This window comes from Kordiimonas laminariae, assembly GCF_023008165.1.
Taxonomy (GTDB): domain Bacteria; phylum Pseudomonadota; class Alphaproteobacteria; order Sphingomonadales; family Kordiimonadaceae; genus Kordiimonas; species Kordiimonas laminariae.
In genome coordinates, this window is the sequence record NZ_JAKQZA010000006.1 from 115,343 (window position 1) to 230,685 (window position 115,343).

The window sequence follows — 115,343 nt, forward strand, 5'->3', positions numbered from 1 at the left end:
TTGATCCCGATAAATTTGACGCGTGCCGGATGATGTTCCGCGAGGCATTCTGCCACCGCACTTCCCATACCGCCCATAATGTTATGATCTTCCGCAGTTACGATACCGCTGGTTTCCCGGGCTGCAGCAACCACTTCATCCACATCAATCGGCTTAATGGTAGAGAGGTTTACCACACGCACACTAATACCCTCTGCCTCCAGCATTTCAGCAGCTTTCAAAGCGCGCGCTACCATAACACCGCAGGCGATCACGGTAACATCTGATCCTTCACGAACACGATTAGCTTTACCAATTTTAAATTCAGCATTTGCTTCATACACCACAGGCGTAGGACTTCGGCCAATACGCATATAAACTGGGCCATCATGATCAAGAACCGCCTTGAAAGCCTGCATAAATTCATTTGCGTCTGCAGGAACAACCACCGTTACGTTCGGAATAGCGCGCATAGTAGCGATATCTTCAAACATCTGTGCTGTTGCACCGTCCGGTCCTACATCTACACCAATATGAGAACAACAAAGCTTCACATTGCGTTCTGCATAAGCCACCGCCGTACGGAACTGTTCATGCGCTCGCATACAGCCGAACGCCGCAAACGTGGAAACAACAGGAATTAACCCTGTATCTGCAACCCCCGCGGAAGCAGCCATCATATTCTGTTCTGCAATACCAAATTGCATTACACGGTCAGGATTACTGCCAACAAGCGGTTTTGCACCAGTTCCTCCTGCCACATCAGCATCCAGAAGAACCCAGTCTTCACGCTCTGAAGCTTGATCGACAAGTACGCGCCCGAAGGCATCGCGTACAGAAACTTCTTCACCAACATTCCAATATTCGAGCGCCATCTTACACTTCCCCAAGAGCTGCAAGCGAGTCAGCCAACTGTTCATCTGTCATTGTTACACTGCCATGCCACATAAGAACGTTTTCCATAAAGGAAATACCTTTCCCTTTAACCGTATCAGCATAAATAAATGTCGGTTTACCTTTGGTAGTTTTAGCTTCTTCAAAAGCGGTTTTCAGCGCATCAATATCATGCCCATCCACATTAATTACGTGCCAACCAAATTCCGCTACCTTTTTACCAACATCTCCCATATCCAGTTGCTCTTTAACAGAAGCGTCTCCTTGGAGTTTATTGGCATCATAAATTGCAACAAGATTATCCATGCCCTTATGGCCTGCACACATGATTGCTTCCCACGTATTGCCTTCCTGCATGTCGCCATCACCAAGGATTACATGGGTACGAAAATCTTTCTTTAGGTGTTTAGCACCCATCGCCATACCCAGTCCTTGGCTCAACCCCATGCCAAGTGAACCTGATGGCGCATCAATTCCCGGTATACGAACATCAGGGTGCCCCTCAGCAAAACCATCAATCTTGCGAAGTTTCAATGCTTCTTCCATAGGGAAATAACCGCGCATTGCCAACACCACATAAAGCGCCGGGCATGCATGCCCTTTAGAGAGAATAAATCGGTCCCGGTCAGCCCAATTGGGGTTACCCGGTTCAACATTCATCACATCAAAATAGAGTACCGCAAGCATATCTGCGATTGAGAGGGCTCCTCCCGGATGCCCCGAACGACCAGCATGAATGGCTTTAACCGCACCAACACGGATCTGGTGAGCTAAATCTTTAAGAGGGTAATTCATCATATTCATTTTCATTCTCTATCGTAGAGGTATCAATCATCAGCATCTTTGAGGATATTTTCTATACTGGAACGCCCTAGTTTTTTACGACTATCAACCTTCCCACTCCAATCCCAGTCTATGCAATCACTACACACACAATCTTTCGGAATTCGATTGGTTAGGTGCTCCCCTCTCAATTGGGCCATCTTGTCACCCTGCCAAGCTTCAGCAATGGTCATGTCCCTGATATTTCCGACTGATAATTCCCCGTCAATATTCTGGCTACAAGGAACCAGTTCGCCATTCGATAAAACCACAAGCCGTTGCCAGAGCTGCCTGCAAGGCAATCTGTCAGCATCAGAACGCTTCATAATGCCTTCCGAATTAACATCCCCTTGAGTTTCCCGAATTTTTGCCCGGCCTATATAGTCGAATTGCGGGCTAATATGGAAGTTATTTACTCTATCTTTCCAGAGATTTTTGAAAGTTTCAATCTCTTCATCCGTTTCACTAGTACGGACATATGTCATTGAAATCCAAGGATTATCCCTACCGTGCTTGGCTTTACACTCTCTAAGGTAATCAAGGTTTCTAATCACTTTATCGAAACTGTCTGTACCTCGAATAGCGGCATATTTTTCTCTGTTCAAACCTTCAAATGAGATATGTACAGAATTAAGCCCATCAGTAACCATACGCTCTATTTCTGAACGCTTGATAGTCGTTAAATTTGTCGTAACAGAAACCACCGGTATATTCTTACGCTTAGCGTAGGCGATATAGTCGATAGTTTTTCGGTTCATAAACGGCTCACCAAAGAAGAAGAAATGAACAGCGTACACACCAAATTCAGCACACTCATCAATAGCCTTATAAGCAATATCATCTTCTACAAATCCAACTGTGCGCTGCATATCTGGGTGTACACACATTACACACGTCTGATTACATTTGTTGGTAGGTTCAATATGAACCGTCATAGGTACTTCAGTATTTAACTTCAAATTATATGAAAGCTGAGAAAACTTTATATATTCCTCACGCGTGTTAGGAACAAAAGAGGATAACCCTCTAATTTCATCTGCATCCATAAAGTCGCTTAAAGCTTTCATATCAAACACCCTCACAGCAAAATAGCTATTTAATCAAGCAAATATTAAGCCAAACTAAGTACGGCCAAGACGTCAAACTTAGTCATTTGGGAACTGTGCAAACAACACTACCAACCGCCCCATACCAACATCCGCTAGTGCACGGTAAAAATCTTCATGAAAACCATTTTTATTTACAGCCATATTTAGATCAAAATTCTTACGCCAACCATGCAGTTTTCTCCCCAAATCAGGCTTCTGCGTGTAGGCTTGCCCCATTAGCAAAAACATTTCCATAGGGAAGTTAGTAGTTTTATCAAATACATCTAACCCAGCCTTTGCGATAAGATTAGCAAGGCTATCAAAATCAAAATAATTCAAATGATGGTTCGGCACTACCCACCAGGGGCTATAGTCGCAAGCATCAACCAATGCCCGTTGCATAGGACTAAAATCGTTAGGTACGGAAATTGTTAAAATTCCATTTTCTTTCAATAACCCTTTGGCTAATTGAATAACTTCAAGAGGATTAGGGACATGTTCCAACACCTCGCTCATATGAACAAAATCAAACTTCGGGAGGTTATTTGCAGCATTTGCATCGAAGAAACCAGTTTGAACATCAAGCCCCCGGCTTCGAGCATACTTTGATGCCACAGAGGAAGGTTCAATACCCCGCACATCCCATCCTCGGTCTTTGCCATGAGCAAGGAAATCACCAGGACCACAACCGATATCAAATGCTGTTAGTCGCTCACCAGATCTATTGGACAGCTTCTTTTCTACAATATCGTAACGCCTACCAAATTCAATATCACGCCAACTATCATCGGCGGAACTTGCTGCTATGTATTCTTTTTTATCACTCTGATAAAATTCTTCTTCATAAAGCTTTCTTAATGCTTCTGATGAAGGCAGCTCAATAACATGCTTATAGCCGCAAACCTGACAATCCATAACGACATCATCAAGTTTTTCTCCCCAGCAGTTTAAACTGTTCTTTGCATTACAATTGCTCATAAAACTGTCCTGTCAGCTAAGAAATCTGTTCTGAATTTCAGATGCAAACCTCTGTGCTCCTTTACGTATCTCATTTGTCACGGACTTTAAGGCCTCTATAGAATTTGATTTTTTAGTCGCAATAGCCGCCAGAGCCTCTTCAGCACTATCAAACACAAAATCAGGGAGGTGTTCTTTTAAAGCTTCCCATTCCTCGGGTAACGCAGCACCAACGGCATCAAACGTGTAGGCAGGCTTACCTGCATAAATAGCCTCAAAGAAACTAACACCGTATACAGAGAAAATAGCATCATGTTCCGTAATAAGTTTCAGCACATCTGCAGGTGCCTCAACGACGTCTATTCTCTTTTCTTTCTCCGGAACTTCCGGTGCGGAAGCATAAGCCCCTTTCAGCCAAGTATGCTGTATATCTGAGCCAAGTTGCGACAACAATCTTTCAGGCAAATAACTACCTAATTCTGCAGTATCACTTCCCCCAGTAAGAACCAACAGAGATTGAACATCTGCAACTATACTTTGGGAGGCGCCTACACGTCTCAATAAATAACTATCCCAACCATAACAGATTTTGGCTGCATACCGAGATATCCGTGCTGGATCGACATAAAACGACGGGATCCAAACTAAATCAAAAAAGTCGTCAAACTGCGCATCAAAATCTATACCTATTGTTTTGCAAGAACTCTCACTCTGTTTAAAATGCTCCACCACGTCATCGGGCATTTTCTTTAAATCAAAAATGAAAACTTCTGTTTCCTTGATCTTCTGTTCCAAAAACTCGCCGGTGAAATCATCCACCCACACATGAGGAACCAATGCGAGTTCATCCAAATCCAGAGGTTCCCCGCGGATTATTATCTCCACCTTTGCACTCAAGTAATCCTGTAGTGCGCCGGCAGCAGCCAGCGAACGCATTAAATGCCCGAGGCCAACCTCTTGGCCAACTTCTGTTAGGATCGTAATTGCGACAGAGGTATCCCTAATCTTCTTTTGCCTTACATCAACATTAATAGACGCAAGCTCCTTATCTCTTCCCAACTCCTCAATTACCCAAGTCAGATCAACAATCTTATGCCCGTCGCTATTTCTTGACCACCGTTCATATACCTCCCTCATAAATCTGTAATCTGAAGGTGTATCTACGGAAACCCTATGCTCTAGGCTACTGAATACTTCTGGCTCTTTAAGTTTAGCGATTTTCCTCGGCTCAACCTTTTTTAAGTGATGATATACAGCTCCAATATGCTCTCGCTCGAACGGTTCGTGCGCAACAGCAACCATCTCGTCCCAAAAACGTTTTCGGTAAATATCGAAGCCTTCATGGATATTCTTGAAACCACTATCCCCCGACAATAATTGGACTATATCAACTTCATCATCTGTTATTACGGCCTCAAGCATGCGAGAGATTGTTTCAGGTTCTATAAGAGGGCAATCTCCGCATACATATAAAATGATATCTGCCTTATACGCTTGAGTGACCGCATCAACTCGCCCGACCAAATCATTCACATCGCCTGAAAACGCAAAACAATCTCTACCCTCTTCTTTCGCCCAATCTCTAATCGGCAGGTTGTAGCCATCAGATGTGGTAGCCAGAACTGACTGAGAAATCCCTTTCACATTATCCAAACGTTCAAAGATATGAGAGATAAGAGGCCTTCCGGCTAGCGGTAAAAGATGCTTTTTCGGTAACCGCGAAGAATTCAATCTCGCCCCTACAATGGCAACTACTTTTTCTGCCATTCCAACCTCACGGCTTTTGTTGGACGAAGACCATCAGAAGGATCAGCTCGCCAAGGCCTATCCGCTATTTCTGCTGCCGTTGGAGTTTTCACACCATCTCCGTCAGCAAGTGCTAAACGTTTTTGCGCAGATATGAGCGGTGCAATTTCATCTGGCAACCAACAATGCCCCGCTTGGTATTCCGCACCGTTTTCATCAAGATCAATATGAAACTCAATTACAGATGCATCGTAGCGATCAATTGCTCGGCTTATAATACCTGGGTCCCGGCTATGATCAGACCAACCCACACGCGCCCCTGCGGCTTCACGTATGGTCTTAATGGCCGATAAATTACAGCTTTCTGGAGGTGCTGGATACCCGGAGACACAGTGCAATAAAGTCAATTCCGCCCCACCTGCAGTATTAAAAACATTTACCGCATGCAGCACCTCTTCCAACGTGGCCATCCCAGTTGAAAGAATTAGGGGCTTCCCCGTGCACGCACAAGCAATGATCAGATCATCCCAAGGAAGCTCATAAGATGCGATTTTATAAAAGTCTACATAGGGCTTCAACTCTTCCACAGCCTTGAGATAGAAAGGCGTACAGGAAAACTGTATATCATGCCGGTCACACTCAGCCTTCAATTCAGGAAGAAATTCCAGTGGAAGCTCCCAGTTTCTCCGTCTCTGGTGCTCTTTGCTACGAGAGAGAATTTCTGGAGCGAATAATTCATCAATTTTAAAAAGCTGAAACTTAACAGCATCACAGCCAATTTCAGCAGAACGCCGAATAAACTCTTTGGCGCGCTCGATATTTTGAGCATGATTGCTGGAAACCTCTGATATAAAAAATGACATAAATATCTCTATAAATTCAACTTTTCGCGCACAGCTTTTCCTGTTTTCTCCAAAATCTCAGGCCACGTATCGCCATGAACAACTTTAGCATCTTTCACGAATACTGCATCACTGCCATCACCAACCCCGAAGCTCCACCAAATTTCATAAAGCGACATCAATATTGTTGGACACCCACACGACATGGCAAAAATACCCGGCGCTGAAGTACTTGAAAGCACCAAATCACAGTTCGTCATAATCGCTAAGTTGGCTTCAATATCCTGCTTAAGGTTAACGTCTTCAAACTGATGGACATCAACACCATATAGCTCTTTCATTTGCTTGAGCTCTTCTTCACAATCACCATATTGTAAATTCACAAACTCAACATGATCTTTAAGCGCCATGACCGGCCCCAAATGCTTAGCTGAGCAATATAAATAACTCCGTTTCTTGTTAAGAATACCACTTCTCCAGGCAAGACCCACCTTAGGTTTATTGCCCAATTTTTTAAAACGCTTAGCAAATTTCTCAACAAGTTCCGGATCAGGTATCAGGCTTGGTTGGCCAGCATACTTAACATCTTCAGAAGTCTTCCAGTTGTACCTAGGAGCACTAGCTAACGGGACAGAGTAATCAATCTCTAACTCTCCGTCTTTCATCATCTTCTGCATTTTAGGAAAACTACGATAGCGGTACCCTTGCGTAACCACATCTGCCAAAGGAGAAACAATGGCATTAGGATATGATCTTTCATAGATACTCGCCAAACGAGGTTCACAACCAATTATAATCTGGTCTGCTTGTTTCTCTAATTCCCGAAAATGGTTACCCCACATCACTTCATCACCAATTCCTTGCTCTGCGGCTAGAAACAGCTTTTTGCCTTTAAGGCTCTCACCTTGCCATTCAGGAATGTTATGGGTATAAATCTGCGTCTGATTGCTATCTCTCATCGGAGAGTATCTTGCCTCATAATATTTCCAGGCTTCCTGCAAATCTCCGATCATGAACAAAAGAACGGCCAGCCCCAATTGTGGCTCAGGTGAATGCGGATTAAGCTCAATTGATTTCCTGTCCGCCTCAATCGCCTTTGGAAATTTCCCCATCTGGGTATAGCTCATTGCAAGGTTGCTATATATTTTAAAGTCCCCAGGGTTAAGACGTATAGCCTCCTGAAAGAAAACAACGCTTTCTTCCGCACCATCTCTTGCCCTCACCTGCGTTGCGAGTACATTCCATAAATCAGAGCTCTCTGGAAAAACAGGTATAACCTGCTGCAACATCTCGATGCTTTCATCATAACGTTCTTCAGCAGAGTATGCAGTGGCCAAGTTCACATAATGACGCGATTCTCGTGGCTCCATACTAACAAGAATATTACCAATTTTCACCGCCACATCATAAATTCGCATATTCAATGCCAAGTTCATAATAACAGACACAATATCAGGCGTGGGCGTATGATGTTTAAGTGCTCTCTCAATAACTAGTATCGCTTTATCTCGCACTCCAAGGTGATTGAGGCAATGGGCAATCACGGTAAGCAAATCTAGATCATTGGGCAGATAATCCCAGGCTTCCAGGAAATGGACCAGAGCTTGGTCAAAACGATTTTTTTCAACCAGCTTTCGGCCATTATTAAGGGTTTTCTGTAGAGCATTAGCCTGTTTGGGAGTTAGAGGCTTTGAAGCAGTATCATCAGCAACGATTTCTCTTGAAATTCCACCAATAACTGAGGAAAAATCTCTTCCCCCCAATAAATCTGGCACTTGCAAACCTGCGGCAGCCAGCGGGTCTGGCTTTAGCCCAATAGGACTTTCGCTCTGCTCGTTAGCTTTCTCAAGATCCGTCATGTTTGCAGGCTGCATATTCTATCTCCCTACCCGGCACAAACTACCAACCAACCGGATATTTTCTCCCAAATCCTAACGATTTAGTCACCATATTTGCTTTAACTTACCTTTACTGCAAGGCAAATGCCAAGAAAACACTAGCCTTTTCAAATCATAATTCCTTATGATATAAAGACTTAGTTTACTTTATTCTGATTTATTGGATTTCTAACGGGCAGAAATAGCTCCGGGGAGGCATGTATGGCACTGAAGCTGTCGTTAAAACCAGACGAAAAACTCGTCATAAATGGCGCAGTTATTGCTAATGCAGACAGACGTACAACATTGATCGTTCATAACAAGGCATCAATTTTACGCGAAAAAGATATTATGCAGGAAGATGAAGTAGACACGCCGGCGCGCCGCATCTATTTCCCAATCATGCTAATGTATATGGATCAGCAAAAGACTGATACGTACTATGAAGAGTTTATGAAGAGAATGACAGAATTCATGGCAGTTATTACAACTCCTGAAGCTATCGATCTCTGCGTTAAGATTAGCAAAGATGTGATGGAAAAGAACTTCTATCGCGCTTTAATGAACTGTAAAAAGCTGTTAGCTTTTGAAACAAGTAGGTTGAATGTGCAGGAATAAGAGCCTGCATTAGCAAACGAGTTCCGGTGTAGTATGTCATACCAAGCTTATAAAACAGCGCAAACCAAGACTGAGTCAGCAAGTCAAACTGAGTACAGACTTCTTGCGCAGGTTACCAATGCCCTTATGACAGCTAAAGACAACGAATACAGCGGCGTTCAGCTTGTGGAGGCTCTGGACTGGAATAGAAGAGTTTGGTCAGTTTTTGCTTCAGATTGCGGAGCAAAGGGCAATCAACTCCCCCCTCAACTACGTGCGAATATTATATCTCTTTCCATTTGGGTCTCGAAGCACTCCTCAAAAGTAATGCGCAAACAAGCGAAAATCGATGATCTCATCAACATCAATCGCACCATCATGGAAGGGTTAGCTGACCAAGCTAAACTTCAAGCACAAGCGCAAGCTGAAAGCTCAGCACCCACCACCGTAAATTCTACACTATAGCCATTAAGTAGGTATTTTTTTCCACCTTTCAGGAAATAAATACCTATAGCAAACCAAACCGATTGCGTGAATGTAGGAAAATTCTGCCTACCGACATGTTTCGTTAAATAAAAAGTTTAAAGATATCAGCCACTTATCCATCTCCCCAAAAAAACAACCGTATGGCATAAAATATGCATCTATGGGTTTGGTTGCAAAATGCGGCCAAGGACAAAAAGTCCGCCAAAACTCTCAGAATGGAGATGAAAAATGGCGTTTTCTGTAAACACCAACGCAGGTGCGTTTGCCGCCCTGCAAAATTTGAATCAGACTCAATCAGAGCTGAGGACAACTCAAACACAAATTAATACCGGCCTAAGGGTCGCCTCTGCTAAAGATGATGCTGCGACCTTCGCAATCGCGCAAACTCTGCGCGGCGAAGTTTCTGGCCTTCAGGCAGTGTCTTCTTCTCTTGATCGCGCACAGTCCACACTAGACGTGGCAATCGCGGCAGGCGAAGCTGTGTCTGACCTATTAATTGAACTCAAAGAAAAAGCTGTTGCAGCGAAAGACTCCGGTCTAGATGCATCAAGCCGTAATTCTTTGAACGATGACTTCGAGCAGCTTCGCGATCAGATTACATCTATCGTACAGAATGCTGAATTCAACGGTACCAATGTAGTAAATTCTGGCGGGGATGCCGTTGTTGCAATTACCAACGACACTGGCAGCAACACCATTACCATTGCTGCACAAGACCTCTCTCTTTCAAGCGCTAATGTCACAATTACCTCTTCTCAGGAAATTAGTACGGCAACGCTTGCAGCTGATGCGGTTACAAAAATCGAAGCTTCTATTGCGAATGTGAACACTTCACTTTCCGCTTTAGGTTCAGGTTCTAGCCGAATTGAACTTCAACAGAACTTTGTGAACTCTCTTTCTGACTCCATTGAAGTCGGTATCGGTAACCTTGTTGACGCTGACCTCGCTGAAACAAGTGCGAACCTTCAGTCACTTCAAGTAAGACAGCAGCTTGGCCTTCAGGCACTTTCGATTGCCAATCAGGCACCGTCTACAGTCTTGGGCCTATTTAGATAAGCTCATTTTCACGTAAACAAACGAAGAGCCCTCCGGGGCTCTTTTTTTGGGTACTTCCTTCCGCTTCGGCAACTATTTCCGGCAGTTTTTACCCCTCTAGTATTAAGAAACTGCACCCTTTTGAAATAAGCATTATATTTCAATGCATTACGATTGGCACATCTATTGCCATTAGCTGATGCAGAGCAAAAGGCTCACGAAATTCTCAAAAGGAGACACCCAATGGCTTTTTCAGTTAACACAAACGCCTCTGCATTATCTGCACTTCAAAACTTGAACGGCACTAATGCGAGGTTGAGTACTATTCAGACTCAAATTAACACAGGACTTAATGTGTCTAGCGCAAAAGACAATTCAGCAGTATACGCCATCGCGCAATCATTGCGCGCTGAGAATGCTGGTCTGTCTGCAGCTAGCGCCTCCATTGATCGCGCACTATCAACCATCGATGTCGCGATTGCTGCAGGTGAAGCCGTTTCTGATCTCTTGATCGAACTGAAAGAAAAAGCCGTTGCAGCCAAAGACGCTGGCCTCGACACTGCTAGTCGTTCATCTCTAAACAACGACTTCATTCAGTTACGTGATCAAATTTCTTCGATCGTAAACAACGCTGAATTCAACGGTACTAACGCTGTTGAAAACAATGGTGACCCGATCATCGCGATCACAAATGACGATGGCTCCAGCCAAATTAGCGTAGCGCCTCAAAACCTATCGCTATCCGGCTCCAACGTTTCTCTTACAGTTGCTCAACAGATCAATACTGCAGCACTTGCGTCCGTTGCTGTTGATAACATTGAAAGCTCAATTCAGAATGTAAACTCAGTTCTTTCTAATCTTGGCTCTAACGCAAATCGCCTAGAGCTACAGAAAAACTTTGTTTCACAACTATCAGATACCATTGAAATTGGTATCGGTAACCTAGTTGATGCCGATCTAGCGGAATCTTCCGCTGAACTGCAATCACTGCAGGTTCAGCAGCAGCTAGGTCTGCAGGCGCTTTCAATTGCCAACCAGGCACCGCAGTCTGTATTAAGCCTATTCCAGTAAAATACTGGCCCACCGAGCGGGTTCGCCCGCTCGGTACACCTGCGCAAAAGCTGCCCACCTTGGCGGCACTTTTTTCCTTATTCAGCAAAAATTGCCTATTCCTAAAGTTGTTACTAAAAAGTTAATTTTTAATTTTTTCATTTAAAATCAACTAGATAAATAACAATCACTCGCCTTCATAAACGGCCTGATAATTGCATGTCATCTTCCTGAGGTGAAACCTCACCAGCAAAATGCTGGAAATTCATAATCTCAGAATGGAGATAAAAAATGGCGTTTTCTGTAAACACCAATGCAGGTGCATTTGCCGCCCTGCAAAATTTGAATCAGACTCAATCAGAGCTGAGAACAACTCAAACACAGATTAATACCGGCCTTCGGGTAAGTTCTGCAAAAGATGATGCGGCGACTTTCGCTATTGCGCAAACACTGCGCGGTGAAGTTTCTGGTCTTCAGGCGGTATCTTCTTCCCTTGACCGTGCTCAGTCCACTCTGGACGTTGCGATTGCGGCTGGCGAAGCAGTATCTGATCTGTTGATTGAACTGAAAGAAAAAGCAGTTGCAGCAAAAGACAGTGGCCTAGACACTGCAAGCCGTAACTCTTTGAACGATGACTTCCAACAGCTTCGTGACCAAATTACATCAATTGTACAAAACGCTGAATTCAACGGCACAAATGTTGTTGAAAGCAGTGGTGACGCAGTTGTTGCAATTACAAACGACACAGGCAGTAACACTATTACGATTGCAGCGCAGGATCTTTCCCTGGGTGGTGCAAACGTAACAATTGGTGCTGCTCAGTCCATCGGAACTCAAGATGCAGCCTCTGTAGCAGTTGCTAACATCGAAAGCTCAATTCAAAATGTAAACACTGCTCTATCCGCACTGGGTTCAGGCTCAAGCCGGATTGAACTGCAGCAAACATTTGTAAATCAGCTTTCAGATGCGATTGAAGTTGGTATTGGTAACCTTGTTGATGCAGACCTTGCTGAAACAAGTGCTAACCTGCAATCACTTCAGGTACGACAGCAGCTGGGTCTTCAGGCGCTTTCGATCGCCAATCAGGCCCCATCGACAGTACTTGGTCTATTCAGGTAATCCAATTTAAATTAAGCAACATTAGTAAAGGCCCCACGGGGCCTTTTTCTATGGAAAAAATTTCCCCTCGCCTAGGCAATTATTGCACGAATAGGTATTTTTTTCCTACATGGTTTTTACCTAAAGTTTTAACAAAAATATACATAAATAATTGAAATTAAACGATTTCATACCATAATTTAAAGTTGGCACAACAAATGCTGTATTGTTTTCGAAGCAAAAGGCTTCCCCCGGCAAAAAGCTAGGGCAACATATTCTCAGAATGGAGATACAAAATGGCGTTTTCCGTAAACACCAATGCAGGTGCGTTTGCTGCCCTGCAAAACCTTAATCAGACTCAATCAGAGCTGACAACTACTCAAACTCAAATTAATACTGGTCTTCGCGTAAGTTCTGCAAAAGATGATGCTGCAACATTCGCTATTGCACAAACTCTGCGTGGCGAAGTTTCTGGCCTTCAAGCTGTTTCCTCCTCTCTAGATCGTGCTCAATCATCTCTTGATGTTGCAATTGCAGCTGGTGAAGCCGTGTCTGATCTTCTTATTGAACTTAAAGAGAAAGCGGTTGCAGCTAAAGATAATGGCCTTGATACAGCAAGCCGTACGTCACTGAACGATGACTTCCAACAGCTTCGTGACCAAATTACATCAATTGTACAGAACGCTGAATTTAACGGTACGAATGCCGTAGAAAGCAGCGGCGATGCAATTGTTGCGATTACCAACGATACAGGCAGTAACACAATTACTATTGCAGCCCAGGATCTTTCACTCGGCGGTGCAAACGTAACAATTGGTACAGCACAAACAATTGGTACTCAGGACGCTGCTTCCGTGGCGGTTGCCAACATCGAAAGCTCTATTCAGAATGTAAACACTGCACTTTCTGCTCTTGGTTCCGGTGCAAACCGCGTTGAACTTCAGCAGAACTTTGTGAATCAGCTTTCTGACTCCATTGAAGTTGGTATTGGTAACCTAGTTGATGCCGATCTTGCTGAAACAAGTGCGAACCTGCAGTCGCTTCAGGTACGGCAGCAGCTTGGTCTTCAGGCACTTTCGATTGCCAACCAGGCCCCTCAGTCAGTACTATCGCTCTTCCGATAGTCGCCAGAATCTAATTTAGCCAAAGGCCCTTCGGGGCCTTTTAATTACAGAAACAATCTACTTGCATGAGCCAGCTAAGCCGCCTTTCGCCATAGCTTCTTTTCTCACACCTAAGAATAGGTTGAAGAAAAGAAAAATCGCAGAAAAGCTGAAGTTTTTTAGATGTTTTTATGTACACATCAGTAGATTATCTGTATAGTCAAAGATGAAGCAAAAGGCTTCCCCCGGCAAAAAGCTAGGGCAACATATTCTCAGAATGGAGATACAAAATGGCGTTTTCAGTAAACACCAATGCAGGTGCATTTGCCGCCCTGCAAAACCTTAATCAGACTCAATCAGAGCTGACAACTACTCAAACTCAAATTAACACTGGTCTGCGCGTAAGTTCTGCAAAAGATGATGCTGCAACATTCGCTATTGCACAAACACTACGGGGTGAAGTTTCTGGCCTTCAAGCTGTTTCCTCCTCTCTAGATCGTGCTCAATCGTCTCTTGATGTTGCGATTGCTGCTGGTGAAGCCGTATCTGATCTTCTTATCGAACTTAAAGAGAAAGCCGTTGCGGCTAAAGATAACGGCCTTGACGACGCAAGCCGTACATCTTTGAACGACGATTTTGAGCAGCTTCGTGATCAGATTACATCTATCGTTCAGAACGCTGAATTTAACGGCACAAATGCCGTTCAAAACGGCGGTGATGCAATTATTGCCATTACAAACGATACAGGCAGTAATACAATTACAATTGCTGCGCAGGACCTGTCCCTAACAGGTACAAACGTAGCAATTTCTGCAACACAGGACATTTCTACTCAAGATCTAGCTTCTGCAGCAGTTGCTGATATTGAAACTTCTATTGAAAATGTAAACACAGCTCTTTCTGCTCTTGGTTCTGGTGCAAACCGCGTTGAACTTCAGCAGAATTTTGTGAACTCACTTTCTGATTCAATTGAAGTTGGCATTGGTAACCTCGTTGATGCAGACCTAGCTGAAACAAGTGCGAACCTGCAGTCACTTCAGGTACGTCAGCAGCTTGGTCTACAGGCGCTTTCAATTGCCAACCAGGCTCCACAGTCGGTGCTATCACTCTTCCGATAGAAAGCAATTAACCAAAATATTCGAGAGCCTTTCGAGGCTCTCTTTTTAGGAATCTTTTTCCTACCTATCGCACTTAGTAGGCAACTATGTGCGCATACGGCAACTATTGCCTAGTTTTGTTTCAGACGAAAAAATTGGAAAACATCAATTAAACTATAAGATTCAACGCCTTATTTCCCGACATTTTAATAAGCATTCTGGCTCATCTTTTGCATAGTATTAGATGGACAAAAAGTCCTGCAGGCAAAATGCCTGACATAATACTCCAAAAAGGAGAAGCAAAATGGCTTTTTCGGTAAATACCAATGCAGGTGCCTTTGCTGCCCTGCAAAACTTGAATCAGACTTCGTCTGAGCTGACAACAACCCAAAACCGGATTAACACCGGCTTACGGGTCAGCTCTTCAAAGGATGATGCAGCGACCTTTGCTATCGCGCAAACACTGCGTGGTGAAGTAGCTGGACTTTCTGCGGTATCTGCCTCGCTCGATCGTGCTCAATCTACCTTGGATGTAGCAATCGCGGCTGGTGAAGCAGTATCTGACCTCCTAATCGAACTCAAAGAAAAAGCGGTTGCTGCGAAAGACTCTGGTCTTGATACAGCGAGCCGTAGTTCTTTGAATGATGATTTCGAGCAACTCCGTGACCAAATTACATCCATCGTACAAAATGCCGAGTTTAACGGTACAAACGCTGTAGAAAACAATGGCGACGCGATTGTTGCAATTACAAGCGACGATGGCAGTAATACGATTACGGTTGCTGCTCAAAACTTGTCACTATCAGGTTCCAATGTTGCACTGTCAGCATCGCAAGATATTTCTACACAAGCGCTTGCATCTGCTGCTGTAACTGACATTGAAAACTCAATCGCAAACGTTAACACTTCACTTTCTTCGCTTGGTTCCGGTGCGGCTCGTATCGAACTCCAAAAAGAGTTTGTGAATCAACTATCGGACACCATTGAAGTTGGTATCGGTAATCTGGTGGATGCTGACCTCGCCAGCGAGTCTGCAAACCTCCAGGCTTTACAGGTACGTCAACAGCTTGGCCTCCAGGCTCTGTCGATCGCCAATCAGGCGCCTTCAACGGTTCTCGGTCTATTCCGATAGAACTATTGAGATTATGGTTGAACCGGTTCGCCGGTTCGCCGCTCAAGGAGTTATCAGTTAAATAAACGATGGAGATTGAAGCGAAAGGGAATTTCGCACGGAGTAAGAACAATGGCAGAGATTAGCAACATAAATGCAAGAGTTCAGGTTCCTGAACCTAGACAGACAAACACTCCCAGGGTTACCCCTCCGGAGGGCAATAGCTCTGTACTTGCAGCAGATCAGGCACCTTCGACCAACGAAGTAACAGCAAACACTATTGTGAGTGTTGACTTCACTGGTGAACAAGGAAGCCCTCTCGAACAAGCGGCTCGAGCGATTGAAGAAATTATTCCAGAGGAACAGACCACTAACACTCGTCTACGCATTGACAGAGACGAAGAGACTGGCCGTTTTATCTATAAAAACATCGACACCGACACAGGTGAAGTTGTTAGCCAGTTTCCGTTAGAATCTATCCTGGAAATTGTTTCTCAATTTAGAGAGCCTGAGGGATTGATCTTAGACGACGAAGCTTAGCACCGCACAGAACTAGTGCTAAGCTTATATGAAATTGCCGTGACCGGTTATGACCTAAGCATCTGCTTTGGTTATACGGTCTTTTTGTGTTTGTATAATATATCACAAGCGATTTTATAGGTTGGACTTTATGCCCCTCTGCACTATCTCATCTTTCTAATTAAAGTTTGTTTAACAGGAGATACGTCCGATGAAATTTACGGGCACTGATCAGTATGTCGCTACCGAAGACCTGAAAGTAGCTGTGAATGCTGCTGCTACACTGCGCCGTCCGCTGCTTATCAAAGGTGAACCAGGAACAGGTAAAACAGTGCTTGCAAATGAAGTTGCAGAAGCTTTTGGTATGGAACTGATTGAATGGCATATCAAATCCACTACCAAAGCCCAGCAAGGCCTTTATGAATATGACGCAGTTTCTCGACTACGAGATAGCCAACTTGGTGATGAAAAAGTAAAAGATATCAAAAATTACATTAAAAAAGGCAAACTCTGGGAAGCATTTGAGCGTGACAAAACGCCTGTACTGCTAATTGATGAAATTGATAAAGCAGATATTGAATTCCCGAATGATCTTCTTCTTGAGCTAGATCGCATGGAATTCCACGTTTATGAAACTGGTGAAACCATCAAGGCGAAAAACCGCCCTATTGTGATCATCACGTCAAACAATGAAAAAGAGCTGCCTGACGCTTTTCTGCGCCGCTGTTTCTTCCACTTCATCAAATTCCCCGAGCCTGAGACCATGAAAGATATCATTCAGGTGCACTATCCTGATATCCAACAGGCTCTTGTTAAAGAAGCGCTCGGTGTTTTCTTTGACCTTAGAGAAGTTCCTGGCCTCAAGAAAAAGCCTTCAACAAGTGAACTCCTTGATTGGCTAAAACTGCTAATGGCAGAAGAGCTCCCGCTTGAAGTCCTTAAATCTAAAGATCCGAATAAATTAATCCCACCACTTCACGGTGCACTGCTGAAAAACGAGCAGGATGTTCACCTGTTTGAGCGTCTAGCGTTCATGAACCGCCGTCAAAACGGATAAAGCATGTTTGTTAAGTTCTTCTATGCACTCAAAGAAAGCGGGCTGCCTGTCAGTATCAAGGAATATCTTACCTTGATGGAAGCCTTAAAGGCAGGCTGCTCAAACTACAGTGTGGATGACTTCTATTATCTTTCCCGATCGGTTTTTGTAAAAGACGAAACCAAGCTGGATAAATTTGATCGTGTCTTTGGTAAAACCTTCGAAGGTATTGAATTTATTGCCGATGATGAAACTGCTGAAATCCCAGAAGAATGGCTCAAAAAGATGGCTGAGCTATACCTGACACCGGAAGAGATGGAAGAAATTCAATCTCTTGGTGATTGGGATGAAATTATGGAAACCCTCAAGAAACGACTTGAGGAGCAGGAAAAACGCCATCAAGGCGGTAACAAGTGGATTGGTACTGCGGGCAAAAGTCCCTTTGGTGCTTACGGCTATAACCCTGAAGGCGTTCGTATTGGCCAAAAAGAAGGTCGGCACGGTAGAGCGTTCAAGGTTTGGGATAAACGAGAATACAAGAACCTCGATGACAGCGTTGAACTAGGTACAAGAAATATCAAGGTAGCTCTCAAAAAACTACGGCAGTTTGCAAGACAGGGCGAAGCCAGCGAGCTTGATCTAGACGGGACTATCAGATCCACAGCTCATAATGGTTTTCTGGATATCAAAATGGTTCCAGAACGCCATAACGCCGTTAAGGTTCTTATCTTTTTTGATGTTGGTGGCTCAATGGACCCATACATCAAACTATGTGAAGAATTATTTTCAGCTGCTCGTACAGAGTTTAAGCATCTTGAGTTCTTTTATTTCCATAACTGCCTATATGAGCGGGTATGGAAAGATAATGTTCGCAGGCACAATGAAACCACTCCAACCATGGATGTTCTACATAAATACCCACATGACTATAAGATCATATTCGTGGGTGATGCATCTATGAGCCCTTACGAGATCACCTACCCTGGCGGTTCCGTTGAGCATTGGAATGAAGAAGCGGGCGATGTCTGGATGAAACGGGTTACCAATATTTATCAAAAAGCTGTGTGGTTAAACCCAGTACCTGAAGAACACTGGCAATACAGCCAATCCATTCAACTACTTAAAGAATTGATGGATAACCGTATGTACCCACTGAACTTAGGCGGCATTGACCAGGCAGTGAAAGCTCTCAGATAAAAAAAGAGAGGCATTTAGCCTCTCTTTTCTTTGAAACTAATCTATCTGAGGTATTAGTTGATATTTTGCGCAACCACGCGAACTGTATCTGAATTCTGTGCAATTTGTTGGCTAGTTACGTAGCCCTGGCGAAGGAATTTTTCAGCCTGTTCATCAGATGTTGCATAGCTTAACTGTAGAACAAACGTCAGCTTATCCTGATTATATGATGCAGGAAGATCCGGGAAATCTACTTTTCTCAAGACTTTTCTGGCCGCAGCACGAATTCCCATGTCACTTGGCTTTCTTACTCTGATTGCATCAACAACATCGCCGTCGCGGTCGATTGTTACCTGATAGAGAGCAAGGCCAGCGCCTGAGCCTGTAGCCGAATAAAGAGTCGGCGCATTCATTACTGTATTCACAGCTTCACCAGCTTCTTGCGCCCAATCTTTAAGCCCGTTCGAACCGCTATCACCTGCCTGCGCTGCCACTGCAGCAAAAGGTAGTGAACAAGCCAGTGCCAATTTCAAAAATGTCTTATTCGATTTCATAGTGTTTCTCCTCGCTATCATAGCCACTTGTATCTGTCGTAATTTATTTTAAGTGCAGTTTTCTGCTGTATTGAACATAATCACTCAGATAAGGATTTTAAGGGCCAATGCGACGAATGGGTGGAAATTCAGGCTGTATAGATAAACCCTAAACGTGCGTTTATAACGATATGGTCAAAAACGAAACAAGACCTTCACAAAAGCCCCTTAGAAGAAGCGTGAACAAGCTTATTGCAGGCACTCTCAAGCTGTGCCATAGGTCTAAATTAAACAATAAAGAGTATAGAGGGGAGCAATCATGCGCGTTAAATCGCTTCTTATAGCATCAGCTTTATCAAGCAGCCTGCTAATCACGCCTGCATCAATAGCACAGGAAGTAACTAAAGATCATATTGGGACTACTCAATCCTGGCTTGAGCAAGGGGAAAAAGCAATCGCTGACCGTCTCGCCCAAAAACCAAACACAAACCGTGCTAAAAATGTTATTCTGTTTGTAGGTGATGGCATGGGTATTTCCACACTCACTGCCGGTCGTATTCTGGAAGGTCAATTGAACGGACAACCAGGCGAGGAAAACTATCTAAGCTTTGAACGCTTCCCGAACACCGCCCTCGTAAAAACATATAATGTAAATGCTCAGGTAGCAGATTCAGCTGGGACAGCCTCCGCACTGAATACCGGCACCAAAACCGAAATTGGTGTCATTAACACCGCTCCCAATCACCCAAATGGTATCTGCAAAGGCATGGAAAAAGATGCCCCTAAAACGCTGGCTTACCTCGCCGAACAAGCTGGTATGAGTACAGGGATTGTCAGCACAGCACGCCTCACACACGCAACACCGGCTGCCGTTTTCGCTATTAGCCCAAGCCGGGGCTGGGAAAATGATACTGAACTTACCGAAGAAGCCATTCAGAACAAATGCACAGACATCGCGAGCCAGATTACGACAGACCTAGACGGTAACGGCCTTGAAGTAGCCCTTGGTGGAGGCGCCCGGAATTTCCTTCCTTCTTCAGAAGGAGGTAAACGTGAAGATGGCCGCAATATAGTTACAGAATGGCAAAATAAATTCGAAAAATCAGCGTATGTAACAAACCGAGCGGAACTTCAGGCAACAGATATTTCTGGCACCGACCATCTTTTCGGTTTGTTCAGCAGCTCACACATGTCTTTCACTCTTGAAGAAGCTCAGGATGAGCCAACTTTGGCAGAAATGACAGAAACAGCCATTAAAATGCTATCCAAGAATGACAATGGTTATTATCTCATGATTGAAGCAGGTCGCATTGACCACGGTCATCATGGCGGTAATGCCAACGCAGCGCTGAATGACACTGTTGCTCTTTCATCAGCTGTAAAAAAAGCGTTGGAACTTGTAGATACAGAAGAAACGCTCATTCTGGTAACTGCTGATCACAGCCACACATTTACCATGGCGGGTTACCCAAAGCGGGGTAATCCTATACTCGGACTGGTGTCTGGCCCTGGTCAGGAGGACGGTGAATATACGATGGCTAAGGATGGTAAGCCATACACAACAGTTGGATACCAAAATGGCCCCGGAGCTATTGAGGGCGAACGTGCGCATCTTACAAATGAAGATACGCATCACCCTGAGTTTCAGCAGCAAGCCGCAATTCCTCTTTGGTCAGAGACCCATGGTGGGGAAGATGTCGCTCTTTTTGGAATAGGCCCTTGGTCCCATCTGGTAAAAGGTACAATGGAGCAGAACGTAGTATTCCATATTATGAACCATGCACTAGGTCTGAAAGATCGTACTCAAAATTAGAAACGAAAAAGCCCTGCTTTTAGCGGGGCTTTCCATTGCAACCATTAACTCAAAACGAAAATCTTAGTTTACTGATCCAAGCTGGCTCTTAAGTGTTGTCAGAACTGCACCAGCACCAACAGCCCCTTCTCTATCTGCGGAATAAATCAACGCTAGAGAGAAAGTCATTTGATCAGCTTTATAGCTCTCCGGTAAAGCAGGATAATCTGTAGAAGCTACCAAATTAGTTGCAACGGCATTTAGCTCCTGCTCTTCAGATTTCCCTTTTTGCACATATGAAACCAGATCACCAGAACGGTCCACAGTGACGTTAAACTGAACAACGCTGCTTTTATCTACATCACTATCCAATCTTGATGGCAAAAGCGCAGATTGGACAATCACGTTAGCTTCTCGTGTCCATTCTTCCATTGTATCAGGTGTGTCTGCTGATGCAGTTTGAGACAGCACAGAAGCCGTCATCACAGCGGCTACTACCGGAATAGCCTTCCAATTCTTCTTCATTTTTCATCCTCATTGTCGCTGCCTTATGTGACTATTATTTTTTATGTCACGGCTATCTTTAGAATGTAGATATAAGAAGGATTTTATGAATTAAAACGGTCAGCCGTAGAAATTTTGCGACCAAAAGATAAACTTCCAAACTTTAGTTTGGAAAAACAAGTCAATCCTCATCAATTGAGGCTTGTTTTTGCTGCGGAGCTCTATGCAGTCTGCTGATACTGCTCAATAGCTTCATTAAGGCTGTCGGTTAACTTCTTACCAATTTCACCACCATCACCACTTACGCGACCTTTAATAACAGCTCGCATGGCATCTAGATGACTTTTCACCAATTCAATCTGGTTATCGGTAATCTCTCCTGAGCGCTTCACAGTAAAACCATAAAGACTATCAGCAAAAGAAGTAATAAGGGGGTATCCAAACGTACCGCCCTGCCCCTTCATATCATGTGCGATATGATTGATTTCTTCAAAACAGTCATGGCGCATTTCCGGGCTATCTACGCACCGGCCATGCTGTTCCTGCAATTTAACAACAAGACCAGACACCCAATCAGGGTAATCTTCAGACATCTTGGTAAGCGCCTGCTCGGCCGCTTCCAATGCTTCTCTCGATATGCCTGTGTTACCAGGAGCCAAACCCGCAGTTTTTTCCTTCAAGCGGTTTTGAAAACGATAAAAACGTACAATAACTGGTTTATTACTAGCCACGGATAATCTCCACGCCTTCGCTCTTATCTTTCAACACACGCCGTTCAACCCCACCAGGAACATCGCCCTTCATTCGCCGACGATCGGGCCCGAAATAATCCTTTGTATGAACAAACTGCCTTGGCCGCTCAATAATCGATATAAGCTTTTCACCAATACCGTTAATTGTGAAAGGCTTTGCGAGCATTTCAGTAACGCCCATTTCCCGCGCCTGAAGTACACGTTCAGGCTCAGTATAACTGGTAATCATTACAAATGGAGTAAACCTATCAGGGCTATCTTTGTGACGGCGCACCCAGCGAAGAAACATCATGCCGTCAATCGGGTGCATATCCCAATTAGAGATGATCAAATCAATCTGCTGAACACCAATTTTCATTGGTTCATTTTTCACGCGCTGGAGGAAATGAATAGCATCGCCACCATGTTCAACGGCGAATACATTACCAACACCAAGTACTTTCAGTGAATTCACCAACAAAGACCGAATAAAAGGACTGTCTTCTGCAAGAAGAACATTCACTCGGTCAAAATCATAGTCGCTCATATACCCATCGCCCTGCTATAATAGGCTAATTCTATTAGATTATTGAAACTACTACCTTAAAGCAGGCTATAGCGTCAAACATTACGGTTGATTTTATATAAGTAATCCGTCTTCATCTTTGGGAAGTTCCGCGATATAGGCGAGCAATTCTTCCATCCGTACATTCAAACTAGCACATACGCCGCTAGAGATTTCTTCTGTTAGCATACTGTTTTCCATAAGTTCCGCACGTTCTGATGCTCTTGCGAGGCGCCATGCCCCAATACCTCTTGCGGCTCCTTTAAGTTTATGAGCAAGCGCTGACCAGTCATCAACAGAAGCTTGTGACAATTCCACCAGATATCCTGGAGCATTCTGAACAAAAATATCCAAAACCTGTTTTTCAAAAAATGGGTCACCGCTGGTAAAGGCTTTCAGGTGGTCACGGTCGAAAACAACATCTTCATCCCAGTTAGATTCCTGCACTCTGCACACCTCGTTTTACCGCTTCCCGTCCTGTTTTCGTGAGCTTACAAACAAGCCAATTCGTTTTAACAGGGTTTCTACGCCATTCTTTACACCAACCATTTTTAAGGCAAGATCGAATCGTTTGTTTATTGATTCGTTGTCCGTCTCTATCAAACAAAGGGAGTTTCCCTCCGGGTTCATTTATACCCCGCAGTAAATATTGCAATTGCGTTGCACTTGGCTTTTTCCCAGAAACAGACGTCATCTCTCGCCTTTCTTTCCCGTAAATATAGCAAAACCCCATATTTTTGCCACAGGAATAGCTATTATCCTTCCTGTCATCATAAACTTGTGGTGCATTTCTCTGAAAATGTCGTAACAATTATGACAAGCATATGAATAAGGTGGCCAAGGGGGCGACATGTCTAAAGCTGAACTTGATTTTCCAGAAGTTACTGAATCTGAAGGCGATACTCAGCTACCTTCGAAACACAAAAGCGGGAAATCACAGAATATCCGCCGACTTGCTCCGGTAATAATTGCCACCTCACTTAGTGTTCTTTGGACTGCACTGGCTGTTTATTTCCTTTCCACATCAACAAATGCCTTTGAAGATACGTCGATCACCGCTCTAGCAGTCCTCATTGCAGGATACGCAACACCAATTGCAATCTTCTGGCTTGTTGCCTTAGCTTTCCAGCGTACAGACCCACTTCTTGAACGCCGTTTGGCCATGGCTCAAAACCTGGATAAAGCTCTATCCCCTGTTGAGATGGCAGAGCAGCGTATCAAGGCACTTAATAAAAACCTCAAAAAGGAACTTGAGAGCATAGATGCGGTTGCTGATTTAGCTGCAGATCGTATTCAAAATCTCGAAAACCGCTTTCAAGAACAAATCAGTAATCTCTTTACCGCTACAGCAGATACAGAAGCCCGAACAACCAGCATCCGGGATACCCTTGCCAGAGAACGGGATGCAATTGACAGCACTACCCAGAATGTTGAGGAGCGCTTCAACAAATTGGAAGAACTTGTCACAACCATAGCTGCAAGCCTTGATAATGCTGGTCATACTTTTGCCTCCACCGCGGACGGTGCAAAAGACCGTATGGACGAGAGCCTTGAAAACATTAGCGCCATGACGGAGAACTTCGAAAACCGTCTTGAAAAGGCAAGCAATACGGTTTCTGAAACGGCTGGTCTGGTTCGCGATATAGCAGAAAATGTTGAACTCAGGCTTCATACAGCGACGGAAAGCGCGCTCGCAGGTATGGAACGTTTCCGTCATGACGTAGAAGGCCTTGAAGGACGCTCAGCTGAACTTTCAGAACACATGAAAACTCAAGGCTCTGTTCTTCATGATCTTGCAGAACTGGCCGCAACAGAATCTGCAAAGATTGAAGAAAGCCTCCGCACACACGTGGGCGAAGTCCGCCTCGCTGCTACCGAAGCTCTGGAACGTACAAGCGACGTAAGCGATATGTTCTCTGACAAAGCCAAAGCAATGTCAGAACAAGTTATTGAAACGGTTGAGAATGCCAAACAGCTGCTTGAAGAAGCTGGTCAATCCCTTGAAGCGCACTGCCAATCTGCTCTTTCAACAAGCGAACGTGTAAACGAACAAACACTCGAGACTACAAAAGCGACGGGCGAAGCAGTGCTCGAACATGCCGCTAAAGCAGATGATATGCTGATGAACGGCCTGGAGCGTGCTAAAGCCGCTCTCGAAAATACAATATCCGCTATTTCCGAACACTCCAGTTCAGCAGTACAGGAAGCAGAAGATACCGCCACACGCACACTTCAACATATCAGACAGCTTCGCGCAGGTGTTGAAGAACAAATAGCCGAACTCGCACAGGCAAGCCGAAATGCATATGAACTTTCAAATGATGCCGCGGGCAAAATTTCTGAAAAAACTGCAGAACTAAGACAGGAATCTGAAGACACAGTTCAGGAGCTTACATCCGTACGTGCGCAAATGGATGTTCAAAGCGATCTTATCGGTGAAGTTCTCAATGAAACCCGCATGGAACTTGCCCGTCTTGAAGATGATCTTTCAAGTCAGCGTGACGCCTTAAGCAGCGCATCAAATGAAGCGGCTGAAAAGGTAATCGAAGCCGCAGAAAGATTTGCAACTAACAGCCTCAATCTTCAGAACACTGCTTCTGTTGTTGAAGAACAACTCAGCAGTAAATCGGGCGAACTTGTTTCGATGATTGACCGAGTGGGTGATACATCTGCGCAAACCTCTGAACGGTTAGAAAAAGCTGTTGGTGAACTAAATGAACAAACCACGGGTCTTCGTGAAGAATTAACTGATTCAGGTGGTGCACTTGGACAAGCCGCAGAAGCTTTTGCCGGTGAACGCCACCGCATCAAGGAAGAAACCGAGAGCGTTATCAGTGAACTGAACCGGGCTTCCGATAATATGGGCACGGAAGTAACGCGTTTTACTGACAGTTCTATGGAAGCCGCAAATCGCCTTGATGCTGCCAGCCAAGTATTGATGGACCAAACACAACGTGCACAAGATCAGATGCATAAATCTGTTGATGAAACTAGATCTGAACTCTCACAAACCATGGATGAGATAGGCAATAAAGCGACTGAGCGTATCACATACTTGCAGGAAGAGATGCAAGCCACCCTTGCCCGTGTTCTTTCTGAGTATCAGGAAACTGCTGATCAAGCAGAAAAAGAAAGTGCTCTACTGGCTATGCGTCTTGGCAATGAAGCAGAGAAAATCAACCAAACGACTGAGCAGTTTATCTCTAAAACTGAAGAGATTGAAAAACGTATCGCTTCGGCCACGAAGAATGACTTTGCGCGTACCTCTGCTCTCTTGATGGAAAGCCTTCAATCTAATTCAATCGAAATTAATAAAGCTCTGTCTGACGACCTCCCAGATACTGTTTGGGAGGATTATCTTGCCGGCGATAAATCTGTATTTATCCGCCGGACGCTTAAGGTTGGCAGTCGAAAGAGCCGCAAAATTATCGGTGAAAAATTTGCATCAGATCCAGAGTTCCGTGAAGCAGTCAGCCGCTACTGTCGGGATTTCGAAGGCATGATGGAACGAGCAATGATGGGCGACAAAGGCAGCGCCATGTCTGTCACTTTGATTTCAAGTGACATGGGCAAGCTCTATGTGCTTCTTGGGCAAGCACTGAAGAAATTTAGTTAAGATTACGCGGCGGGGGCCGCAAGGGGAGGAACATGGGTATCAAACGTTCACTGGCCACTGGTTTGGCCATTTCTGCCGTTATGTTGGTTGCAGCATGTGGTAGCAGCGAACAAGCGGCTGAAAAGGAAACACAGGAAAATAAACCTGTGAGCTGGCGCATGACCAGCACCTATCCTTCTACACTCCTGCAAATTGGCACCATGGGTAAAAAAATCACCGAAGAAGTAGATAAAATCTCTGGTGGGACCATGAAATTTGAATTTTTTGAACCCGGTGTTCTTGCCCCGCCCTTTGAAACGTTTGATGCTGTAAGTTACGGCGCTGTGGAAGCAGGTTGGTCTACCCCCGGCTACTGGGCAGGCAAAGAACCTGCACTTCAACTTTTTGCTTCTGTGCCCTTTGGCCCTTCTGCCCCAGAATATCTCGCATGGTTCGATTATGGTGGCGGTCGTGAACTGTTTGAAGAAATCTACCACAAGCACAACATCCACAGCATTATCTGCGGCATGACCCCGCCAGAAGCTTCAGGCTGGTTTAAAAAAGAAATGAAAACCATTGAAGACTTCAAAGGTCTGAAAATTCGTTTCTTTGGCTTGGGCGGTAAAGTCCTTCAGGAGGTAGGTGCTGCACCACAACTCATCGCAGGTGGAGAGATCTATCAAGCGCTCGAGTTAGGCACCATTGATGCTACTGAATATGCCATGCCTGCAGTTGATCTGAAGATGGGCTTCTATGAGGTAGCAAAACATTATTACTTCCCAGGCTGGCATCAGCAGTCCACCTTCTTCGAACTGATGATCAATCTGGACAAATGGAACAGCCTATCTGAAACACAGCAGTATCAGATTACCACAGCATGCGCCGCCAACGTACGGTACGGTGTTTCTGAAGGTGAAGCCTTGCAGCCTGACGCCATCGCCAAACTTGAAGCCGAAGGTGTGCAAATCCACACATGGCCACCAGAAATTCTAGCTGAGCTAAAAGCAGCCTGGGACAAGGTCTCCACTGAGCTTGCAGAAGACGATGAAAACTTTGCCCGAGCTTGGGAAAGCCTGCAAACCTTCCGAGCCAAATATAAAGGCTGGGCTGATCGTGGCTATTTGAAGGATTAAGTCTGTGCAGTTTCTGTTTTCGCTTTCAAAAAAGCTGGAAAGCATCAGCACAGCTGTGGGACGCCTATCCGTTTGGCTGATCCTTGTTTTGATGCTTGTTATCGTTACAGACGTAACTCTCCGCCACTGGTTTGTAATTGGCTCCACTAAATTGCAGGAGCTTGAATGGCATCTGCACGGTGCTTTGTTTCTTCTATGCCTAGGCTGGGCCTATACCAAAAACGCCCATGTGCGTATTGAGCTTCTTTCTGAAAAACTCAGCCCTAAAGCTGGCGCTGCAATAGAAGCTTTGGGCTGTCTCCTGTTCCTATTGCCGTATACTTTTGCCGTAATCAGTTTTGGTATCGATTATGTGAGCTACAGTATTGAATATAGTGAAGCTTCCGCCTCAGCCACCGGCCTGCCCAACCGCTGGATTATTAAATCCGTGATCATTGTTGGCTTTGGTTTTCTTGTAATTGCTGCTCTTGCACGTTTGCTGGAAAGTATTGTTTTCCTATTCGGGGATAAAACGCTCGCGGACCAAACATTCTTCGCAACCGATCATGTACAGAAGGGAGAAAGCTGATGGAAGCCTTCATCGAATTCTTACCCTTCTTGATGTTCCTGGTATTAATGCCGCTTCTGTTTTCAGGCTTTCCTGTAGCCTTTGTACTTGGTGGTGTTGGACTTGGTTTCTGGTTGCTGGCCGTGGCGCTCGGCATTGAAAATTCAAACAGCTTCTTCCTTGTGGTTAGCCGTATCTTTGGGGGTGTTGTCAGCAAATTGGTGCTCGTAGCCATCCCCATGTTCATCTTTATGGGAACCATGCTGGAGCGCAGTGGTGTTGCCAAAGACCTGCTCCATACGCTCCAATTGATGACAAGACGTGTGCCTGGCGGGCTTGCGCTTTCAGTAACTATCCTTGGCGTTATTCTCGCGGCAACAACAGGCATTATCGGTGCAAGCGTCGTGATGATGACCCTACTCGCGCTGCCAGTGATGCTGGAGCGCGGCTATCATTCACCACTGGCTACAGGTACTATTGCTGCATCAGGTACGCTTGGTATCCTTCTGCCACCATCTATTATGCTTGTGGTAATGGCAGACCTTTTGTCTACGTCAGCTGGTAGCCTCTTTATGGCGGCAATTGGCCCAAGCCTTCTACTCGCTCTGCTATATCTGCTCTATATTTTCATTACCACATGGCGTAATCCGTCACTGGCGCCGCCTCTTGAGATAACTGAAAATACAGAACAACTATCTATCATGATGGTGATCCGCAGCTTTGCTCCCCCCGTGCTGCTTATTGTTGCTGTGCTTGGTTCTATCTTCGGCGGTTTCGCGACCCCAACAGAAGCGAGCGGTGTGGGCGCCTTAGGTGCGCTTTTACTTGCTGCCTTCAAAGGCAAACTCAATATCAGCATGCTACAGGATGTTCTGGAACGTTCAGCACTCACAACTGCTATGCTGTTTGGGCTGTTTGTAGGGGCCACCGCCTTTTCATACGTATTTGCGCTCCTTGGCGGTCATGAAGCTATTATTCATTTAATGGAAAGCACTGGTACAGGACCATGGGCAATCCTCACTCTCTTGATGATTGTTGTATTTATCTTGGGCTTCTTCTTTGACTGGATCGAGATCACGCTTATCATTTTGCCGGTATTTGCCCCGGTAATTGCCAAGCTGGACTTTGGCGCGCATCTCTTTGATCCAAGCCTAACCGTACACTGGTTCGCAATCCTGATGGCAGTGAACCTGCAAACAAGCTTCCTTACGCCCCCATTTGGGTTTGCTCTGTTCTATATGAAAGGTGCAGCACCAAAAAGCGTGAAACTGGCACATATATACAAAGGCATTGTGCCGTTCGTGCTACTACAGCTTCTTGGGCTTGTACTCTTACTCATCTGGCCGGAAATTGCTTTGTGGCTGCCATCTGCCAGCAAATAAAAAAGAGCGCTAAAAGCGCTCTTTACAATCTATCTCTGCTAAGCAGCTTAACCAACGTGATTATCAGCTTGCACGCCGTGAAGCTTACCAATCAGATAATCAAGGTTATCTGTGTCAATTTCATCTTCCACCGCGGTTAGAACCCGTTCAATCATCAACTGTTTGAACATATCCTGATCATCACCAGCTGTTTCCAGCATCTCATCAAACAAATCAAGCGCTGAACGAGCTACCAACAATAACTGAGGCGGCATCTTTGCAGCCTCGAACAAACGTTGAAGCCCCATACCTCCCTTATCGTGTACAAGCTTATATGCATTCACCACTGGGATATTCACGCGCTTAGCAAGTGCAACTTCGAAGAAGGTGACATCCCCCATGACAAGCGCTCGCAGCATAAGTGTTGGCGTAAGGCGACCATTCGCATGAAGCTGGTCCACCAAAGCCTGTACGGTGTTTTCGTCACCGTCTAGTAGTGAAACTGTTGCTTTCTCTCGGCTTTCAAGAAGCAGATCACTTGCCATGCCGGGCGATACTTCATGGTGCGTAAGAATATGGTCTTTAAGTTGCTCTGATACGAGCGTAACCAAACGTTCAGCTACAGCAACTGGTAGTTCCTGACGGTTAGCCATTGGCCCCTGCACCAGTTCGCTATCCCCGTGTTTATCCAAGACTTTGCCAAAGGTAGCATCACTGATAGCTGCACTATCATTGCCCACAAGTGCCGCAACTGCTTCTTCGCTACCCTCTTCTGCAATAACATCAGATAAATTCTCTGAAACATCATCTCGGCCAGCAACTGCCTTCTGAACATCAGAGCCACGTGTTTTAACAAGCTCTATTAAATCGGCATCTGTAAGAACCACCGAGCTTTCAATCAGCGGCATCGCCACTTCATCAACATCTTTGGCAAGTGCACTCGCAACATCATGGGGAACTTCAGGGTTTTCTTTCAGGCTTTCAGATAAAGCCTGTCTTACCCTTACTTCCGCATCCTTAAGCATATGACGGAAAATACTTTCGGCAATTTCACGTTCTTTATCGGATAAGGAATCGGCACTAAAAGTGGAGGCAACTTTGGAAGCTGCGACAGCTCTGTTTTCGCCACTTGGATCCTGCAGAAGTTTTGCAACATCAGCACTAGATAGGGTTGTTTTCTCAGCCAAGGTAAAATCTCACAATTAGTCTCACCTTCCTACGCTAGGAGAAACTGGTTAATCGGTCGTTAAAAATCTTCCAGCATTTTAGCTGTTCGATCAAGTTTTCTGGAGCATACCACATGTTTCCATTGAGGATTTCACTTTTTATGGCTAGCATGCGTGGAATTTTGACCAGAGTGGGGGCAAGCTCTGGCTAAAGAAAACGATAATCATTCAGCTAGTTTTGCTGATAAAACAAGAACTTGGGGAGTCTCCATGAAACGCCTTCTGGCTGTATTGGCCTCTGTGTGCTTCGCCACGCAAGCTGCTCTTGCACAAGATTCTGAGAAAACTTTCTCAGAAGTGATTAATGATTTCATGACACCTGTCAGCGAATTTATCTCCGGTATTGTATTTTATGCTGTGCCAATGGACTGGCTCTATGATGGTGCACCTGGTCTGCCACTAATCGTGGTTTGGCTTCTTGGTGGTGGTATTTTCTTCACATTTTACATGGGTTTCCCAAACATTCGCGGCTTCAAGCAATCAATGCGGATAGTAAAAGGTACATATGATGACCCTGAAGACCCGGGTGAAGTAACACACTTCCAAGCTCTTTCCGCTGCGGTTTCCGGTACGGTAGGCTTGGGTAATATCGCTGGTGTTGCGATTGCGGTTTCTGTTGGTGGTGCTGGTGCTACCTTCTGGATGATCCTTGCAGGCCTCTTCGGTATGACATCCAAATTCGTGGAATGTACACTTGGCGTGAAATACCGTGAAATTGATGAAAACGGTGTAGTTTCTGGCGGTCCTATGCACTACCTGAGCAAAGGTCTTGCAAACATGGGCATGGCTGGCCTTGGTAAAGTACTTGCTGTAGCTGCTGCGATGATTTGTATCGGCGGTGCTTTCGGTGCTGGCGCTATGTTCCAGGTAAACCAGTCTGCTATGCAGTTCACCAATGAAGTATCAGCGCTTACAGGCGGTACGGAAAGCTTCTTCTACGGTAAAGGCTGGATCTTCGGTATCGTATTCGCTTCTGTTGTAGGTCTGGTGATTATCGGCGGCATTAAGAAAATTACTCACGTAACTGAGTTCCTGGTACCTGTTATGGCGATCATTTACGTAAGTGCTTCCCTTATCATTATCTTCGGTAACATCTCAGCTCTTCCAGATGCATTCGGCCAGATATTTGCCGGCGCATTTACAGCAGATGGTATTCAAGGTGGTATCCTAGGCGTGCTTATTCAAGGTTTACGCCGTGCATCATTCTCTAACGAAGCTGGTCTTGGTTCAGCATCCATCGCACACGCTGCTGCGAAAACAAAAGAACCAGTGGCGGAAGGTCTTGTTGCCCTTCTTGAGCCGTTTATTGATACAGTGGTGATCTGCACCATTACAGCGCTTGTTATCATCATCACAGGTTCTGTAGATTCGTCAGCTTCAGGTACAGCTGCTGGTATCGCCCTGACCTCAAAAGCATTTGCTTCTGTGATTGATTGGTTCCCATACGTTCTAACCATTGCCGTGATTATGTTTGCATTCTCAACATCAATCACTTGGTTCTACTATGGCCAGCGTTCATTCCTATGGCTCGTAGGTGATAAACCAATGGCTGACCTGTTGTTTAAGCTTGCGTACTTGAGCTCGCTAATCGTTGGCTCTGCTATGTCTCTCGGTGCAGTTATGGATATTGCAGATGCCCTTCTTCTTGCAATGGGTGTTCCGAACATCCTTGGCCTATTCCTTCTACGCAAGGAAGTTAAAGGTATGCTGACTGATTATTTCGCTCGTATTAAATCAGGCGAAATCAGACCATACGAAGGCTAATACCGCAGGAACCTGCCGTTAACTATAAAAGTTGATTGCAAATTGTTCATGCTACATTAAGTATAGAAAACCATGATATGGCGGGCTCAGGCCCGCCAATTTGTTTAGAAGGACTATAAGTTTTATGCCGATGCTGTTGAAAGTTTGTACGCTTGCGCTGATGACGACATTTTCAGGAACAGTCGTAAACGCGGTTGATGCAACAGATACTAGCCTTTCAAGCCTTGGTGATGCAGCAAAAGGCAAGCGTGTCTTTAATCGTTGCAAAGCTTGTCATAACCTTACACCAGCTAAGCGTACGCGACTTGGTCCTAACCTAGACGAACTATTTGGCCGTAAAGCAGGTTCGGCTGAAAATTATAAATATTCAAAAGCCATGGTGGATACAGATATTGTGTGGACAGAAAGCACAATCAATGAATGGCTAACTAAACCAAATGCTTTCCTGCCGGGTAATAAAATGGCCTTCGCAGGCATTCGTAAAGAGCAAGATCGCAAAGATTTGATAGCCTTTTTACGACAGTCCACAGCAAAAACAGAATAATACTCGGGAAAGAGTGAGGATACTATGATGAAGAAATTGATTGCCGCATGTGTGCTTTTCCTGTTTGCACCTCTAAATATTGTTGCTGCCCAAGACAAGGCAGTAGATGATCCAAAAGGTGCTATTGAATTCATCGAAAGACTATCTTCTGAAACAGTTGCTGTTTGGAGTGACGCGAAGATGAACGAAATGGAACGTGATACAGCGTTCAAAGCTATCTTTGCGGAAGCAACAGATATCAACCTTCTTGCCCGCGGCATGCTTGGTCGTCATTACCGCTCCCTAACCTCGGATCAGCGTACACAATATATGGCAGCAATGCGGGATTATATTCTGGCTGAATTTGACAGCAACATGTCTGAAATCGGCTTCAAAAACCTCGATGTAGTAGGTACCAAGCCAGCATCCGGTAAGCGTGGCCACCTCTACGTACGCACAGAAATTCTGCGTGATGAAGGCGCTGCTATTCTTGCTAACTGGCGTGTGCGCAAGAAAAACGGTCAGTTCCATATTGTGAATTTGGAATTTGAAGGTATCAATCTGATGATCACAAACCGCGACGTGTTTTCATCAAAGATTAAACGCGACGGTATTGACGGCTTGATTGCATGGCTGTACAGACGCGCGGCTGAAGCAGCAGCTGAAGCCGAGGCAGCTTCAACTTCTTAAATCACACAGCCTCGACTGTAAGGTCGAGGCGCATGCTCCCTGCGGTGTTAAACAAAGCCGCTTCCAAAAGCTTTAAATCTTCATCAGCAATATTAACTGCAAAACGGGTTCTATAGTCAGCGCCATGATTTGTTGAAATACGGCGACTGTTCATCCGAACAATATTGGCTCCATGATTGACGAGCACTTCACTGATCCGCGCAACAAGGCCCGGCCTATCACCTCCAGTGATTTCCACCGTATGGCTAACTGTCCCTCTATCATCTCTCATTAATTCAAATGGGAATGCACAAGCAGTGATTCTCGCACCCTTAAGTAAATCTAGGGCAGCAAGACCTTCTTCAAGTTCCCTAGCCTCTGTAGCGCCTTCAAGTTCTGCCACACATGAAAATTCAAACCCTTCGCCCAGCACAGCAAAGGCAGAATCTGCCAAATTTGCCCCAGTATCAAATAGATAACTGGTAACAGCGGAAACGATTCCAACCCTGTCTTTACCCATGATTGTTAGCAATACGGCATTAGATTGCGAGCCAGTCATACAAGTCTCCTGAGAAAAAGGTGGTGTTTTCAAATAAGTTTGATAAATAATCGCCGCGCACACAATCACATTTTAATATGGAAAGAGACTATGGCGGACGAACAGCTTCTTCACCTTGTTTTTGGCGGTCAGGTAAAAAACCCACAAGAGCTTACTTTCGCAGATATCCAAAAGCTTGATATCGTAGGCATCTATCCTTCGTATCAGGAAGCAGAAGCAGCTTGGCGCAGTGTCAGCCAGGCAAATGTGGACGACGCAATGACCAAATACGTTATTGTACACTTGCACAAGCTTCTACAGCCAAGCGAATAAGATACAAAAAAAGCCTCAAGCATCATATGCTTGGGGCTTTTTATTTAAGGATACGCAAAGTTAGTTAGCAATCTTGCGCCCTGAAAAATAACTATTGATACCTGCTTCAATGGCTGCACCGCTTTTATCATAAGCGCCAACACGTCCATACATTGCCCGTGATGCTTCTTCACGAGAGGAAGGAACGAGCCTGTTCAGCTCTAGTTTTACAAGTCTTGTCAGACCATCATGATTTACTAACTGGTTCATATAACCACCTACATTTTCTAAATTCACATTTGTCATACTGAATTTTTAACAGCTGGTTGCTGCAGTGCCATGTAGGTTTCATGACAAAAAAAATACAGTAGCAAAGGCTTTACTTCGCTACTGTATCAATTCTTTCGGCCTTTAGCCCTTCAACTTAGCAACCCAGGCATTCACATTTTCTTCAAGTATCGAGAGCGGTACGGCACCATTTGCAAGCACAACCGAATGGAAACCACGCCAATCAAATTTATCGCCAAGCTCTGCTCTGGCTTTCTCACGCAGTTCCATGATTTTAAGCTTGCCAACCATATAGGCAGTCGCCTGCCCTGGCATAACTATGTAACGCTCAATTGCTGCAATGTTATCACCAAGAGGATTTGGTGTATTATCACTCAGATACTGAATTGCCTGCTCACGTGTCCATTTCTTATGGTGAAGGCCTGTATCTACCACCAAACGACACGCGCGCCACAGTTCCATCGCCAGACGACCAAAATCAGAGTATGGGTCTGAATAGAACCCCATATCCTTACCCAGTTCTTCGGTATATAACCCCCATCCTTCAGAGAAAGCAGTGAAACGTGCTGTACGCTGGAAGAGCGGTACACCATCAAGCTCCTGCGAAATTGCAATCTGGAAGTGGTGCCCAGGAATACCTTCATGATAGGCAAGTGCTTCAAGCTGATATGTTGGCATCAGGCGCGTATCACGGAGGTTCGCATAGAAAATACCAGGGCGTGAACCATCAGGTGCTGAGCGTTGATAAAAAGCCTTACCAGCGGAATTTTCACGGAATTTTTCTACCGCACGTACTTCCATTGGTGCTTTAGGCATTAGATCAAAATACTCAGGCACCTTAGTGCGCATTGCATCAACATATTCGTTGGCTTTTGCGATATATTCTTCTTTGCCTGCGTCTGTATTTTCATAATAAAAACGAGGGTCATCACGCGTAAAGGCAAAGAAGTCCTGCAAGCTGCCTTCAAACTCCACCTGCTTCATGATCTCTTTCATAGCACCGTGGATACGTTCAACATTATCGAGACCTAGTTGATGAATTTCATCCGCAGACATATCAGTCGTAGTGTTATTCTTCAGCGCTTGCGCATAGAAGGCTTCACCGTCCGGGAACTTCCAGGCACCATCGTCAGTAGTCGCTATCCCTTGTTCACGCTTTAATTCAGCAATCAACATATCATAGCCACTTTTAAAACCACCCAGTAGGGCAGCGGTCGCAGCTTCAACAAGCTCCGCCTCTTCACCATCAGGCAAGTTCAAAGTTCCAACTTTGCGCTTAAAGTTCGCGAGGATAATACCATCCTCACCTTCCTCAAATGGTGCGCCCTTAAAGAGATTTTCGGAAGCTGTAATAACGTACGGGTAAACGAACTGGGGTGCCATCACTCCCATATTAGCTCGCACTTTCATATCTGCAGCTACTTGCCCAAGGAATGTTTCAACCCGCTCAAGACGCTTAACATAAGCTTCAGCATCAGCTTTATTGGAAACGCTGTGAACAGTCATCAAATGTGATGGTACTGTAGTTTGCCACCCGAACATCTGGTTTACCGGATATCCGTGATGACGCCACTGATGGTTCGCAAGGAAACGTTCTGCAGTAATTTCAAAAATACGGTAAGATAGCTGTGTCTTTGCATCCAGCGCATTAAAGTCAAACGTTCTAAGAGCAGCTAACTGCTCCTTATAAAGAGCCAGCATCTTTTCAGCGGCAGCATCTGTGACTTCCGGCCACTTATCATTGTTTGATTTATCACCTAAACGTTCTGCCTGAAGCGGGTTTAGAGCAAGGCGCTCTGCCATAACTTCATCGAAAAACTCCATAATCGCGGCATTCTGATTTACTTCAGACATCTCCGGCGCGGCTTGAGTCGTTTCATTTTTGTTGGTTTGGTTACCTGCATCACAGGCTGCAAGAGCAAGCACAAGTGCAATAGTTGAGATAGATTTTTGTATCATTTGTAATCCCCTGACCTCTAGCGAACTTTCAAAAGTTCAGCCCCTATCAAATATTTATCTGCCTTCCTTAAGAGTTTGCCAACCCCTTTAGCGCTATTGTGATGCACTAGAGCGCTCAGTGGTTATCTTGACAAAACTGTCAGTGGTGATTATTTGACGCGTGAGTAAAGGAGTTTTCCATGCAAGAACCGTTAAATATTACAAAAGATCCTATATTCACGATTGGCCAGGTGGTGAAACATCGGGTGTTCTCGTTTCGTGGTGTAATATTTGATGTGGATCCAGAGTTTTCTAATTCTGAGGAATGGTGGGAATCTATCCCTGCGGAAATTCGCCCGGCGAAAGATCAACCTTTCTACCATATTTTCGCTGAAAACGAGGAAACAAGCTATGAGGCTTATGTTTCTCAACAAAATTTGCTTGCGGACGATTCAGATGAACCGGTTAACCACCCGGATGTAAGTGAGTTGTTTGGTAACCTTGTTGAAGGTAAATACGAACTGGGATCATTCCCACACCACTAAATCTCTGCAGTGATTTAGATACAAAAAAAGCGGCGCCTCACACGCCGCTTTTTGTTTTGGCAAATACTGTTTTGTGCTTATGCAACAAACATTGCCAGAAAAGCTACAACAGCCAAGATAGCTACGGTCGCACGGACACCGATTTTCAAAAAACCCGTATATGTATCTTCCTGATCTTTGATTTCCATTTTTCCCACTCCAGGAGTTAGAATTATTTTTTTCTAACTAATATATAGCGAAACAAAGTTTCGCCGCCAAGTGTTAATGCGCCAAGCATTCGATTAACATTGCAGGGTCAATATTCCCTCCACTGATCACACAAACGGTGGTTTTATCCTTCGCATCAAGCTTACCTGCCAGCACCGCAGCGAGAGAAACCACACCACCCGGTTCCCCCACGATTTTAAGTGTTCGAGCTGCATAACCAACAGCAGCCTTAGCCTCATCATCAGTAACCGTTAGTCCTTTAATCCCAAGGCCTTTCAAAACAGGGAAAGTCAGGCTTCCTGCACTTGGCGTGAGGAGCGCATCACATATAGAACGTGCACCAAAATCAACCGTTTGAATCTCGCCACATTCAAGGGATCGCATAACATCATCAAATTCATTTGGCTCAACAGCATATCCATCAAGCTTTGGGAAAGCCTTATAAAGAGATGTGAATGTACCCGAGCATAAACCGCCTCCACCACAATTCACCAGCACTTGATCCGGTGTAGCCCCTAGTGCTTTCAGGTCTTCAGCAATTTCAAGCCCTACAGTCCCCTGCCCGGCCATAATATATTCATTATTGTACGGAGGTACGATAACTGCACCACTATCCCCTGCCGCGCGTTTAGCAACTTCCTCACGGTCCTCATTATACCGATCATAGAATACCACTTCAGCACCATATCCTCGCGTGCCGTCTACCTTCAACTGCGGAGCATCTGCAGGCATAATGATCGTTGCCTTGATACCCAGCATTTGTGCTGCACGAGCAATACCTTGAGCGTGGTTACCGCTGGAGAATGCAAGCACACCTGCCGCTTTTTCATCATCAGATAACCTTGAGAGACGATTATAGGCCCCGCGAAACTTAAAAGAACCCGTATGTTGCAGGTTTTCACACTTCAGGAATACACGCCCACCAACGCGTTCATTCAGTAGCGGACTTTCAATAAGAGGTGTCCTGACAGCAACACCTTTAAGTTGCTCCGCAGCACTCTGAACCATATCGTAAGAAAACATACCGGTTTATCTTTCTTTTTTCTTTTTACGTTCCTGCCACCAGCGACCAAGCTTAACTTCCTGCTTGCGGCGGAAACGGCGAACAAAAGGGAAATCAACGGAGAGGATAATCAGCCCCACAGGGATCATCCAGAAGCCAAGTACAGGTAAAAACCCTAGAAACCCGCCGAGGATACATAATACCCCAACTATTATCCTGCCAATGCGGGAAGCTGGCATAATCTTATTAACTGCGTCTTTAACCATAAGGTGTGAACTTTTCTTATCGTTTAAATATATTCACTGCTGTCCCTATGGCAGATAAGGTCTCTCGCACCGATTGCCAACCAGAATTTTTACCATTCACAGAATTTGACAATGTTTCAAATCGATCACTTTCTCCCGTTACCGCCTCAGCGATCAATTCAGCAATTACGTGGGCTGATGCAATGCCTTGCCCTTCATATGCATGGGCAAAAAGAATATTGTCACTTACCTTCCCTAACTGTGGGAAAGGCTGTGTTCCAGCTCCATAATACCCACCCCATTCAAACTCGACCTTCACGCCTGACAGATCAGGAAAATAATGAGTAAGTTTTGGTTGAAGATGCTCTCTAATACTGGATGGATGAGAACCTACCACCATATCTCCTCCTGCAAAAAGAAGGCGATTATCGGCACTCTTTGATATGATTTCCGTATTATCGCCGCAGAAAGAAAGTGAAGAAGCATATTTAAAAATATCAGGCAGTCGGCCTTCACCGAGCTGTTCAGTTGCTATTACATATCGGCCTACAGGCTTAACGGATTTTACAAGCTCTGGTACCAGATCCCCAAGGTAAGCGTTTCCAGCAAGAATAACTTTGTCAGCGGTTACACGGCCATAACCGGTATCAACTACAAGTTTTTCACCGCGGTCGATGTGCTGTACCCGTGCATCTTCGAATATTTTTACACCCTGGTTTTCGGCAGCTCGGGCTTCTCCCCTGATCAAGTTCATAGGATGACAGCTAAACCAGTTTTTATGAGCATACCCGGCAACAGCGGTTTGAATACCGCCTGCCTGGGCAATCATATCCTCACCTAACAATTCCGCATGGTTATGAAGACCATGCTTTGCCATCACCTCAATAGATTGCTGTAATTGCTCAACGTGTTTGTCTGACTGATACAGTTCAACAACTCCGCCTTGCGGCGCACATTCTATGCCGTACTTGCGGATAGTATCTTTGACATAATTCAAACCTTCACGACCAAGCGCCCATACGGCTGGAGCAACATCTTCCCAAAATTCACTATATTTAGGGTAATCAAGTGCGGCTGGGCCATATGTACCCTGTATTATGCCAACACTACGTCCACTTGCCCCCCAGCCAATATAGTTTTGCTCTACAAGGACAACATTCTTACCCCGTTCCGCTAACGCTAGCGCAGTTGCAACACCGGTGAAACCACCACCAATAACACACACTTCAGCGCGAACATTGCCTTCTAGCCTTCTAAAGACATCAAGATCATTACATGTCGCAGTGAAATAGCTATGTGGCAGCTGATCTTCATGAATGCTGTCGCGAACGCGCATAAACCTACCTGAATTAAATCCCTGACATGCAGAGATACTTCATTTCAATATAATCTTCGATACCGTACTTTGAGCCTTCACGACCAAGGCCGGACTGTTTAACCCCACCAAACGGCGCAACCTCTGTTGAAAGAATGCCCGTGTTGATACCTACCATACCATATTCAAGCGCTTCCGCCACTCTCCAAACACGAGAGAGATTATTGGCATAAAAGTATGAGGCTAGACCAAACTCCGTATCATTGGCTTGAGCAATAACATCTGTTTCATCATCAAATTTAAATATTGGCGCCAGTGGGCCAAAGGTTTCTTCTCTGGCCACCTTCATTTCTCTGGTTACACCACGAAGAATTGTTGGTTCAAAAAAAGTTCGGCCTGAAGCATGCCGTCTGCCGCCTAATACAACTTCAGCGCCCTTGGAGACAGCATCTTCAATATGCTCTTCAACCTTTTCAACGGCGCTTTCACTGATGAGTGGTCCTTGTACGACACCAGCTTCCATACCGTTACCTACTTTCATTTCAGCAACAGCTTTAGTGTATTTTTCAAGGAACTCCTCATATACGCCAGATTGTACATAAATGCGGTTTGCACACACACAGGTTTGGCCGCTATTTCGGTATTTAGAAGCAATTGCACCGTCAATCGCTGCATCTATATCTGCGTCATCAAACACAATGAATGGTGCATTCCCACCAAGTTCCAGCGATATCTTCTTAATATCATCTGCACATTGGCGCATCAGAATACGGCCAACACCAGTTGAGCCCGTAAAGGTAATTTTACGCACTGTTTGATTTTCACAGAGCTCGGCACCAATCGCTCGTGCGTCCGTACCTGTTACCACACTCATGATACCTTTCGGCAATCCAGCCTCTTCACCGAGCACCGCTAGAGCAAGTGCTGAAAGCGGTGTTTCTGAAGCAGGTTTCACAACAACGCCGCATCCAACGGCAAGCGCTGGGCCTACTTTACGGGTAATCATAGCGTTCGGGAAATTCCAAGGGGTGATGGCACCCACAACGCCGATTGGCTGCTTCAGCACCACAATACGACTGCTTGAATTATGCTGAGGGATAACATCCCCATACACTCGCTTACCTTCTTCGGCGAACCATTCAATAAAACTGGCACCGTAAGCAATTTCGCCTGTCGCTTCAGCAAGGGGTTTGCCCATCTCTGCTGTCAGTATTTGCGCCAGGTCAGCTTGATTTGCCATGATGAGCTCATACCAACGACGCAGAATAGCTGCGCGTTCTTTTGCTGTTCGTGCGGCCCAGCCCTTCATTGCTTCTTCAGCGGCATCAATTGCAGATTTTGTTTCTTCTCTGCCAAGGCTAGGAAGAGTAGCAAGCTTTTCCCCCGTGGCAGGATTGAATACATCAAAGGTATCCGGTGAAGAAACCCACTCACCGCCAATATAAGCTTCATTTTTCAGAAGGTTCGTGTTGCGCAGTTCCATTTCTGGCTCCCCCGAGTAGCTGGCACAATTAACTTATTGTAATTGGTGCCAGATTTTAAGAAGTCAGACAATGGAGAAGTGTTAAAAGAGCCAAACAACACCAAAGAAGGAGGAAAATTGTACACGTTCACCAACTTCACTGCGGGTGATTGTGCTGTCCGCTGCACTGTTTTTAAGATCAGACAGGCGCACGGTACCTTTAATAAGCCAGTTTTTCCCTAGTCGTTGTTCAACGGCGGCTTCAGCATACAGTTCGTATATACCGGCTTTCGCTCGGAACGGTTCGAAAAGAACACTATCTTCCTCAACACCAAAAAACACCTGATTAAATTTCTGGGAACCCCAGTTCGCACCCACAATAGGAGTAACCCTCAAACCTGAATTCAGCTCGAATGTATATCCCATTTCGGCTTCGATATTGGAACCACGGTGTGCACCGCTTACTCCCCAATAGGCTTCTGCACTTAGGAACAATTTATAAAATGAGGTCCCTGCGAAAGCACCTAATTCAAATGTATCCAGTGTTTCGCCAGAATTAATATCAGCAACCAGATCATTAGCGCGCCCCAAATTCCAACGAGCAATAGGCCCAGCCCTTAGAAAGCGGCTTTTATAGAGCGCAACACCTGCCCTGTCACCTTCGATAAAAACCGTATCATTCCAGGTTACATTAATATCTAATGTTGCTTGAACATCATATCTGCTTGAGCCAATAAACTGCGGAGCCAGACCAAGACCGAAACCGATTTGCCCACCCCAACGATCTTTTTTTCGTTCCGTTTCCAGCTCAACAGATTCTATGTAATTAGGTTTACCAATAGTGGTAGATGCTGTCTGCCCATAAGCAGATGTACTTATGAAAACCAAAACCACCAGCACACAAACGTGCCACAGGGTTGATCTTACCGGCTCCATACAGCTTCCCTCTCACCTTGAACTGATGCACCCAATTTATAGTGCACTTCATATCCTAAGTGATCGGAAAGTGGTTTTCCATCAAGAAGTTCGGTAAAATTCCGGGTAATATAAATTGGCTTCATGCCAATCCCTGCCCCATCATAATAGAACTGCTTATCATTGGTTTTATAGAGAATTTCTTCAACTCGCGTTTCTGCGCTCAGCGCACAGTCCATAGTGCCACGTACACAGATCTCAGCAGAGTCTTCTGCCTTAATCGCATTTCGGAAATATTCGTAACGTGGTGTATATTTCGTATTAAAATCGCCTGCAATAATCTGGGAGTTTCCCTGATCGGTCTTTTCAAGGAACCACTGCAAAGTTTCCACTTGCGCCTTATGGGCTTTTGTCTTTGTTTTTGTTGGCGCCACCGCTGCACGGTGAGAATTGAAGTGGGAATTAATAACATCCACAGGGCTATCAACACCGGGTACTTTAACCCTAGCCAACAGGATTGATTTGTTCGAAAGGCAATCAAAACCCGCGCACATATCTGAATCAAAGGCTTTGTGTGTTGCTTCTATAATCGGGAAATCTGAGAGAATATAAAGGCCACTGCCCAACAACTTCTGAGGATCAGAAAAGCTTGTATAGGTTTTTCGTGTGTTCGTTGACCAATGGCTTTTACCGCGCTTTGAAGTATCCTTCCGCCCCGGTCCTTTAAGCACATATTTATAGCCAGTATTTTCTGCAATGATTGATACATCATTCACAAATGCTTCTTGCAGCAACACAATATGCGGCTGCGTACCTTCCGCCCGACGCTCACGAAGAATTTCTGCAATACGCTCAAAATACGGCTCTTTGCCGCCTCTAAGCATATTAGGTAAGCCTTGAACATTATAGGAAAGAACACGAAGTGAATCGATGCTGGTGTTCTCCGCAACAGGATGCGGAGCCGCAACATCAGCAACGCTGTTCGCTGCTGCCTCACAAGAAATCAATGCCAAAAGGCCTGCAAGAATAACTGGTTTCATCACTCTACCTATTTAAACTGCTTATCTTAATAAACAGGAAATTTGGAACCTAGGTGACAGTTACATGGCAGAAATAAGACAGTCATTATTATAAGCGTAACGCGCTCATACGTAGCGTAAACAACAAAAAATCACCGCGCCAGATGATTACAAGATCAATCTAGTGTCATCCCCACAAACTACGAATACGACACTCCCGCAACTGTAAACCATTGATCAATTTGAAAGGTGCCCAATGGACTTTTTTATGCTCAATGCACACAATTTACCGCCCCTTCGAATTTTATAATTACTATACAATGATGAACAAAAATCATTGACTCCATTAATTACCGACCTCAACTTTCTATCGCAATAATTGCTAAATTATACCTTAAATTACATAGGAGATTTTATGTCTGGCCAAATTCAAGAATTAACATTTGATGAAATTGACTCAGTAACTGGTGCTAGGGGTAAATTATGTAGTGTAGCATATAGTGCGCTTGAGGGCTTTCTTGTAGAACAAGTTATATCAAGAGGTGCAGACTTTATTGAAGCTTTGGGTAGGCTAGAGCCACACAGACCATGGCATGAATTTGATGCCAAAGTAAGAGGTTAGAACCCAAGTGGGGTGCACCTTGTACCCCACAATACTCAGAGAGGGATTATGCAAATCAAAAATATTTCTAAACTGTTAATCGCACCACCATACAAAAATACGATTAAATTAGCGACAATTTTAGCTGTAGTGATGGTAGTATTCAATACCACACTAGATGTACTTGGTTTACAATCTTCTGGTCGGGAAGTTGATTTATCAGTTGGTTGGAGTGTTTTAATACTAGCGGTTATTATAGCACCTATTATTGAAACATTTATATATCAATTGCTGGTGATAACGATTGCTAAAAGCTGGAAATTATCTGACAAGATATCGGTATCAATTTCTGCTCTAGTATTTAGCTATGTTCATTTCATCAACACAAAAATATCAATTTATATGTTTATTGAAATGCTTCCCTTTGCGGGGTTTGGTTATGTATTGGGCTGGGTGTATTTAATTAATAAGCAACGCGCAGGAATCAGAGGCGGCTTTGTAAGCACTGCATTACTTCATGCTCTATACAATGGTATCCTATTTACAATTGCCAGTGGTTTATTGTGGTTGGCAGAAATGATTTAAGAGCTGCCTTCTTTTTTAGCCACCCATATACTCTAGCTTCAACTATAAAACCTTTATAATCATATCAGAAACTAAAAACACCAAAATCAAAATTGCTCCTAACAAAGCTCGATTCTAAGTGTATCTACATCTATAACTTCTTGCTCTAAGATGACTAACTGTAATCTGCCGTCTTTAGCGCCCAAATAACTGTATAGTTGAGATTCCCACGATCTTTCAAAAAAGTACACACCTGAACTTTTAGCGCCAGCACCATCTTTCAATTTAGAACGTACATTTTGGAGGTTTTGTTCGAGCCAGACAACCTTCTTTTAGCTTCACTGAGAAAGGCTGTCTTACAAAAGAAAAACAGCCAACAACGCAGATTTCCATACAACAATGACTTTTTCCAAGGTAGTTTAGAGAGGTACTATGAAACTACTAGAAATCTTCTAACTCTCTTGAAAATATTAGCTACTTAGCTTTGACTTGATGATCCTAAGAGAATCGAGACCGTGTTTCCGCCACGAAAAATTTGCGACCTAGTCCGAGGGCCACATTATAAGCGTAACACGCTCATACGTAGCGTAAACAACAAAAAAGCACCGCGCCATAAGGCTGCGGTGCTTTTCAGTTTGGCTGGTGATCCCTACGGGACTCGAACCCGTGTTTCCGCCGTGAAAGGGCAGCGTCCTAGGCCACTAGACGAAGGGACCATGCCAGTATATTCAAACTTAAGACCATTGCTTGGTGATCCCTACGGGACTCGAACCCGTGTTTCCGCCGTGAAAGGGCAGCGTCCTAGGCCACTAGACGAAGGGACCATTCAAGCAATCAGGTCAAAGACTTTGGTGATCCCTACGGGACTCGAACCCGTGTTTCCGCCGTGAAAGGGCAGCGTCCTAGGCCACTAGACGAAGGGACCAAAAGTCTGTCTGACGGGGGGTTAGATACTCACCCAGCCCGTCGCGGTCAACCACTTTTTTACATATTTCTTAAACAGGGCCAATTATTGCAACGTCATCAAGCATGATTTCAGCTTTGGGTGTTCCTCCCCATGTATCTTTCTTGAGTTTGCCTGCAATGTGAAAGCGCCTGCCAGTGCCTGTTTGCAGCATTTCTCCCATGGGTTCATCCGCCATTCTAAAGGCCATAGCTTTAATAGATTTACCATCACGGGATTTAAAGATACAGCGCAGATGATTTTGCCCAACTCTGTCTGCTTTTATCAGATCAACCTCGGGAATCACAAAACGCGGACCTGGGTTGCCTGCCCCGAACGGCCCTACCTGCTCGATTTGATCAATCAAATCCGGGGTCGCACCACTTAGTGCGATAACACCATCAACCTTTAAAGAACGATTCTGCTTCGCCAACTTCACCTGTTTGCGCAAGTGGTCTCGGAGAAATTCGGAAAATTCCTCAAGCTGCCCTTTAGCAATACTAAGCCCAGCAGCCATAGCATGACCGCCACCTTTTATCAGCAAGCCCTGCTGTACAGCTTCTATAACAGCTGCACCCAGATCAACACCAGAGATTGAACGGGCTGAACCCTTACCTTCATCACCTTCAAATCCAATCACCAATGTTGGCAAGCCGTACTTATCCTTCAATCGGCTGGCCACAATGCCAATCACGCCCGCATGCCAGCCATCACCAGCTGCAATAACAACCGTATCAGGGCTGCCCCCGATGCCTATACTTTCTTCTACTTGGGTAAGTGCAGCTTCCAGCACCTCGGCTTCGATGTGGCGACGTTCCTCGTTATATTTGTCCAGTCTTTCAGCGATTTGTATCGCCTCAGTCGAACTGTCGGAGGTCAACAGCTTGGCGCCTAGGTGAGATTCCCCTACTCGACCACCTGCATTCACCCTTGGCCCCAATATAAAGCCTGCGTGATAAGCATTTGGAGCTTCGCTCACCCGACCAACGTCCGATAGCGCTGTAATACCCGCATTGCGTCGCTGGGCCATAATCTTCAGGCCTTGCTTCACAAAGGCCCTGTTAGCGCCTGTGAGGGGCACCACATCTGCCACCGTACCCAGAGCCACCAGATCAAGCAAAAGGCGCAAATCAGGCGCTCTGCGATCACTCGTATAATAGCCCGCATCCCGAAGTAGCCTGTTAATCTCAACAACAAGTAAAAATGCTACTCCAACAGCAGCGAGCTGCCCCTGCCCACTTTCATCATCAAGCCTGTTAGGATTGATAGCTGCTACTGCCTCAGGAAGCTCAGGTTCCGCTTTATGGTGATCTACTATGATAACATCAAGCCCAGCGTCCTTTGCGGCTCTCAGAGGGTCATAAGAAAGAATTCCGCAGTCGACGGTAATGACAACATCTACTCCGGCCTTTCTGAGGCCTAAAAGCGCGTCGGTGTTAGGGCCATACCCCTCTGTCATACGGTCAGGGATATAAATGCGTACCCTGGCACCAATTGTGGTTAGAAAACGGTACAAAACCGCGCTTGAAGTGGCCCCGTCCACATCATAATCGCCAAAGATGGCAATTTCCTCGCCTTGCTCCAGCGCTCGCACAATACGACGTGCACCTTTTTCCATATCCAGCAAGCTCGATGGATCAGGCATACATTCCTTAAGGGAGGGATTATAAAAGGTAGAAGCATCTTCAATAGAAATACCACGTGCTGAAATAAGCTGGCCCACAATGGGCGGCACACCAAGCCTGTCAGCAATTGCTTCTGCTTCCCGGTTTACAAAGGAGCGCTGTTCCCACATTTGCCCCAAAGCAGAACGGCGCACCCCCAAAAGAGGGTCCGCCGTCATATCTTGTTCAACTGTAGACGCCAAAGCGCCGATCCTTATTTCTTGCCGTGAAGCGTGTGCACACGGCGGATGGTTTTTGTTTTAGAACGCATTGTGATGGTTTCAGTTGTGATACCTTCTGGTGTATAATGAACACCTTCAAGCATGGAACCATCTGTAACACCGGTTGCGGCAAAGATAACATCGCCCGGTGCCATTTCCATCATGCTGTATTTACGGTCAAGGTCTTCGATACCCCATTTTTTCGCACGAGCGCGTTCATCATCATTGCGGAACAACAAACGACCCTGCATCTGACCACCTGTACAGCGAAGCGCTGCAGATGCCAGAACGCCTTCTGGAGCACCACCGGAACCCATATACATATCAATACCAGTTTTCGGATCAGTTGTAGCGATAACACCAGCAACATCACCATCACCAATAAGGATAACTGGGCAACCCAGCTCACGCAGCTCAGCAATAAGTTCAGCATGGCGTGGGCGATCCAGCACACACACAGTTACATGGTGTATGGGCTTGCCTTTAGCTTCAGCAACAGCCTTCACATTCTCTGTTGGTGATTTATCAAGATCGATCACGCCTTCAGGAAGACCGCCACCAACGGCAATTTTATCCATATACACATCAGGAGCGTTTAGAAGGCCACCATCAACGGATACAGCAAGAACCGCAAGAGAGTTTGGGCCAGCCTTTGCACAGATTGTTGTACCTTCAAGCGGGTCAAGCGCGATATCCACTTTCGGGCCACCAGAACCCACTTTTTCACCAATATACAGCATTGGTGCTTCGTCGCGTTCACCTTCACCAATTACAACCGTTCCGTCGATCGGTAGTTCATTGAACGCAAGGCGCATCGCCTCAACCGCAGCTGCGTCAGCGGCTTTTTCATCACCGTGGCCGGTAAGACGGCTTGCAGCAATTGCAGCTGCTTCCGTCACACGTACCATTTCCAGTACAAACAGGCGGCTTAGGTTCTCTTCTGATGACATGTATCAAGCTCCCACATCAGGCTTCAATTCGTAGCATTGTGGGGGTCTCTAGCACACATTCAAGATTTGTGAAATGGTTGAGTGTTTTTGCAATACAGGCTTCAACGGTCTCATGCGTAGTAAGAACGATATAAACACCGCCATCATCACATTTTCCGCGTTGTAGCATGCTCTTAATAGAAACATTCTTTTCAGCAAGTACAGAAGTGATATCAGCCATCACACCAGGACGATCTTCCACACGGAGCCGGATATAATATGTACCTAAGTGTTTTTCCGCAGGAATCGCAGGTAGTTCCTGCAGGTCGGAAACTGGTATGCCGAGCGGTGCGTATGTATTCCCGCGAGCAATATCAATTATGTCTGCTACAACAGATGACGCCGTAGGCCCCTCGCCGGCTCCGGCGCCTTCATAAACGGTCTGTCCCACGAAATCGCCGTTGATAACCACAGCATTGATTGCATCCATCACTTTCGCAAGAGGAGCCGAAAGAGAAACCATAGCTGGATGAACTCGCGTTTCAATACCATCATCGGTGCGGCGGGCAACGCCAAGCAATTTGATTCGGTAACCAAGCTCCTTGGCATAATCAATATCAACAGGAGCGATATTACGGATGCCTTCAGTTGGTAAGTTATCCATATCAGGCGCAGTACCAAACGCGAGCGCTGCAAGAATTGCTGTTTTATGAGCTGTATCAATACCGTCAATATCAAAGGTAGGATCAGCTTCTGCGTAACCAAGACGCTGCGCATCTTCAAGCACTTCAGCGAAATCAAGCCCCTCACGTTCCATGCGAGTGAGAATATAGTTACATGTACCGTTTAAAATACCATAAAGGCCCGACACATCATTCCCCACTAAGCCTTCAGCGAGAGCTTTGATAACAGGAATGCCACCAGCAACAGCAGCTTCATAACGAAGCGAAGCACCACTTGCTTCAGCAAGGCCGGCCAGTTCTTTCCCGTGACATGCAATCAGCGCTTTATTAGCTGTTACAAAGCTTTTACCGCGAGAAAGTGTTTCCTTTGCAAGGGCGTAGGCCGGGCCATCGCTACCGCCGATAAGTTCGATAATAAGATCAACATCATCTCGGCTTGCCAGCTCAACTGGATTATCGCACCAAGCATAAGGAGCTAAATCAACGCCACGTTCGCGACCTCTGTCTCTTGCAGAAACAGCAGAAATTTCAATCGTTCGTCCACCCCGTGCGGTTAACATGGCATTATGGGTTTCCATAATTTTGATAACCCCAACACCAACTGTACCCAGACCAGCTATGCCTACCTTAAGAGGCTCCTTAGATGATGAACTCATTGAACTTTCCAATTTTACTTTGATTTACTGTTGTTACGTTTTCGCCATGCCTCAAGGTGCATGTCTTTATCTGTCATAAATTTCTTGATATTTCGGATAGCCTGCCGAATGCGTTGCTCGTTTTCAACAAGACCAATACGTACATAACCTTCACCATATTCACCAAAACCAACGCCTGGTGATACGGCCACTTTTGCATGTTGCATCAATAACTTGGCAAATTCCATTGAACCCATCTCTCTAAAGTCCTCAGGAAGCGGTGCCCATGCAAACATTGTCGCCTTTGGGCTTGGCACGTCCCAACCTGCTGCTGCTAAACCTGAAATCAATGTATCTCGGCGGGCTTTATAGATTTGACGATATTCTTCAACACAATCCTGCGGGCCATTCAGTGCGGCAACGGCTGCCACCTGAATAGGTGTGAAAGCACCATAATCCAGATAGCTTTTCACACGAGTAAGCGCCTCAATCAGCTTCTTATTACCTGCCGCAAAACCTACGCGCCAACCGGCCATCGAATATGTTTTCGACAAGCTTGTAAATTCAACTGCAATATCCTTAGCGCCTTCCACCTGCAGAATGGACGGCGGAGGATTATCATCATCAAAGTAGATTTCTGAATAGGCTAAATCGGAAAGTATCCAGATTCCTTTTTCTTTACAGAAATCAACTACTTCCTTGTAGAAATCTAAATCAACAACTTCTGCCGTCGGGTTTGAAGGATAGCAGAGAATAACAGCACTTGGTGTAGGCACACTGTGCTGAACTGCATGTTTGAGTTCTGTCATAAAATCCAGATCTGGCCCAAGCGGCATATGGCGGATAGAAGCACCAGCAATCATAAAACCATATGGGTGGATTGGATAACTTGGATTTGGCGAAAGAATCACATCTCCCGGCGCAGTAATTGCCTGAGCAAGGTTCGCAAGCCCCTCTTTCGAGCCTAGTGTTACAATATTTTCGCTATCAGGATCGATATCAACACCAAATCGGCGTTTATAATATGCCGCGTGAGCTTTTCTTAAGCCGGGGATACCTTTGGACATTGAATAACGGTGTGTAGATTTATCATCCACTGTCTCCTTAAGCTTTTCCACGATATGTTGAGGGGTTGGCAAATCGGGATTTCCCATCCCAAGATCAATAATATCCTCACCACGGGCTCGAGCCTCTGCTTTCATTGCATTAATTTCTGCAAACAAATAAGGCGGCAAGCGGCGGGTACGATAAAACTCTTCTTTAGTCATGGTGCACTCAATTAACATTGTAGCCCTAAGGCAAATTCAGGATTACTTCCTACGTGTTCTCTCTAAGCTATGCAAACCCAAAGAGCAACGATAGGAATGATTTTATTTATTTTTTGAAATTATATTACCTTATCTGATCCAAAGATACAGATACACTGCACCTGTTAAGCAGGCAGTAATACTAGTTTTTGTGAAATTACTTAGCCGCGCGCAAGGCGGCATCGGCGATTGCAAGCGCGGCTTCAACCTGCTGCATAATTGCCATATCGAAATCAGACCGTACTTCCTGAACCGCACTCTTTGACTGTTGGCGCAGCGCTGCAAGTTTATAGGCAGTGTCCATACGAGCTTTTTGAATGTTTGCTAACTGCATTTCAGCTTTAACAAGTTCATTACGAACACTTTCAACAGCCTGAACATCACCAATCTTGCTGGTAATCGCATCAATACGCTGCATGTTAAAGGTATATTGCTCAGTAAGCTCAACAAGACGTTCCTGAAGATGTTCTTCAGATGCAGAGCATTCAGATTTAGCCGCTTTACGCTCCGCCGCTAAACGGTTTGATTCGGAAAGAACAAAGCTTGTTGTATCAAACAAAACATCTTGATCTTGAGACGCAGTAAGGGAAGTTCCCGCTGTGAACAGCAGGCTGGACGCGATAGCAATTTTACCAATCGTGCGCACGGTATTTCCCCATGTGAGTGCGTTTACAAGCCGATAATGCTACACAATTACATAAATTACAAGAGACAATTACACACTAAACTAATTACTTAGAAAATGAAAAGCGCTCCAATAGAGCGCTTTTTAAAATTTGATGCCAAGAACTTATTTATCTTTGTTCTTTTGCTTCTGTTTCCGCTTTTCTTTTTCAGCGAGTTCTTTCTCTAGTCGTGCTCGGGTCTTTGCTAATTCTTTTTCCGCCTGCTTGATAGCTTTCAATTGGTGCTTTTCAATATCCTCAAGCTCACGCTCAGCATCCTTCAGAGCACGAAGGCGAATTGCCCTAATCTCTCCGTCAGTTTGAATATCAAGTTCAATATCAAGCTCTTCAAGTGCTTCTGCCAATTCTTCACGCGCTTCATTGATATCTTCAATCACCTCAATACGCATTTCAGAAAGATCACCTTCCTGCTCATGCAAATCGCTCAAAGCCTCATGGAGAGCTTCTGTATGTGCACGTTCAATTTCAATGCGGTGACGGCTTGTGAAAACATTCTGCACATGCTCTTCAACCATCGCTTCTTTTGCAGTCATCAATCCCTCAAGGGCCTGCTCAAGTGCTTCGCGTTCAGCTTTGCTTTTAGTTTTCTCAAGGCGTTTCTCAACCTTGGCAATAGACTTTTCAAGCTTTTCAAGTGCTTCTTTCTTTTCCTGTGGGTTACTTACCCAGCGGCGCACTTGAATGTTTGGCGATTTCCGTTCAACCACCACATGAATATCACTGTCCGTATCTACGACAACCGGACGCCCAGTCTGGATGATTTTAATGGTCTTTTTATGCTTAGCTTTTTTTTCAGCCTTTTCTTCTTTGACCTTTTTATTGTCATCATCACCGTAATAGATACCAGCTGCACCTGCTGTTGATGCAAGAGCAAGGGCAGACACTGTCAAGCCTGCGATCAAACCAGCTTTTCGTGTAAAATTCTTAACCACTTCAAACCTCCATATGCTGTCAAACCGCTGCCTCGCTTATTTCGTTATTCAGCATCACGGCTTTGTGAATTTACCTTGCACCCACGCAAAAAAATATCACACTGAATAGCGATAAACAGTGTGATACTTGCGGTAAATAGCCATTTAACAGGCTTTTATCAGCTAACAGCCAATAAAAGCGCAGCTACACGCCTATCTTCCATCCGTAGAACATTGAATGTACGAGCAGCAGCGCCAGTATCCATCAGTTCGTATGGATACCCTTTTTCCTCAAGATATTTCCGCAGAGTAGCGGGAAGCAAATTCATTCGCTCCCCTGTACCAATAAGAATAAATTCTGGTTTATTCGGTGCGGCAAGAACTGAAACAAAATCATCTTCCGCCAGATCAAGCAAAGATGTTGCCTTTACAGGATGAAAACCGTCCTCGAGCACAACAACACTGCCGGCCACCTTAACGCCTTGTAAGCGAAAGCCGCCATCTCCATAACCATCTACAAGGAGAAGGTCTTCCTCTCCTTGTAGTTCCATATGAACACCACCGGATTGAAACTTATCAACCACGCCTTTTCCTTTAACTAGAATTGTTCAAATGGGCTTGGACGAGACTTATCAACCGTTGGGTCATTATCATCATCGTCATGGATCAACGTTTCACTACGCACTTTAAGGAATACCAGCATTGGTGAAGCTACGAATACAGAGCTGTATGTACCTACAAACACGCCCCAGATCATCGCTGCAGTGAAACCGCTAATAGATGGCCCACCGAAGAAGAACAGAGCAAACAATGCAAGAAGCGTTGTCACACTTGTCATGATCGTACGAGCCAGTGTTTGGTTGAGCGACATATCAATAACATCTTCAAGTTCTCTCTTGCGGAACTTACGAATGTTCTCACGCACGCGGTCATAAACTACAACTGTATCGTTCAAGCTGTAACCAACAATAGTTAGAAGCGCCGCGATAATAGAAAGGTTAAATTCAAGCTGTGTGATAGAGAAGAAACCAATTGTCAGCAGTACGTCGTGAACAAGCGCAATTACAGCACCAAGGCCAAATTGCCATTCAAAACGGAACCAGATGTAAATCAGAACCATAAGAACAGCGATCGTTACCGCGATCGTGCCTTTTTGTTTCAATTCACCGGAAACACTTGGGCCAATAACATCAGCTTCACCCATCTTAAGCGTTGGGATCTCTTTTGAAAGTGTATCACGTACAAGGTTCAACGCATTATTTTGCGCTTCAGAACCGCCTGGCTGGCGAACAATACTGATCATTGCATCTGTTGGATCACCAAATTCCTTTACCTTGATATCACCAAGGCCAAGGCTAGAAAGTGTTGAACGAATCTTTGGAATATCCGCATTACCTTCTTGGGATTGAACCAGCAGGTCAACACCACCCTGGAAATCAATTCCGTAGTTCAGGCCACGTGTGAAAAATAGTAATGCAGAAGCAAGGATCATTACCATTGAGAAGGCGAGTGCAACCTTACGCATTCCCAGAAATTTAATGTTCGTGTTATCTGGAACGAGACGTAAATTCATCAGTCCCCTCCTTATATTGGCAATCTGGCTGGGCGCGTGCGCTTAAGCCAGAGCGATAGAATAAAGCGAGTAAGAACAATCGCCGTAAACATGGATGTAAGAATACCTACAGCCAGTGTTACCGCGAAGCCTTGCACAGGCCCTGAACCGAGAAGGTAAAGAACCGCAGCTGCAATAAACGTGGTGATGTTTGCATCAATAATAGTAGAGAACGCCTGGCCATACCCCTGCTCCATGGATTGGAAAGGGTTCTTGCCCATAGTTTGCTCTTCCCGGATACGCTCGAACACAAGCACGTTCGCATCCACCGCCATACCAATTGTCAGTACAATACCTGCAATACCAGGCAATGTAAGTGTTGCCTGAAACAGACTAAGTGCACCCATAATAAGGATAAGGTTAGTGATCAGCGCCACATTAGCTGCAAGACCAAAACGACCATAGCTCACTACCATGTAAACGATAACTGCAATGAAACCAATCATAGAAGCAAGCTTACCGGCAGCAACACCATCAGCACCAATATCAGCACCGACAGTCTTCTGCCGCTCCACCTGCAATTTCACAGGCAGTGCACCGGATTTCAGAAGCGTCGCTAATTCCTGAGCAGCAGTAATATCACCCATATTGGTAATTTGGCCAGAACCACCCAGAATTGGGCTTACAATACGTGGAGCACTAATTACCAAGTCATCAAGCACAATTGCAAAAGGACGACCAATGTTATCCTGCGTGTGCTTGGCGAAACGTTTTGAACCGGATGTATTAAAAGCAAATGAAACTGCCGGCTGCCCACGATCATCAAACGCTGGAGCTGCATTGGTAAGATCATCACCAGCAACAATTTCGCGCTCAAACACTACGATAGAACCGCCATCTTTCATCGGCAAAATCTTCTGATTTGATCGAATACGTCCAGCTTCAATATCTGTAGCGGAAATATTTGTCGCCACATCATGGAAGGACAGTTTGGCTGTTTTACCAACCAGATCAATGATCGCCTTAGGATCATCAGCCCCTGGCACTTCAAGAATAATACGGTTATTACCTTGTGGCTTCAGGGTGATCTCCTTTACGCCTTCCGGGTCAACACGCTTGCGAATTACCTCTATAGAGCGTGCGATTGCGTCACGCTGCTGTGCAATAACACCTTGCTCGGTAAGTGTAAGACGGAAAGAAGCGCCATCATTTTCCATGGTTACTTCTTGAACGCCACCACCAAGAGGGCTGGTACCAATTTGCGCTTGCGTAAGTGGGCGTAGTTTCTGTTTTGCCAATTCGATCATATCATCGTTAGCAACATCAAAAACCACTGAGTTATTGTTGGTTTTAATCCGACGGAAGGAAAGTCCTCGCTCGGCAGAACGAACCGCACGCACTTCATCAGCAAGCTTTGTAAGCCTTGCTTTCACAACATCTTCGGTCTTCGCTTCAAAAAGAATATAAACCCCGCCTCTTAGATCAAGGCCAAGGCTTAGTGCTTTCGAGGGCATATAGTCTGGCAAGCTTGCTCGCTGCTCTTCCGAAAGAAAGTTCGGAACAGAGGTAAGAATGCCCAGGAATACTACAGCCAAAATCATCAGCACTTTCCATTTTGGAAAGTTTAGCATGACGTGTCCCCTAAATACTTCAAGCCCGGCACTAGACCGGGCTTGATCACTTTACTTATTTGCTATCAGTTTTCACTGGCTCATTTTTGCTGCGCACTTCTGTAAGCGTGCTTTTAACAACGCGAACACGCACGTCATTAGCCAATTCAACTTCAATTTCATTATCATCTTTTACTTTTGTAACCTTACCAATAAGGCCACCAGCAGTTACCACGGTATCACCACGAGAAACATTGTTCACCATCTCGCGATGATCTTTCATTTTCTTGTTCTGCGGGCGCAGAATAAGGAACCAGAACACAACTACGATCAGAACAAGTGGAAGCATTGTATCAAACAAGCTTGGTTGCGGTGCAGCCTGTGCAATAACCGGCAAAGAAAACATATGGTTAAACCTCTTCTAAAGGGAAACTAGTGCCCCGATATAAATCTCATGGCGGGACTATAGCTTTCTCAGGCTTAAATGCAACAGCAGCCTCGCCTAAAAGCACTTCCCGTGGTATGTCCTGAACCCTAAATGGTAAACGCGAAAAGGTGATACAAGTGGCGACATTGTCGAAAGATTCAAATGAAGCGCTCGTGTGTGCGATACAATCACTTACCGAAACACTTGCAAAGCAAAGACTGAAACCCGTCGTATTTCCGGAAAACGCTAAAGCCCAAGCCTTTGTGTTTTCTCCGGAAACCAACAGTTTGAGAGCGGTCGATACCATTGCAGCTCCTCGGCTTGAATTACTACATGGCATTAAACGCACAAAAGACACTCTCCTTACAAACTCACTAAGATTTGCAAAAGGTTTTAGCGCCAATAACGCACTATTGTGGGGTGCGCGCGGTATGGGGAAAAGTACACTTGTTAAAGCTATCCATAGTCACCTGATTCAGGAATTCGGGCTAAAAGCACCTTCACTCGTTGAAATTCACAGAGAAGACATTTCTGATCTACCAAAGCTAATGAACGCACTACGCACCTCAAACAGAAGCTTTATCCTATTTTGTGATGACTTGTCCTTCAACCGGCCTGACCGGGATTTCAAAGCTTTAAAATCTGTACTTGAAGGTGGTTTGGAAGGTAGGCCAGATAATGTGATTTTCTATGCCTCTTCTAACCGCAGACACCTCTTGCCCCGTCAAATGGCTGATCAGGAAAGTGCAATTGGTATTCATCCTAATGAATCTATGGATGAAACCATCGCTCTTTCAGACCGATTTGGCCTGTGGCTAGGTTTTCACGCGGCAGATCAGGCCGATTATCTGGCCATGATCGAAGGGTATATTACCGAATTCAACCTCAAACCCGAGCATAACTGGAAACACGACGCGCTCGAGTGGGCAAAAACCCGAGGAAACAGATCAGGCCGAACGGCATGGCAATATGTAAATAACCTGGCGGGTGAATTAGAGCAGAAAATCAAATTCTGATTTAGCTGGAAAGATGCCGAAGTGGATCAAGTGCCCTGCGACCTTTTCTGATTTCAAAGTGAAGCTGAGGGCTTGCAACACCACCTGTTGAGCCAACACGGGCTACAACCTGCCCTTTTTTAACGCGCTGGCCTTGCCGAACAAGAATACGTTCAGTATGCGCATATGCAGTAACCCAGCCTTCAGCGTGCTTCACCAAAAGCAGATTACCGTAGCCTTCAAGTGCATTAGATGCATACACAACTACACCAGCCTCAGCTGCCTTCACTGGTGTACCTGCCTTTGCAAGAATATTGATACCATCATTATGAAGCCCTCCTTCACGAGGACCAAAGCGAGAGGCTATTTTGCCAGTCACGGGCCAAACGAAGCCAGAACTTGTTCTTGGCGGCGGTGTTGGTATCGCAACCGAACGACCTCTCGGGCGCGGTTTGGGTTTTGTTGTTGTCACAGGAGTACTGGAAGCTACCTGTGTTGAACCAGCGGTTGCCCCGCCTGGAAGCTTCAGCTTTTGCCCTACACTCAATGTGTATGGTTTACGAATACTGTTCACCCGCATCAAGGAAGACACTGTCACCCCATACCGCCGCGAAATACTGTAGCCCGTTTCCCCCCTTTTCACCACATGCACGCGGGCACTTGGCACTTGCAAGCGCTGTCCAACTGCGAGCGCATAAGGCGCACGCAAACGGTTTGCGGTAATCAATGAACGTACGGGCACCCCTGTACGGCGAGAAATAGCATAAAGCGTATCGCCTTTACGCACGGTAATAGTACCAGCAGAAGCCTGTACAACAGGCGCGGGGGTTGATCTTGGCCGAGATGAACTAGCTGTCTGCCTACGTGGTGCAGTTTGAACAGTTTTCTTACCGCTATGCGCTCTACGCGGGTTCCATTTAGGATCCGGGAGAGGAAGCGGTGCGTGACGGATATTATAAACAGGTTTAACTGCAGCGGGATCAAATGTATTCCCAGAAGAACACGCTGAAACCGCCAAAGCGGAGATAACCGCCAATACTGTGCCTGTTTGGAACTTTTTCACAAATCCTCCACCCTTGTCATAAGCAGAATAACCACATCTGCTCATAAGGGCAACAGGGAGAAGCCCCTGTTATGTGAAGCTTTTTTCAAGCGCTGGCGCGATTGCCTTACGTGCCTTGTGATGAGTAAGATCAAGATGAAGCGGTGTAACAGAAATCCATTTCTCGCGCACACTCTTGATATCAGTTTCATGCCCTGGAAGACCAACTTCACGGCCAAGGCCAAACCAGAAATATTTAAAGCCACGCGGATCAACACGCTCTTCGATGTTATTCCCAATCATCTCACGTCGGCCCTGCTCCGTAACTCGAACACCTTCGATTTCCTCTGGTGGGAACGCTGGGAAATTCACGTTCATCAGCACATCTTCAGGCCAATCAACGCTTATCAGGTCACGGATAACATCCGGTGCAAACTTCTCAGCAGTTTCCCATTTGGTCGTTTGGTTCGGACGAATACATAAACTCAGTGCAATTGAAGGGATAGCGGCAAGCGTACCTTCCATTGCTACAGATACAGTCCCTGAATAAGTCACATCTTCGGCAAGATTTCCTCCCCGGTTAATACCGGAGAGGATAAGTGTTGGCAGATTGTCTGCCATAATATGGTTTACGGCCATCATCACACAGTCCGTCGGTGTGCCGCTTACGGCAAAGCGCTTTTCACCTGCCTGACGCACACGGATTGGCTTTGTAAGGGTAAGTGAATGCCCTGCGCCTGATTGTTCGCTCTCAGGCGCTACAATCCATACATCGTCGCTCAGTTGGCGCGCAATCTTCTCAAGAATTGCAATACCCGGCGCGTTAATGCCGTCGTCATTTGAAATCAGGATACGCTGCGTGGAAATGGCCATGGTTTTATGCTCCGATCACATCAACGCCGCCCATGTATGAGCGAAGTGCTTCCGGAACACGGATTGTACCGTCCGCCTGTTGATAGTTTTCAATAACTGCAATCAGCGTACGTCCAACCGCAAGTCCTGAACCATTCAATGTATGAACAAAAGTGGTTTTCTTTTCACCTTTCGGACGACAACGCATTTTCATGCGGCGTGCCTGGAAATCACCCATAACACTACAGCTTGAAATCTCTCGGTAACGGCCCTGTCCCGGAAGATATACTTCCAGATCATATGTACGGCGCGCACCAAAGCCAATATCGCCTGTGCAAAGTTTAACAACACGGTATGGCAGGTGAAGACGCTTCAACACTTCTTCTGCACAGCCTGTCATACGTTCAAGCTCTTCATCGCTTTGCTCAGGCGTTGTCACAGAAACCATTTCCACTTTTGCGAACTGGTGTTGACGGATCATGCCACGTGTATCACGGCCCGCAGAACCAGCTTCAGCTCGGAAACACTGGCTAAGTGCTGTAAAGCGAAGCGGCAATGTTGCTTCATCGAGAATTTCACCAGAATGAAGGTTCGTTAGCGTTACCTCAGATGTTGGGATTAACCAGTGATCTGTAGTTGTTTTAAAGGCATCCTCACCAAATTTTGGAAGTTGGCCCGTACCGTACAACGCACTATCGCGCACCATTACAGGCGTTACCATTTCTTCATAGCCGTGCTCATTCACGTGCAGATCAATCATAAATTGGCCAATGGCACGTTCAAGGCGGGCAAGGCCACCTTTCAGCACTACAAAGCGAGAGCCAGAAAGCTTAGCCGCACGTTCAAAGTCCATCATGCCCAGTGCTTCGCCAATATCGAAATGCTCTTTCGCATCAAAATCGAATGCAGCAGGCTTACCCCAAGCGCGAACTTCTTCATTATCTTCTTCATCATCGCCATCTGGAACATCGTCATAAACCATATTCGGCAAGCTCATCAGAAGGTTATTAAGTTCAGCACCAAGCGTGCGCTCTTTTTCTTCAAGATCAGCGAGTTTGGTTTTAAGTTCTGCAACTTCCGCCATCAGCGCTTGAGCTTCTTCCTCATTACCCTGCCCTTTGGCTTTACCAATAAGTTTTGATGCTTCATTGCGGCGGGCCTGTGCAGTTTGCGCTTCTGTCGCCAGCGAACGGTGATCCGAGTCCAGCTTCAGAATTTCAGCGGAGCGCGCTTCCTCACCACGGCGTGCAAGAGCAGCATCAAAGGCTTCTGGATTTTCACGAATGAACTTCAGATCAAACATTTTGGGATATCCCGTAGTTAATTTATGGCAAGAATGCCGTGATATTAGGTATTTTCAGCTTCTTCCTCTTCGCGTTTCTTTTCAGTCATCGCGATAAGAATAATAGAAAGCTCATATAATAGCAGGATAGGAATGCCAAGCGCGATTTGGCTAATTGGGTCCGGCGGCGTTAAAAAAGCAGCAACAAGAAAGGTTCCAACAACTGTATATGCACGTTTTTCCCTCAGCCCTTGAGCTGTAACAATACCTGCCCTTCCCATTAAGGTAAGCGCAACTGGCAATAGGAACGCAACGCCAAAGCCGAATATCATTTTCATGATAAGCGCGAGATATTCATCTACCTTCGCTTCCGCAGCAATCGCAATACCGCCATTTGTTGCTGTTTGTTCGAAACTTAACAGAAATTCCCAGGCAAACGGGATTACAACGAAATAAGCGAGCGACCCGCCCATAGCGAAAAGAACCGGTGTAGCCACAAGAAAGGGTAGAAACGCACGTTTTTCGTTACTGTAGAGGCCTGGTGCCACAAATTTCCATATCTGAAGTGCAAGTAGTGGGAAAGTAACGATAAAGGCTGCATATAGAGCCACCTTCAGATTCACAACAAAGCCCTCTAAAAGGCCTGTAAAAATCATCCGCGCCCCTTCTTTACCTTCAGTCGCGACAACATAAGGACGCGCTAAAATCTGAAAAATCTCTTCTGAAAAGAAAAGTGCAATACCAAAGGTAATAATCATCCCGATGAGCACCTTAATCAGACGACTACGAAGCTCAGTTAGGTGTGACAGCAGCGGCGCACGGCTCGCATCAACCTCATTATCATCATCAATGATATCAGGTTTGGTATTTTCGCCATCGAACTGACCGGGGGTCATCACGCTTTGTCCCCTTTATCAACTGGCTTCTTGTCTGCCTCTTCAGTGGCATCTGCAAGACCTTGGGCTTCATGCTCACGGTTAGCCATAATATGCTCAGTGATTTCCTCTGGGCTCATACCCGGGCGGAGGCCTTCTTCCTTGCGTAGATCATTAAACGGATCAGCTTCACGCTCTGCTTCTGCAGCTAGAGTTTCGATACCATCACGAAATTCTGCCGTCAGCTCTCGCCCCTTACGCACGATACCACCAACTGCTCTCAGAAGTTTAGGCAACTCTTTAGGTCCGACAACAATAAGCGCCAGTACCCCAACAATGAATATCTCCATTGCACCAATTTCAGGTATCATGGAATGGTTCCACCTTTAAAAGGTTAGCTTTCAGACTTTTCTTTAATGTCTGTATTAACCTTCGTTGCTTCACCTTCAATTGTTTTATCTTCAACTGATTTTGGCTCAGCAGTCTCTTCCTCAGTGCCTTCTTTCAGCCCCTTACGGAAGCTTGTGATGCCTTTGGCGACATCGCCCATCAGGCCTGAGATTTTACCACGCCCGAAAAGAAGAAGCGCCAATAGAACTACTAATGCAATTTGCCATGGTCCAGGCATAGTCTCACTCTCCATAAGCCGGAAATTCCGGTCATTTTATCACTAAAGCAACAAACCCAGTTGCGTTGTCTCATTTATTGGTTCTTCAACAGCCGCATTTTCTTCACTCGCGGAAGGTGCTGCCTGAAGCTCCTCTTCTACTATTTCTTCACCCTGAAGATCACGTTCCTGTCTGATCTTTTCAGCGGCCTCGCGTTCAGATTTTGCGATTGCTTCCTCTAGATCAATTTGGTTGTCATCTTCTTCATCTTCCGTGCTCTTACCTGGCTCAGGCATACCGCCCATTTTATCAAGGGCAACATCCACTGTATCGAGAAGACCTGCAGCCTTAAGCTCTTTAAGGCCAGGTAAGTCCTTGATGGATTCAATACCAAAGTGAATAAGAAATTCATCTGTAGTGCCGTATGTGACCGGTCTACCCGGCGTTTTACGGCGTCCCATAAGTTTCACCCAACCCGCTTCTATAAGAACATCCAATGTTCCTTTAGATATGGTAACACCGCGGATATCTTCAATCTCTGCTCTGGTCACTGGTTGGTGATATGCAATGATTGAAAGCGTTTCCACTGCAGCTCGAGAAAGCTTGCGAGGTTCGTCCACTTCCTTGCGCAAAAGGAAAGAAAGATCACTCGCAGTACGGAACATATATTTATCAGCGACAAGCACGAGGTTTACGCCGCGCGTGCTGTATTCTTCTATAAGGGCTTCAATATGGGCCTCTACTTCAACACCTTCTGGCATACGCTCCGCAATATCACTGGGCGACAACGGCTGTTCGCTTGCGAACAGGATCGCTTCCACCATTCTGCGATGTTCCATTTGCCTATCTGTCGTCTCAGTCATTCGTTGCAGTATCCTTGGTCCGGTCATCCTCATCCCGGTGTCTTAAATATATTGGTCCAAACGCTTCCATCTGGCGCAAATCAGCCTGTCCTTGCCGCGCTAACTCTAGGCTTGCAGCGAACATACTGGCAAGTGCAGACTTACGCAGTCTTTGATCTTTCAATTCTTCCGGCAGAAAGGTTGAAAGCGTTGACCATGTAAATGCAGTGCCAATCAGGTCTGAAAGGCGTTCGATCGCGTCTTCTAGCGCAAAAACAGGTCTGCGCTCAATTTTTATTTCGGTAACGGTGTGTTTTTGTCGATTATCAGCATATGCACGAAGAAGTTCATAGAGCGTCACATCATAAGCCCCGTTCTTCATCAGCTTCAGCCCCTCAGGTGCACCGCGACGAAAAACATCTCTCCCCATACGGTCACGCCCCATAATCTGGGCGCCCACCTCACGCATAGCCTCAAGCCTTTGCAGGCGAAGTTGCAGGCGGAAAGCAAGCTCTTCCGCACTTGGTTCTTCATCATTCTCTTCTTTTGGAAGCAGCAGACGGGATTTGAGGTAAGCAAGCCAAGCGGCCATTACCAGATAATCAGCAGCCAACTCAAGTTTCAATCGCCTTGCCGCAGAAACAAACTCCAGGAATTGTTCCACCAGCTCAAGAATTGAAATCTGAGCCAGATCCACTTTTTGAGCGCGCGCAAGTGTAAGAAGTACATCTAGAGGGCCTTCAAAGCCCTCCATATGCAGTACAAGCTGGTTTGGATCACCCTCAGCGGTATCAATCCGCTCCTGTACCGGGCTATCCTCTTCAAACACTTCTGCCATTAAACACCCACGAGTGACGCAACAAAATTCATCATAAAGAAAGCAGGATACACGATTACCATTGGTAATAGGAAGAATATCCCAAGCAGGATGAAAAACCCATATGGTTCAAGCGCTCTGAATTTCTGCGCAGCTTCATACGGCAGGTAATGTTCAAGCACTTTACCACCATCAAGCCCGGGCAATGGAATAAGCCCAATAATGAAGAAGAAGGAAGAAAGCATCACACCTGCTTGCGCAGTTTGGGTTACCCAATCTTGTGGCGTAAAGCCAAAACTGCCGCTGAAACGCCAAACATATGCCCAGAAAATAATCATCGCGAGCAAAGATGCCGGGCCAGAGATAGCAACATAGAGAAGGCCCTTATTGATATCTTTAAAGTTGCCTGGGTTAATCTGAATTGGCTTCGCCATTCCAAACAGAATTGGCAGTTGCAGCACAACAAAAGCTACAACAGGCACCACACCTGTCCAGATGGGGTCTGCGTGAACCAGTGGATTAGCGGATAGCCTACCACTTTGCTCCACACTCCAATCACCCATTTTATGCGCTACATATCCTCTGAGTGCTTCACGCCATGTAACAGCAAGTAAAAACGGCAATGCCATAATACTTACTTCATAAAGTTTTTGATTCAGATCAAACACTTAATCAACTTTCTAAAACTTTGACATTAATTCTTCGAGACGACGTTTCACATCGGCCCGGTCAATCATCGGTGCCTGTTCTACATTACGTACCAGGGTAGCAATACGCTTTTCAAATCCAGCATTAACCTCATCACAGGCAGAAACGACTTCTTCCATTTCAGCCATATCACCATTGCAGTGAAGAAGCAGATCACAGCCAGCTTCCAAAGCCTCTTTTGAACGTTCTGCGAAGCTACCTGACAGTGCTTTCATAGAAAGATCGTCCGTCATCAACAGCCCAGAGAAACCCATCTTCATACGAATGGTACGCGCAATAACCTGCCTTGAAAGCGTAGCGGGCTTTTCGCTATCTAGGGCGCTGTATACAATATGAGCTGTCATTGCAAATGGCGCATCCTTTAACGCTTTGAAAGGTGCAAAATCCATTTCTTCAAGCTCTGCAACAGGCGTATCAACAACAGGAAGTTTCAAATGACTATCAACCATCGCCCGGCCATGCCCCGGAATATGCTTCACAACCGGCAGCACACCACCTTCCTGTAAAGCGTCGACTGTAATTCTGCCAAGAGCAGCTACGAGACTTGGATCACCGGAGAAAGCACGATCACCAATAATCGCATCTGCTTCCTTTTGTCGAACATCGAGAAGCGGCAAACAATTTACGTTAACTCCAACCTTGCGGAGATCATCCGCCATAAGGCGACAGTTTAAGCGTAGTGCACTCGCCGCTAAAGTTGGGTCCTTGAGCGCCATTTCACCGAAAACACCCATCGGCGGATATTTACGCCAGTGTGGTTCTGCCATTCGCTGAACACGACCACCTTCCTGATCAATCAGGATAGGTACTTTATGACGCCCCACCGAACGTTTCAGATCAGAGGTAAGCTTACTAAGCTGAGCTTTGTCCTCAACATTACGTGCAAAAAGAATAAACCCAGCAGGTTTATTCTTTTGGAAAAAAGCAAATTCAGCTTCTGTTAGTTCAGGGCCAGAACACCCAAATATAATCGGCTTCATACTTCAGGCCTACGGAGTAACCACGATACAGGCTTGCTGTCCTGCTCTCAATGCTAAACAAGTTTGATCCGCTTCAGCACGATTATCAAACGGACCAACACGAAGACGATAAAGTGTACGGCCGCCGGTATCCACAGATTCGTATATGGAAGATTTCTCTTTTAAATATTCGTAAAACTTACCTCGGATGCCGACCCATGCCCGTTTCGCACTAGGCTCTGAACCATAGGCGCCAAGCTGGATACGAAACTTACCTTCCATAATATCAACTGGCTTCTCTTCAACTTGAGCCGGTGTTTCGCTAGCCGCCACTTCTGGCTTAGGTTCTTCTTTCACTGGTGCCGAGGTTGGATCTTCCACCTTCGGCTGGTCTACAACTGCAGGTGTTTTATCCCCTGTTACAGCAGCAGCGATATCGCCCACAGGATCTTCTGGTAACTCCTCAACAGGTTTTTCAGGTTGTGTGCCAAGTTCCACGCTTTGTCGCGGCTTTGTGCCGTCAACCTGATTGAACACCTCTTTGTCTTGATGTGCCACCTGCATTCCACCAACATCTGCTGGCTTTTCCTTAAAAGCAGTTTCAGGTGCTGCAACATGCTTAGCAGGCCCAGAAGAAGCACTGTCGTAAAGATACCAGACAACTGAAGCAAACAGAGCAATTGTGACAACCGCGCCAACACCTGTTGCGATCCAAAGTTTTTTGGACCCCATCACTGATGCCGTCTGTTCCTCTTCATCTTCAGGAACCGGCTGCAACCACGGCGGAATATCTTTTTGCCCGCCTAACCCTGTTTGCTCTTCATCATTCATCTTAGCGCATTTCCTCTACAGGCGTTACACCCAGCACTTCCAAACCGCTTGCAATAACAAGAGCTACACTGCGAATAAGCGCAAGGCGTGCTTTTGTCATTTCTTCATCACCATCAATGATGAAACGAAGGGACGGATTATCATTACCTTTATTCCAGAAAGTATGGAACTCAGAAGCAAGATCATAAAGGAAAAAGGCAATTCTGTGTGGCTCATGCGCCTCGGCTGCCGCTTCAACCATACGAGGCCACGCAGCACACTGCTGAATCATTGCGATCTCACTTTCATGAGATAGTTTTGACACATCAGCGCCAGCCAGTGCTTCATCAGATGCATCCAGATCAGCAAAAGCAGCCTGTGCTTTACCGATTACTGAACAGATACGCGCATGCGCATACTGCACATAAAATACCGGGTTATCCTTTGATTGCTCTGTCACCTTAGCGAAGTCAAAATCAAGCGGTGCATCGTTCTTACGTGTAAGCATGATGAAACGGGTTACATCACGCCCTACTTCATCAACTACATCACGCATGGTAATGAAGTTACCGGACCGCTTTGACATCTTGAACGGTTCACCATCACGGAACAGGCGCACAAGCTGACAAAGCTTCACATCAAGATCGCCATCTTCCGCAAGGCCCTTAACCGCTGCCTGCATACGCTTTACGTAACCACCATGGTCAGCGCCCCAAACATTAATCATGTTTTTAAAGCCGCGCTGATATTTATCATAGTGGTAGGCGATGTCCGCACCAAAGTAGGTATAATCACCGTTTGATTTCTGAAGTGCACGATCAACGTCATCACCAAAATCAGTCGCTCGGAACAAAGTTTGTTCACGAGCTTCCCAATCATCCGGCTTTTTGCCTTTAGGTGGCTCTAGAACGCCTTCATAAATATGGCCACGTGCGCGCAAATCAGCGATCACTTCATCAATACGGCCTGATTTATGAAGGGTCTTTTCTGAGAAAAACACCTCATGTTCAACACCAAGAACCTTGAGATCTTCCCGGATCAAGTCCATCATTGCGTCTGTCGCTTCATCACGGATGGTTTCGATCCATTCGCTTTCATCAGCATCAAGCCATTTATCGCCGTATTTTTCCTTAAGCATTTCACCAACAGGGATCAAATATTCACCTGGGTAAAGGCCTTCAGGAATAGCACCGATATCTCGGCCATGAGCTTCGCAGTAACGTAGGTAAGATGAACGAGCGAGCACATCGATTTGCCCGCCTGCATCATTAATCAAATATTCTTTGCTAACTTTAAAGCCTGCTTTTGACAGAAGGTTAGAAAGCGCATCACCAAACACAGCACCGCGTGTATGGCCCACATGCAGTGGTCCAGTTGGGTTTGCAGAAACATATTCCACATTCACTGGCTCACCAGCACCCATTTCGCTTGAACCAAACGCCTTACCATCTTCAAGGATGATCAGAACCTGATTTTGCCAGAATGAAGGCGCAAGGCGGAGGTTGATAAAACCTGGGCCCGCAATTTCAACAGCATCAACATCGCTCAGGCCTTCAAGCCTCGGTGCCAGCAGCTCTGCAATATCGCGCGGCTTACGTTTTGCCTGCTTTGAAAGCACGAGGGCTGCATTTGTTGCAATATCACCGTGGCTAGCGTCTCGTGGCGGCTCTACAGCAATATTTTTAGTATCTAGTGTTTCAGGGAGATCACCCGCTGCACTAAGGGCTGCAAGCTCAGTATCAATAATTCCCCGAAAGTGGGTAAAAACATTCATAGCGTTACTCTTGAAAGATCGAATAGTTTCGCGTGCTCACGGAAAGCAAAACGGTCTGTCATACCGCCGATAAAATCGGCTACCACTCGGGCAGTTTCAGCAGACATCGGCTCACCGGCACGTTCGCTCCATTCGGTTGGCAAACATTCTGGCTCGGAGATATACAGATCAAATAGATCTTTCACCACCCTTTTTGCCTTACTTGCCATACGATTTACCAAATAGTGGCGGTACATTTTTTCAAACAGGAAGGTTTTCAGTTCTTTTACAGCAATGCCCATATTTTTACCAAAGGCAATAGTTGGCTGACCAGCATTCCTGATATCATCCGGGTTTTGCGGGTCCAACGCCTTGATTCTACGTGTACTTTCAACCATCAAATCGCCAACCATGCGGCTAATCATACGGCGCACAAGTTCGTGGATCAGAATATCACGCGGCGCGTTTGGATAGGTAAGCATCACTTCATCAATGATTTGCGCTACAATAGGAATATTCTTGAGCTCATCAAATTCGATAAGGCCTGCGCGCAAACCATCATCCAAATCATGGCTTGAATAAGCGATATCATCAGCAATTGCAGCAACCTGTGCTTCACCTGATGCATATGTATGCAATTCCAGATCAAACTCAGGCAAGAATTCCTTAAAACCAAAAGGTAGTTCCTTTGGTGGGTTCTTATGATCAATTGGACCATCTACAAGTGGGCCGTTATGCTTAGCCAGACCTTCTAGCGCTTCCCATGTAAGGTTCAGGCCATCAAACTGAGCATAGCGATGCTCAAGTTTTGTAAGCTGACGCAAAGACTGTGCATTATGATCAAAACCGTCATGATCTTTCATACATTCATTGAGAACCTGTTCACCAATATGCCCAAAAGGCGGATGACCAAGATCATGCGCCAGCGCAAGTGCCTCGCCTAGATCCTCATTCAAGTGCAAGGAACGACAAACAGAGCGTGCAATCTGCGCTACTTCAAGCGAATGCGTAAGGCGCGTACGGAAATGGTCACCTTCATGGTAAACAAATACCTGTGTTTTGTGCTTCAAGCGCCGAAAACTTGAAGAATGAATCACTCTATCCCTATCGCGTTGATAACAGCTTCGGGACGGCACTTCAGGTTCTTTACACAAGCGACCTCGGCTTTGGGAAGGTATACATGCATATGGTGCAAGCGTTTCTTCATAATTAACCAAGGTATCGGTCATTAGTGTCTCCCTGAATCTATAAATTTTTGCTTATTGCAATAAGTTTTTCAGCACAGTATCCGCCCACATAAAAATGAGCAATAGCTAACGCCTAACTCACCACAGGAAAATTGTATACAATTCGTTAACAATGTCGTTGCTCGTTAATATTTTATTAACTATACTATAAAAATGATCAGTAACTGTTATAAATACGATGCCCTTTCTGTGGCTATGAATGTGGAATTTCAAAAACGCATTTTAGCGCATTGGGAAGATATTCGACAAAGCAGGAAGTTCCCTTCAAAACAGGATTTCCGACCGCAGAATTTCTCACGTTATCTTCCACAGTTAGCCATTGTTTCCTTCGATGACACCAACTTTTCTGATCGCCTGATTGGATCAACAGTGATCGAAATGCTGGGATATGCTATGGGTGCTCAGTATCAGGAAGACACACGCTTGGGCTACAACAGCCAAGCTTTGCGGCATGTGTTAGAGACATCGAAAGAAGAGGCACAGCCGCTTTATTTTACTGGCGAACTTTCAGAAAATTCCATTTCGCCTGTTGAGTTTTGTGCACTGGCACTTCCTTTTAGCTTAAAAAGTGAAAAAGATGAATTCGATACAATCATTCTAGCTTTCGAATTCCAGAAGAAATCCCTCCTGCACACACTTAAGCAAGCTTAATCATACTTTTTTTTTCATGTAATTTGATTATTAAGCTTCATATGCTTACATATGGCTTGAATACTTCATTATTTGACGTTGGCAGAGTACCATGACCGAACAAGCAACTCCTGTTTCAATTAGCGAGAACGCGGCTAAACGCGTTGCCGCTCTTATTGAGCAACAAGGAAATCCAAACCTGAAATTACGCCTTTCTGTATCTGGTGGAGGGTGTAGCGGTTTCCAATACGGTTTTGAATTTGATGAAGAACAGAAATCTGATGATATCGTTGTGGAGCGTGATGGTGTAACCATGCTTGTTGATGGTATGTCCCTGCTCTATCTGATGGGTTCAGAAGTAGATTTTGTTGAAGACCTTGTCGGCGCATCATTTCAAGTGGTGAACCCTAATGCCACAGCGAATTGTGGCTGCGGCTCATCCTTCTCCATTTAAACCAAGGACCACATCTGTGAAAATTGCTACCTTTAACATCAACGGCGTTAAAGCACGCCTTCCTCGTGTTCTTGAATGGCTTGAAGAATTTAATCCTGATGTTGCCTGCCTACAGGAAATCAAAAGCATAGATGAAAACTTCCCGCGTCTTGAATTTGAAGAAAAAGGCTGGAATGTAGAAACCCATGGCCAGAAGTCCTTTAATGGTGTTGCAATCCTTTCAAAACACCCGATTGAAGATATCATGCGCCGTCTGCCTGATCTTGACAGCAGTGAGTGCGAAGAAGATGAGCAAGCACGCTATATTGAAGCCACGGTTAAAGGCGTGCGTGTAGCCTCTATTTACCTTCCAAACGGTAATCCACGTCCCGGCCCGAAATTTGATTATAAGCTCAGCTGGATGGACCGTCTTATCAAACGTGCAGAATACCTGAGAACACTTGAAATTCCCGTTGTGCTTGCTGGCGATTATAATGTGATTCCATTTGATGAAGACTGCCACAACCCAGCTGCATGGACAGAAGATGCTCTAACCCAACCGGAAAGCCGGGCGCGTCTGCGTACGCTGTGGAATATGGGATACACAGACTCTATCCGCCAGATCACACCTCGCGGACCAATGTACAGCTATTGGGATTTCCAGCGCGGTGCATGGCAGAAAGACCACGGCATCAGAATTGATCACCTGCTTCTATCACCACAGGCCGCTGATATTCTTAAAGATGCCAAGGTAGACCGCATACCACGTGGTAAAGAAAAACCAAGCGACCACACGCCTGTATGGGTAGAACTAGATATCGCTTAAAGAATATGATGCCTGAGCATTAAGTCTTAGGCATCAACAGTTTCGTATTTCTGACCTTCACGATTATTCTGCGGCTGACCAAGCTCTGCATGGCTCGGGGTCACATACTCATCGATGTTTACGATCTGGTTCTCTGAATCTACGTGCACTGCTCGGGATACACGGCCAGGAAGATCTTTGGCGGGAACAAACTCATATCCCATAATGATAGCCAGGTCCCCCTTGGAAAACTGGTGTGCAGCTGCCCCATTTAGACAAATCACACCAGAACCTTCAGTACCTTCGATCACATAAGTGGTAATACGCTCGCCGTTAGTGATATTCATTACATCTACTGCAGTGTTCGGCAAAAGCCCCGACGCACGCAGTAAAATTGGATCAACAGTGATTGAACCAATATAGTCAAGCTCGGCACCCGTGATTGTTACACGGTGAAGTTTGCCGTACATAAACTGCCTAAGGGCACCATCAAAAACTAGATTACTCACTCTATGAGTTCCTCTGCCAATACACATGCATCATCACACATGGCGCGATATGGCGTGATTAAGGGTGAAGGTCAAGGAAAAGAGAAAAATATTCACACTCTTTAGAATGCAGGCAATAAAAAAGCCGGGAAAGCCCCGGCTTTTTAGGTTGTTTATCTAATAAAGTTAAGATTGATCATCTTCGGCATCAGCTTCCATCGCAGGAGCAGCACTTTCAGCTTGATCGTTTTCCATAAGGCAATAGCTAAAACGAATGCCATGTGCAGCAGGAACAGCAAAACTCACGAAGATACCCAACACCAATTGCACGATCCAAACAAGAGACAGAAGACCTGCATAACTCATCAAGATTGTTGGAACGAGAATGATGGAATAAATCAGGATAAGTACAATAGCAAAATCAATCGTGTGCGGATGATTAAGCGCTTCCTTATCTTCTCCTAGCGCAGTATTCGTCAGATTTGATGATACCAGAGAATAAATCACACAGCTGATAATAACTTGTACTATCGAGAAAACACCACTGCCTTGCGCCGCATTGGGATCATTTATATCAACCAAGCCAACAGTGGAGAACACAAACATAGCCACAAAAGAAGCAATCGCGATAATAACACCGACAAGCAAAAATTTAATCATGTTTACAACAGCAGCGACAATCGCCTGCCCAACACTTTCAAAAGCAATGCGGTCTACACCAAGAGCAGCGAGCCTCACCCAGCGGTTAAACACGTGCGCAAAAAATATCGTCATCGCCAGAACAGCAATGAGAAGAGGGAAAGCAATTGCACCTATGGCATCAATATCACTAGCTAATAGCTTTTCGTTAAGTTCTTGCAGACCAGCCTGATCAATACCTCCAACAAGCATCAGAACAACAAAAACCGCTACCGCAACAATAAAGCCAGCGATCATCCAGCCAATACTTTTCAACACTTCCATTGGATATGCCAGCGGCAATCCTACAGCTTTCTTAAATACATCAATTGTTGGAAAATTATTTTCCACGGCATGCTCCCCAGCCAAATTAATAGTTGGCTAACGCTACAAGAGGATTGTCCGTGTTTAAAGCTTTAATTGAAGCAATCTATGGTAGCTTCCTTACAGCCCCCATACTAGCCGATGTTGTAAGTGCTGCATACGCCTTAAGCGCAGTGGTTACCTTACGTGTACGTACTTCAGCAGGTTGCCATGCATTCTTACCTCTAGCTTCCATCTCAGCTCTGCGTTTGTTCAACTCTTCGTCAGAAACACGCATATTGATGCTTCGGTTCGGGATATCAATTTCTATGACATCACCTTCTTCAACCAAGCCAATGGCACCACCTTCCGCAGCTTCAGGGCTTACATGCCCAATGGAAAGACCACTGGTTCCACCAGAAAAGCGGCCATCAGTAAGCAGCGCACATTCTTTTCCAAGCCCCATAGATTTTAGGTAACTGGTTGGATAGAGCATTTCCTGCATGCCCGGTCCACCACGCGGGCCTTCATAACGAATAATAACCACATCACCAGCAATAATCTGGTTATCGAGAATAGCATCTACAGCACTATCCTGACTTTCGAAAATCCTAGCACGGCCAGTAAATTTGAAAATACTTTCATCCACACCTGCTGTTTTCACAACGCAGCCATCTTCTGCGATATTACCAAACAGAACTGCAAGGCCACCATCCTGCGTATAGGCATGCTCTTTAGCGCGGATACAGCCATCCGTACGGTCTAAATCTAGTGCCTCATATCTTTTGTTCTGACTGAAGGCTATTTGTGTTGGCACCCCGCCTGGCGCTGCTTTAAAGAAATGATGAAGATCCGCATCATCACTGCGCACAACATCACAGCGATCAATAGCCTCCCCAATCGAAGGTGAGTGAACTGTTGGGCAATCACGGTTGATCAAGCCAGCACGCTCAAGTTCACCAAGAATACCAAATACACCACCTGCCCTGTGCACATCTTGTATATGGTATTTACTGGTTGCTGGTGCGACCTTACAAAGGTTCGGCACGATGCGGGACATTCGGTCGATATCACTTACAGTAAAATCAACTTCACCTTCTTGGGCTGCAGCCAACAAATGAAGTACCGTATTCGTAGAACCACCCATAGCGATATCGAGTGCAATAGCATTTTCAAATGCACTAAAATTAGCAATAGAGCGCGGTAATACGCTTTCATCACCTTCTTCATAACGCTTACGGCAGAGATCAACGATCAATCTACCTGCGGTGAGGAAAAGCTCTTTCCTGTCCGCATGTGTGGCAAGCGTTGTTCCATTACCAGGGAGGGAAAGCCCAAGAGCTTCTGTAAGACAGTTCATGCTGTTTGCAGTAAACATACCGCTGCAGGAACCACATGTCGGGCATGCAGAACGTTCAACAAGATCAACTTGCTCGTCAGACACATCAGGCTGTGCCGCTTGTACCATGGCGTCTACTAGATCAAGCTTGTGAGTTTCGCCGTCATAATCCGCTTCGCCAGCTTCCATCGGTCCACCCGATACAAAAACTGCAGGGATATTCAGCCTAAGTGCTGCCATCAACATACCCGGCGTAATTTTATCGCAGTTGGAAATACATACGAGCGCATCAGCACAGTGAGCATTCGCCATATATTCCACGCTATCCGCGATAATCTCGCGGCTTGGCAAGCTATAGAGCATACCATCATGGCCCATGGCGATGCCGTCATCTACTGCAATAGTATTAAACTCTTTTGCTACACCACCAGCAGCTTCAATTTCTCTGGCAACTAGTTGCCCCATATCTTTCAGATGTACGTGTCCGGGCACAAACTGAGTAAAACTGTTGGCGACAGCGATGATAGGCTTTTTAAAATCCCCATCTTTCATGCCTGTAGCGCGCCACAAAGCACGGGCACCAGCCATATTCCGACCGTGGGTAGATGTTCGGGAACGATATTTCGCCATGATTAGCTCCAGATAACACAAAACTCTGACAGATTTGCGCCGAGATTAGCGTCAGCAACACTTATTGTCGATAATTTTAATGAAGAAAATACATTATTTTTTGAAATAATATTTCAAGAATAACCAGATTGTGACCCCCTCTCTGTAAAGCCTTCTGATAGTCTTCCCTGAAACTCAGTTAGGGGGAATGATCCATGAAGAAATTGGGACTGTTATTAGCCGCACTTGGCATAACGCATACTGTGCAAGCAGAAGACATAACAGTGTGCCATATCGCCAATGCTGGCTTTTATGTGGAATCCGGCGGCGCAGGTGTACTTATCGATGCCGTCATGCAGCGAGATGCCTATAACGGCCAATTTGCACTGCCAAGCGCAGGCACGCTTAAAGATATCAATGAGGGTAACAATCGTTTTTCAAATGTGAAACTAGCCGTCGCCACCCATATTCATGCGGATCACTTCGATGCGGCAGCCAGCGTTCAACACATGAAACAGAACCCTATGGTTCGCTATCTGCTAACACCAAAGTCTTTTGATGCACTTTCGCCCGCAGGCGCTGGTGAGGAAATATCTCACGCAGCAGCAGTACGTCACACAACCGATACGCCAGTAACCATTAAGCAGGATGGCTTTACCGTTGACGTATATCAGGTTGACCACGGCGAGAAAGCACCAACAAATTTTGGCTATAAAATCACTTTCCCATCCGGCAAAAGCGTATTTCACACAGGCGATATCACTGCCAGCCTTGAAAGCCTGAAAAAACACGGACTTAATAAAACCCAAGTAGATGTGCTCCTCATCCCGTTTTGGTATCTGCTGCAGAACAGCGCTAATGTGCCAGAAGCATGGAATGCTAGCACTATTGTACCAACACATTTCATGGCCAAAGAACAGGAATGGATGGCACAATATGGCGGCATGGAAGGCGTAAAAAAACTAGCGCAAAACGCTTTCCCTGAGAAAAGCGTGCTTATTGATGAGGAAATGCAGTGTAAAAGCTTCTAAGCTTACTCGCGAAGGGCAGAACGTTCAGGGTCCTCTGCCTTCAATTCTTCCAGGCGTTTATTTACGTGCTTGATAAACGCCTCACTGCCCTCAGAACGCCAGCAAACAATAGCATCGCTGTTTTCTTCCAGAAGATAGGTGGGATCATAGCTGAAAATTTCAGCATCACCCGGGTGCCTGTTTACATACAGTTCCACATCGAAATCAAAAGCTACGATAGCAGAAACTCTGTTTTGCTTTAGGAGAGAGAACGCCTGCTCCAGCTTCGCGACAGGCAAGATAGTAATGTCTTTCTCACGGAAGCGTTTGTAAAATAACTCCGATGTACCGGCACCAAAATCAATAGCAACCGTTTTGCCGCGCAGCTGCTCCAGATCACGTACAATCATTTCACCTGAACGAGTATAAACACGGATAGCCACACGGTTTACTGCATCTGAAAGAAGGATTTCATCTGCAGGCATGCCTAGTTGTTCATAAGTTTCAGGATCTTTTGAACCAACAAAAAGGCAATCTGCCTCTCCCGCTAAAAACCTTCTTTGCGCGCGGCGCATTGGCATACGCATAAGCGAATAAGAGGGGTATTCCCCAACCAGCGTATCGAAAAGTTGATCATAAGGGCCAGGTTGCTGCGAATGGAACAGGCGCGGAATTTCGGTGCCAAAGACCGTAAGGTCATCATCTACGCGGACAGCGCTGACAGATGACGAAGTCATAATCAAAGATATAGCAATTATAAACTTCATATACATTGGCCAATACTACAGTATTTCGACATCCCAATGAAGAGCATCACTATCAACAAGGGTAGTTGAGTTCAACATAATCCTCACTCATCTGTTCAAGATTTCGTGTAGTTCTCCAGTTTCCTTTAAAAGAGCTACTTTCTGGTTAAAATGTTTTACGAAAACTTCTGTTTTTGGGCGACGCCAACACGCCATCACATCCTCGCTTTCTGAAGCGAAGAAATCCGGGTCATGCTGGTATTTAGCAACATCTGGCAAATGGCGGCTCAGTTCTTTAATATCAAGCCCGTAAGCAGCCACCGCCGCGACGCGACCAAACTCAAGCATCTGGAATGCCTGCAGGTTCTTCTCTACCCTCAGTGTTTCGATATCCCTTGATGCAAAAACTCGGCTGAATTCCTCCAGCGAACTGACACCAGACGCATAGGCAACAGCTTTCCCGCGCAGATCTTCAATATCACTGATAGTTTCCGCCCCGGGCAGTGTATAAAGCCGCAGCTTTATGGTTTTCAACGATGCAGAAATCAAAACCTCATCAAAAGGCAGGTTGCGGTAATGATAATATTCCGGATGATTAATACCAACGAATAAGCAGTCCGCCTTCCTGCCGTAAAACAACCGCCTGATCCGTAGAATGGGGCCACGCATTACCGAAACATTATTCTGGCCTTCAAGAATACGCTCCAGCACAACATCATAAGCACCGGAACTCTGCTCATCGAGCAAACCTTCAATATTGGTAATTGCAACGTTGACCTTCGTGTCATCGCTTGCCTTGGCATGAAAAGACAAAATAAAAACAAGAATAATGAGGCCAAACTTCATACAGAACCCAACAAAACAGTTGCTTCTCGGCCCCCACGGCATCGCCACTATAACACAATGCCACAATATAGCAAAAAGGCGCCTGAGTAAGTTCAGGCGCCTTTGAAAACATCTATAGTTATTCAGGTTTACCCTAGGCGTGTGAGAGCAGCGCTTACCTTTTCAATCTGTGCTTCAAGGTCAGCGAGCTGTTCTTTGGCTTCCGCCACCACATGCTCAGGTGCCTTGGCGATGAACTTCTCATTACCGAGGCGGCCTTTAAGCCCTCCTGCTTCCTTGTTCAGCTTCTCAAGGTTCTTGCCGAGGCGCGCTTTCTCTGCGTCCAGGTCCATCAAATCAGCAAGCGGCAGATAAACCGTAGCTTCATCCACAACAAGCTGGGCTGCGCCCTTACTTTCTGCTTCTGCAACAACTTCTGTTTTCTCAAGGCGCGCAAGACGGCAGATCATATCCTGCCAATCGCCAAGGCGTGTCGCAGTGGTATCAGATGCACCAACAACAAGTGCTGTCGCCTTCGCGCCTGCTGGCACATTCATTTCCGCACGTGTTGAACGCACTTCCTGAATGAACTTAATCGCCCAGTTCACCTCATCAGCTGCTGCTGCATCAACATCTGTTACTGTTGGCCACTCAGCTTGGATAAGATCGTAAGCACGATCTTCTTTCGTAGCGTGCCATAGCTCTTCTGTAATGAACGGCATGAAAGGGTGCAGAAGCACGAGGATTTGGTCGAGCGCCCAGCCTGCAACCTTGCGGGTTTCTTCTTTGGCTGCCTCATCATCGCCCCAGAATACAGGTTTGATAAGTTCTACATACCAATCACAGAAGGTACCCCATGCGAAGTGGTAAATCACATCAGCTGCATCATTGAAACGGAAAGCATCAAAAGCACCTGTAATCGCTGCCGTTGTTTTAGCAACTTCAGAGATAATCCATTTGTTCACCGCGTGTGTTGCAGCTGGCGCTTCAACACTATCAGAACCCGCAATACCGTTCATTTCGCAGAAACGAGAGGCATTCCAAAGCTTGGTACCAAAGTTACGGTAGCCTTCAACACGTTTTTCCGAAAGCTTGATATCCCGGCCCTGAGCTTCCATTGCAATTAGCGTAAAGCGCAGTGCATCAGCACCGTATTTGTCCATAAATTCCAATGGGTCAATCACATTACCCTTGGATTTCGACATCTTCGCGCCTTTTTCATCACGAACCAGCGCGTGGATATAAACGTTTTTAAACGGCACCTCTTCCATAAAGTGGATACCAGACATCATCATGCGGGCAACCCAGAAGAAGATAATATCGAAACCAGTGATAAGCGTGGCATTCGGGTAATATTTCGCAAGCTCAGGCGTTTTCTCTTCGCCCGGGCCTTTCCAGCCCATTGTGCTGTATGGCCACATCGCAGAAGAGAACCATGTATCAAGCACATCTTCTTCACGGCGCAGGCTTACATCATCACCAAACTTGGCGCGCGCTTCCCGGTATGCATCTTCTTCTGTTTCTTCAACAAAAATCGTGCCGTCTGGCGCATACCAAGCAGGGATTTGGTGGCCCCACCATAGCTGACGAGATACACACCAAGGCTGAATGTTGCGCATCCATTCATAGTATGTCTTTTCCCAGTTTTTCGGGATGAAGTTTGTTTTACCTGTTTCAACGGCTTCAATCGCAGGCTTCGCGAGCGTTTCCGCATCTACATACCACTGGTCAGTAAGCCAAGGCTCAATCACCACACCGCCACGGTCCCCATACGGCACCATATGCTTGTGCGGGATGATTTTCACAAGGAAACCAGCAGCTTCCATATCAGCAACAATGGCTTTACGCGCTTCAAAGCGTTCCATACCGCGGTATTTCTCTGGCGCATTTTCATTGATGTATGCGTTTTCATCAAAGATGTTGATCATCTCAAGATCGTGGCGTTTGCCGATTTCAAAGTCATTGAAATCATGCGCCGGTGTAACCTTAAGAGCGCCTGTGCCCTGCTCCGGGTCTGCGTGCTCATCGCCTACAATACGGATAAGGCGGCCAACAAGCGGCAGTTTAACAAACTTGCCGATCAAATCCTTGAAACGCTCGTCTTCAGGGTGAACCGCAACAGCCGTATCGCCAAGCATTGTCTCAGGGCGCGTGGTTGCAATTTCAATGAAGCGGCCTTCTTCACCATCAATCGGGTAATTGAAGTGCCAGAAGTTACCGTCTACCTCTTTCTGTTCTACTTCCAGGTCAGAAATCGCCGTTTTAAGCTTCGGATCCCAGTTTACAAGGCGCTGGGAGCGGTAGAGCAAACCATCACGGTACAGTTGAACAAACTTCTTGATTACAGCGGCTGAACGCTCTTCATCCATTGTGAAAGCTTCACGTGACCAATCACATGATGCACCGAGGCGGCGCAGCTGGCCCGTAATGGTGCCGCCGCTTTCTGCTTTCCATTTCCAAACACGCTCAAGGAATGCTTCACGGCCCATATCACGGCGATCAAGCCCTTCAGCATCCAGTTGGCGTTCAACAACCATTTGTGTTGCGATACCAGCATGGTCTGTGCCCGGCTGCCACAGCACGTCTTTACCGCGCAGGCGCTCAAAGCGAATAAGGGCATCCTGAAGGCTGTTATCCAGCGCATGACCCATGTGCAAGCTGCCGGTCACATTCGGTGGCGGCATGACGATGACATATGGCTCTGCATCCTGGCGCTGGCCGCATTTGAACGCGCCCGAAGTTTCCCAGTGTTCGTACCATTTACCTTCAATATCCGCAGGTGAATATGTTTTATCCAGCATCTCTTTAATCCGTTAATAAATGCCCCAAAACAGATGGGGCCAAACAGAGCGCAACATGCACAAAAATAGGGAAAAACAAAAGCATTAAATTATTCATGCATTATGGCGATAAGGAACTAACACTCTTATTAGATAAATGGGGCCCAGCGGGCCAAGTTTATTGATGGAACGATATATCTTCCGAATAACGAAGCCTACATCGTAAAAGAGTATTATGTAAAAAAACGAAATTTACCTCACAGGTCATTAAGTAGAGGGCAAACTAATTCTAAAAACGTTCTATATATAGTTTACACAACTACACATTTCGTTGAATTGAGCTAACATGGATAAAATGTTACTATATTCGTATGGTTAGCTGTTCTTACATCCGGTCTGCTATCTTCTTTGTCATAGTTACCCTACTATTTGTGACAACTAGTTCCGCTCAGGCTAATACACCTATATCAAACACTCGCATCATCACAGACCACAACCGAACGCTGGTACCCTTAACCATTGATGATGTGAAATTAGTATTTTTACTTGATACAGGGGCGTCTACATCCCTCATATTTAAAAATGAACAAACTGACAAACTAACCAATATCAATCACAAAACGGATGTTTTGGTTAAATTTCCAGCATTTAGAACAACATCTACAGCTACAAGAATTTCGGAATTGTCCTTCACAACAGATGATAACTTTTCCTTTATTCTTCATGATATTCTATTTCTTGAGGACCCAGCTCTTCTGGGGCAAGCATCAGAATCTTTTGATGGTATTATCGGACGCGAATTTTTCAGGAAATTTGTAATTGAGGTAGACCCTTTATCTAAGCAACTGACTTTACATGATACCAATGTCAATTTGGCAAAAGATTATCCTCTGGCTCACCGGCTCACATCTCCAGAAAAATCACCTCATATTATTCTTGCATCTAAATTTCCCTGGGAAAAATTCCCTACCAGAAAACGCCTCTTGCTCGATACAGGCTACCCTGGAGGCATGGTTATCTGGAGTAAAAAACATTTCAGGAATGTAACCACCAAAACTGAACGAGATAAATTGGGAGATGACAATTCAGGTGTTTTCATCAGGCTGGACATTCAGTTTAATCGCCTGCTTTTTAGACAGATACCGATATTCTTCAGCAACTCTCCTTCCCCCACCCAATCTAAAACAGATGGCTTGCTAGGTGCTGGTTTACTTATTCAATACAAGCATGTTTATGATTTTAATCGTAAAAAACTGCTCTTAAAGCCACTGATAGCTGAAAATGGCAAACCACCAGCTATGAGTTTGGCAGGTATCTACACACCCAATAATGAAAACTTTATCACAAAAAACTATAGACCGGATGTACCCGCCCAACCACGCATTATCATCAATGCAGATTCAACATTTGCGTATCAGTGATATTATTTACGGCGTGCGATTCGAGCAACTTCACGCTCAACAGCATCCTGCACAATAGACGGCAGATTTTCATCCAACCAACCTTGTAGCATAGGCTTCAACATAGAACGAACGAGAGCCTCAAGGGTGTTATCAGCGCCGTCATAACCGGCCACCATCATTTCTGTCAGATGAGAGAAGCTTTCAGCAGCACGAGTTTCAATCGGGGGCGAAACAATCGGTGAAACCACTGGTTCCTGAGCAAAATCTGTCAGTTCAAAAACGTCTTCTTCTGGCTCTGGTTCAGGAACAGGTTCCGGTTCTGGAGCGAGTTCAAGAACAGGTTCCGGCTCCGGAACTGGTTCAGGAATTGGTTCGGGTTCGGGCTCGGGTTCAGGCTCTGGCTCGGGTTCAGGAGCTGGCTCTGGCTCGGGTTCAGGCTCAGGAGCTGGCTCAGGCTCTGGCTCGGGTTCAGGAGCTGGTTCTGGTTCAGCAACAGCCTCACCATCATCCTCAGGGGCATCTCCCCCCTCTTCTTCAGACTCATCAGAAATAATCCGGCGAATGGACGCCAGAATTTCTTCCATAGTTGGTTCGTCTTCAGATGCTGAATCGCTCATAGAATAGCCAGTGTTTAATATTCCCTATAAAACAGGTACCGTTAAGAAAAGCCTCTGTCAATAATTCTTAAACAATCAAAAGCAGTTAAGTAGCACTTACTTAAGAGAGGTTAACATGTTTGCCACAAAAAAAGGAGGCTAAAAGCCTCCTTTTTCGCTGTTTCCGATAGAAACAGGAATTATTATTTTGCGTCAGTACTAAAACCAATAAACTTGTTCGCACCAACTTTGTCGTAGTAACGAGCCTCATTGTATACGCTCACACCAAGACCAAGATCTCGTGCTGTAAGCTGGCCTGTCGCAGCAATCAAATTATAAGCCGCTACAAATTCATCTCGCTGGGCACGCACATATGATACGCGTGAATTAAGAAGTTCCTGCTCAGCGTTCAACACATCAAGTGTAGTACGGGAGCCAACGAAAGCTTCCTGACGCACACCCTCAAGAGCAATTTCGTTGGCACGAACAGATGCTTGCGTAGATTTAATCTGGCCAGTAGCTGCACGGTACTGATCCCACGCAACAAACACATTTTCCTGCGCAACGCGTTCAGCCTGGCGGATTTCCATCAAACGCTGACTGCGAACTTGTTTAGCTTGACGAATTTGCGAATGGCGAGCACCACCGGAATAAAGAGGTACTGAAAGAGTAACGGTATAGGAAACAACATCTGTCTCAGAGGTAATATCAATACCAAACTGGCCATCAATACCTGTCGAATTCCTGTTAGAGTATGTCAGCTGCCCGTTCACAGTTGGAAGTAAAGCACCTTTAGTACGATTGAGGCTGTATTTAGCAGCTTTTTCGTTCTCCACCGCGGTTTTAACACCTGGGCTTAATTCCATTGCTATCTCAATAGCGTCATCCAGCGATGATGGTAAAGTTGGCTTTTGCTCAGGCGTAGAAAGCCCAGCAGGCTGGAGACCGATTACACGTTGATATTGTGCACGGCTAGCGGCCCGTGTTGCTTCGGCAGATAGTAACTGCGATTTAGCGTTTTCCAGACGCGCCTCAGATTGCGCAACATCTGTACGAGTTACCTCACCCACGCGAAAACGATCCTGTGAAGCCTGTAACTGTCGCTCAAGTACCTGAACGTTGTTTTGGTTTAGATCGACAACCGCCTGATCGCGCACAACATTCATATAAGCTGTCACTGCTTCCAGCAAAACTTGTTGCTCAACATTCTGCAATTGAGCACGACCAGCCTTCACACCGGCTTTAGCTTGCTGAACAGCATTGCGGTCCTGAAAACCGTTAAAGAAGTTCTGACGCGCTGTAACGCTAAGGCTCTTATCTGTGTTGTCGATATCTAGCGCATTTGTACCCTGGCTACGTTCACCATCCGTCTTACTATACTGATAGTTACCTGTAACAGTTGGCAGGAAGCCAGCTTTTGCTTGCGATACGTTTTCGTCGGTAGCACGAAGAGCAGCACGCTGCGCCATTAGCTGTGGGTTAGATGAATAAGCTGCAGCCAACGCCTCTTTAAGAGTTTCTGCGGAAGCCGCATAAGAACCTGTTAACACGGTGGTCATGGCCACCAGTGAAACAATCCCTCTCTTCATAATATTCTCCTCAATTCCTCGCTGTATTTATTATTATCCAGTATTAACCTGGGATTTATATTAGTGATAGTTTTTTACTATCTGCAACAGTCCTTATTTGCCCCTATCACAAATAATGGGAAATTGCTCTAAAAAACAAAACCTTCGGCTTTTTCAAACCCAGGAATTGCTTCTACATTCGCATCAAACAAGTTCTTCGCTTCCAGTTCATCACCTTTATTCGTAATGATATGGGCGCGACCAACACCTGCTTCAACCTTTACACAAAGAAGACGACCATTTTCTTTCAGTTGCTTAACAAGCGCTTCTGGCACTTCATCAACTGCGCCTTCAACGAAAATCACATCAAATGGCCCTTGCTTAGATACACCTACTTTCATGTCGCCATTTACAACAGCAACATTCATGATATCCGCATCGGAAAGTTTTGTTTCGGCAGCTTTTGCTAACGCCTCATCGCCTTCCAGAGCAACTACAGCATCAGCAAGACCAGCGATTACTGCTGACGAATAACCGGTTACCGGGCCGATATCCAGAACAAGGTCTGTATCTTTTACATCAGCAGCCACAAGCAAACGAGCAAATGTTGTCGGTTCCATAATGAAACGGCTATCTGCCACTTCAAGGTCTTCATCAACATAAGCAATAGAGCGCTTCGCTTTCGGCACAAAATTCTCTTTTGGTACAGCGCGAATGGCGGCAATAATGCGTTCATCATTCACTTCGTTCGGACGAAGCTGACAATCAATCATGCTGTTACGGGCGGTTTCAAAATCGCTCACGGTATTCACCTTCATTCAAAATTCGGCACATTTAGAGGCTTTATATATAGCCTCGCCGCAAGAAACAACGTGATTTTGTCACAAGGTTCCAAGATTTTCATATATTGCGCTTACACATATAGGTAAAATGCCTCTGCGGCCTCCTGTGCCTAGCTTGCGGTAAGCCGCTGGTACTATATCCGCCCCTCATTTGATCATCTCCCTACCTGATACACAATGGATACAATTTAATACCATTTCCAATTAGGACAGTCGCTGCATCAGGAGTAGGTAAACCCATGGAAAATCAGGGCAACCTCTTCCAAACCAATATTTAAATTTCAAAAACATTTAATCAGGTTCATGCGGAGACACTCCATGACAAAACTTAAAAAAGTTTTCTCAGGTATTATATTATTAGCTGCAGCAAGCGGTGCTGCCAGCGCAGAAGATAGCGATAAAAAACTCTTTAACGGTCTTTACCTTGGCGGTGATGTTGGCATTACAGACAATGGTGATTTTTATTATGGTGGATCATTAGGATATCGCGTTCAAACTCAAAGCAACTACGTATTTGGTATCGTGGGCACCTATGGCACTCTTGATATCTCAGAAGATTATGTGCTCACAGGCTTTCCCCCAATAAATGTTGCCGCCGATGATATCTGGTCCGTGCAAGGTCAATTTGGAAAAGTTTTCGGCGCAGATAAAAGTGATCTAATCTATATCGGCGGAGGTTACACTAAAACCTCAGCCACGGGTTCCTTCCTGCCGCCCGTAACACTCCCATCCATTTCTGGCAGTTCTTCAGGGTATGTAGCATCCCTTGGCTACGAAAAAGCCCTTAGCCCCTCCCTGTCAGTGAAACTTGAAGCCAATTATGTGAACCTCGGTGAACGTGCAACGATCGACGGTAATTCTATAGACACAGGCACCAAGTTAGATGCTGGAGTGTTTCGGGCGGGTTTGAATTTCAACTTCTAAAATTTTAGTGGCCTCACTTTATGGTGGGGCCAAATCTCCATGTTGAGCCTCATGAGAAGATAAAGAAGTACACAAAAATTAATTTACGCACTTGACCTGTTCCCCGGTTTCTTAGTAGAAGCTCTCCACGCTGAAGACGGAAGCGATAGAGCTTTTATCTTAAACAGCTAAAGCCACATGAGGCGCGATGGCGGAGTGGCGACGCAGCGGATTGCAAATCCGTGTACACGAGTTCGATTCTCGTTCGCGCCTCCAATCTTTCTTATTTATATTTCAAAAACTTAAGACAAAATCAGTCTTCGTGAAAACCGAACAGCTTCAACACTTTTTCGGGGACCAATAATGCCGTTCAGAAAATAGTCCTCAGTTATCATGCTGTTTAGGCATGTGGAGCCTCAGAGTAACATTTGCCACACTTTGAGCAATGTGTTGGATTGTGTTCTTTGGAAAAACCAATCTTTGTCTGAGGTATCCCAGCTTTACAATGCTGGCAACGGCCAGAATAGAACATCAGAGCCCATCCAATTATTGCTGGCACGAACATCCCAATCGCCATGTTGTAGCCTTCTGTCCGCGCAATCACGAGACCAAGAACTATAGCAGGTAGAAAAAAACAAAAGACAATCAAATAATGTCTGTGTATTGGGTTTCCCCAAAAACCGACTTTCTTCATCTCAATTCCGTTCATCGCCCTCAGTTATCAGCATTACTTACTTGTGCCGTATTACTGCAGGCCATCCAGCCAAGCACCACTGCGCAAGGGTTAATAAGCTTACCGACAACATATAGGACATCCATTCTAAAGCAATAGCCTCAAGCGTTTCATCGCAATGCCTTTGAGAGTTAGCTTGCTTTTTATGGTTCAAATTTGTTATATTATAACAACCTAAAGGAATCCGGGATATGAAACCTATTATTATCGCCATTATCATATCAATATTTAGCGCTAAGATTTATGCACAAGATTTGCTGTTAACCGATATCCCATAACCAACCGAAGAAGAAGCTAAAGACATTATCGAAATGCATCTAGGTATTCGTCCTGAATCCGTAGATATGTCGAAAGTGGAAAGGTGGAATTATGTTACCCATCTGACCAACAACAAAGCGGAATACCTCACTCTCATCAAATTGGAAAGCGGCGCTTACAAATCAGAGGGCAATGTTTGTAGAAAGAAGCAGCTTCGCCTGTTCGCACCAAGCTGGAAAATGCCCAGTAAAGAGCTCATAAGATCCCCAGAATGGAGGCAAGATTCCTTATATGCTGCGCCTGTATTAAAAGAAGGGGCGTCATGTGACACAGTAAGTCATTGGACTGAATTTGCCCCCTCGATCGTACAACCCGATCAATTTTTTGACCTCTTTGAGCAATCACAAGATTGGATTGCCAATGTCAGTCAAATTGATTTTTGTTCAGCAACAAACTTAGGACAAAGCGACTACTGCTTTAATCTACACCAACGACTACAATCAGGGATCAAAACGGCAAATTTGATTTTTGTAAAACTGTACGATGTAGCACAAGGCAACAATGCAGATGTATCCGTAGAGTTTCAGTTCCGTATGGAAAAACGCAGCCCACTGTTCGATTTTTATATACATGCACAAAATGATGAAACACTGTTTGAAAGAGTAACTATCAGTGAGATTGTGCATTAGCATTCTAAACTTTCTTCAGCACTTATCGGAGAGTTTTTTTTCCAGTGCGAACACCTGATTAGTGCACACGATTTTGCAAGTCTATTTATCTCCGCATAAAAAAACAGCGGCACATAAGTACCGCTGTTCTTATCTTCTTAATCTATAGCGCTAGGTTCTTTTAGCCACCAAGCTTAGTTGGATAAGCTGGTGCAGTACGCTGTTTGATAGGCTTGTATGTTTCAAGTTCCTTAAGCAGCTCTTCGACACCACGCTTCAGCTGCGTATCTTCACCGCGGTTCACGGCTACAGGATCGAGCGTTACATCAATGTCCGGCGCAGTACCTTCATTCTCAATCGCCCATTCCCCATCGGGGTTAAAGAAACGGAAGTTTGGTACCACGATAAAGCCACCGTCAATCAAACCACGGTTAGCAGCAATACCAATTAGACCACCCCAAGTGGTTTTACCAATCAGCTTACCTAGCCCCATACGCTTAAAGCTATACGGCAGGAAGTCACCACCAGAACCTGCGTCTTGGTCGATCAACATCACTTTAGGCCCGTACATTGCGCCACCCGGTGTATCATAGATCAAACCTGCACGATCCTTCCAGCTTGCAAGATATTGGCGCGCCAGAACATCAGTGATGTAGTTAGCAGCCTGACCACCACCATTTTGGCGTTCATCAAGTAGCATGCCTTCCTTGTCAATCTGCGGGAAGAACATCCGGTTGAAGTAGGTGTAACCACCGCCTGCAGTGTTAGGCATATAAACATAACCGAGGCGACCATTTGAAAGCTCATCTACTTTCTTACGGTTGCCTTCAACCCATGCCCAGTGACGAATTTGCGCTGTATTACGTGTAGGCACAACAGTTACAGTTTTCGCATTGTCAGCATTGCCGTCGCTGGATACAAGCAAACGAACCTGCTTACCAACAGCATTTTCAAGAAGGCTGAAGATATTGGTCTTTGCATCAAGCTCAACACCATTAACTGCATGAATAGTATCGCCCTCTTTCACACCAATACCAGGAGCCGCAAGCGGCGCATCAAGGAATGGGTTCCAGTTTTCACCATCAAAGATCGTATCTACAACGGTGCGGCCATCCACATTGCGCAGGTTGGCACCCAAAAGCCCGACAGGGACAGTTTGTTCTCTGTGAACATCACCACCGCCTGTACGGTTATGGCCAACCTGAAGCTCAGCAATCATTTCAACCAGCAGACGATTCAGATCCGCTCGGCGCCCAACATGAGGTAGCAGTTCCTTATAGCGTGCAGAAACCGCATCCCAATCCAAGCCATGGCTATTCGGATCATAGAAATACTGACGTTCTAGACGCACAGTTTCATCAAAGATTTGCTCCCATTCCTCACGTGGATTGAGGCGTATCTTCACATCTGAAGTATTAAGCGGCTTGGTCTTAACTTTAGCACCAGCTTTACCCGTGTGAAGCTGACCGCGCGTGGTCATAGCAAGCAGCGTTTTACCGTCATGGCTGAGATCGAAACCCTGCACGCCGTCCATTGCTTTAGACGCTTTCTTTGATTTGAAATCAAAGCGAACCAAGCTGGCACCGCGCTCAGCACGGCCATTGGTGCCAATAGCTGTTCCCGGCTGAACTGCATCCAAATAATAGAGACTACCGTCTGCAGCCGCAGCTAGGTTGTAGTATGACTTCTCAGCAACTGGCAGTGCGATAATGCGGTCTGACAAACCATCAAAATCTATGCCGGATTTTTTCTTCTTTTTGTCAGCGTCTTTTTTCTCTGCCTTATCGCCCTCGGACTTCTCAGCTTTATCTTCTTTTTCTGCCTCGTCAGATTTGTCTTCCTTCACTTTCTCTTCATCAGATTTTGGAAGAAGCGGCGACTTACCGTCGGCATTTAGAACTGCAGCATACACGCCCATACGCAGAGGTCGTTCCTGCGTTGACATATCAAGCCCCAAGCTTCTGCTTGGGCCAGCATTTGTAGACAGTGTGAAGAACAGATGTTTACCGTCATGAGAGAAAGCGACATCGCCTGTATATCCCATACCGTCGGTAACACGCGCTTTTTCACCAGTCTCGAAATCATGAATATAGATATCGACCATACCAGCCGGTGTTACCTTGGTATAAGCCATATAGCGACCATCTTTAGTCATGCTATAATTTGCACCGTTACGGTAATTATCAGTATCGATCTTAGTCCGTTCGCCAGACTCCACATCAATTGCCCAGATATTCAGCATATGATCACGATAGATAATGTGGCTGCCTTCGCCACCCCACATTTCAAGGTAATAATCATTGCTGTCATCACCCAGGTCCAACGAACGAGTTTCACCTTCGCCATCCTGGCTGGCGATGATCAATACCTGCTTACCGCTTTCATCGCTTGTATAGGCGATCTCACCACCTTTTGGAGACCACAAAGCATCACGCTCGCGCGCACCCGAAGTTCCTGTGATGTTCCGTGTTGATCCGTCTTTAAGCGGAACGGTGAAAATTTCACCACGCGCGGAAACCAAAGCACGCTTGCCAGTTGGTGAAAGACTGGCGCCTTCAAGGCCCCGCATTGCGTTTACCCAGCGCACACGTGTCTCAACAAGATCAGGGTTAATATCAACGCTGATTGATGAGGTCTTACCTTTAGTTGAAACAGTCTTTAACTGGCCGCCAGCGTTATAAATCAGTGTGTCGCCGTGAACATCCAGATCAAGAATATCCCATGTATCCTCTTTGGATATCTGGCTTACTGTACCGGAGCCAGTATCGTATTTATGGATATTACGAACACCTGTCCGGTCTGAGAGGAAATAAACGTCACCACCTGCCCATACTGGGTTTGTATCACCAGCACGTACATGCGGCACTTCAGTGTAGCTATCGCCATTCGGCTTCATAATCCAGATAGGAGGTGTACTACCGCCCCTGTGATTACGCCAACCGCTAGATCCTCTGTGTGCTACGTTATAAGGCTGGTACGCCAGCGTTTCGCCATCACCGGCCCAACTAGCTGCCATCACAACAGCATCCATTACCTTCGTTGGTAAGCCACCATCCACAGACACTTCCCAAGCTTGAGCACTACGGCCACTTGTCATTTCCCTGCGGCTGGTAAACAGAATACGTTTCCCGTCCGGAGACCAATCCTGAACAACATCTGCGCCAGGATGCCAGGTCAGGCGCTTTGGTGCGCCGCCTGATGTACTAACAACATATACATCTGCGTTGCCATCACGATCACTGGTAAACGCAATCCATTTACCATCAGGTGAGAAATGCGGCGCAGCCTCATTTGCCAGATGCGTTGTAATCTGACGAGGATTATTACCCTTGCGGTCTGCAATCCAAAGATCGCCTGCATAAGTAAAAGCAATATGCTTCTTTGAAATAGCAGGGTTCTCTATCATCAGAGTATCTGCAGTTACTTGTGGTGCAACAATCGCTCCTGCCAGCATTGTACTGGCGACCAGCGCCTTTTTCAGCGTGTTAAATTTTAACATAAATGGTTCCCCCTCACTGAACTCTAAATATTGAAGTGGGCGTATCAAACTTAGTAATAGCCCCCCTGTCAACTACAGACCCACTTGCCTTATAACTATAGTTCAATGCACCGTAAGGTGTAACTTTACCAGCTTTGGAGAATAAGGCAGCGCTATGTATACCGACATCAAAGGTATATCAGTGGGTGAGCCAAGGAAAAGAACACCCCTTTAAGCGGTTTTGGACGGTATAGATAATACCTCCTGCACCAGCATTTAGGTATTTCACAAAATACCGCTAATTTATATTGAACTTCAATCCTGTAGAAATATTCAGACAAGAGCTTATAATATGCTCCTCGTACTGATTACCTACCGAAAGATATCCAAATGGCACTAAGCGAAGGCCAGAAGAAACGGAAAGCAAAAAAAGCGGTAAAAGGCGTTAAATCTCGCCCTACAGCGCGCCAAGCACGCGCGCGCCTGAAAGCGAACAGCGTTTCAAAATCCCGACAAAGTGAACACGGCGGCCGCGCGCATAGAAGACGAAATGATTAAATCACTTTAATTTACTGTCTCGCTCCCTCACTACTCGGCGAATATATAAAAACTCATACACAGCAAATATCAAAACAATCAACGTCATGCCAATAACGACCGCCAGATCGTAAAAACCGTTTAAACGCCATTCCCAATAAATATTCCTTAGTGTTGGCCCCCAAATAATCGCCAATACCAACACAACACCGATTATCACTATATGAACGATAAATTCTTTCACAAATTCCCCTATTAAAATCCAATATTTTGAGCCTGCTGCATACCAAGAGCAACGAATACCCAAGACTTCCCTAAATAGAAAAACATGCGCATTTCTGCGGGGTTCAGGGAAATGTTACAAGATTTCCGGAAAAAAATGCATTTTTGACTTGGCAGCAGATTTTTTTTGAGTATAAAAGCCTCCACACAGCGACGGGCAACCGCTGCTGTTGAAAGATGATCCGCCTTAGCTCAGTTGGTAGAGCAAATGACTGTTAATCATTGGGTCGCTGGTTCGAGCCCAGCAGGCGGAGCCAAATTTCAGGGCTTGGGATTAATTTCCCGAGCCCACTTTAAAAACTAAATCGATGATCCGCCTTAGCTCAGTTGGTAGAGCAAATGACTGTTAATCATTGGGTCGCTGGTTCGAGCCCAGCAGGCGGAGCCAATATCAGAAAGCTGCGATTTATTTCGCGGCTTTCGTTGTTTTTAAGCCCTTATCCTACCGCAAATCGTTTTTTATATTCCCCCGGTGTAAGCCCAACGATTTTCTGGAACAGTTTCCTGAAGGCGCTTGGGTCTTCATATCCCACCTTCCAGGCGATCTGGTTAAATGGCATTACAGACTGCTCAAGAAACCCGCGTGCTTTGTTTACCCGTAAAAGCTGGATATATGCGGTTGGTTTGTGTGTAGTAGCCTTATGAAAACGACGCAAAAATGTACGCTCCCCAAGCCCTGCCATATCAGCCAGCGCCTTCACGGAAAAAGTTTCCTTATAATGAGCCTGTAACCAATGCTGTACTTCCAGCACAGCTGAATCCCCGTGATCAAATCGTGGCATAAAGCCACTATAATAGCGCTGTTCTCGGCCTGATGGATCAACAAGGAAGAACTTGGCAACTTCCAGCATAACAGCAGCCCCCATAAACTGCTCAATCAACCTTAGCCCAAGATCAACCCATGCCATCACGCCGCCTGCCGTGATTATCTCACCATCCTCAACCAGCAATTTCTCAATTTGCAGGTCCACATCAGGATGTGCCTTCAAAAACTCTTCTCTGAGAATCCAGTGGGTAGTGGCCCTTCGGCCTTTCAGTAACCCTGCCTCCGCCAATACAAAAGCCCCTGCACAAATGGAACTGATAAGCGCTCCCCCCTTATGCTGAGCTCTGATCCAGTCATTCTGTGTATCCATAGGTGTGTTGGCAGCATCTTCGGACAACCGCGGCGGCACAATAAGCACTGATAACTGACTTGGAGCTTGCCCTTCAGATATATAACCGCACTTCAACTCACCTGTTTCCAAATTGACAAGCCAGTGGCAGACCTGAAACTTCCGTTTTGTATCCGGCATTTGTTCTAAAACAATATTGTTAGCGGCGCCGAACAAATCAGTAAGCCCATACAGCGAAGAAAGCTGGGAACCTGGATAATTCAACAACCCAATCGGGATAATGTCTACGTCAGAACTTATTGTCACTTTTAAACCTTATAAAGTCAAAAACGCCAATTTCGACTGTGCGCTCATTCATATACTCTGTCCAGAACAAAGCAGCCTTATGGAGAGAAAAAATGACAGAAGAAGAAAAACAGGCAGTACTTGAAGCCGTACAAATCGCCAGCGAAAAGTGGAAAAATGCATTCAACAGCGGTAATGCAGCTGGTTGTGCTGCAGCCTACGAAGAAAATGCAATCATGAATGCCAAACCCTTCGGCACCTTCAAAGGCCGATTTGAAGTTCAGGCTTTCTGGGAAAAACTAATCGCAGACGGCTTTTCTGACGTTGAATATATTGAGCCCGAACTTGAAGTACGTGATGCATCATCCGCTGTCCTCAAGTCTGGCTGGCGTATGAACAATGCACATGGCGTTATAACCAATGAATTATGGGTGATTCAAAATGATGGCACAGCCCTTCTTCGAGAAGATGATTTTGAAGCACAAGGTTAACAACAAAATGGCCTTTACCAAGTGTAAAGGCCCAAATACGCGCCAAAAGTGCAACAGTGTGTAACAATTGGGCACCAGAATCACAGTTTCCACTTGTTTGTGCTCCATTTCTTAGCTACTCAGACACCTGTATTTGTTAGTTTTCCTAAAAATTTGAATGTGAGATTTGGCTATGCGCAAAATCCTGCTGCCTCTATTGGCGTCCACAATGAGCATTTCAGCTTTTGCTGATGAAGATAATCACTTCTACGCTGGTGTTGAATTTGGTATTTCAACCGCACTTAAAAGCGATTTGGAAGGCGAAGACCTTACTCTCCGTGCAGACAAACACTGGGGACGTAATGGTGGTCTGTTTATTGGTAAAAAAATAAATAAAACGCGTTTTGAATTTGAATATATGATCCGCAGTAACGTCGTGGATTCTTTTGATATTACGGCTTCAAACCTAGACGCATTCCCAGTTCGTCGCGAAATTAATGGTGCAGGCCGCCAAAAAACCTCAAGCCTCATGGTAAATGCGTGGCGCACTTTTGCAACATGGCATAAATGGGATCTGGATGCTGGCTTTGGTTTCGGTGCAGCCAGAACACGCCTTGATAATGTTCGTCAGGGCTCGAACAATTTTGTAGATGGTAGCGATTGGGCTCCGGCAGTTCAAGCAATGGTTCAGGCTTCATATCCAATGGGTAAAGGCGCCAACTTCTCGCTTGGCTATCGCCTGTTCCGCGCTTTTAAAGCCGAATATGCTACACAGAACGGTGAGTTCTCTCATCGCGCTCGCAGCAATGAATTCTTTGCACGCCTAAGCTGGAAATTTGGTGGCAGTTCTTCAGCGCCAAGAACGAAGCCTGCACCTGCAGCTCCAGTAGCGCAACCAGCGGCACCTGCCCCAACACCAGTTGAAACCAAGCCGGTTCAACAGGTTCCAGAAAAACCACTTGAAGGACCTAAGCCTGAAGAGCATCCGCTACCAGGTCCATACATCGTGTATTTTGATTTTGATAAATCAAATGTTTCAGCGCGTGGTATGAACACAATTTCTGAAGCAGCGGCTGCTTTCCGCGATTATAAGGCGGTTGAAATTCGCACTACAGGTAAAGCTGATCGCGCAGGTAGTTCTACTTATAACGTGAAACTAGCGGAACGCCGTACCGAAGCAGTTCGCGCAGCCCTTATCCGCGAAGGTATTCCAGCAAACAAAATCGATATCCGTTCCACAGGTGAAAACGAGCCACGTGTACCAACTGCTGACGGTGTGCGTGAGCAGGAAAACCGTGTTGTAGTTATCGTGCTTGTTCGCTAATCAGCGACTTTAAAAGATATGTTGAAGAAGGGGTAGCAAGGCTATCCCTTTTTTTATGCCCTCCCAACAAACTGCTTTAGCAGGCCTTTCAATCAAATCCATGTGTATTTATTTGTAATCGCTGTGGGTTTAGTCTTGCGAAATATTGCAATTACGTTAACCCTAGCGGTCTGACTTTTCGGGGAAGGGACAAAAATGTTAAAAACTTGGTTCGAAATCACGCTCTGGAAGCGGATTTTAGGTGCTCTCGTACTTGGTGCGATTGTTGGTAGCATCTGGGGTGAAGGCGCAGGCAGCATTCGCTGGATTGGTGATGTTTTCATCAACCTTATCCGCATGATTGTTGTGCCGCTGGTGTTCGTTACACTGGTATCCGGCCTTATTGCGATGGGTGATCCAAAGAAGCTTGGCTCGCTGGGCTTTAAAACTCTAGCACTGTATATTGGTACCACGGCATTTGCGATTGTCATCGGCCTAACCATGGCGACGATTATCGAACCGGGCACAGGAGTTAGCTTCGCAGGTGCTGAACCGCGTGAGATTCAGGCAGCACAGTCCCTTCAGGAACGTCTGATTGGAATCATCCCTCAAAACCCAGTAGCAGCGCTTGCCAGCGGCAATATGCTTTCCATTATCTTCTTCGCTATCTTCTTTGGCGCCGCGCTTCTGATGGTTGGCGAAAAAGGTAAACCTATCGCCAGCATTATTGATGCGGGCTCAGAGGTAATGCTGAAAATGACCCATATGGTAATGGAAGTAGCACCATTTGGTGTGTTCGCTCTTATCTCTTTCGTGGTCGGCAATGGCGGTATTAGCCAACTTCTAAACGTGCTGCCCCTTGTTGGCGCTTTTATAGCGGGATGTGCTTTACATCTGATTATTACACACGGCGGCTTAATGAAGTTTGTGCTCAAACTTTCACCAGTGAAGTTCTTCAAAGGCGCTGTTGATGCACAAATGGTTGCTTTTTCAACGTCATCCAGCTCTGCCACTCTTCCAGTGACCATGAGTGTGGCTGAAAACAACATGGGTATTAAACCGCCTGTTGCTTCTTCAGTGCTACCACTTGGTTCCACTATCAATATGGACGGTACTGCGCTTTATGTTGGTATTGTTGCTGTATTTGCAGCGCAGGCGCTGGGGATCAGCCTCGGGCTAACTGAATATGCGCTTATCGCACTGACAACCACACTCGTATCTATTGGTACAGCGGCTGTGCCTTCTGCATCCCTCTTCCTGCTTGCAGCTGTGATGGATGTAATCGGTGTAGACGGCGCACAAACCGCTATCATCGTTGGTTTCCTATTTCCGTTTGACCGCCCGCTCGACATGATGCGTACAGTTGTAAACGTAACAGGTGACTTGTCAGTATCCACCGCCGTAGCGAAATGGGAAGGCGAGTTTGACGAAGAAGCCTTTAACGCAGACAACGTAGAATAAGCTTAATCTAGCAAAACTGCGGTTTTTGGTTTAAAAGTTCGGCGCTGGGTGCTATAGGCACCCGGCGTTTTTATTGGTTGAGAGCCAATTCCAAAGAATTTTTACGAGTATAAGATGTCGACGAAGAAAAAAGCTGTAGTTCTGCTTTCCGGCGGGCTTGATAGCGCAACGGTTGTTGCAATCGCAAAAGATCAAGGGTTTGATGTACATGCCCTTTCCTTCAGTTATGGCCAGCGCCATAGCGTGGAACTAACAGCGGCTGACGATGTGGCCAAGCATCTTGGTGTGGTGGAACATAAAACCGCCAATCTCGATCTGCGCACCTTCGGCGGCAGTGCCCTCACAGACGACATTGACGTGCCGAAAGACCGCGAAGAAGAAACAATGGAAGAAGATATCCCGGTAACGTACGTGCCGGCACGTAATACTATCTTCCTGTCCTTCGCCCTTGCATACGCGGAAGTGGTTGGGGCCAAAGATATCTTCATCGGCGTAAACGCACTTGATTACAGCGGTTATCCTGATTGTCGCCCGGAATATATTGAAGCGTACCAAACCATGGCACGTCTTGCGACAAAAGCTGGCGTGACGGAAGAAGAAGAACTTCATATCCGCACCCCGCTCCTTGAAATGAGCAAAGCTGATATTGTAACTGTCGGCACCAAGCTTGGTGTCGATTATGCCATGACTATCAGCTGTTATGACCCGAACGACAAAGGCGAAGCTTGCGGCCACTGTGACAGTTGCATTTTACGCAAAAAAGGTTTCCGCGAGGCGGAGCTGGACGACCCAACCCGCTATCAGGCATAATTTCATATGGTCTATACAGTCAAAGAAATGTTTTACACCCTACAAGGGGAAGGTGCACAAGCAGGCAAGCCCGCTGTGTTCTGTCGTTTCGCTGGCTGTAACCTGTGGACAGGCCTTGAGCGCGACCGCCCGAAAGCCATCTGCCAATTCTGCGATACGGATTTCGTAGGCACAGACGGTGAAGGCGGCGGTAAATTCAAAACGCCAGAAGAACTCGCCCAAGCTGTGCTTAACGCGTGGACGGGGGACAAGAGCGGCACCCCACTTGTGGTTTGCACTGGTGGTGAACCCCTCCTCCAGCTTGATAAGCCGCTTGTGGATGCTTTCCATAAGCTTGGTATTGAGATTGCGGTAGAGAGCAACGGCACCGTTGAACCGCCCGAAGGCATTGATTGGCTTTGTATCAGCCCTAAAATCGGCTCAAAGCTTGTCGTAACCAAGGGCCAGGAGCTTAAACTGGTTTACCCGCAGGAAGGCGGTGAACCAGAGCAATTCGAGCACATGGATTTTGAAAACTTCTTCCTGCAGCCTATGGATAGCCCTGAGCAGATGGAAAACACGGCCCGCGCTGTGGATTACTGCAAAGCCCACCCCAAATGGCGCTTAAGTGTGCAGAGCCACAAATATATCAATATCCCTTAAACTACCTATGCCAATAGCCCTCAATGGCTTCCTTGATGTAATTCACCACCACATCAGGGGCTTCCATAGGGATAAAGTGGGATAAATCAGTTAAATGCACATCTCGCCCAATCTGGAAAGCACCTGATAACTTGGACCATGTGGGAGATACCGAAAACGAAAGTGGATTACCAAACAAACCAGCGGTACGGGCGCGCAGTATAGTTGCCGGGGCTTTTACCCGCCCAAGCGCATTGTGAATTACTTTCCCATTATGGTTCAAATAAATCTGCACTTCATGCAGAGGGGAACAAGCAAGTTTATGAACACCTTTTTCATCAGGGCCGAACAGAGCGTGTGCGCAGTAATCTTTGAGAGCTCTATCTTCCCAGTATTTAAAGGGTGCACGTTTTTTGTAGCGCTGATACATGGACTCTGAGCTATCCCATTCTGTACGCCTACGGCTGACAGGGTGTTTCTCTGGCTTCATGAAACCATTCGCTAACCTGAGTATTTTATACATGGTCCGCGACATGATAACCGGGTCAAGAAGAACAAGTTCCTTCACTCGTTCTGGCATATCAGCGGCAGTTACTGTCGCTAAATATCCACCAATAGAATGGCCACTAAGTACGGCATTCTTTATATCCAGTTTTTCCAATACGCCCTTGATATCGTCAGCCATTGTCGGCCAATCAACCTTACCTTCCTTTGAGCTTTCACCGTGAAAGCGGAGATCAACCGCATAAATATGCTGTTCTGGAAGTTGCTCAGCAACATAATCCCAACAGCGGCTGTGAAAACCAGTAGCGTGCAAAAGAACAACAGGATCGCCCTCGCCCCGCCATTCCCAAACATTCAGGCGTGCTCCATCCACATCGACAAAATGCTGAACTGACCTGTTTCTCATCCGTGTCTCTCCCCAAAAGAAAAAGGCAACCAGCGGTGCCGATTGCCTATAATCAATTAGACTGATCTTTATAATTTCAAGCCTCTAACCGCGGCCACGATATGTAGGTACACCTTGCTCCGGCACCCAAACATCTTCTGGTGCTTTACCTGTCTGGTAGAAGACATCAATTGGAATACCGCCACGTGGGTACCAGTATCCGCCGAAGCGCAACCATTTCGGTTTCATTTCTTCCACAAGGCGTTCTGCAATACCTACCGTACAATCTTCATGGAAAGCGGCGTGATTACGGAATGACTGAAGGAAAAGCTTCAGAGATTTACTTTCAACCAGCTTTTCGTCCGGCACATAATCAAGAACCAGGTGGGCGAAATCCGGCTGGCCCGTTACCGGGCAAAGGCTTGTGAATTCAGGGCATGTAAAACGCACCAGATAGTTCGTGCCTTTACGTGGGTTTTCTACATACTCAAGAACAGCTTCTTCGGGGTTTTGCGGCGCTGCACCTTGCTTCCCAAGCTGGTCGAGGCCTTCGTAAATACTCTTGCTCATTTTCATTCCTGTAATCTGAAAACATTCTTAGGCACAGCCTATGCGCTTAGTTGTTCCTTGTGTCAAAACAATTCTCTAATCCACGCCTCACTTGAATAAATTTGGTATCGCCCCCATCTATAGAGAAAGATAATTACTCATACTTAAGCAATTTTAACATTTTTGTTCAGCCTTTATTAAGGCAAACCCTGTAGGGTGATAGATAACAGTTACAACCTGTGGTGCTCGAGAGATGAAAGAAAAGAGGTTTAGAACGAACTGATAAGGAGACAGAAGATGGAACACACAGAAACAAAAACGGCAAGGTTTGCCCCGGGAACAATCATTATTCATAAGAAATATGGATACCGTGGTCTCATTTTCGATGTAGATGCCGTCTATAGCCAATCTCCTGAATGGTACGAATCCAACGTTCCGACCACCACACCAAAAGACCGTCCATGGTATCATGTGTTGGTAGATGGTGAGCCGCACACCACATATGTTGCAGAAGAAAACCTCCTGCATTTTGATGACGCAGAAGAATTTGAACATCCGCTCCTAAGCGTGCTGTTCAGGGTTAATCGGCAAGGCGATATGGCCAGCCGGATGATCATTAACTAGTTTCCTCGTTGCTCAAGTGAGCTATGATACCTGGCACCCTTCGGGGTGCCTTTTTTTATGCATTTTGTCGCATTGCATCTAGCATAAGTTCCCTTAAAAAGAACAGATCACATATATAGAGAGAGATATCATGCTTCAATCACCATTAGTTTCAGCTGATTGGCTATCAGAGAAGTCGGATGACCAGAACATTGTTATCCTTGACGCATCATGGCACATGCCCGCAACTGGCAGGAAAGCAGGCGAAGAATTCAAGCAACAGCATATTCCCGGTGCACGCTTCTTTGATATTGATGCTGTATGCGATGCATCTGAACCTTTCCCTCACACTGTCCCTACAGTAGATATTTTTGAAAAAGCTGTAAGTGCTCTCGGTATTAAAAACGAAGATACAGTAGTGGCGTATGACGACAGTGATGTAAAATCATCTGGCCGTGTTTGGTGGCTCTTCCGCCTGATGGGGCACACACAGGTTTATGTGCTGAATGGCGGTCTGAAAAAATGGGTGGCTGATGGAAAACCAATCTCAACTGACACAAGCAGCTATACTCCATCGTCTTACAAAGCTTCTTTCCAGCCCCTGCTCTTTCAATCAAAGGAAGAAATGCTCGCGATCTCAAATACAAAATCAGCACAGATTGTGGACGCACGAGGCGCAAGCCGTTTTTACGGCCGTGAAGCAGAACCACGCCCCGGCCTGCGTGCCGGCCACATCCCGGGTTCCGTAAATTTGCCTTTCACACAGCTTTTCAGAGAAGACGGCACGATAAAATCTAAACAGCAACTTACAGATATTCTTGCCGATCGCGCTATTGACCTAGGCGCCCCGATTGTCACAAGCTGCGGCTCTGGTGTTACAGCCTGCAATCTGGCTCTTGCGTTTGCAGAGCTAGGCAAATGGGATACGGCAATTTATGATGGTTCCTGGACCGAATGGGGCAGCCTTCATGATTTTCCGATAGAGACAGAATAACCGAGTAATTTATGACAAAAGAAAAAACAGAAACCAAATTAGTAACCTCGGGCCGGAAAAAGGAGTGGACCCATGGCGTGGTAAACCCGCCAATTTACCGCGCATCTACCTGTCTTTTTGAAACATATGCTGAAATGCGCGAACGCTGCGCTGATCCTTCTGCTCGCCACCTGTTTTATGCACGCAAAGGCACTCCAACCCAGTGGGCGCTTGCTGAGGCAATGACAGAGCTTGAAGGCGGCGAAGGCACTATGCTGTATCCAAGTGGCATTGCAGCAGTTACAGGTGCCATTATGGCACTTGTTAAACCCGGTGATCATATTCTCATCACTGATAGTGCTTATGATCCAACACGCTCATTTGCGAACGGATACCTGAAACATATTGGTGTTGAAACTACTTATTACGATCCGCTTCTGGGTTCGAACATCGAAACACTGTTTAAAGATAACACTACGCTTATCGTTACTGAAACACCGGGATCGCTTACATTTGAGGTACAAGACTTACCCGCGATCTGTGAAGCCGCAAAAAAAATTGGCGCTTATGTCATTACTGATAACACATGGGCAACACCTCTGCTTCTTAACCCGCTTGAACTGGGTGCTGATATCTCGGTCCATGCCTGCACCAAATATATATGCGGTCATTCAGACGTAATGATGGGCAGTGCCACAGCAAACAAACGCACCTTTAAAAAACTTCAGCAAACCGCATATCAGATGGGCCAGACAGTATCCCCTGATGATGCTGCTCTAACACTCCGCGGTTTACGTACTCTTGGAGTGCGCATGAAAGAGCATGAAGAAAATGCGCTGAAGATTGCCAATTGGATTAAAGACCAACCGATGGTCGAAGAAGTGCTGCATCCAGCCTTCGAGAACTGCCCTGGCCATGAGATTTGGGCGCGCGATTTTACTGGTTCCTGCGGCTTGTTCTCGATCGTGCTCAAAGAAGGCAGTTATGAAGATACAGCTGCCATGGTCGACGAAATGAAATATTTCAAAATGGGCTTCAGCTGGGGTGGTTATGAAAGCTTGATCTTGCCAAGCAATCCAGCCACATGCCGTACAGCAACACCGTGGAAAGCAAGCGGCCCGCTCCTGCGTCTTCATATCGGACTTGAAAATACCGATGACTTGATAGAAGACTTACAGACAGGACTAGAAAGATATAGCAAGCATTTAGGGCGTTGATGCTCAACCAGACCGAAATTGATGCACTACTCTTGAGCTTAAAGGTAGCTTTATGGGCCATAGCCCTTGGGCTGCCTTTAGCTGTTTTTACCGCTTACCGTATGGCCCGTTCAGACTTTCGCGGAAAATTCCTTCTGGATGGTATGCTTCACATCCCGCTTGTTGTTCCCCCTGTGGTGATTGGCTTCCTTCTGCTAATCGCTTTCTCACATAACAGTAGTTTTGGTGCATGGCTGAACAGGGTTGGCTTAAACCCATCCTTTCAGTGGCAAGGAGCAGCAATTGCGAGCGGCATTATGGCTTTTCCGCTTATGGTCCGCAGTATTCGGCAAGCCTTTGAGGCTGAACCAAAAGAGTATGGAGAGGTAGCACAAACACTAGGGCTTTCCCCGTACACCATTTTCCGGCGTATCAGCCTGCCACATGCCCTGCCCGGCATTCTTTCAGGATCGGTTTTAGGGTTTGCACGTGCGATAGGTGAATTTGGCGCGACCATTACCTTTGTTGCAAATATTCCAGGCCTTACTCAAACACTGCCGTTGGCGCTCTTTCAGGCGGCACAAACGCCAGGCGGTGAAGAAATTGCAGCACGTTTTGCATTACTATGCCTGATACCAGCTATTGGCAGCCTGATTATTTCAGAATGGTTATCTCGTCGGCATAAGCTGAGGAGCCAGTCATGAGCCTCTCTGTCGATCTAACATGGCAGTTGGGGACTACAGAAGGCCATGCCTCATTTGAAGTTCAAAGCGGCATTACTGTTCTTATGGGCAAATCTGGCGCTGGGAAAACATCCCTTGCACGCACGATATGCGGGCTGGAAAAGGCTAACGGACATATCAAGCTTCAAGGGCGCGATGTATCGAACCTAAGCCCTGAAGAACGTTCTATTGGGCTCGTTATGCAAAAACCTGCCCTCTTTCCTACTATGTCAGTCGAAGAGAATATTCGGCTATCAGCGCAGTTACAGCCAAAGGATATAGACCAGCTTATCGAACTGGCTGATATCAAGCATCTTCTCAAACGCCCTCCCCAGAACCTATCGGGCGGAGAATCCAAACGGGTAGCACTTGTTAGAGCAATCGCGGCAGATCCTAAATTTCTCATTCTAGATGAGCCACTTACCGGCCTCGATACATCTCGGCGTAATGCAATGCTCCAGCTGATTAGAGAAATAAACCGGAAGCATCAAATACCTATGCTACTGATAACCCATCAACTGGAGGAAATGATTGCGGTTGCAGATAATGCCATTCTTATGGATGCTGGTAGAACACTTCTTTCTGGTTCATTAACTGACATACTGAACGCTTCGGAAACATGTGAAGTTCTCGGTCTTAACAGCACTCTTTCTATTATTACCGCCAGCGCGGCACACCGCGACGATGGATTACTAGCTGCCGAGATTGGCGGACAAACCATCTGGGTAAAAGATGAAGGTGAAAAGGAAAACAGCGCTCTCACACTGCGTATTCTTGCCAACGATGTTGCACTGGCTACATCGCCCGCAGAAAACACCAGTATTCAAAATATCCTTGAAGCCGAAATTATAGAAATAGTTCAAGCACCGAAATCAGTAAATGTGCAATGCCGCATCGAAGGCAGTAGTGAGCACATCACCAGCCAAATCACCGAGCGCGCCTATAGGAACTTAACGCTTCGCACAGGCCAAAAAATTTATCTATTAATAAAAGCCGTGGCCATAAAAGACGTGCACAACAACTAGAAACGTCGGCGGAAGCTGAACTGAAGTAGTTTATTCTTTTGTTCAGTATCAACACCAAGCCCTACCCGATTATCACGGTCGCTGTTCACTTGAAGATATTCAGCGAGCAACTGGTTCTTCGCATCAATTCTCCAGGAAAAAGCCACTGTGTAGGCATCGCCATTCTCAAAGTTATTATCGACCTGAATAAATGAATTATCGTCATTGTCGAACCAGTCATAACGTGCTGAAAGCCTGAATGGCCCAATGGTTTTGCTGAGAAGTGCAAAAGCCGCCTTAAAATCTACATCCACATAACGCCGATCGCCCTCAGCAATCACGCCCATTTCCGTTGAGCCACGCATATATTGGCTGATAAACTTGATATCAGAAGGTAGGTTGGCTTCAGCATATACATTTAAGAAGCGGGTATCCCACGCATATTGTTCACCGTTAAAGGCTTCAGGGTTACCCCGGTTATCATAATAAAAGGCACCAAGCTGTAAATTGCGGCCATATGAATAATCCAGCGCAGCATAGAAACCCGGTTTGTTATCAAGCTCTCGGATCGGGTTTACATAAGCTGCCTGCCTTAGGAACGAGTCCTCGGTCCCGATAGAAGGAATGGGGGCTAGCGGTACCGTGGAAAAGGCTCCCACTTTTGCATCGTGTAACGCCCATCCACGAAAAGCTAAAAGAGAGCCTGCAGGGTCGTTAAATCCGAAAATTGCCCCGGAAAGTGAGACTTTATGATTTTCCGTTTTATATGTAGCGCGTGCCTCAAGCCCAAGTGCTCGGATCTCTTCCCCTACCCAGGCATTAATCGCTGAAGGCGTGATCGTATAGGGCGTTGTCCAAGCCGTTGAGATATTCTCCCGCGAGATATGAGGGAAAAATAGTCCTGCTTTATATTCAAAAGACCAGGCAGAAGAAGGTACCGGTTTATAGGTGACAAATGCTTCAACCAAATCGACCGGCTTATCCTGCTCGCTATCAAACTTGAGATGCGCAAAAGCCTTCCATCCCCACGCAATATCAGCCTTCGCGAGTACTGATATCTCAGAAAGCCTTAGCTGAGTATTCGCGCTCCCGTCCTCAGAAGCACCGTAGCGGGTTTTCCCCAGTCCGCCGTTAAAGAAGTCTTCTTCACCAGCAAAAGCATGGGTTAGGCGAAAATCAGCCAAGCCCGAGATATCAAGAAAACTGTCTTGTGCGGCCACAGGAAAAGAAAACAAAGTACCTATGGTCAATAAACTCAATACACGCACCATAATATACCTTACTTAAATTTATATTCGTTCAGGAAACTCTCTAAATCACGCGCAGGAAGCGGTCTGCTAATGAAATATCCCTGCAGTGTATCACAGCCATATTCACTTAACATATCAACAGATTGTTGATCTTCCACGCCTTCAGCTGTCACTTTAAGGCCAAGGTTATGTCCAAGCTCAATTGTTGAACGAACGAGGATTCTATCTTCCTCATTTTCCGCCAGCTTCAATACAAAAGATTTATCAATCTTAATCTCGCTCACTGGCAGCTTTTTCAAATAGCTTAAAGAACTATAACCAGTACCATAATCATCAATCGACAGCGTAAGCCCCATTGCGCTCAGCATGTTCAGAACTTCAAGAGCACGAGACATATCATGCATCACTGCACTTTCTGTTACCTCGAGCTTCAAGTTTTCTGGTGGAACTTTATATTCCCTAAGCAGCAGCAAAATTTGCCCCGGAAGGTTCAGGTTCATCAAATCACTGGTAGACAGATTCACAGCTATAGAAATATTGTGGCCCATTGCATGCCATTTCGCACACTGTGAAATAGCCTCCCGCAAACCCCATTCGCTTACATGCCTTACATCACCCGTACGTTCAGCAAACGGGATGAAATCGTCCGGTGGTACAAATCCACGTGTTTTACTGTTCCAGCGCACAAGTGCTTCAACGGAGGTAATTTTACCTTCAGCGAGATCAAGTTTTGGCTGATACGCGAAAGATACTTCGCCAGTATTAAGTGCCTCTCGCAGATCACTCATAAGGGATAGGTTTTGCGCGTAAGACGTGCCTGTATCCTGCACATACCAAGCATATCCTTTTGGCGATACCCGGCCTTGATCGAGCGCTGAGTTAGCGTGCTGCATAAGGTGCATAGCATCTTTGCCGTCATCAGGGAATTTTGCTAAACCCATTTTGATGCTGGCATCCACCGCCACATCAGCAATTTCAAACGGCGTCATAAAGGAATTAATAGCTAACGAGGCAACAACCTCAGCTCCTGCTGCATCCTCCAGAATAAACGCGAAAGATTCTGTGCTAAGACGCGCTACTTTGGCGTTGGACACCTGTTGTAAGCGCTCGCCAATACCCGATAATAGATCATTTACATGATCATGATTCAGCACTGTTCTTAGTTCAAGCAGTTGTTGCACCTCAGCAATAACCAACGCAAATTGCTTCTTTTTTTCTACTGTTTCAATCAGATCTTTTTCAAAGTTATTCCGGTTTGGAAGTCCCGTCTCAGGATCATGAAAAGCTTGAAAACGGATGCGGTCCTGCCTCTCACGTACAGCTTCCACCATGTGGTTGAAACTCTTGGTAAGATCTGAGATTTCATCGTCTTTTGTTGGAGCAGCAACTTCGTGAAATTCGCCCTGAGCAATACGGTTGGTAGCACTCGCCAATTCACGAAGTGGTTTGGTAACACCGCGCGAGATCACCATACTTCCACCAAAAAGGAAAACGAGACCAATCGCCAGAATACCAAGAAGCGTTATCGCAAAATCAGCATAACTGCGTATTTCTTTATCAATCGAATAATAAAGCAGTGTGGAAACTTCATTGCCCTGTGTGGCTGAACCCTGAAGCTCCATCAACCAGAACATATAATCGTCACCAAGATATGGTGCCCGGAAAACGGCTCCCATAGAATTCAAAATACCGGTATCTAAAAACTGCGCCAGTGCACCTTCATCAGAAGAAGAGGCTGCAAGCTTGTAGCGGTCATTTTCCTTGTATAGAAACGCGATTTCAAGACCTTCAACTGATAGTTCTTTAATCTCTAGCGCTTCAACTTCATCAAGCTCGATACCGAGCGCAATCCAGGCCTGAAGGTCAGGCGCATAAACAGGCGCTAATACGACCTCGTAAAGACGCCCCTCGGCTTCCATAATAGATGATGCGGTGGAAGCTGCCTCAGCAAGTTCTTTCAATTCCGCACTCAGGAAAGAGGCCTCCGTGAGCCTTTTCCCCTGCCGGCCAGCATATGTTACAATTTCACCATCAATGTCATACACCATTGAAAAATCAGCATCTACGCGGTTTCCAAAATTGGAAAGTGCTGATTTAACAGTTGGAATATCTTCACTAAGGATTGCTTCCTTGAAGCCAAAATCCTGAGATACCACCTGCACAAGGTCGGTAAGCTTCTCTACTCGCTCATCAACAATAGATTCAAAAACTCGCGCAGCAGAACTTAACTGGTCCTGCACCTGATCACCGACATTTTCATCCAAAGAAGAATAAAAGGCGACAATAATGATACTTTGAACCGCTAAAAACAGCGCAAGATAAACAATCGTTAATCTGGTCTGAAATTTAAACGATGGCATTAGTTATATTCTTCTTCCGATGGTGGATTTTGTTTTTTACGAACCGAACGCAACGCTAATTCAACAGCCTCAGAAGTGTCTCCTTCAATCGCTACCATCCTGGTAAAGACTGATTTTCGATCTTTTAAATCTGGGTGCCAGACTTCCATTTTATACTGACCTGCTGGCAGTCCCTCAAAGCTCACCGTACCATTTGCTTTGGTTTTTTGGTAGATCGGTGCTTCTGTCACATAAACAAAAGCCAGCATATTATCGTGGATATTACAGCCCAAAGCCACAACCCCCGGGTTATCGAACAAAATTTCTTTGGACTCGTCTTTACCGTATAGCTTCAGTTGAAAGCGCTTTGTTTTAGAAAAACTGTATACATGATGGCGGAATTCATCCAGGTTCGGAAATGAAACCTTGGTACCAGTTTGTACGGGAAGTACGAAAGGCGCGAATAACGTATTCCGTTGCTGCATTTCAGCGGCTTCAGGAGCTGCGAATTTAAAATCAGTTTCAAACTGAGGCGTTAAAGCAACCACCGCATGTTCAACAGATCTATTTTTCGCATCTTTCACGGTTAGTGCAATACTATCCGCATTCGCAACAGTTCCCGCCGAAAGAACGAGAAAAGCGCCCGTTGTAAAAGCTCTAAACAAATTCATCGCCCCAACTCCCAATCCACACAATGTGTTGCTACGTTAGTGGATTTTTCGGCAAAAATCCCAATCAATATTTAGTTATTCCTATGTGAATAATATTACCGAAGAGTAAAGATCAAAAAATCAAGCATAACAATCAGCTAGCGAAATCCCGTAGAACTTCCGTTGAATTGCGGAAGCCCTTTTTTTATGTGTAAGCTTTCCTCTTGAGTCCAACACATTTATCAGGGGGATAAAGATGTTTAAAAATATGCGCTACGCCATTGCTGGCCTTATGGCAACAACAGCTATCACAGCCCTTCCCGCACAAGCTATAGAAACAACTGAACCAGCACAAATTCGCTGGGACCTTACTGACCTTTATAAAACAGAGCGTGACTGGAATAAGGAACGTGAGCAGTTGCTTATAGATATTGAAAAGCTCGCTCGTTTTAAAGGTAAACTTACAGAAAGTGCTAAAACGCTAGCTGATGCTTCCGATGAACTATCGGCTATTAACAAGCGTACGGCTCGTATGTTTATTTATGCATCCCTCGGCGGAGATGAAGATCTACGTAACGCAGAAGGCCAGGAAAAACTAAGCCTGGCACGTTCTGTCTTCGCGAAGCTTGGGCAAATTACGTCTTATATGTCACCTGAAATGCAGGCTGCTGGCTCGGAAACCTTGGAAAGATATATCAAAGAAGACAAGCGCCTTGAAAAACATGCTTTTAACATCAGAGACCTGATAAAACGAAAAGAGCATATTCTTGGCGACCAAGCTGAAGGCGTGCTCGCAAACGCTGGCGAAGTACTTTCAGGCCCACAGCGGATTTATTCCTTACTTACCACGGCCAGTATTCCTTGGCCAAAGGTAACTATGTCTGACGGCGAGACCGTAGACCTCAATCAATCCATGTACACTAAATACCGCGCGGTACAAAACCGGGAAGACCGCAAGAAAGTATTTGATGAATTCTGGAGCACATGGAAGCAGTATGAGGCGGCCCTCGGCCAAACCCTTGATACCTTGGTGCGCTCTCATATCTTCACAAGTAAATCTCGTAAATACTCTACATCGCTTGATGCAGCGGTTGCAGGCAGCAATGTGCCATCCGATGTGTACCGTGCACTTGTGAAGGCTGCGAACGAGAACCTACCGTCCATGCACCGCTACTTAAAACTGCGTCAGCGCATCATGGGCCTCGAAGACCTGCACTATTACGACATTTACCCGGAAGTAACCCAGCTCGAACGCGAATTCACGCTAGACGAAGCTAAAGCAATGACAAAAGCTTCCTTAAAGCCCTTTGGGGAAGAATATCTTAAAAAGTTAGATGAGGGTTTTGCAGGTAACTGGATGCATGTTTATCCGCAACCGGGTAAACGCTCAGGCGCTTATATGCAAGGCGCTGGTTATGACGAACACCCTTATGTTCTCTTGAACTATAATAGTGGTTTTGAAGATGTCTCCACCTTCTCTCATGAATGGGGCCATGCGGTGCATACTATGCTTGCCAAGGAAAACAATCCTTACGAGACATACAGCTATCCAATTTTCACAGCGGAACTTGCTTCAACAACAAATGAAGTTCTCTTGCAAGAACATATGCTGGCAAAAGACCTGAGCGATGCAGAGCGGCTTTATTATATTGATCGCGCACTCGAAAGTTATCGTGGTACTTTCTTCCGCCAAACCATGTTTGCTGAATTTGAACTGAAAATCCACGAACTTGCAGAGGCTGGCGAAGCTCTATCTGGTTCCAAGATGACAGAAGTGTATCTTGATCTTCTTAAAAAATATCATGGCCACGATGAAGGCGTTATGAATATTGATCCGCTTTATGCGATTGAGTGGGCCTATATCCCGCATTTCTATTACAATTTCTATGTGTATCAGTATGCGACAAGCATTTCCGGCGGTACCATGTTTGCCGAACGTATGCTAAGCGGTGACGAACAAGCAGATGATGACTATCTAAACGTACTCAAAGCTGGTGGCAGTAAATACCCACATGAAATGCTGAAAGATGCGGGTGTAGACCTTACTTCAAGTGCTCCATATGACGCACTCATCGCTCGTATGAACCGCCTGATGGATGAAGCTGAAGTTATTCTTAAGCGCATGGGGAAATAATCCCTGTGTCAGCTTGCAAACAAAAAGGCCGGAGAAAACTCTCCGGCCTTTATTTGTTGCCTTGAAAAATACAGTTGTTGAAAATCGTGCCTGATTGATAAATTCTCTTCAAATCACTGGCAATTTAACTCGAGAATATCCGTTGAGAACAACTCACCTTCAACTTCGTCCATTCACACGAGAAGATACCACCTCTTATGCGAATATCCTACGAAAGCCTGAGGTAGTAGAGTTTCTGCCTAACGAGCAAGATACTAATCAAGCAGATAAAACAGCAGAAACCATGATTACTTTCTGGCTGACCGGGCAAAAAGAAGATGGTTATGCACCTTGGGCTGTCATTCACCAAGAAACTGGAACATTGATAGGACACGTAGGTTTCAGGAAGTCAGAGGAGTTTCGATCTCCAGAGCTTCTTTACATGTTTGACAGCAACTTTTGGGGAAGAGGATATGCGACAGAAGCCGTTCGAGCAGCCTGTAATATTGCACAAAAGCAACTGTCGTTACCCTACGTTATGGCTGTTGCATTGAGGAGCAACATTGGATCTATAGCGGTAATGAAAAAATGTGGTTTCAAGTTTGAAGCTAATCTTCAGGATGGTGGCTTTCAGCTAGTTCGGTACGGATTAACCTTCTAAAAAGGCCGGAGAGACACCTCCGGCCTTTTTATTATATATACTAAGCTAGTTTAGAACTTGGCTTTTACACCAAAGCTGGCTGTCCAGTCATATTCTTCATACTGTGCAAGGAAATCTTGGCCGCCAGTGCGGAATGCAGCCTGAAATGGGCGGTCATTCACGTTAGACATAGTGCCGTATAACTTCACACCGTCGTAGATTTCATAAGAAGCCGAGAAATCCCACTGTTTGTGATCTAGCACGTATCGGTCACCAAAACCTTCAGAGTCAACCTCATCCAGATATTCATCGCGGTATGTAAGAGCGGCGCGAAGTGTTAGCGGGCCTTTTTCATAACCAAGAACAATATTGGCAATATTTTTGGAAGTACGCGGTAATGGTATTTCGCGTACTTCTTCACCTGTATCAATAGTCGCATCACTATCAACATAAGTATAATTCAGGCCTAGAATAATTCCGTCAAGTGGCCCCGGCAGGAATGTAAGAGCCTGCTGATAGTTAAGCTCAATACCTTTAACCGTTGCTTCATCACCATTGAAGGGCTGAACAACTTCACTGAAATCAATACCATTGATAGTCACATCTTCAAGTGTGCGGTCTACAACGAAGTTTTTGATTTTCTTATAGAAAACACCTGCCGAAATGATGGAGTCGTTATTCGGATACCATTCAATACCAAAATCAAGGTTGTTACTGGTTAGCGGCACAAGTGCCCCATTACCAATTGTACCTTCTGTCGTACGGTCAATCTCGCCATCTTCAAACTCGTCTTCAAACTCGATTTCACCTGTTGGAATAATATCATCAATGTTTGGACGCACAACGGACCGGAAGTATGCTGCTCGTAAGAGCAGATTTGGTTTAAGTTCATAGCGAAGGTTTACACTTGGTAGCCAGTGGCCATAATCACGATCTGTATTTACGGGCGAAACTGATGTTACATCTTCTGTTTCCGGTTCACCTTCATCATCAAGAACAGGATTACCATCAGCATCGCGAACGATTTCCTCACCAACCGTTACGAAATTACTGCTTGTTTTAAAATCTGTGTATTCATAGCGAACACCACCGATAACGCGAAGCGCACCAACATCAATACGGCCAAGAATATATGAAGCATAGATATTCTCTTCCGCTTCATAATCGACAGCGTCTGAAGCAATCAAAGTATCTGCTTCATTGATTTCAAAAGTAGATACATTCGCTCGGAAATAATCTTCAACGGCAGCCGCATCAGGGCCGAAATCACCCACCGCAAAATCAGGTGGGAAATCAATATCTGTTCTAAAATCCGCAAGCGTTACATCGCCAAGGTTTCCATCATAAACAATGGTGCTGTCATTACGCGATTTTTCGCGCAGACGGGCTTTTGCCCCCCATTTAATCAGTACTGGGTTATCATTCCAGTAGAGATCTTTGGCGATATCAAGCTTGAACGCAATCTGCTCATCATCTGTAAAGTTGTTGCCAAATTCAATGGTATCAAGCTCATAAGCGGAAGCATCACGAATACCATCAAAATCTGCCTGATTAAGGAAAGCAGAATTAGGCAGGAGTCTGTTTCTGAAATTCACACCAGCATTAAAATCTTCACCTGCGAAATCGATATCAAAGCGGTTTGGCTCATTTTCTTCAGCTTTGGAGTATGAAGCGGAATATTCAATACGCATGCTATCAAGGCGCGTTTCACCGCCCGCCTGCACTGTCAGAATTTTCTGAGTTTCAACACGGTTTCGAACATCACGGTCTGCTTCAATACCATTCTGGAACGCAACGCCATCGGCTGTATTTGTATTATCCAGATCGAACTCGCCTTCATCAAACTTCAACTCGACCCTGCTACGGATTTCAGAATCTTTAAAGTTGGAATAGAGAGAACGGATGTAAAGGTCTGTGCTGTCTGTCGGTTTGAAATCAAGGTTTAGAGCAGCTGCAATACGGCGACGAGAAATCACATAATCACGGAACTCAAGCTCTTCCGGGATGAGTGCATCAATTGTTTGATCTTCATCATCTTCATTGATCCAGCCACCATCAACTTCAACATTGTCTGAGCCAAAATCACGATCGAAATAGCTGAAGGAACCGGCAATTGCGAAACGATCACTGAACTTGTTTGCAATTGTTAGAGCGCCTTTAGGGCTAATATCATCCTGCTGGCGGTTATAGCTGCCTTCAAGCTTTGCTTTCACAAACAAACCATCACGATCAAAACCAGAAAGCGTTTTAATATCAACATTACCACCAATCGCATCACCATCTACGTCAGGTGTCAGGGATTTTGTAACCTCAACACTTTCAAGAATTTCAGATGGGAAGATATCCAAGGCTACCTGACGGTCACCACCTTCAGGGGAAGGAAGCCTTACACCACCAATCGAAGAAGAAGATAGGTTCGGATCAATACCCCGAATGATTACAAAGCGGCCCTCGCCCTGATCATTTGCTACAGACAGACCAACGATACGGCGCACCGCCTCTGATACGTTCTGATCAGGAAAGTTACCTGCGGCGTCAGCAGAAAGAAAGTTTGCCACATTGTCAGCCGAACGCTGTTTGGCAAGTGAACTATTCAGGGAACCGCGAAGACCAGTTACAACGATAACTTCGTCAACACCTTCATTAGCACCATAAGCAATATCAAGCTTACCGCGATCTTCGGATACAGTAACCTTTCGTTCAATCGGGTCTGTACCAATATAATTGATAATCAACGTATATTCGCCTGCAGGGATATTACCGAAATAATATCCACCTTCGGCATTGGTCACTGTACGGCGATTAAGTTCCTTAATTTGCACAATAGCGCCTTCAAGTGCCACTGCGTTTTCACTATCGGAAATACGGCCTGAAAGGTCAGCCGCATAAGCAGCACCAGACGCCAAAATAGCCACCGCACTTGCTGTAGTGAGTACAGCACGGCGCACATTCTTAAGTTTTGATGGAATAGACATTGTTTCTCTCTGAGCCATTTTTGTGGTGTTTAGTATTGAAATACCTGGCCACTTAGAAACGCCCAGATTGTTACGCTTCAGTTACGAGTGAGTGAACTTTCCATGTAACAAAGAGAAAATCATAAAAAACACAATAAAAACAATAAGATAATATGTTTTATAATAAAAAAAGAGCTGCAAATACAGCTCCTCTTAACGCTAACAACAAAGAAATATTACTAATTAAAAACGTAAGTTACAGAGGCTAAATCATTGAGAGAAAGACCTACCAGCAATACGCTGTCCCCACCCCCGATATCAATCAATACACCGCCAGATTGCTCGCTGGCTGCAGCTTGCACATCAGCTGCAGATTGGAAGTCAGTTGTTGCATTTGCGAGGAACAAAACGTCTTCGGTAGCATCAAAATCAGTTACCCGGTCGTCTCCGTGACCAGACGCAAAAACAAACGTATCCGCCCCTTCGCCACCAGTAAAAGTATCATTTCCGGCACCACCCCATAGGGTGTCATCTCCGACACCTCCATCAACGGTATCATTTCCTCCACCCGAGAAAAGACCGTCAGCACCAGCTTGGCCATAGATAACATCAGAACCAGCGCCGCTAAAGACAACATCATTCCCTGCTCCAAGATCAATATAATCGTTGGTGCCGGTATCAGTGCTATCCCCTTTACCACCGTATACACTGTCATTTCCACCGGCAGCATAAATTGTATCATCTCCCTGACCGCCACCAATAAGATCATTACCATCAGCGCCGTATATTGCGTCGCTATCATCGCCAGACCAAATAACATCATTGCCTGCACCGGATGTTACCTGTTCACCGTGGTCAAATCTGCCATTATCCGTTACCGCGCTGTCATCCCAGCCACCAGCCACAATGGTATCTGCACCGCTACCTCCATAAAGGGTATCCGATCCATCAGCCACTGCACTTGTTGCTGAAGCAGCCAACTGTTTGTCAGTACCATCATTGACCCCGCCGCCAACAAGAAGGTCATCGCCCGCAGCACCCGCGGCTATATCATTACCTTCACCGCCAACCACGGTATCATTACCATTATCATCGCCGCCAGCCCACAGCTGATCATTACCTTCACCGCCAAAGCTCTGGTCACTGCCTGCGCCGCCACGAAGGACATCATTGCCTGCCCCGCCTTCCATACGGTCATCACCGTCATTACCAATCAAACGGTTCGCAGCATCATTACCCTGAATAGTATCATTGCCCGATGCACCAGTAGCATTTTCAATAATAGTGTCATCAGCGATATATAGAGTATAGCTATCCTCAAAGAAGCCTGTACCTTCTGACCAATACTGAATATCGGTTCCCACATTGCTCCAGCTACCAGGAGCCAAATTAACATGTACCGCTTTGCTGCCTGAAACCGCCAGTGTATCACTGCCTCCATAATCCCAAACAGTCTGCAGATAACGTTCAGCAGTATCAAAGGTGTAAACATCTGTTCCAGCCGTTGTAACAGTATCCTTACCGTACAATCGCTGAAGTACCACAATATCATGATACATATATGTTTGCGGCCAAAGATCAGCCCAAGTCGCTTCACTAAAACGGGCAGAAACCGTATAGCTCATGACCGTATATTCCACACCCTCAAGCGCAGATGGCATGGTCGCCCCACCGATACCGCCTTCAAATGAATGGCTCAGGCCTAAAGCATGCCCTAGTTCGTGCAGAATGGTATGCTCAAAATCAACATCAGTCTCTTCATGGTTTTTAGCGATCAACCAAATATCACCAGCCTGTGTGGTATTGCCTGGCAGATATGCCCAACCTACTGCATCTTCATCCTCAATTTCAGACCATGCAATACGGAGTGTTCCTGCTGTTGACGCAGTGTCCTCGACTTCTTCAAATTCCAAGTTGGTATAACGTCGTAGCTCATTAAGAGCATCTTCAAACAAAGCTTTAGCACTATTGGAAAGTTCCAGTACCCCACTTACAGGTTCAAGGTCTTCACCTGATCGGTACCCGACAATGCTATCCGATGAATAAACACTATTTGGTCCCCCAAAACTATAGCTGAGTGTTGTTGCGGTAGACCCCGCATCAGGCGCGTATATTCGGCCTGCGATCAAAGCATCGATAGTTTGTGTACCAGTCGCCGCCGCTGTTATAGTAGACGCAACATCATCAATGCCAGTTGCAACCGCATTAGACTGGGTATTTTCACTTGTTGCCGCAGCGCTAGTTTGTTGCGAGCAATTACAATTACATACACTGCTACCTACACACAAAACCGCCTCCTCTGAACAATGCCTGAAACCAGCAGTTTATACAGCTGGTCGAGAAACCAAAAGTATTATGTGCAATTTTAGCGAAATTGGGGCGCTACTGTAGAGCAGTTCAATAAAAAGAAAACAATATAACTTATAGGCTTTTTGGAAAATATAAATGGCGATCCCGCGAGGACTCGAACCCCGAACCTGCTGATTAGAAGTCAGCCGCTCTATCCAGTTGAGCTACGGGACCGCACATAGATATATGGCCGTCTGGCCAGCGGGCTGCACACTATCGTAACAGCCTGAAAAAGAAAATAGGTAAAATGCCTTACCTAAAAGTTTCTTTCCGCTGATAAGAAAAAAGGCATCCAACAAGGATACCTTCTTCTTCGACTGGGTTTTATTGGTCTTAAAAACTTTCCCGGAAGAAAGTGGTCGGGGAG

The 115,343-nt window shown here is 45.7% G+C and carries 109 protein-coding genes and 7 tRNA genes (1 of these 116 cut by a window edge); 47 read left to right on the forward strand and 69 right to left on the reverse strand.

Annotated elements, in window-relative coordinates:
- The 7 genes from MF542_RS13540 to MF542_RS13570 all read right to left on the reverse strand — a co-directional run.
- Nucleotides 1-854, reverse strand: partial view of a transketolase family protein gene (locus tag MF542_RS13540; protein WP_247020354.1) — the 5' portion only. Its footprint begins 103 nt before the window's first position; 854 of the gene's 957 nt are visible here — the first part of the coding sequence; its start codon is at nt 852-854; its stop codon lies off the left edge, out of view.
- 1 nt (nt 855) lies between these two features.
- Nucleotides 856-1,671, reverse strand: a complete 816-nt coding sequence (locus tag MF542_RS13545; protein ID WP_425531256.1) for a transketolase — start codon at nt 1,669-1,671, stop codon at nt 856-858.
- Between the two features lie 29 nt (nt 1,672-1,700).
- Nucleotides 1,701-2,762, reverse strand: coding sequence for a radical SAM protein (locus tag MF542_RS13550; RefSeq protein WP_247020359.1), 1,062 nt, complete (start codon nt 2,760-2,762; stop codon nt 1,701-1,703).
- 78 nt (nt 2,763-2,840) lie between these two features.
- A complete protein-coding gene (locus tag MF542_RS13555; protein WP_247020361.1) occupies nt 2,841-3,761 on the reverse strand; it encodes a class I SAM-dependent methyltransferase in 921 nt (306 codons plus the stop codon).
- A gap of 12 nt (nt 3,762-3,773) precedes the next feature.
- On the reverse strand, nt 3,774-5,507 hold the full coding sequence (locus MF542_RS13560; RefSeq protein ID WP_247020363.1) for a cytidylyltransferase domain-containing protein: 1,734 nt from the start codon (nt 5,505-5,507) through the stop codon (nt 3,774-3,776).
- Nucleotides 5,492-6,349: an N-acetylneuraminate synthase family protein gene (locus tag MF542_RS13565; RefSeq protein WP_247020365.1), complete on the reverse strand. Its 858-nt coding sequence runs from the start codon at nt 6,347-6,349 to the stop codon at nt 5,492-5,494. Before MF542_RS13565 ends, MF542_RS13560 begins: the two co-directional genes overlap by 16 nt.
- A gap of 8 nt (nt 6,350-6,357) precedes the next feature.
- A complete protein-coding gene (locus tag MF542_RS13570) occupies nt 6,358-8,202 on the reverse strand; it encodes a tetratricopeptide repeat protein (protein WP_247020367.1) in 1,845 nt (614 codons plus the stop codon).
- A gap of 225 nt (nt 8,203-8,427) precedes the next feature.
- Between MF542_RS13570 and flbT the strand changes: the two genes are divergently transcribed.
- From flbT to MF542_RS13625, 11 genes are all read left to right on the forward strand, one after another.
- On the forward strand, nt 8,428-8,823 hold the full coding sequence (gene flbT / locus MF542_RS13575; protein WP_247020369.1) for a flagellar biosynthesis repressor FlbT: 396 nt from the start codon (nt 8,428-8,430) through the stop codon (nt 8,821-8,823).
- A 33-nt stretch (nt 8,824-8,856) separates the two neighbouring features.
- Nucleotides 8,857-9,267: a flagellar biosynthesis regulator FlaF gene (gene flaF / locus MF542_RS13580; protein WP_247020371.1), complete on the forward strand. Its 411-nt coding sequence runs from the start codon at nt 8,857-8,859 to the stop codon at nt 9,265-9,267.
- 249 nt (nt 9,268-9,516) lie between these two features.
- Nucleotides 9,517-10,344, forward strand: coding sequence for a flagellin (locus tag MF542_RS13585; protein WP_247020373.1), 828 nt, complete (start codon nt 9,517-9,519; stop codon nt 10,342-10,344).
- A gap of 222 nt (nt 10,345-10,566) precedes the next feature.
- Nucleotides 10,567-11,394, forward strand: coding sequence for a flagellin (locus MF542_RS13590; RefSeq protein ID WP_247020375.1), 828 nt, complete (start codon nt 10,567-10,569; stop codon nt 11,392-11,394).
- A gap of 270 nt (nt 11,395-11,664) precedes the next feature.
- Nucleotides 11,665-12,492: a flagellin gene (locus MF542_RS13595; RefSeq protein WP_247020377.1), complete on the forward strand. Its 828-nt coding sequence runs from the start codon at nt 11,665-11,667 to the stop codon at nt 12,490-12,492.
- Between the two features lie 275 nt (nt 12,493-12,767).
- A complete protein-coding gene (locus MF542_RS13600; protein ID WP_247020379.1) occupies nt 12,768-13,595 on the forward strand; it encodes a flagellin in 828 nt (275 codons plus the stop codon).
- A 269-nt stretch (nt 13,596-13,864) separates the two neighbouring features.
- Nucleotides 13,865-14,692 carry a flagellin gene (locus tag MF542_RS13605; RefSeq protein ID WP_247020381.1) on the forward strand — a complete coding sequence of 276 codons (828 nt, stop codon included), beginning with the start codon at nt 13,865-13,867 and terminating at the stop codon, nt 14,690-14,692.
- 283 nt (nt 14,693-14,975) lie between these two features.
- Nucleotides 14,976-15,803, forward strand: a complete 828-nt coding sequence (locus MF542_RS13610; RefSeq protein ID WP_247020383.1) for a flagellin — start codon at nt 14,976-14,978, stop codon at nt 15,801-15,803.
- Between the two features lie 111 nt (nt 15,804-15,914).
- Nucleotides 15,915-16,322: a flagellar protein FlaG gene (locus MF542_RS13615; protein ID WP_247020385.1), complete on the forward strand. Its 408-nt coding sequence runs from the start codon at nt 15,915-15,917 to the stop codon at nt 16,320-16,322.
- A 190-nt stretch (nt 16,323-16,512) separates the two neighbouring features.
- A complete protein-coding gene (locus MF542_RS13620) occupies nt 16,513-17,358 on the forward strand; it encodes an AAA family ATPase (protein WP_247020387.1) in 846 nt (281 codons plus the stop codon).
- Nucleotides 17,359-17,361: 3 nt separating this feature from the next.
- Nucleotides 17,362-18,534, forward strand: coding sequence for a vWA domain-containing protein (locus tag MF542_RS13625; RefSeq protein ID WP_247020389.1), 1,173 nt, complete (start codon nt 17,362-17,364; stop codon nt 18,532-18,534).
- Between the two features lie 53 nt (nt 18,535-18,587).
- Here the strand turns inward: MF542_RS13625 and MF542_RS13630 are convergent, their stop codons facing one another.
- On the reverse strand, nt 18,588-19,067 hold the full coding sequence (locus tag MF542_RS13630) for a hypothetical protein (protein ID WP_247020391.1): 480 nt from the start codon (nt 19,065-19,067) through the stop codon (nt 18,588-18,590).
- 298 nt (nt 19,068-19,365) lie between these two features.
- On the opposite strand from MF542_RS13630, the gene MF542_RS13635 reads away from it, so the two are divergent.
- Nucleotides 19,366-20,859 carry an alkaline phosphatase gene (locus MF542_RS13635; protein WP_247020394.1) on the forward strand — a complete coding sequence of 498 codons (1,494 nt, stop codon included), beginning with the start codon at nt 19,366-19,368 and terminating at the stop codon, nt 20,857-20,859.
- 63 nt (nt 20,860-20,922) lie between these two features.
- Here the strand turns inward: MF542_RS13635 and MF542_RS13640 are convergent, their stop codons facing one another.
- From MF542_RS13640 to MF542_RS13655, 4 genes are all read right to left on the reverse strand, one after another.
- Nucleotides 20,923-21,363 (reverse strand): TonB C-terminal domain-containing protein, encoded by a 441-nt coding sequence (locus MF542_RS13640; protein WP_247020395.1) that lies wholly within the window; start codon nt 21,361-21,363, stop codon nt 20,923-20,925.
- A gap of 200 nt (nt 21,364-21,563) precedes the next feature.
- Nucleotides 21,564-22,073 (reverse strand): hypothetical protein, encoded by a 510-nt coding sequence (locus MF542_RS13645; RefSeq protein WP_247020397.1) that lies wholly within the window; start codon nt 22,071-22,073, stop codon nt 21,564-21,566.
- A complete protein-coding gene (locus tag MF542_RS13650; protein WP_247020399.1) occupies nt 22,066-22,620 on the reverse strand; it encodes a response regulator in 555 nt (184 codons plus the stop codon). The genes MF542_RS13645 and MF542_RS13650 overlap by 8 nt, the downstream gene beginning before the upstream one ends.
- A gap of 93 nt (nt 22,621-22,713) precedes the next feature.
- Nucleotides 22,714-23,085: an Hpt domain-containing protein gene (locus tag MF542_RS13655; protein WP_247020401.1), complete on the reverse strand. Its 372-nt coding sequence runs from the start codon at nt 23,083-23,085 to the stop codon at nt 22,714-22,716.
- A gap of 403 nt (nt 23,086-23,488) precedes the next feature.
- Here MF542_RS13655 and MF542_RS13660 point away from each other — a divergent pair, with 403 nt between their 5' ends.
- From MF542_RS13660 to MF542_RS13675, 4 genes are read left to right on the forward strand one after another with little or no spacing between them, the layout of a single operon-like run.
- Nucleotides 23,489-26,254 (forward strand): hypothetical protein, encoded by a 2,766-nt coding sequence (locus MF542_RS13660; RefSeq protein ID WP_247020403.1) that lies wholly within the window; start codon nt 23,489-23,491, stop codon nt 26,252-26,254.
- A 32-nt stretch (nt 26,255-26,286) separates the two neighbouring features.
- Nucleotides 26,287-27,366, forward strand: a complete 1,080-nt coding sequence (locus MF542_RS13665) for a TRAP transporter substrate-binding protein (RefSeq protein ID WP_247020405.1) — start codon at nt 26,287-26,289, stop codon at nt 27,364-27,366.
- A gap of 4 nt (nt 27,367-27,370) precedes the next feature.
- Nucleotides 27,371-27,934, forward strand: a complete 564-nt coding sequence (locus MF542_RS13670; RefSeq protein ID WP_247020407.1) for a TRAP transporter small permease subunit — start codon at nt 27,371-27,373, stop codon at nt 27,932-27,934.
- Nucleotides 27,934-29,295 (forward strand): TRAP transporter large permease, encoded by a 1,362-nt coding sequence (locus tag MF542_RS13675; RefSeq protein ID WP_247020409.1) that lies wholly within the window; start codon nt 27,934-27,936, stop codon nt 29,293-29,295. The genes MF542_RS13670 and MF542_RS13675 overlap by 1 nt, the downstream gene beginning before the upstream one ends.
- Nucleotides 29,296-29,342: 47 nt before the next feature.
- Here the strand turns inward: MF542_RS13675 and spbR are convergent, their stop codons facing one another.
- Entirely contained in the window at nt 29,343-30,461 is a 1,119-nt protein-coding gene (gene spbR, locus MF542_RS13680; protein ID WP_247020411.1) for a SpbR family protein, read from the reverse strand.
- A 249-nt stretch (nt 30,462-30,710) separates the two neighbouring features.
- Here spbR and MF542_RS13685 point away from each other — a divergent pair, with 249 nt between their 5' ends.
- The 3 genes from MF542_RS13685 (at nt 30,711) to MF542_RS13695 (ending at nt 33,477) form a co-directional block, all read left to right on the forward strand.
- Nucleotides 30,711-32,264, forward strand: coding sequence for an alanine/glycine:cation symporter family protein (locus tag MF542_RS13685; RefSeq protein WP_247020413.1), 1,554 nt, complete (start codon nt 30,711-30,713; stop codon nt 32,262-32,264).
- A gap of 124 nt (nt 32,265-32,388) precedes the next feature.
- Nucleotides 32,389-32,808, forward strand: a complete 420-nt coding sequence (locus MF542_RS13690; RefSeq protein WP_247020415.1) for a c-type cytochrome — start codon at nt 32,389-32,391, stop codon at nt 32,806-32,808.
- Nucleotides 32,809-32,835: 27 nt separating this feature from the next.
- Complete coding sequence (locus MF542_RS13695; protein WP_247020417.1) at nt 32,836-33,477, forward strand: MlaC/ttg2D family ABC transporter substrate-binding protein; 642 nt, start codon at nt 32,836-32,838, stop codon at nt 33,475-33,477.
- Nucleotide 33,478: 1 nt separating this feature from the next.
- Here MF542_RS13695 and MF542_RS13700 read toward each other — a convergent pair whose 3' ends face one another.
- On the reverse strand, nt 33,479-34,015 hold the full coding sequence (locus MF542_RS13700; protein ID WP_247020419.1) for a glycine cleavage system transcriptional repressor: 537 nt from the start codon (nt 34,013-34,015) through the stop codon (nt 33,479-33,481).
- A gap of 90 nt (nt 34,016-34,105) precedes the next feature.
- On the opposite strand from MF542_RS13700, the gene MF542_RS13705 reads away from it, so the two are divergent.
- The gene (locus MF542_RS13705) at nt 34,106-34,327 is read left to right on the forward strand and encodes a DUF4170 domain-containing protein (protein ID WP_247020421.1); all 222 of its coding nucleotides are present in this window, start codon (nt 34,106-34,108) and stop codon (nt 34,325-34,327) included.
- Nucleotides 34,328-34,387: 60 nt separating this feature from the next.
- On the opposite strand, the gene MF542_RS13710 is transcribed toward MF542_RS13705, so the two are convergent.
- Nucleotides 34,388-34,612, reverse strand: coding sequence for a hypothetical protein (locus MF542_RS13710; RefSeq protein ID WP_247020424.1), 225 nt, complete (start codon nt 34,610-34,612; stop codon nt 34,388-34,390).
- Between the two features lie 105 nt (nt 34,613-34,717).
- A complete protein-coding gene (locus MF542_RS13715; protein ID WP_247020426.1) occupies nt 34,718-36,553 on the reverse strand; it encodes a DUF885 domain-containing protein in 1,836 nt (611 codons plus the stop codon).
- Between the two features lie 179 nt (nt 36,554-36,732).
- Between MF542_RS13715 and hspQ (MF542_RS13720) the strand changes: the two genes are divergently transcribed.
- Entirely contained in the window at nt 36,733-37,077 is a 345-nt protein-coding gene (gene hspQ / locus MF542_RS13720) for a heat shock protein HspQ (RefSeq protein ID WP_247020428.1), read from the forward strand.
- A gap of 77 nt (nt 37,078-37,154) precedes the next feature.
- Here the strand turns inward: hspQ (MF542_RS13720) and MF542_RS13725 are convergent, their stop codons facing one another.
- The 7 genes from MF542_RS13725 to MF542_RS13755 form a co-directional block, all read right to left on the reverse strand.
- Nucleotides 37,155-37,265 carry an aa3-type cytochrome c oxidase subunit IV gene (locus MF542_RS13725; protein ID WP_247020430.1) on the reverse strand — a complete coding sequence of 37 codons (111 nt, stop codon included), beginning with the start codon at nt 37,263-37,265 and terminating at the stop codon, nt 37,155-37,157.
- 73 nt (nt 37,266-37,338) lie between these two features.
- Nucleotides 37,339-38,307: a threonine ammonia-lyase gene (locus MF542_RS13730; protein WP_247020432.1), complete on the reverse strand. Its 969-nt coding sequence runs from the start codon at nt 38,305-38,307 to the stop codon at nt 37,339-37,341.
- Nucleotides 38,308-38,313: 6 nt separating this feature from the next.
- Complete coding sequence (locus MF542_RS13735; RefSeq protein WP_247020434.1) at nt 38,314-38,553, reverse strand: hypothetical protein; 240 nt, start codon at nt 38,551-38,553, stop codon at nt 38,314-38,316.
- Nucleotides 38,554-38,569: 16 nt separating this feature from the next.
- Complete coding sequence (locus tag MF542_RS13740) at nt 38,570-39,868, reverse strand: NAD(P)/FAD-dependent oxidoreductase (RefSeq protein WP_247020436.1); 1,299 nt, start codon at nt 39,866-39,868, stop codon at nt 38,570-38,572.
- 13 nt (nt 39,869-39,881) lie between these two features.
- Nucleotides 39,882-41,330 (reverse strand): NAD-dependent succinate-semialdehyde dehydrogenase, encoded by a 1,449-nt coding sequence (locus MF542_RS13745; protein WP_247020438.1) that lies wholly within the window; start codon nt 41,328-41,330, stop codon nt 39,882-39,884.
- 81 nt (nt 41,331-41,411) lie between these two features.
- Nucleotides 41,412-42,245 (reverse strand): MipA/OmpV family protein, encoded by an 834-nt coding sequence (locus MF542_RS13750; RefSeq protein ID WP_247020440.1) that lies wholly within the window; start codon nt 42,243-42,245, stop codon nt 41,412-41,414.
- Nucleotides 42,233-43,264, reverse strand: coding sequence for an endonuclease/exonuclease/phosphatase family protein (locus tag MF542_RS13755; protein WP_247020441.1), 1,032 nt, complete (start codon nt 43,262-43,264; stop codon nt 42,233-42,235). Before MF542_RS13755 ends, MF542_RS13750 begins: the two co-directional genes overlap by 13 nt.
- A gap of 394 nt (nt 43,265-43,658) precedes the next feature.
- Between MF542_RS13755 and MF542_RS13760 the strand changes: the two genes are divergently transcribed.
- Both MF542_RS13760 and MF542_RS13765 read left to right on the forward strand, forming a co-directional pair.
- Complete coding sequence (locus MF542_RS13760; protein WP_247020443.1) at nt 43,659-43,865, forward strand: hypothetical protein; 207 nt, start codon at nt 43,659-43,661, stop codon at nt 43,863-43,865.
- A 48-nt stretch (nt 43,866-43,913) separates the two neighbouring features.
- Nucleotides 43,914-44,429 (forward strand): CPBP family intramembrane glutamic endopeptidase, encoded by a 516-nt coding sequence (locus tag MF542_RS13765; RefSeq protein WP_247020445.1) that lies wholly within the window; start codon nt 43,914-43,916, stop codon nt 44,427-44,429.
- 619 nt (nt 44,430-45,048) lie between these two features.
- Here the strand turns inward: MF542_RS13765 and MF542_RS13770 are convergent.
- From MF542_RS13770 to yajC, 13 genes are all read right to left on the reverse strand, one after another.
- A tRNA-Glu gene (locus MF542_RS13770) sits at nt 45,049-45,124 on the reverse strand.
- Between the two features lie 32 nt (nt 45,125-45,156).
- A tRNA-Glu gene (locus MF542_RS13775) sits at nt 45,157-45,232 on the reverse strand.
- Nucleotides 45,233-45,257: 25 nt separating this feature from the next.
- Nucleotides 45,258-45,333, reverse strand: a tRNA-Glu gene (locus tag MF542_RS13780).
- Nucleotides 45,334-45,403: 70 nt separating this feature from the next.
- Nucleotides 45,404-47,218, reverse strand: coding sequence for a single-stranded-DNA-specific exonuclease RecJ (gene recJ / locus MF542_RS13785; RefSeq protein ID WP_247020447.1), 1,815 nt, complete (start codon nt 47,216-47,218; stop codon nt 45,404-45,406).
- An 11-nt stretch (nt 47,219-47,229) separates the two neighbouring features.
- The gene (gene glpX, locus MF542_RS13790) at nt 47,230-48,186 is read right to left on the reverse strand and encodes a class II fructose-bisphosphatase (RefSeq protein WP_247020449.1); all 957 of its coding nucleotides are present in this window, start codon (nt 48,184-48,186) and stop codon (nt 47,230-47,232) included.
- Nucleotides 48,187-48,202: 16 nt separating this feature from the next.
- Entirely contained in the window at nt 48,203-49,504 is a 1,302-nt protein-coding gene (locus tag MF542_RS13795) for a homoserine dehydrogenase (protein WP_247020451.1), read from the reverse strand.
- A 14-nt stretch (nt 49,505-49,518) separates the two neighbouring features.
- On the reverse strand, nt 49,519-50,751 hold the full coding sequence (locus MF542_RS13800; RefSeq protein WP_247020453.1) for an LL-diaminopimelate aminotransferase: 1,233 nt from the start codon (nt 50,749-50,751) through the stop codon (nt 49,519-49,521).
- 196 nt (nt 50,752-50,947) lie between these two features.
- A complete protein-coding gene (locus MF542_RS13805) occupies nt 50,948-51,436 on the reverse strand; it encodes a hypothetical protein (RefSeq protein ID WP_247020455.1) in 489 nt (162 codons plus the stop codon).
- A 144-nt stretch (nt 51,437-51,580) separates the two neighbouring features.
- Complete coding sequence (locus MF542_RS13810; RefSeq protein WP_247020457.1) at nt 51,581-52,408, reverse strand: hypothetical protein; 828 nt, start codon at nt 52,406-52,408, stop codon at nt 51,581-51,583.
- Between the two features lie 158 nt (nt 52,409-52,566).
- Complete coding sequence (locus MF542_RS13815) at nt 52,567-52,971, reverse strand: Mth938-like domain-containing protein (protein WP_247020459.1); 405 nt, start codon at nt 52,969-52,971, stop codon at nt 52,567-52,569.
- Between the two features lie 14 nt (nt 52,972-52,985).
- Nucleotides 52,986-53,960: a protein translocase subunit SecF gene (gene secF, locus MF542_RS13820; protein WP_247020461.1), complete on the reverse strand. Its 975-nt coding sequence runs from the start codon at nt 53,958-53,960 to the stop codon at nt 52,986-52,988.
- Nucleotides 53,961-53,971: 11 nt separating this feature from the next.
- Nucleotides 53,972-55,570: a protein translocase subunit SecD gene (gene secD / locus MF542_RS13825; RefSeq protein ID WP_247020463.1), complete on the reverse strand. Its 1,599-nt coding sequence runs from the start codon at nt 55,568-55,570 to the stop codon at nt 53,972-53,974.
- 55 nt (nt 55,571-55,625) lie between these two features.
- On the reverse strand, nt 55,626-55,955 hold the full coding sequence (gene yajC / locus MF542_RS13830) for a preprotein translocase subunit YajC (protein WP_247020465.1): 330 nt from the start codon (nt 55,953-55,955) through the stop codon (nt 55,626-55,628).
- Between the two features lie 158 nt (nt 55,956-56,113).
- Here yajC and MF542_RS13835 point away from each other — a divergent pair, with 158 nt between their 5' ends.
- Nucleotides 56,114-56,992 carry an ATP-binding protein gene (locus tag MF542_RS13835; protein WP_247020467.1) on the forward strand — a complete coding sequence of 293 codons (879 nt, stop codon included), beginning with the start codon at nt 56,114-56,116 and terminating at the stop codon, nt 56,990-56,992.
- 1 nt (nt 56,993) lies between these two features.
- Here the strand turns inward: MF542_RS13835 and MF542_RS13840 are convergent, their stop codons facing one another.
- The 13 genes from MF542_RS13840 to MF542_RS13900 all read right to left on the reverse strand — a co-directional run bounded on the left by MF542_RS13840 (nt 56,994) and on the right by MF542_RS13900 (nt 68,748).
- The gene (locus MF542_RS13840; RefSeq protein ID WP_247020468.1) at nt 56,994-58,034 is read right to left on the reverse strand and encodes a peptidoglycan DD-metalloendopeptidase family protein; all 1,041 of its coding nucleotides are present in this window, start codon (nt 58,032-58,034) and stop codon (nt 56,994-56,996) included.
- Nucleotides 58,035-58,103: 69 nt separating this feature from the next.
- Nucleotides 58,104-58,886 (reverse strand): 5'/3'-nucleotidase SurE, encoded by a 783-nt coding sequence (surE, locus tag MF542_RS13845; protein WP_247020470.1) that lies wholly within the window; start codon nt 58,884-58,886, stop codon nt 58,104-58,106.
- Between the two features lie 4 nt (nt 58,887-58,890).
- The gene (gene serS / locus MF542_RS13850) at nt 58,891-60,168 is read right to left on the reverse strand and encodes a serine--tRNA ligase (protein WP_247020472.1); all 1,278 of its coding nucleotides are present in this window, start codon (nt 60,166-60,168) and stop codon (nt 58,891-58,893) included.
- Nucleotides 60,169-60,212: 44 nt separating this feature from the next.
- Nucleotides 60,213-61,043 carry a twin-arginine translocase subunit TatC gene (gene tatC / locus MF542_RS13855; RefSeq protein WP_247020571.1) on the reverse strand — a complete coding sequence of 277 codons (831 nt, stop codon included), beginning with the start codon at nt 61,041-61,043 and terminating at the stop codon, nt 60,213-60,215.
- A complete protein-coding gene (locus MF542_RS13860) occupies nt 61,043-61,393 on the reverse strand; it encodes a Sec-independent protein translocase subunit TatA/TatB (RefSeq protein ID WP_247020475.1) in 351 nt (116 codons plus the stop codon). The genes tatC and MF542_RS13860 overlap by 1 nt, the downstream gene beginning before the upstream one ends.
- Nucleotides 61,394-61,416: 23 nt before the next feature.
- Nucleotides 61,417-61,650: a twin-arginine translocase TatA/TatE family subunit gene (locus MF542_RS13865; protein ID WP_247020477.1), complete on the reverse strand. Its 234-nt coding sequence runs from the start codon at nt 61,648-61,650 to the stop codon at nt 61,417-61,419.
- Nucleotides 61,651-61,692: 42 nt separating this feature from the next.
- Complete coding sequence (gene scpB, locus MF542_RS13870; RefSeq protein WP_247020479.1) at nt 61,693-62,493, reverse strand: SMC-Scp complex subunit ScpB; 801 nt, start codon at nt 62,491-62,493, stop codon at nt 61,693-61,695.
- The gene (locus MF542_RS13875) at nt 62,486-63,310 is read right to left on the reverse strand and encodes a segregation and condensation protein A (protein WP_247020481.1); all 825 of its coding nucleotides are present in this window, start codon (nt 63,308-63,310) and stop codon (nt 62,486-62,488) included. The genes scpB and MF542_RS13875 overlap by 8 nt, the downstream gene beginning before the upstream one ends.
- Nucleotides 63,310-63,957, reverse strand: coding sequence for a site-2 protease family protein (locus MF542_RS13880; RefSeq protein ID WP_247020483.1), 648 nt, complete (start codon nt 63,955-63,957; stop codon nt 63,310-63,312). The genes MF542_RS13875 and MF542_RS13880 overlap by 1 nt, the downstream gene beginning before the upstream one ends.
- 12 nt (nt 63,958-63,969) lie before the next feature.
- The gene (nagZ, locus tag MF542_RS13885; RefSeq protein ID WP_247020485.1) at nt 63,970-64,977 is read right to left on the reverse strand and encodes a beta-N-acetylhexosaminidase; all 1,008 of its coding nucleotides are present in this window, start codon (nt 64,975-64,977) and stop codon (nt 63,970-63,972) included.
- 9 nt (nt 64,978-64,986) lie between these two features.
- Complete coding sequence (locus MF542_RS13890) at nt 64,987-65,787, reverse strand: SPOR domain-containing protein (protein ID WP_247020487.1); 801 nt, start codon at nt 65,785-65,787, stop codon at nt 64,987-64,989.
- 1 nt (nt 65,788) lies between these two features.
- Nucleotides 65,789-67,540: an arginine--tRNA ligase gene (argS, locus tag MF542_RS13895; RefSeq protein ID WP_247020489.1), complete on the reverse strand. Its 1,752-nt coding sequence runs from the start codon at nt 67,538-67,540 to the stop codon at nt 65,789-65,791.
- The gene (locus MF542_RS13900; RefSeq protein ID WP_247020491.1) at nt 67,537-68,748 is read right to left on the reverse strand and encodes a deoxyguanosinetriphosphate triphosphohydrolase; all 1,212 of its coding nucleotides are present in this window, start codon (nt 68,746-68,748) and stop codon (nt 67,537-67,539) included. The genes argS and MF542_RS13900 overlap by 4 nt, the downstream gene beginning before the upstream one ends.
- 219 nt (nt 68,749-68,967) lie before the next feature.
- Between MF542_RS13900 and MF542_RS13905 the strand changes: the two genes are divergently transcribed.
- From MF542_RS13905 to xth, 3 genes are all read left to right on the forward strand, one after another.
- On the forward strand, nt 68,968-69,417 hold the full coding sequence (locus MF542_RS13905; RefSeq protein WP_247020493.1) for a PAS domain-containing protein: 450 nt from the start codon (nt 68,968-68,970) through the stop codon (nt 69,415-69,417).
- A 91-nt stretch (nt 69,418-69,508) separates the two neighbouring features.
- Nucleotides 69,509-69,850, forward strand: coding sequence for an iron-sulfur cluster insertion protein ErpA (gene erpA, locus MF542_RS13910; protein ID WP_247020495.1), 342 nt, complete (start codon nt 69,509-69,511; stop codon nt 69,848-69,850).
- Nucleotides 69,851-69,866: 16 nt separating this feature from the next.
- Nucleotides 69,867-70,655 (forward strand): exodeoxyribonuclease III, encoded by a 789-nt coding sequence (gene xth / locus MF542_RS13915; protein WP_343264894.1) that lies wholly within the window; start codon nt 69,867-69,869, stop codon nt 70,653-70,655.
- A 26-nt stretch (nt 70,656-70,681) separates the two neighbouring features.
- On the opposite strand, the gene panD is transcribed toward xth, so the two are convergent.
- The 3 genes from panD to ilvD all read right to left on the reverse strand — a co-directional run bounded on the left by panD (nt 70,682) and on the right by ilvD (nt 74,072).
- On the reverse strand, nt 70,682-71,143 hold the full coding sequence (gene panD, locus MF542_RS13920) for an aspartate 1-decarboxylase (protein WP_247020499.1): 462 nt from the start codon (nt 71,141-71,143) through the stop codon (nt 70,682-70,684).
- A gap of 165 nt (nt 71,144-71,308) precedes the next feature.
- Nucleotides 71,309-72,151 (reverse strand): hypothetical protein, encoded by an 843-nt coding sequence (locus tag MF542_RS13925; RefSeq protein WP_247020501.1) that lies wholly within the window; start codon nt 72,149-72,151, stop codon nt 71,309-71,311.
- A gap of 79 nt (nt 72,152-72,230) precedes the next feature.
- Nucleotides 72,231-74,072: a dihydroxy-acid dehydratase gene (gene ilvD / locus MF542_RS13930; protein WP_247020503.1), complete on the reverse strand. Its 1,842-nt coding sequence runs from the start codon at nt 74,070-74,072 to the stop codon at nt 72,231-72,233.
- A 194-nt stretch (nt 74,073-74,266) separates the two neighbouring features.
- On the opposite strand from ilvD, the gene MF542_RS13935 reads away from it, so the two are divergent.
- Nucleotides 74,267-75,082 carry an MBL fold metallo-hydrolase gene (locus MF542_RS13935; protein WP_247020505.1) on the forward strand — a complete coding sequence of 272 codons (816 nt, stop codon included), beginning with the start codon at nt 74,267-74,269 and terminating at the stop codon, nt 75,080-75,082.
- A gap of 2 nt (nt 75,083-75,084) precedes the next feature.
- Here MF542_RS13935 and MF542_RS13940 read toward each other — a convergent pair whose 3' ends face one another.
- The 3 genes from MF542_RS13940 to MF542_RS13950 all read right to left on the reverse strand — a co-directional run bounded on the left by MF542_RS13940 (nt 75,085) and on the right by MF542_RS13950 (nt 79,433).
- Nucleotides 75,085-75,828: a substrate-binding periplasmic protein gene (locus tag MF542_RS13940; RefSeq protein WP_247020507.1), complete on the reverse strand. Its 744-nt coding sequence runs from the start codon at nt 75,826-75,828 to the stop codon at nt 75,085-75,087.
- 87 nt (nt 75,829-75,915) lie between these two features.
- Complete coding sequence (locus tag MF542_RS13945; RefSeq protein ID WP_247020509.1) at nt 75,916-76,653, reverse strand: substrate-binding periplasmic protein; 738 nt, start codon at nt 76,651-76,653, stop codon at nt 75,916-75,918.
- 128 nt (nt 76,654-76,781) lie between these two features.
- Nucleotides 76,782-79,433, reverse strand: a complete 2,652-nt coding sequence (locus MF542_RS13950; RefSeq protein WP_247020511.1) for a valine--tRNA ligase — start codon at nt 79,431-79,433, stop codon at nt 76,782-76,784.
- A 410-nt stretch (nt 79,434-79,843) separates the two neighbouring features.
- On the opposite strand from MF542_RS13950, the gene MF542_RS13955 reads away from it, so the two are divergent.
- The gene (locus MF542_RS13955; RefSeq protein WP_247020513.1) at nt 79,844-80,833 is read left to right on the forward strand and encodes a retropepsin-like aspartic protease; all 990 of its coding nucleotides are present in this window, start codon (nt 79,844-79,846) and stop codon (nt 80,831-80,833) included.
- A 2-nt stretch (nt 80,834-80,835) separates the two neighbouring features.
- Here the strand turns inward: MF542_RS13955 and MF542_RS13960 are convergent, their stop codons facing one another.
- From MF542_RS13960 to MF542_RS13970, 3 genes are all read right to left on the reverse strand, one after another.
- Entirely contained in the window at nt 80,836-81,432 is a 597-nt protein-coding gene (locus MF542_RS13960) for a DUF2497 domain-containing protein (protein ID WP_247020515.1), read from the reverse strand.
- 182 nt (nt 81,433-81,614) lie between these two features.
- Complete coding sequence (locus MF542_RS13965) at nt 81,615-83,000, reverse strand: TolC family outer membrane protein (protein WP_247020517.1); 1,386 nt, start codon at nt 82,998-83,000, stop codon at nt 81,615-81,617.
- Nucleotides 83,001-83,128: 128 nt separating this feature from the next.
- Entirely contained in the window at nt 83,129-83,782 is a 654-nt protein-coding gene (locus MF542_RS13970) for a protein-L-isoaspartate O-methyltransferase family protein (RefSeq protein ID WP_247020519.1), read from the reverse strand.
- Between the two features lie 357 nt (nt 83,783-84,139).
- Here MF542_RS13970 and MF542_RS13975 point away from each other — a divergent pair, with 357 nt between their 5' ends.
- The 3 genes from MF542_RS13975 (at nt 84,140) to MF542_RS13985 (ending at nt 86,404) form a co-directional block, all read left to right on the forward strand.
- Nucleotides 84,140-84,745, forward strand: a complete 606-nt coding sequence (locus MF542_RS13975) for an outer membrane protein (protein WP_247020521.1) — start codon at nt 84,140-84,142, stop codon at nt 84,743-84,745.
- A gap of 181 nt (nt 84,746-84,926) precedes the next feature.
- A tRNA-Cys gene (locus MF542_RS13980) sits at nt 84,927-85,000 on the forward strand.
- A 768-nt stretch (nt 85,001-85,768) separates the two neighbouring features.
- Complete coding sequence (locus MF542_RS13985; protein ID WP_247020523.1) at nt 85,769-86,404, forward strand: hypothetical protein; 636 nt, start codon at nt 85,769-85,771, stop codon at nt 86,402-86,404.
- Between the two features lie 160 nt (nt 86,405-86,564).
- Here the strand turns inward: MF542_RS13985 and MF542_RS13990 are convergent, their stop codons facing one another.
- Nucleotides 86,565-89,882 (reverse strand): S41 family peptidase, encoded by a 3,318-nt coding sequence (locus tag MF542_RS13990; protein ID WP_247020524.1) that lies wholly within the window; start codon nt 89,880-89,882, stop codon nt 86,565-86,567.
- A 369-nt stretch (nt 89,883-90,251) separates the two neighbouring features.
- On the opposite strand from MF542_RS13990, the gene MF542_RS13995 reads away from it, so the two are divergent.
- A complete protein-coding gene (locus tag MF542_RS13995) occupies nt 90,252-90,419 on the forward strand; it encodes a hypothetical protein (RefSeq protein ID WP_247020526.1) in 168 nt (55 codons plus the stop codon).
- A gap of 1 nt (nt 90,420) precedes the next feature.
- Here MF542_RS13995 and MF542_RS14000 read toward each other — a convergent pair whose 3' ends face one another.
- A complete protein-coding gene (locus tag MF542_RS14000) occupies nt 90,421-90,642 on the reverse strand; it encodes a hypothetical protein (protein ID WP_247020528.1) in 222 nt (73 codons plus the stop codon).
- Nucleotides 90,643-90,861: 219 nt separating this feature from the next.
- Between MF542_RS14000 and MF542_RS14005 the strand changes: the two genes are divergently transcribed.
- Both MF542_RS14005 and MF542_RS14010 read left to right on the forward strand, forming a co-directional pair.
- Nucleotides 90,862-90,937 (forward strand) — tRNA-Asn (locus tag MF542_RS14005).
- A gap of 55 nt (nt 90,938-90,992) precedes the next feature.
- Nucleotides 90,993-91,068, forward strand: a tRNA-Asn gene (locus tag MF542_RS14010).
- A 49-nt stretch (nt 91,069-91,117) separates the two neighbouring features.
- Here MF542_RS14010 and MF542_RS14015 read toward each other — a convergent pair.
- A complete protein-coding gene (locus tag MF542_RS14015; RefSeq protein ID WP_247020530.1) occupies nt 91,118-92,101 on the reverse strand; it encodes a GlxA family transcriptional regulator in 984 nt (327 codons plus the stop codon).
- A 92-nt stretch (nt 92,102-92,193) separates the two neighbouring features.
- On the opposite strand from MF542_RS14015, the gene MF542_RS14020 reads away from it, so the two are divergent.
- The 5 genes from MF542_RS14020 to queE all read left to right on the forward strand — a co-directional run bounded on the left by MF542_RS14020 (nt 92,194) and on the right by queE (nt 96,766).
- On the forward strand, nt 92,194-92,571 hold the full coding sequence (locus tag MF542_RS14020) for a Cif family virulence factor (protein WP_247020532.1): 378 nt from the start codon (nt 92,194-92,196) through the stop codon (nt 92,569-92,571).
- Nucleotides 92,572-92,743: 172 nt separating this feature from the next.
- Nucleotides 92,744-93,874, forward strand: a complete 1,131-nt coding sequence (locus tag MF542_RS14025) for an OmpA family protein (protein ID WP_281501700.1) — start codon at nt 92,744-92,746, stop codon at nt 93,872-93,874.
- Between the two features lie 195 nt (nt 93,875-94,069).
- Entirely contained in the window at nt 94,070-95,314 is a 1,245-nt protein-coding gene (locus tag MF542_RS14030; protein ID WP_247020536.1) for a dicarboxylate/amino acid:cation symporter, read from the forward strand.
- A 114-nt stretch (nt 95,315-95,428) separates the two neighbouring features.
- Nucleotides 95,429-96,124 carry a 7-cyano-7-deazaguanine synthase QueC gene (queC, locus tag MF542_RS14035; RefSeq protein ID WP_247020538.1) on the forward strand — a complete coding sequence of 232 codons (696 nt, stop codon included), beginning with the start codon at nt 95,429-95,431 and terminating at the stop codon, nt 96,122-96,124.
- Nucleotides 96,125-96,130: 6 nt separating this feature from the next.
- On the forward strand, nt 96,131-96,766 hold the full coding sequence (gene queE, locus MF542_RS14040) for a 7-carboxy-7-deazaguanine synthase (RefSeq protein WP_247020540.1): 636 nt from the start codon (nt 96,131-96,133) through the stop codon (nt 96,764-96,766).
- Nucleotide 96,767: 1 nt separating this feature from the next.
- Here queE and MF542_RS14045 read toward each other — a convergent pair whose 3' ends face one another.
- Both MF542_RS14045 and queF read right to left on the reverse strand, forming a co-directional pair.
- Nucleotides 96,768-97,655 (reverse strand): alpha/beta fold hydrolase, encoded by an 888-nt coding sequence (locus MF542_RS14045; RefSeq protein WP_247020542.1) that lies wholly within the window; start codon nt 97,653-97,655, stop codon nt 96,768-96,770.
- A gap of 84 nt (nt 97,656-97,739) precedes the next feature.
- Nucleotides 97,740-98,204: a preQ(1) synthase gene (gene queF, locus MF542_RS14050; RefSeq protein WP_247020544.1), complete on the reverse strand. Its 465-nt coding sequence runs from the start codon at nt 98,202-98,204 to the stop codon at nt 97,740-97,742.
- Nucleotides 98,205-98,480: 276 nt separating this feature from the next.
- Here queF and hspQ (MF542_RS14055) point away from each other — a divergent pair, with 276 nt between their 5' ends.
- The 5 genes from hspQ (MF542_RS14055) to MF542_RS14075 all read left to right on the forward strand — a co-directional run bounded on the left by hspQ (MF542_RS14055) (nt 98,481) and on the right by MF542_RS14075 (nt 102,702).
- Entirely contained in the window at nt 98,481-98,807 is a 327-nt protein-coding gene (gene hspQ / locus MF542_RS14055) for a heat shock protein HspQ (RefSeq protein WP_247020546.1), read from the forward strand.
- 130 nt (nt 98,808-98,937) lie between these two features.
- Complete coding sequence (sseA, locus tag MF542_RS14060) at nt 98,938-99,780, forward strand: 3-mercaptopyruvate sulfurtransferase (protein WP_247020548.1); 843 nt, start codon at nt 98,938-98,940, stop codon at nt 99,778-99,780.
- An 11-nt stretch (nt 99,781-99,791) separates the two neighbouring features.
- A complete protein-coding gene (gene metC / locus MF542_RS14065; protein ID WP_247020550.1) occupies nt 99,792-100,976 on the forward strand; it encodes a cystathionine beta-lyase in 1,185 nt (394 codons plus the stop codon).
- The gene (gene modB / locus MF542_RS14070) at nt 100,976-101,659 is read left to right on the forward strand and encodes a molybdate ABC transporter permease subunit (protein ID WP_247020552.1); all 684 of its coding nucleotides are present in this window, start codon (nt 100,976-100,978) and stop codon (nt 101,657-101,659) included. Before metC ends, modB begins: the two co-directional genes overlap by 1 nt.
- The gene (locus MF542_RS14075) at nt 101,656-102,702 is read left to right on the forward strand and encodes a molybdenum ABC transporter ATP-binding protein (RefSeq protein ID WP_247020554.1); all 1,047 of its coding nucleotides are present in this window, start codon (nt 101,656-101,658) and stop codon (nt 102,700-102,702) included. Before modB ends, MF542_RS14075 begins: the two co-directional genes overlap by 4 nt.
- Here the strand turns inward: MF542_RS14075 and MF542_RS14080 are convergent.
- Genes MF542_RS14080 through MF542_RS14090 form a run of 3 tightly spaced genes read right to left on the reverse strand, consistent with a single transcriptional unit; the run spans nt 102,699 to nt 106,941 of the window.
- Entirely contained in the window at nt 102,699-103,940 is a 1,242-nt protein-coding gene (locus tag MF542_RS14080; RefSeq protein ID WP_247020557.1) for a hypothetical protein, read from the reverse strand. The two genes, MF542_RS14075 and MF542_RS14080, sit on opposite strands and share 4 nt — an antisense overlap.
- 20 nt (nt 103,941-103,960) lie before the next feature.
- The gene (locus MF542_RS14085) at nt 103,961-106,291 is read right to left on the reverse strand and encodes a bifunctional diguanylate cyclase/phosphodiesterase (protein WP_247020559.1); all 2,331 of its coding nucleotides are present in this window, start codon (nt 106,289-106,291) and stop codon (nt 103,961-103,963) included.
- A complete protein-coding gene (locus MF542_RS14090; protein ID WP_247020561.1) occupies nt 106,291-106,941 on the reverse strand; it encodes a cupredoxin domain-containing protein in 651 nt (216 codons plus the stop codon). The genes MF542_RS14085 and MF542_RS14090 overlap by 1 nt, the downstream gene beginning before the upstream one ends.
- Before the next feature lie 235 nt (nt 106,942-107,176).
- On the opposite strand from MF542_RS14090, the gene pepF reads away from it, so the two are divergent.
- Together pepF and MF542_RS14100 are read left to right on the forward strand one after the other, a co-directional pair.
- Nucleotides 107,177-109,054 (forward strand): oligoendopeptidase F, encoded by a 1,878-nt coding sequence (pepF, locus tag MF542_RS14095; RefSeq protein ID WP_247020563.1) that lies wholly within the window; start codon nt 107,177-107,179, stop codon nt 109,052-109,054.
- A gap of 142 nt (nt 109,055-109,196) precedes the next feature.
- Nucleotides 109,197-109,694 carry a GNAT family N-acetyltransferase gene (locus tag MF542_RS14100; protein ID WP_247020565.1) on the forward strand — a complete coding sequence of 166 codons (498 nt, stop codon included), beginning with the start codon at nt 109,197-109,199 and terminating at the stop codon, nt 109,692-109,694.
- A gap of 50 nt (nt 109,695-109,744) precedes the next feature.
- On the opposite strand, the gene MF542_RS14105 is transcribed toward MF542_RS14100, so the two are convergent.
- From MF542_RS14105 to MF542_RS14115, 3 genes are all read right to left on the reverse strand, one after another.
- Entirely contained in the window at nt 109,745-112,648 is a 2,904-nt protein-coding gene (locus tag MF542_RS14105; protein WP_247020567.1) for a TonB-dependent receptor, read from the reverse strand.
- Nucleotides 112,649-112,866: 218 nt separating this feature from the next.
- A complete protein-coding gene (locus MF542_RS14110) occupies nt 112,867-114,915 on the reverse strand; it encodes a M10 family metallopeptidase (protein WP_247020569.1) in 2,049 nt (682 codons plus the stop codon).
- A gap of 158 nt (nt 114,916-115,073) precedes the next feature.
- Nucleotides 115,074-115,150, reverse strand: a tRNA-Arg gene (locus MF542_RS14115).
- Between the last annotated feature and the right edge of the window lie 193 nt (nt 115,151-115,343).

What these genes read in the sequence shown, in the direction of transcription:
- MF542_RS13545 (WP_425531256.1), bottom strand. Translation starts at nt 1,671, where the DNA reads ATGATGAATTACCCTCTTAAAGATTTAGCTCACCAGATCCGTGTTGGT.
- MF542_RS13550 (WP_247020359.1), bottom strand. Translation starts at nt 2,762, where the DNA reads ATGAAAGCTTTAAGCGACTTTATGGATGCAGATGAAATTAGAGGGTTA.
- MF542_RS13555 (WP_247020361.1), bottom strand. Translation starts at nt 3,761, where the DNA reads ATGAGCAATTGTAATGCAAAGAACAGTTTAAACTGCTGGGGAGAAAAA.
- MF542_RS13560 (WP_247020363.1), bottom strand. Translation starts at nt 5,507, where the DNA reads ATGGCAGAAAAAGTAGTTGCCATTGTAGGGGCGAGATTGAATTCTTCG.
- MF542_RS13565 (WP_247020365.1), bottom strand. Translation starts at nt 6,349, where the DNA reads ATGTCATTTTTTATATCAGAGGTTTCCAGCAATCATGCTCAAAATATC.
- MF542_RS13570 (WP_247020367.1), bottom strand. Translation starts at nt 8,202, where the DNA reads ATGCAGCCTGCAAACATGACGGATCTTGAGAAAGCTAACGAGCAGAGC.
- flbT (WP_247020369.1), top strand. Translation starts at nt 8,428, where the DNA reads ATGGCACTGAAGCTGTCGTTAAAACCAGACGAAAAACTCGTCATAAAT.
- flaF (WP_247020371.1), top strand. Translation starts at nt 8,857, where the DNA reads ATGTCATACCAAGCTTATAAAACAGCGCAAACCAAGACTGAGTCAGCA.
- MF542_RS13585 (WP_247020373.1), top strand. Translation starts at nt 9,517, where the DNA reads ATGGCGTTTTCTGTAAACACCAACGCAGGTGCGTTTGCCGCCCTGCAA.
- MF542_RS13590 (WP_247020375.1), top strand. Translation starts at nt 10,567, where the DNA reads ATGGCTTTTTCAGTTAACACAAACGCCTCTGCATTATCTGCACTTCAA.
- MF542_RS13595 (WP_247020377.1), top strand. Translation starts at nt 11,665, where the DNA reads ATGGCGTTTTCTGTAAACACCAATGCAGGTGCATTTGCCGCCCTGCAA.
- MF542_RS13600 (WP_247020379.1), top strand. Translation starts at nt 12,768, where the DNA reads ATGGCGTTTTCCGTAAACACCAATGCAGGTGCGTTTGCTGCCCTGCAA.
- MF542_RS13605 (WP_247020381.1), top strand. Translation starts at nt 13,865, where the DNA reads ATGGCGTTTTCAGTAAACACCAATGCAGGTGCATTTGCCGCCCTGCAA.
- MF542_RS13610 (WP_247020383.1), top strand. Translation starts at nt 14,976, where the DNA reads ATGGCTTTTTCGGTAAATACCAATGCAGGTGCCTTTGCTGCCCTGCAA.
- MF542_RS13615 (WP_247020385.1), top strand. Translation starts at nt 15,915, where the DNA reads ATGGCAGAGATTAGCAACATAAATGCAAGAGTTCAGGTTCCTGAACCT.
- MF542_RS13620 (WP_247020387.1), top strand. Translation starts at nt 16,513, where the DNA reads ATGAAATTTACGGGCACTGATCAGTATGTCGCTACCGAAGACCTGAAA.
- MF542_RS13625 (WP_247020389.1), top strand. Translation starts at nt 17,362, where the DNA reads ATGTTTGTTAAGTTCTTCTATGCACTCAAAGAAAGCGGGCTGCCTGTC.
- MF542_RS13630 (WP_247020391.1), bottom strand. Translation starts at nt 19,067, where the DNA reads ATGAAATCGAATAAGACATTTTTGAAATTGGCACTGGCTTGTTCACTA.
- MF542_RS13635 (WP_247020394.1), top strand. Translation starts at nt 19,366, where the DNA reads ATGCGCGTTAAATCGCTTCTTATAGCATCAGCTTTATCAAGCAGCCTG.
- MF542_RS13640 (WP_247020395.1), bottom strand. Translation starts at nt 21,363, where the DNA reads ATGAAGAAGAATTGGAAGGCTATTCCGGTAGTAGCCGCTGTGATGACG.
- MF542_RS13650 (WP_247020399.1), bottom strand. Translation starts at nt 22,620, where the DNA reads ATGAGCGACTATGATTTTGACCGAGTGAATGTTCTTCTTGCAGAAGAC.
- MF542_RS13660 (WP_247020403.1), top strand. Translation starts at nt 23,489, where the DNA reads ATGTCTAAAGCTGAACTTGATTTTCCAGAAGTTACTGAATCTGAAGGC.
- MF542_RS13665 (WP_247020405.1), top strand. Translation starts at nt 26,287, where the DNA reads ATGGGTATCAAACGTTCACTGGCCACTGGTTTGGCCATTTCTGCCGTT.
- MF542_RS13675 (WP_247020409.1), top strand. Translation starts at nt 27,934, where the DNA reads ATGGAAGCCTTCATCGAATTCTTACCCTTCTTGATGTTCCTGGTATTA.
- MF542_RS13685 (WP_247020413.1), top strand. Translation starts at nt 30,711, where the DNA reads ATGAAACGCCTTCTGGCTGTATTGGCCTCTGTGTGCTTCGCCACGCAA.
- MF542_RS13690 (WP_247020415.1), top strand. Translation starts at nt 32,389, where the DNA reads ATGCCGATGCTGTTGAAAGTTTGTACGCTTGCGCTGATGACGACATTT.
- MF542_RS13695 (WP_247020417.1), top strand. Translation starts at nt 32,836, where the DNA reads ATGAAGAAATTGATTGCCGCATGTGTGCTTTTCCTGTTTGCACCTCTA.
- MF542_RS13700 (WP_247020419.1), bottom strand. Translation starts at nt 34,015, where the DNA reads ATGACTGGCTCGCAATCTAATGCCGTATTGCTAACAATCATGGGTAAA.
- MF542_RS13705 (WP_247020421.1), top strand. Translation starts at nt 34,106, where the DNA reads ATGGCGGACGAACAGCTTCTTCACCTTGTTTTTGGCGGTCAGGTAAAA.
- MF542_RS13710 (WP_247020424.1), bottom strand. Translation starts at nt 34,612, where the DNA reads ATGACAAATGTGAATTTAGAAAATGTAGGTGGTTATATGAACCAGTTA.
- MF542_RS13715 (WP_247020426.1), bottom strand. Translation starts at nt 36,553, where the DNA reads ATGATACAAAAATCTATCTCAACTATTGCACTTGTGCTTGCTCTTGCA.
- hspQ (WP_247020428.1), top strand. Translation starts at nt 36,733, where the DNA reads ATGCAAGAACCGTTAAATATTACAAAAGATCCTATATTCACGATTGGC.
- MF542_RS13725 (WP_247020430.1), bottom strand. Translation starts at nt 37,265, where the DNA reads ATGGAAATCAAAGATCAGGAAGATACATATACGGGTTTTTTGAAAATC.
- MF542_RS13730 (WP_247020432.1), bottom strand. Translation starts at nt 38,307, where the DNA reads ATGTTTTCTTACGATATGGTTCAGAGTGCTGCGGAGCAACTTAAAGGT.
- MF542_RS13735 (WP_247020434.1), bottom strand. Translation starts at nt 38,553, where the DNA reads ATGGTTAAAGACGCAGTTAATAAGATTATGCCAGCTTCCCGCATTGGC.
- MF542_RS13740 (WP_247020436.1), bottom strand. Translation starts at nt 39,868, where the DNA reads ATGCGCGTTCGCGACAGCATTCATGAAGATCAGCTGCCACATAGCTAT.
- MF542_RS13745 (WP_247020438.1), bottom strand. Translation starts at nt 41,330, where the DNA reads ATGGAACTGCGCAACACGAACCTTCTGAAAAATGAAGCTTATATTGGC.
- MF542_RS13750 (WP_247020440.1), bottom strand. Translation starts at nt 42,245, where the DNA reads ATGGAGCCGGTAAGATCAACCCTGTGGCACGTTTGTGTGCTGGTGGTT.
- MF542_RS13755 (WP_247020441.1), bottom strand. Translation starts at nt 43,264, where the DNA reads ATGAAACCAGTTATTCTTGCAGGCCTTTTGGCATTGATTTCTTGTGAG.
- MF542_RS13760 (WP_247020443.1), top strand. Translation starts at nt 43,659, where the DNA reads ATGTCTGGCCAAATTCAAGAATTAACATTTGATGAAATTGACTCAGTA.
- MF542_RS13765 (WP_247020445.1), top strand. Translation starts at nt 43,914, where the DNA reads ATGCAAATCAAAAATATTTCTAAACTGTTAATCGCACCACCATACAAA.
- glpX (WP_247020449.1), bottom strand. Translation starts at nt 48,186, where the DNA reads ATGTCATCAGAAGAGAACCTAAGCCGCCTGTTTGTACTGGAAATGGTA.
- MF542_RS13795 (WP_247020451.1), bottom strand. Translation starts at nt 49,504, where the DNA reads ATGAGTTCATCATCTAAGGAGCCTCTTAAGGTAGGCATAGCTGGTCTG.
- MF542_RS13800 (WP_247020453.1), bottom strand. Translation starts at nt 50,751, where the DNA reads ATGACTAAAGAAGAGTTTTATCGTACCCGCCGCTTGCCGCCTTATTTG.
- secF (WP_247020461.1), bottom strand. Translation starts at nt 53,960, where the DNA reads ATGAATTTACGTCTCGTTCCAGATAACACGAACATTAAATTTCTGGGA.
- secD (WP_247020463.1), bottom strand. Translation starts at nt 55,570, where the DNA reads ATGCTAAACTTTCCAAAATGGAAAGTGCTGATGATTTTGGCTGTAGTA.
- yajC (WP_247020465.1), bottom strand. Translation starts at nt 55,955, where the DNA reads ATGTTTTCTTTGCCGGTTATTGCACAGGCTGCACCGCAACCAAGCTTG.
- surE (WP_247020470.1), bottom strand. Translation starts at nt 58,886, where the DNA reads ATGGCCATTTCCACGCAGCGTATCCTGATTTCAAATGACGACGGCATT.
- serS (WP_247020472.1), bottom strand. Translation starts at nt 60,168, where the DNA reads ATGTTTGATCTGAAGTTCATTCGTGAAAATCCAGAAGCCTTTGATGCT.
- tatC (WP_247020571.1), bottom strand. Translation starts at nt 61,043, where the DNA reads ATGACCCCCGGTCAGTTCGATGGCGAAAATACCAAACCTGATATCATT.
- MF542_RS13860 (WP_247020475.1), bottom strand. Translation starts at nt 61,393, where the DNA reads ATGATACCTGAAATTGGTGCAATGGAGATATTCATTGTTGGGGTACTG.
- MF542_RS13865 (WP_247020477.1), bottom strand. Translation starts at nt 61,650, where the DNA reads ATGCCTGGACCATGGCAAATTGCATTAGTAGTTCTATTGGCGCTTCTT.
- scpB (WP_247020479.1), bottom strand. Translation starts at nt 62,493, where the DNA reads ATGACTGAGACGACAGATAGGCAAATGGAACATCGCAGAATGGTGGAA.
- MF542_RS13875 (WP_247020481.1), bottom strand. Translation starts at nt 63,310, where the DNA reads ATGGCAGAAGTGTTTGAAGAGGATAGCCCGGTACAGGAGCGGATTGAT.
- nagZ (WP_247020485.1), bottom strand. Translation starts at nt 64,977, where the DNA reads ATGAAGCCGATTATATTTGGGTGTTCTGGCCCTGAACTAACAGAAGCT.
- MF542_RS13890 (WP_247020487.1), bottom strand. Translation starts at nt 65,787, where the DNA reads ATGAATGATGAAGAGCAAACAGGGTTAGGCGGGCAAAAAGATATTCCG.
- argS (WP_247020489.1), bottom strand. Translation starts at nt 67,540, where the DNA reads ATGAATGTTTTTACCCACTTTCGGGGAATTATTGATACTGAGCTTGCA.
- MF542_RS13900 (WP_247020491.1), bottom strand. Translation starts at nt 68,748, where the DNA reads ATGACCGATACCTTGGTTAATTATGAAGAAACGCTTGCACCATATGCA.
- erpA (WP_247020495.1), top strand. Translation starts at nt 69,509, where the DNA reads ATGACCGAACAAGCAACTCCTGTTTCAATTAGCGAGAACGCGGCTAAA.
- ilvD (WP_247020503.1), bottom strand. Translation starts at nt 74,072, where the DNA reads ATGGCGAAATATCGTTCCCGAACATCTACCCACGGTCGGAATATGGCT.
- MF542_RS13935 (WP_247020505.1), top strand. Translation starts at nt 74,267, where the DNA reads ATGAAGAAATTGGGACTGTTATTAGCCGCACTTGGCATAACGCATACT.
- MF542_RS13940 (WP_247020507.1), bottom strand. Translation starts at nt 75,828, where the DNA reads ATGAAGTTTATAATTGCTATATCTTTGATTATGACTTCGTCATCTGTC.
- MF542_RS13945 (WP_247020509.1), bottom strand. Translation starts at nt 76,653, where the DNA reads ATGAAGTTTGGCCTCATTATTCTTGTTTTTATTTTGTCTTTTCATGCC.
- MF542_RS13950 (WP_247020511.1), bottom strand. Translation starts at nt 79,433, where the DNA reads ATGCTGGATAAAACATATTCACCTGCGGATATTGAAGGTAAATGGTAC.
- MF542_RS13960 (WP_247020515.1), bottom strand. Translation starts at nt 81,432, where the DNA reads ATGAGCGATTCAGCATCTGAAGACGAACCAACTATGGAAGAAATTCTG.
- MF542_RS13965 (WP_247020517.1), bottom strand. Translation starts at nt 83,000, where the DNA reads ATGAAGAGAGGGATTGTTTCACTGGTGGCCATGACCACCGTGTTAACA.
- MF542_RS13975 (WP_247020521.1), top strand. Translation starts at nt 84,140, where the DNA reads ATGACAAAACTTAAAAAAGTTTTCTCAGGTATTATATTATTAGCTGCA.
- MF542_RS13985 (WP_247020523.1), top strand. Translation starts at nt 85,769, where the DNA reads ATGCATCTAGGTATTCGTCCTGAATCCGTAGATATGTCGAAAGTGGAA.
- MF542_RS13990 (WP_247020524.1), bottom strand. Translation starts at nt 89,882, where the DNA reads ATGTTAAAATTTAACACGCTGAAAAAGGCGCTGGTCGCCAGTACAATG.
- MF542_RS13995 (WP_247020526.1), top strand. Translation starts at nt 90,252, where the DNA reads ATGGCACTAAGCGAAGGCCAGAAGAAACGGAAAGCAAAAAAAGCGGTA.
- MF542_RS14020 (WP_247020532.1), top strand. Translation starts at nt 92,194, where the DNA reads ATGACAGAAGAAGAAAAACAGGCAGTACTTGAAGCCGTACAAATCGCC.
- MF542_RS14025 (WP_281501700.1), top strand. Translation starts at nt 92,744, where the DNA reads ATGCGCAAAATCCTGCTGCCTCTATTGGCGTCCACAATGAGCATTTCA.
- MF542_RS14030 (WP_247020536.1), top strand. Translation starts at nt 94,070, where the DNA reads ATGTTAAAAACTTGGTTCGAAATCACGCTCTGGAAGCGGATTTTAGGT.
- queC (WP_247020538.1), top strand. Translation starts at nt 95,429, where the DNA reads ATGTCGACGAAGAAAAAAGCTGTAGTTCTGCTTTCCGGCGGGCTTGAT.
- queE (WP_247020540.1), top strand. Translation starts at nt 96,131, where the DNA reads ATGGTCTATACAGTCAAAGAAATGTTTTACACCCTACAAGGGGAAGGT.
- MF542_RS14045 (WP_247020542.1), bottom strand. Translation starts at nt 97,655, where the DNA reads ATGAGAAACAGGTCAGTTCAGCATTTTGTCGATGTGGATGGAGCACGC.
- queF (WP_247020544.1), bottom strand. Translation starts at nt 98,204, where the DNA reads ATGAGCAAGAGTATTTACGAAGGCCTCGACCAGCTTGGGAAGCAAGGT.
- hspQ (WP_247020546.1), top strand. Translation starts at nt 98,481, where the DNA reads ATGGAACACACAGAAACAAAAACGGCAAGGTTTGCCCCGGGAACAATC.
- sseA (WP_247020548.1), top strand. Translation starts at nt 98,938, where the DNA reads ATGCTTCAATCACCATTAGTTTCAGCTGATTGGCTATCAGAGAAGTCG.
- metC (WP_247020550.1), top strand. Translation starts at nt 99,792, where the DNA reads ATGACAAAAGAAAAAACAGAAACCAAATTAGTAACCTCGGGCCGGAAA.
- modB (WP_247020552.1), top strand. Translation starts at nt 100,976, where the DNA reads ATGCTCAACCAGACCGAAATTGATGCACTACTCTTGAGCTTAAAGGTA.
- MF542_RS14075 (WP_247020554.1), top strand. Translation starts at nt 101,656, where the DNA reads ATGAGCCTCTCTGTCGATCTAACATGGCAGTTGGGGACTACAGAAGGC.
- MF542_RS14085 (WP_247020559.1), bottom strand. Translation starts at nt 106,291, where the DNA reads ATGCCATCGTTTAAATTTCAGACCAGATTAACGATTGTTTATCTTGCG.
- MF542_RS14090 (WP_247020561.1), bottom strand. Translation starts at nt 106,941, where the DNA reads ATGAATTTGTTTAGAGCTTTTACAACGGGCGCTTTTCTCGTTCTTTCG.
- pepF (WP_247020563.1), top strand. Translation starts at nt 107,177, where the DNA reads ATGTTTAAAAATATGCGCTACGCCATTGCTGGCCTTATGGCAACAACA.
- MF542_RS14105 (WP_247020567.1), bottom strand. Translation starts at nt 112,648, where the DNA reads ATGTCTATTCCATCAAAACTTAAGAATGTGCGCCGTGCTGTACTCACT.